Genomic DNA, 115,343 nt, shown 5'->3' on the forward strand with positions numbered 1-115,343 from the left:
AGTTTGGCCTGCCGCCGCATGCCTGGCTGATCCAGCTGCGCCTCACCCATGCACGCCGGTTGCTGGCTGAGGGCGTTTCACCGGCGAACGTGGCTGCCCAGCTGGGGTTTGCAGACCAGAGCCATCTCGGCCGCTGGTTCCGTCGCGCTTATCAGTTAACTCCGGCTCGCTATAAACAAGGCTATACGCCGGTTTAAATCCTCCGCGCCGTGCACAAATCTTCCAGACGGCTTTCTGGTAATCCCCTACCCTGCTGTTTTTATCTGCATAAAGAAGAGCCCAATGAACGATTTACGCTGTGTAGTTATCCTGAATGCCGACCTGCCCTTCGGCAAAGCCGCTAATGCGGCGGCGGTGATTTCCCTTACTCTCGGGCAGCGCCATCCCCAATTTGTCGGGACAGCGCTGGTTGATGGTGATGAAAAAGCCTGGCCAGGACTGATCCCGGTGGGTATTCCGGTGCTGTCGGCCAGTAATGAACAGCTGGCATCATTGGTCGGTCAGTGTGCCGAACAGGGTTTCGATACCATTTTGTTCCCGGTTGAAGGACAGATGACCGTCGACTACGCCGCATTTTCAGCCGCCGTCAGACAGATCCCGACTGACCAACTTCAGCATTTAGGCCTGGGCATCGTTGGCGAGAAAAAAGCGCTGCGTAAGCTAACCGGAAAGCTAAAGCTATTTGGTTAAACCCTTGTGACTTGCTGATTTCAATTTTTGGCGTCGAGCGCGTATCCCGCCCTGATAAGTATGATTATCAGGGCCTGCCTTTAATGCTTTATGCGTAATATATAATTATTATCATCGCCCGCTGCGAATTGTTATTTATGACCAAAACACACCTCCGCAAAGGCTTATTTATCCTGCCCGTTATTTGTTTAGCCCTGCCGTAAATATATATTAATATCAGCAAGTTAGCTGTCACACCCACGCACACAGGCAACCTTCCAACCGCAGGCTCAGGAAAGTCTGCAGATGCGAAAAATTTGCAGGGGAATGCGCTTTGGCTATAATAGTCGCCCTGACTTTAATAGTGGTGAGAAGTATTATTAAAGTATGTGATTTCGCATCATGGTTGAAGACGGCGTACAGACCCTTCAACCACACCGGTAAAGTTTCACAGGAGGAGAAGCAATGGACGATGTAGATTTAGCGCAAGAACGTGAGGAAGCCCTTATCACGGCAGCCATGTCAGCCCGGCAGCCGGTGATCACCAGTCCTGACGGCAAATGCATCTGGTGTGAAGATGAATCGGTAGTGCCCAACAGCGCGTTCTGCTCCGCTGACTGTGGCGAAGACTACTCCAAGCACCAGCGTGAGATGAAACAACGTATCCACGGCGAATGACGCTGAGATTCATGATTTGCGGGCAGCTGCCGATAATACCTCACCGGATGCTGCAAGCTGACGGATAACAACAAAGATAACACACAGCTTAAACCGGTCTTTATGGCCGGTTTTTTTTATGGCTGCTCACTTTTAATTGGTTTCAACTGGCTTCGTGGCGGGACGTCAATCCTCGTCAGGGCTGTTTTTCCTGGTGCTTTCCCGATCGTGATGGTGGCGTTCACGAAGTGAAGTAAAGAAACGGCAATAGCAGTTATCACAGAGTTCGTCATCAAGCCCCGTCAGTCGTTCAATCCATCCCCGCCGTTTCCCGCAACCCTTGCAATGCTTTTTAGCCCACATTCCCTGTCCTGTTTTAGGTCCATTGATTACCTGACGTTACTTTATGCCTTGAGGAATTTGAGTCCAATTGCTTTCGCTGATCAATACAGCCGCATTGATCGTTGTAATCGATCGTCAGGCTTCATAGCTACGCACATGAGGCAAAGCCGGTATCTGCCCGAATTTATCTGTTTTGAAGTCATCGGGCTAATTGACTCGTAATCCCGAGCATTGGGTTTTATGGTGAATAACCAGTTTGATGAGGAAATATTATGAGGGGATATTATGTAGTTTACATTGGGCACAAAAAAACCGCCCTTGGGCGGTTACGACATCACTGCTTATTGCTTTGATTTTATTCGGTTTTTAATCGGTACTAAATATGGTGCCCGGGGCGGGACTTGAACCCGCACAGCCATAAGCCGAGGGATTTTAAATCCCTTGTGTCTACCGATTTCACCACCCGGGCATGGGTGTAAAGTGGAGGCGCGTCCCGGAGTCGAACCGAGGTTAACGGATTTGCAATCCGCTGCATGGCCACTCTGCCAACGCGCCTTAATCTTGTTATATCACCAGACTTTCTGATGATTAAAATTTGGAGCGGGAAACGAGACTCGAACTCGCGACCCCGACCTTGGCAAGGTCGTGCTCTACCAACTGAGCTATTCCCGCATTCAACAGCTGCGATATTCGCAGAACTTGCTGATTTACTTTATCTTCTGACAGACCAGCTGCCTTTCGATGCGTTGCATTCTACTGACCTGGAGAAATGAGTCAACACAATTATCCTCACTTTCCGTCCGTTTGCTGCTTTTTGAATCGCATCGATCACTGTTCAAACAAATCCCCGCGTGACGCGTTGAGATACTGGAACATTGACCAGAAAGTCAGCACGGCAGCAATGTACAACGCTACCACGCCAATTCCCACTACGGTACCGTCCGGACGCCATAACAAGGCAAACAGCGACAGCATCTGCGCGGTGGTTTTGACTTTACCAATCCACGAAACGGCCACGCTGCTGCGTTTGCCAATTTCCGCCATCCATTCGCGCAGCGCCGAGATAATAATCTCACGGGCGATCATCGTCGCCGCCGGCAAGGTGATCCACCAGGAGTGGAAGTACTCAGCCACCAGCACCAGCGCCATGGCGACCATCACTTTGTCCGCTACCGGGTCAAGAAACGCACCAAATCGGGTGGTTTGCTTCCAGCGACGGGCAAGGTAGCCGTCGAACCAGTCGGTGATCGCCGCAAAAATGAAGATCAACGCACATACAAGAGGAGCCCATTCAAATGGCAGGTAAAAAGCCAGTACAAAGAATGGGATCAAAACGACACGAAACAGGGTAAGTAAGGTCGGAATGTTAAAATGCATAGGTACGCTAACTGTTTGGGCAGAGTAGAATTTGTCCCTATGTTCCTACATTGCTTCAGGGGTTGCAATGCTTAGTGTTTCAGCGAATAAAAGATTTTCTCCGCCAGTAGCTGTGAAATCCCAGGCACTTTCGCTATTTCATCCACCGAAGCATTCATCAACGGTTGCAGGCCGCCCATGTATTTCAGCAGCATCTGACGCCGTTTAGGCCCAATGCCGTCAATTGTTTCCAGCGCACTGGTGTTCTTCACCTTCGCCCGCTTATTACGGTGGCCCGTAATTGCATGATTGTGAGAGTCATCACGAATATGCTGTAGAACATGCAACGCCGGAGAGTCCGGTGGCAGGTTAAAGCCCTCACCTTCCGGTTCAAAGAACAGCGTCTCCAGTCCGGCTTTACGATCGGTGCCTTTGGCAATGCCCAACAAAATGGGCCGATCTTTATCCCAGGCGACATCCAGTTCAGCGAAGACATTCTTTGCCTGCCCTAACTGGCCTTTACCACCGTCAATCAGTATCACATCCGGAATTTTGCTCTCTTCAAGATCTTTACCATAACGACGGCGTAAAACCTGGTTCATCGCAGCGTAATCATCCCCCGGCGTGATGCCGGTAATGTTATAGCGGCGATACTCCGCCCGCAGCGGGCCATTGCGGTCAAACACCACGCAGGACGCCACGGTCTGCTCACCCATGGTGTGACTGATATCAAAACACTCCATGCGCGTGATCTCAGGCAGATCGAGGATCTCAGCCAGCGCCTTGAGGCGTTGATGAATGGTCGACTGCTGGGAAAGCTTACTGACCAGCGCGGTACTGGCATTGGTTCGCGCCAGCTTAAGATAGCGTGCACGGTCACCGCGTGGTTTGCTTTGAATCGAAACCTTGCGGCCGGCCAGCCCCGTCAGCGAGTCGGACAGCAGATCTTTTTCCGGCAAGGTAAAGTCCAGCAGGATATCGGTTGGCAAGGTACGCGCCTGACTGCCCTGCAGGTAGAATTGCCCGACAAAAGTCTGCACCACTTCCGCCAGCTCGGTACCATTCGGCACTTTCGGGAAATAGCTGCGGCTTCCCAACACTTTTCCCTGGCGGATAAACAGCACGTGCAGACAGGCCATGCCGTTATCGAACGCCACGCCAATCACATCCAGATCGTCACCATTATTGGAAACAAACTGGCGTTCAGTCACCCGACGTACCGCCTGAATTTGATCGCGCAAACGGGCCGCTTCCTCAAATTTCAGGCTGATGCTGGCGCTTTCCATGCGGGCAACCAGCTGATTGAGCACCTGATCGTCCTTGCCGGAGAGAAACAGCCGCACATACTCAATCTGCTGGGCATATTCCTCTTCACTGACCAGCCCCGTAACGCAGGGGCCCAGGCAACGGCCAATCTGGTATTGCAGGCACGGACGTGAGCGATTGCGGTAGACGCTGTTTTCACACTGGCGAACCGGGAAAATCTTCTGCAGCAACGACAGGGTTTCCCGCACGGCATAGCCGTTAGGGAAGGGACCGAAGTACTCGCCTTTTGCGTGTTTCGCCCCGCGATGGCTTGCCAGGCGCGGATGCGCATCGGCACTGAGAAAAATGTACGGATAGGATTTATCATCACGCAACAGCACGTTATAGCGTGGCTGATAAAGTTTGATGTAGTTGTGTTCCAGCAACAGCGCTTCAGTTTCGGTATGGGTGACCGTCACATCTATCTGGCGAATAGCCTCAACCAGCGCTTCCGTCTTACGGCTGGCTAAATTGCCGCGAAAGTAGCTGGTGAGCCGTTTTTTCAGATCTTTGGCTTTGCCGACATAGATAACCGTGCCACCCGCATCATACATGCGATAAACGCCTGGCTGGCTGGTAACCGATTTCAGGAAGGATTTAGCATCAAACTGTTCATTCACTACTGATTAACGACTCCGCATTGAACAGGCCATGTCGAATGGCCAGGTGCGTTAACTCAACGTCACCGCTTATGTTGAGCTTGCTGAACATGCGGTAACGATAGCTGTTAACGGTTTTAGGGCTCAGATTCAGCTGCTCGGAAATATCGGCAACTTTCTGGCCCTTGGTGATCATCAGCATAATCTGCAATTCCCGTTCCGACAAACTGTCGAACGGTGAATCTGATGTTTGCGGTTCAATCTGGCTGAGCGCCATTTGCTGAGCAATATCCGACGCGATATAACGCTGGCCGGCGTTGACCTGACGGATGGCATTAACCACTTCCTGTGGCGCAGCCCCTTTGCTGAGGTAGCCCGACGCACCGGCCTGCATCACTTTGGCGGGTAGCGGATTCTCCGTGTGGATGGTCAGCATAATGACTTTGATGTCAGGGCTGTAGCGCACAATTTTGCGCGTCGCCTCCAGACCACCAATGCCCGGCATGTTCATGTCCATCAGCACAACGTTGACGCTATTGGCACGGCACCACTTCACTGCATCTTCGCCGCAGCTTGCCTCTCCGGTGACCTGGAAACCTTTTATATCTTCAAGTATCCGACGGATACCCGCGCGGACCAGTTCATGGTCATCAACAAGAAAAACGCTAATCAAAAAGGTCTCTCCAAGTGGGCACTACCAGAGTGGTTCAGGATGCGTTAAGAGGCGGGATCTTACCTCTTTTTAGCGGGTGTTAGAACTGAAATAATGGACTTTGTCAGGTGAAAGCATTCAGGTAAGCCGCTGTCGCTGTGGCTTCTCTCTCAGGGTTATGTGATATACTTGTTATTGATTTACATTTTCAACGCCGTGCGTCAACCGCGTTGAATTGATGATGACAACAAGGAGAAATCATGAGTAATACTGACTTTTCAACCAGCGAAGAAACCAAAACCCTGTCAGAGGAAATGGCCTGCATGAAAGCCCTCGTTACCTTTATGTTAAAGGGAATGGGTCAGGCCGATGCCGGCAAAGTCATCATTAATATGGAAAAGTACATTGATCAACTGACCGATCAGCAGCAGGCTGACGTGTTCAGCAGCACCATCAAGCAGATCAAACAGGCTTATCGCCAATAATTCTCTCTGCCACGCCTTAGCCCATTGCTTTTCCTTCAGCGTTGTAACATGGTTACGTTTTCCCTCAGGCTGAATGGAACAATGGGCTTACTTATCAAAGCGGTACTTGGTGCACTGGTCGTCGTGCTGATCGGCATGTTATCGAAGACCCGCAACTATTACATTGCTGGCCTCCTGCCTCTGTTTCCCACCTTTGCGCTGATAGCCCACTATATTGTGGCCAGCGACCGTGGCATTGAAGCGCTGCGTACCACAATCATTTTTGGCATGTGGGCGATCGTTCCCTATTTTATCTATCTACTGTCACTCTGGTATTTCGTCAGCATGATGCGGTTGCCCTATGCGCTCGGCAGCGCAGTCGCCTGCTGGTGCCTGGCCGCCTGGCTGCTGATAACGCTGTGGAGCAAGTGGCATGCTTAGCGGCCTCTGGCACTCCAGCTGACGGAAACACCCAGCGTGGGTAACACTTCTTCCGGGCTGAAACGACGCGCACCGTGGAACTTCTCCGCCAGCTCGGGTTGGTTCACCGGGATCCTGACCGCGAACAGGTTATCCTCAGACTGGATCACGCCAGCATTCAGCGGCTCATAAACCACCCGGTGCTGCTCGAACATCTGCTCCAGCATCGGCGTAGCGGCGCTGTAGAGATACTCAATTCCCGACTGCTCGGCTAACTGCACGCTGTGCCATAAGATGCTTAACGGCAGCTCGGCATCAATATCCAGCTTGGCCGAGAAACGGGACATTTCCCATACCGGCACCGGCGCCTGGCTTTTTTTCTCGGTCAGTTCGGCAGCCGAGCCGGCTTCCGGATCCTGCCACTGCATCAGCCTGGCACAGCCGCAGATGCCATGCTGAGCCTTCCAGGCAATCAGCCAGACCACGTCAGAACGATCGAAACGATCGTACTCCTGGCCCGGGGTACTCAGACGGGAAGGAATTGACCACCCTTCCCCGCGGGCAAAGACGTTGTAACGGTAACTTCCCAGTTCTGCCAGCAAAGAGGACGGCATATCCCTGAGCTTCGTTTGGATAATTTTCATCATTGATCCCCTATCGCATTCCCTCGTGAACGCCGCTCCTCACGGCTAGATCAGGGTTGTTACCCTGCGCGCAGGGTAGACAACCGATTAATATTGCGAAACTACCAAATCTGGTAGTTGCATCTCCCTCAAAGTAGACCGATTGCGGCTGCGTAAGAGGCCACCTGTGTTTTGTTGGGTGCATTGAACCTCTTTTGCATTTTTTTCTGATGGAAATTGACCGTATTCTCCGAAATGGACAGGATCAGAGATATTTCTGCTGAAGTTTTACCCTCGGCCGTCCATTTAAGGATTTCCAGCTCACGCTGACTTAATTCCATGTTCATCACCGACATGGAAATATCTTTTACCTTTTGCAACGCCTCCATTATCAGTACCGATAAATACTGAAGCTTAAGTTGCTTTTCAGGCGTTAACATAATCTTTTCAAAAGTCTTACCCGATGCCATTGATAATATACCAATGGATCTATTTTTAGCCATTGCGCAGGCGGAAAATCCACTGTGAATGCCATACTCTTTCGCCGCATCAAACACTTTCTGCCCACGACGACTGAGAGGCTCATCCCATAACACTATTTTTCCCGGGACCTGGCAATTTTCGATCACCGGGTCTATGGCGGCAAAATTCCCTTTCTGGTAGGCACTGACCCACTTTTTGGGATAGCTGGAGTAAATAAAGATTTTAGGCCGGGTGAAGGGCACTGGATGGCGAATAAACAGCGCATAAAAGTCAAATCCCAACGCCAGCGTCTGCTGCTCAATAAGCGCAGTTATCTCTGAAATGTCGGAGACATTCAGAAATGCAAGCTGTATTTTTTCACGCCAACTGAAATAATTTTCAGATGTCATTCATTCCTCATCAAGGGTGAGAAAACCACCCCAAATTTTGCTTATAATTTTTAGTGATGTGGGAAAAAAATGAATTAAAACGAGAAAAAAAATTAATGTATAAAATTAATTTTCCCTTCAGGTGATAATAACCGCAATTACGGATTGTTGCATCCGTCGAATGATGCGTTAAACCCGCAATCATTAAAAGTCCAGTCAATTTAATTTATAAAGAACGGGAAAAGAACCTTTACTTTCGCTATGCAGGGCGAAAAACAGGCTTTACCTCGCGAACTCATTAGCCTAATTAGAATAGGATTTTTCCTGAAAATATTCAATAATTTTGACCCCGCCAAGATTAATAATTCCTGCTAACATTTTACTGATTAGCCGTTTTAAATCCTTTCAACCTCCCTTTACAATCGACAAAAAAAGCCAACAAGCCAATGAAATAAAACAAATTTATATTTTTTAGGGTCAATATTTGCCTTTCCGCTTAATGTTAAATATCTCTGTAGTAAACGGAGGATAACCTTAATGCGACAAAGGGTTTATCAGCGTAATCTGTTTTTCCCGTCAATCGCCGGGATTGACTAAGTAAAATTAGTCTTTACCTCTCATTGGCTTTTGACAGGTGCAGAGCCATAATCTCACTGGCTGAATGGATGTAATAGAACCAACCTCCCTCGACGCATTATACCGGTAAGGAAATAGTGATGTTAGACAGACTGGCGATGGTGTTTATCCTGTTAGGCATTTGTACCTCCCTGATGATTATCAAAGACATCCTACGCCGTCCGCACCCGGTCCGGATTATGAATCTGGTGTGGCCGATCACCGGACTCTATATGCCGTTTTTTGGCTGGCTGGCCTGGTGGTTTTTTGCGCGAAAAAGTCGTTCGGTCTCCTTACTCCGCATCTCCCGTGGCAAGCAGCAACCCGAATTAAAGCAAATTTTTTCCACTACCAGCCACTGTGCTGCCGGCTGTGTATTAGGTGATATCGTTGCGGTTCCGATAATTTCAATGCTGAACTACATCCCTTTTCACTCTTTGCTGATCGCCCACGCTATTCTGTCGCTGAGCCTGTCGCTGATTTTTGGGATCGCGCTACAATTTTTCGCCCTGCGTCAAATAGAAGGCTTCTCCCTATTTCGCGCGCTATGGCGGGCAATCAAAACCGATGTGTTTTCGCTGATGGTTTATCAGGCGGGGATGTTTCTCTGCCTTGAACTGGCGTTCCGCTTTATTTTGCATGGCCAGATTGAACCGCGCCTGCTGAGCTTCTGGTTTATGCTACAAATTGCCTTAATGATCGGTTTCGTCTTTGCGTGGCCAGCGAATAAGTTCCTGCTACAACGCGGGATTAAGCCCGTTATCTAGCGACAAACCCCCTTCCGCGCATCCCAAGGTGGAAATGATTTGCGTGCGCCGCGTTGTAGTCAGGACCAATCGAGTTGCCATAAAACTGGCAACTCTGTTGAAAAATTTGGTGCAGCCAATGCGAGTCATTCCCCTGACGTGGCCATGCTTTGAGTACACTGATCTGCTGGCCGTTGGCCAACCTGAAACCCGCCATATCTAAAGCATCAGCCGCCGCATGCTCGCTTAACCTTCCTTCCGCCCGATGGTAGATATTCCGACAGGCATAGCTGCCAAGATGGTCGATACGCACCAGGGGCGACCCTAACTCTGCCGCAGCAAGCGGTTTGACGGTCTGCGTGACAAACATCGTACTGCTGACGGCCAAAGAACAGCTGGCAAGAAAACTGGAACTCAGGCGTACGTCGCCAAAACTTTGTACTCTGATCGGCGCAGGTAACGGACAGGTGCCGGAAGTGGGCGCGGGTTGACTGAATCTGAGGTAGCCCTGTTGTTGAGCCTGTTCTAATACGGCCAGGCACGCCTGCGGATCGCCCGCGAGGCGTTGCAGCTTATAGCGGGTGACGAATGTGGGTGAGTCAGTCACTTGCAGGGGCGTGAAGGGATTCCAGGCTAAGGGCAGATTTTTGGCAAACCAGGGCGTAATCGCCACCAGCAACAGTAAAATGCCGCCAACAATCAACAATCCTTTCATTTTATCGGTTTTCCCCCTGCCCTAAGCTGCAGATCCGTCAGGCTTTGATCGCCCGGAAATCAGAATTAACAGTGTAGCGGCGTTTTTGTGCAATCGGTCGGGTTATACCGAACTTTACCTGCCATTCCGGGCCTTTTACGTTAAGCTTTGCGCCGTAAAAGCCTTCAGAGCTTACATAACATCACGTAAAGGACAGGAAAACGTTATGGTTGACCAATCAAAAGAGACGCCTCTCGATGAAGAAGCCCCGGGCGAACTCCGGCGCACCCTGCACAATCGTCATATCCAGCTCATTGCTATCGGTGGTGCCATCGGCACCGGCCTGTTTATGGGCTCCGGTAAAACCATCAGTCTGGCCGGCCCGTCGATCATTTTTGTTTATATGATCATCGGCTTTATGCTGTTTTTCGTCATGCGCGCCATGGGCGAGCTGCTGCTGTCAAACCTTGAGTATAAGTCGTTCAGTGATTTTGCCGCCGATCTGCTCGGTCCCTGGGCCGGCTATTTCACCGGCTGGACCTACTGGTTCTGTTGGGTGGTGACCGGCATCGCCGATGTGGTGGCCATCAGCTCCTACTTCCAGCTCTGGTTCCCCGATTTCTCAATATGGATGAGCGCCCTGCTCTGTATCGCCGTGTTCCTGTCGCTGAATATCGCGACGGTGAAACTGTTCGGCGAGATGGAGTTTTGGTTTGCCATCATCAAGATTGTTGCCATTGTGGCGCTGATTGCCACCGGGATTGTGCTGGTGGCAATGCATTACCCTTCACCGGGCGGCGGCAAAGCAGCCATCAGCAATATCTGGGATCATGGCGGTATGTTCCCGAAAGGCTTAAGCGGCTTCTTTGCGGGCTTCCAGATCGCCGTCTTCGCCTTTGTAGGTATTGAGCTGGTCGGTACTGCGGCGGCTGAAACCCACGATCCGAAGAAGGTTCTGCCGCGGGCAATAAACGCCATTCCGCTGCGCATCATTATGTTTTACGTGCTGGCGCTACTGGTGATCATGGCGGTGACGCCATGGAACAGCGTAGTTGCTGACCGCAGCCCGTTCGTTGAGATGTTTATGCTGATTGGCTTACCCGCCGCGGCCAGCATCGTTAACTTTGTGGTGCTGACCTCGGCGGCATCGTCCGCTAACAGCGGCATCTTCTCCACCAGCCGTATGCTGTATGGCCTGGCGCAACAGGGTGTGGCACACCGTCGCTTTGGCATGCTTTCCCGCCGCGCGGTGCCGACCACAGGGCTGTTCTTCTCGTGCCTGTGTCTGCTGGGCGGCGTTGCCTTGATTTACCTGATCCCGAACGTGATGCAGGTGTTCACGCTGGTCACCACCGTGTCAGCGATCCTGTTTATGTTTGTCTGGACGATTATTCTTTGTTCATACCTGGCCTACCGCAAAAAACGCCCTGAACTTCATGCGGAGTCCAGCTATAAAATGCCAATGGGTAAGTTTATGTGCTGGGTGTGCATCGCGTTCTTCGCGTTTGTGCTGGTGCTGCTGACGCTGCAGGAGGATACCCGTCAGGCGCTGATGGTGACGCCAATCTGGTTTATCCTGCTGGGGATTGGCTGGTGGTTACGTCAGAGAAAACAGGCGTAATAAGATGCAGGTGGGCCGCTCAGGCCCACCATTTTTTTAGCGAACCCGAATCCCTTCGATCACCATCCGCTGCACGTTTTCTACTGTCTGATTGAAAAAGCCTTCATCATTTAACGTCTGTCCGGTTACCGCTTCGATCTGAGTTGAAAAATCGGCGTAGTGTTGGGTCGTGGCCCACAGCATAAAGATCAGATGATGCGGTTCAACAGCCGCCAGTTTGCCCTGATTTATCCAGCCTTCAATCACCGCCGATTTCTCATCCACCAGCCCTTTCAGATCGCCTTCCAGCTCCCCTTTCAGCAACGGTGCGCCCTGAAGCATCTCCATGCAGAACAGGCGTGACGCCTGCGGATGATCGCGCGACACCTCAAGCTTAAGCCGGATGTAGTCCCGGATTGCCACTAAAGGTTGCTGGTCTTCCCGCAATGCACGCAGTGGCGCCAGCCACACATCAAGAATGTTTTTCAGCACCGCAATATAGAGGGCTTCTTTCGACGGGAAGTAGTACAGCAGGTTGGTTTTAGAAACGTCAGCCCCTTCGGCCACTTTATCCAGGCTGGTGCCATGCACGCCAAATTGTGAAAACAGCGCCAGTGCCGCAGTGAGGATCGCCGTGCGTTTCGCCGCTACCGCACGTGAGCGTCGCGTGGGCGCCTTCACCGATGTCTTATCTGTAGAATTCACTGAGACCTCATACTCCATGTGGGTTGCCGGGATGATAGCAAAACCCCTCGCCCAGACCTAATGCACTTAAATTGACCACGATGCCTGCTTTTTGTGCACCTGATTTTGACCAAATGGTCTGTTTTAGACCATCCGCTCCAGAAAAATTTAACACAAATACTTTAACACACTGATTACTAGCACCTTTTATAAACTGGCACAGCGTTTGCAATTATCTCAGCAAGCGCCGCTTCAGGGAGAGTGCAGGATGCATTGCAGCGCACAACTTTACCCTAACGCACACTCAGAGGTATCCCAATGAAAATCGGTGTCTTTATCCCAATTGGCAACAACGGCTGGCTGATCTCCACCAACGCGCCGCAATACATGCCGACCTTTGAACTGAATAAAGCGATTGTGCAGAAAGCCGAGCATTATCACTTCGACTTTGCGCTGTCGATGATCAAACTGCGTGGCTTTGGCGGCAAGACCGAGTTCTGGGATCATAACCTTGAATCCTTCACCCTGATGGCTGGCCTGGCTGCCGTCACTTCGCGCATCGAAATCTATGCTACGGCGGCCACGCTGACACTGCCGCCGGCCATTGTGGCGCGCATGGCTTCCACCGTTGATTCTATTTCAAACGGCCGCTTCGGGGTGAACCTGGTGACCGGCTGGCAGAAACCGGAATACGATCAGATGGGTATCTGGCCTGGCGATGAGTACTTTGCCCGTCGCTATGACTATCTGACCGAATACGTCTCGGTGTTGAAAGATCTGTGGGGCACCGGTAAATCCGATCTGAAAGGTGAGTTCTTCACCATGAACGATTGCCGCCTCAGCCCGCAGCCGCAAAAGCCGGTCAAGGTGATCTGTGCTGGTCAAAGCGATGCCGGTATGGCCTTCTCAGCGAAACATGCTGACTACAACTTCTGCTTCGGCAAGGGCGTGAATACTCCAACCGCTTTCGCCCCAACCGCCACCCGCATGAAAAAAGCCGCCGATGAAGTGGGTCGTGATGTCGGATCTTTCGTTCTGTTTATGATCATTGCCGATGAAACCGACGAAGCCGCCCGGGCGAAGTGGGAACACTACAAAGCCGGCGCAGACGAAGATGCGCTCTCCTGGCTGACCACGCAAAGCCAACAGGATAAAACCTCGGGCAGCGACACCAACGTGCGCCAGATGGCCGACCCGACGTCCGCCGTCAATATCAATATGGGTACGCTGGTCGGCTCTTATGCCAACGTCGCACGCATGCTGGATGAAGTGGCGACCGTTGAGGGTACCCAGGGCGTGTTGCTGACGTTTGATGATTTTTTACAAGGCATTGAGAAATTTGGCCAACGCATCCAACCGCTGATGCAGTGCCGTACCGATATCATTGAAGCCGCGAAGGAGGTTGCGTAATGAGCAGTAAAGAGCCGGTAGTGTGCACAACAGCGTCGACTAAAAACAGCATTACCCTGCCCGCGCGGCCGGAGCCCATTGCCTTTCCACCCGAACAGACCGCTTTGATCGTGGTGGATATGCAGAATGCTTACGCCACCATCGGCGGCTACCTTGACCTGGCGGGATTTGATGTATCCGCTACCCGCCCGGTGATCGATAACATCAACGTGGCGGTGAAAGCCGCCCGTGAAGCCGGCATTCAGATTATCTGGTTCCAGAACGGTTGGGACGATCGGTATGTCGAAGCCGGTGGCCCAGGCTCGCCTAACTGGCACAAATCCAACGCGCTGAAAACCATGCGCCAGAAACCTGAACTGGAAGGCAAGCTGCTGGCGAAAGGCGGTTGGGATTATGATCTGGTCGATCAGCTTGTCCCGCAACCCGGCGATATCGTGCTGCCGAAGCCACGCTACAGCGGCTTCTTCAATACCGCGCTAGACAGCATGTTGCGCAGCCGTGGCATTCGCCATCTGGTATTTACTGGCATCGCCACTAACGTCTGCGTTGAATCGACGTTGCGCGACGGTTTCTTCCTGGAGTATTTCGGCATTGTACTGGAAGACGCTACCTATCAGGCCGGTCCGCTCTTCGCACAGCAGGCCGCCATCTTCAATATTGAGACGTTCTTCGGCTGGGTGTCTGATGTTTCGACCTTTTGTTCCGCCCTGCAAACCGAAGCCGTGCAACAACAACAAACGGCCTGAAACCTGACCTGACTGGAGAATGCGCAATGCCGAAAACCATTATTACCCCACCGGGAACCAGCGTGCCGATAGCGCCGTTCGTCCCTGGCACGCTGGCCGATGGCGTGGTGTATGTCTCGGGCACCTTGCCCTTTGATAAAGACAATAACGTGGTGCACGTTGGCGATGCCGCCGCGCAAACCCGCCATGTGCTGGAAACCATTAAAAGCGTGATTGAAACCGCGGGCGGCACCATGGACGACGTGACCTTTAACTCGATTTTCATCACCGACTGGAGCAACTATGCGGCGGTGAACAGCGTGTATGCCGAGTATTTCCCTGGCGAAAAACCGGCGCGTTTCTGCATTCAGTGTGGTCTGGTGAAACCCGATGCACTGATCGAGATCGCCAGCGTTGCCCATATCGGTAAGTAGCGGAGGAAGACATGCATATTGAGCTTTCAGGATCGACCGATCCTCAGGCCAGAACGCTGGTGCTTTCTGCCGGGTTAGGCGGCCTGGCTAACTTCTGGTTGCCGCAGCTAAACGCACTGCGTGAACACTATCGGGTGGTGGTCTATGACCAGCGTGGCACCGGGCGCAGTCCCGACACACTGCCGGCAGGCTACAGCATGGGCGATATGGCGGCTGAACTGGCTCACGAGCTGGCGGCACTGGGGATCGAAAGCTATGACGTCATTGGCCATGCGCTGGGCGGTATGGTGGCGATGCAGCTGGCGATCGACTTTCCACAGCGCGTCGGCAGGCTGGTGATTGTTAATGGCTGGCTCAGGCTGAATGCGCATACCCGCCGCTGCTTCACCGTTCGACAGGCGTTGCTGCTCAATGTCGGCGTTGAATCCTATGTTCGCGCACAGCCCCTGTTTCTCTATCCTGCCGACTGGCTGGCCGATAATCAGGCACGTATCGAAGCTGAAGATGCGCTGCACGCCGCACATTTTCAGGGGACAGAAACCTTGCTGCGGCGTCTGACCGCATTGATGGCCTGCGATTTCACCGAACTTGCCGCCCAGATCGCCCAGCCGGTGCTGTTGATCTGTTCACAGGACGATCTGTTGGTGCCCTGGACCTGCTCGCAAACCCTGCTGGAGGCGTTGCCAAACGCCACGCTGGAAAAAATGGCCTGGGGCGGTCATGCGATGAGCGTCACCGATAGCAGCACCTTCAATCCACTGTTACTGAACTGGCTGAGCAAAACCCCGGCCTCATCCCCTGCTGAACTGGAGCTGATATGGCAGAAGCCCTGAATTCTCTCGCGTTAGAAACCTTGTTTACCGCAGCACGGACGCACAATGGCTGGCAGGATCGTCCGGTTACTGACGCGCAAATCCACCAGCTGTATGACTTGTTAAAGATGGGCCCAACCTCGGCGAATTGCAGCCCTGCGCGCTTCTGTTTTATCCGCAGTGAGGAAGGCAAAGCCAGGCTGAAGCCAACGCTCTCCAGCGGCAATCTGGAAAAAACCCTGAGCGCGCCGGTAACGGCGATCGTCGCCTGGGATCCGGCGTTCTTTGACCAGCTTCCACAGCTCTTCCCACATGCCGATGCTAAATCCTGGTTCACCAGCAGCCCGGCGCTGGCGGAAGAGACCGCATTTCGCAACAGCTCGCTGCAGGCGGCTTACCTGATCGCCGCCTGTCGCGCGATGGGCTTAGATACCGGCCCGATGTCCGGCTTCGATCGTGCCGCGGTTGATGCGGTGTTCTTTGCGGAAAGCGGCTGGAAAAGCAATCTGCTTATTAACATCGGCTATGGCGATGCCAGCAAAGTGTATGCGCGCCTGCCACGTCTCTCATTTGCAGATGCCTGCACCCTCGAGTAAGGAAATGATCATGTCTCTGGCGACCCTGTCGCCCGCGGTAACGTCGGGCGTAGAAAAACAAGATTTTCGCAATGCGATGGCGCGCCTGGGTGCGGCCGTCAATATTATCACCACCGACGGCCCCGCCGGTCGCGCTGGCTTTACCGCCTCCGCCGTGTGCAGTGTGACCGATACGCCGCCAACCCTGCTGGTGTGTCTGAATCGCTCGGCGTCCGTGTATGAGGTGTTCAAAACCAATCAGCAGCTCTGCGTTAACACGCTGGCTGCGGGACATGAATCGTTATCTAACCTGTTTGGCGGTAAAACGCCAATGGCCGAACGCTTTATCGCGGCCGAATGGTCGACGCTGGTGACCGGCTCGCCGATTCTGGCCGGCGCGGTGGCATCGTTTGATTGCAAAATCACCCAGGTGATGAGTGTCGGCACCCATGATGTGCTGGTCTGCGAAGCCCAGGCATTAGTCTGCAACGATGAAACACACGGCCTGGTCTATTTCGATCGCGGCTATCACCATTTACTGCGGCAGGAAGCCTGATCCCGCCGACGGCGGGCAATGCTTTATTCACTTCTCTGGAGAAGACGATGGCGAGTTCCTGGTTTCCTGTATGGCGTAAGCAGTCCGCATCAGCGCAAGGGTTAGTGGCACCGGATGAAACCCTGCCGCTGGGACAAACGGTAATTATGGGGCTTCAGCACGCGGTCGCGATGTTTGGTGCCACGGTTCTGATGCCATTGCTGATGGGATTAGATCCCAATCTGTCGATCCTGATGTCCGGCGTCGGCACGCTGCTGTTCTTCCTTATCACGGGCGGACGCGTGCCCAGTTATCTTGGGTCGAGCGCCGCGTTCGTGGGCGTGGTGATTGCGGTGACGGGGTTCAATGGTCAGGGCATCAACCCTAACCTTGGCGTGGCGCTGGGCGGCATTATTGCCTGCGGCCTGGTCTATACGCTGATTGGTTTTGTGGTGATGAAAGTGGGCACGCGATGGATTGAGAAGCTGATGCCGCCGGTGGTGACCGGCGCCGTGGTGATGGCAATTGGCCTGAACCTCGCGCCGATTGCGGTACGCAGCGTCTCCTCATCGATGTTCGATAGCTGGATGGCGGTGATGACCGTGCTCTGTATCGGTATTGTGGCGGTGTTTACCCGCGGCATGGTGCAACGGCTGCTGATCCTGGTCGGCCTGATTGTCGCCTGCGCCATCTATGCCGTGCTGACCAACGGGCTCGGGCTGGGTAAACCGATCGATTTTAGCCTGATGGCTGCCGTGCCGTGGCTGGGCTTCCCGACCACCACCTCGCCTGTCTTCGACAGTCATGCAATGTTCCTGATTGCGCCGGTGGCGGTGATACTGGTGGCTGAAAACCTCGGGCATATCAAAGCGGTGGCAGGGATGACGGGCAAAAACCTCGATCCGTATATGGGCAGAGCCTTTGTCGGTGATGGCCTGGCCACCCTGCTTTCCGGCGGCGTGGGCGGCAGCGGTGTCACCACCTATGCTGAGAATATTGGCGTGATGGCGGTAACTAAGGTGTATTCCACCCTGGTGTTTGTTGCGGCAGCGGTGATTGCCATCCTGTTAGGATTCTCGCCGAAGTTCGGCGCGTTGATTCACACCATCCCAGGCCCGGTGATCGGCGGTGCGTCCATCGTGGTATTTGGTTTGATTGCCGTGGCGGGTGCGAGGATTTGGGTGCAGAACAACGTCGATCTTGGGCAGAACAACAATCTGATTATGGTGGCGGTCACGCTGGTACTGGGTGCAGGAGACTTTGCCCTGAAGATCGGTAACTTCACCATGGGCGGGATCGGCACGGCGACCTTCGGCGCGATTATCCTCAACGCTATCCTGACGCGTCGTAAAGCCGCCGTGCTTGACAGCAACGACGTCGTGCATCAAGACAATTAACTCACTTCCGCTTTATCAGGCGAAGGGTCAACCTTCGCCTTTTTTTTGCGCTTCAGCTTCAACTCACTGACCAGCACGCCGACGACGATCAGTGCGCCGCCAATCAGTGCCGCGCCAGGTAAACGCTCACCGGCAACCCGACCAACGATCCCCGCCCAGACCGGCTCACCAGCATAAATGACCGTGGCACGCGTTGGCGACACGCTGCGCTGCGCCCAGTTCATCGTCACCTGAATTAACGCACTGGCCAGCCCCAGACCAATGGCGCTGAACAGCAGATAGGGCGAAAACGGCGGCACCGCTTCGCCATTGGGGACCATCAGCGCGAATGCCAGCAGTGAAGCGCCCGCCAGCTGGATGATCGTGACGCGTTTGACATCCACTTTGCCGGCACTGGCGCTGATCAAAATGATTTCTGCGGCAATCGCCAGCGTGCTCATTAAGGTGGCAATTTCACCGGCGCCAAATGCCAGTGAATCTCCGTCTGGACCTGCCAACAACATCAGCCCGGTGAAGGCCAGCGCCACGCCGATCCACGACATCAGGCCGGGCAAGCGTCCCAAAAAAAGCCATTGCAGTAGCGGCACCAGCGGCACATACATCGCGGTAATGAAGGCGGATTTACTGCTACTGATGGTTTGCATGCCATAGGTCTGTAAGCCATACCCACAGCCAATGGCGATGCCGATTAATGTCCCGGCTTTGATTTCAGCCCAGGTGATGCCGCGCAACGAACGCGATGAAATTGCTCCCAGCACCAGCGCGGCAGTGGCAAATCGGGTGCCGACGAAGAAAAATGGCCCGCTTACGGTCATCGCATGATGGACTGCCAGAAAAGTTCCGCCCCAGATCAGGGTAATCAGGACCAGCACAATCTCTTGTGGGGTAAACGACAGTTTATAGCGGGAAAGTAAGGCAGACATAGCAGGCTCAGGTGTGAATTTGGCGCTAGTGTGCCGGGAGGGAACTCAGTGGTCAACTCTGTGACGTAACCGCCGGGGAAATACCCGACGGTTTCAGGCGAGGCTAAGCTTCGGAATCGGTTTTAGTCCGACCGCCACGGCTGTTACGCCCCCCTTTTTCGCCAGCCTGTGAAGCACGTTGAGGGTCATTTTTAAAATTCCCTCCGCTGACTTTGCCGCCTTTACGACCTGCTTCTGATGCTCTTTTACGGTCTTCAGCGAAATTTCCAGATCCACCACGATGTTCTGCCATTTCTTACCTCCGAATAGTTAAGCCATCATACTGCTTAATCACGATTGGCCTTCCGGCCTTCCGTAGCGGCAATCGGGGAGAGAACACTCCCGGCCGCGTTACTAAGCATAGATTATCAAGCCTGAAGTGGTTAAAAAAACTCCTGAGCACGGCTCACAAAACGGCCAACCCCTCTAAACAGCCTGAATTATTGCATTATTGACGCTAATGTTTATGTCCATCCCGCTACCCGCATTGCACGCGTTTTAAGCAAAAGGACCGCTTCCTTCTGCATGACCCGTCAGCCTCTTCTATACTTTCCTGATTGCCTTCAGGGCCTGATTTTATCCCCAATCATCCAACAACCAGTCGACGAGGGAACAAATGGCAAAGATTCTGGTGCTCTATTACTCCATGTACGGACATATCGAAACCATGGCCAATGCGGTTGCAGAAGGCGCAGGTCGGGTTAGTGGAGCGGAAGTGACGATCAAGCGCGTACCTGAAACCATGGACGCAGAACGCTTCGCCCAGGTGGGCGGCAAAACGCAGCAGTCTGCACCGGAAGCGACCCCGGAAGAACTGCCGCAATATGATGCCATATTGCTCGGTACCCCAACCCGCTTCGGTAATATGGCCGGTCAGATGCGTACCTTCCTTGACCGCACGGGTGGCCTTTGGGCATCAGGTGCGCTGTACGGCAAGCTGGCCAGCGTCTTTGCCTCAACGGGTACCGGTGGCGGTCAGGAACAGACCATTACTTCGACCTGGACCACCCTCGCCCACCACGGCATGGTGATCGTGCCGATTGGTTATGGCACCAAAGAACTCTTTGATATATCGCAGGTGCGTGGCGGTACGCCTTATGGCGCCACAACCATTGCCGGCGGTGACGGTTCGCGACAACCCAGCGAAGAAGAGCTGAATATTGCCCGTTATCAGGGTGAATATGTCGCCGGCCTGGCAGTAAAACTGAACGGATAACCTCAATCAGGAGACTATTATGGCAACGCAACAATCGAAAGCTCATCATGTAGGCGAGTGGGCAAGCCTGCGCAGCACCTCTCCGGAAATTGCGGAGGCCATTTTTGAAGTGGCGAATTACGATGAGAAACTTGCCGAAGGCATCTGGGAGCAGCAAGGCAGTGACGAAGTGCTGCTCAGGGCCTTTGAGAAAACCGATCAGGACGTGCTGACCTGGGATAACAAAGTCGTCGAGCGAAAAAACGTTTAGCACCAAAATCGGTATTCGAGGCGGATTTATCCGCCCTTTTTATTGTTTTACACCCTCAGAAACGTCCGAAACCACTAACTACTCACGTTGTGAAACCATCGTTTTTCTACCAGGCTTAATGCCATATTCATTAGCCTGACCGTCAGGCCGATTACTCGAAAAGGAGTGCAGTATGTCTTACCAGACAATTAATCCCGCCAGTAATAAGCTTGTCAAAACCTGGACCGATCACAACGACCAGCAGGTTGAACAGGCGTTAAAGACCGCGGATGATCTATATCATTCAAGCTGGTCTAAAGGCGACATCCAACCGCGTCTGCAGGTGCTGAAAAAAATGGCAGACCTGATTGACGCTCGTGTTGAAGAACTGGCAAAAACGGCCAGCGTTGAGATGGGTAAACTGATCAATCAGAGTCGCGGCGAAGTGCAGCTTTGCGCGCAAATTGCACGTTACTACGCAGAAAATGCCGAACGGTTCCTTGCCCCTACCCGTTATCCAAGCGAGCTGGGTGAAGCCTGGGTGGAAAATCATCCGATTGGGGTGCTGGTTGCCGTTGAGCCCTGGAACTTCCCGTTCTATCAGCTAATGCGCGTACTGGCGCCGAATCTGGCCGCCGGTAACCCGGTGTTGGCAAAACATGCCGCCAATGTCCCTCATTGCGCCACGCTGTTCGAAGAGCTGGTGACCGAGGCCGGTGCGCCAAAAGGTGCCTGGACTAACCTGTTTATCAGCAACGATCAGGTTGCCTCACTGATTGCTGACGATCGTGTTCAGGGTGCTGCGCTGACCGGCTCTGAACGTGCCGGGAGTGCCGTGGCACAACAAGCCGGCAAATACCTGAAGAAGACCACGCTGGAACTCGGCGGTAATGACGTCTTTGTGGTGCTGGATGACTGCGACCTTGATAAGGCCGTGAAGGCCGGCGTCGGTGCCCGTCTCAGCAACTGTGGTCAGGTGTGTACCGCAGCTAAACGCTTTATCGTGCATGAAAAAGTGGCAGATGCCTTCTTCGAAAAATTCACCCAGGCTTTCCGTGACGTGAAGATTGGCGATCCGCTGGATGAAAGCACCACGCTGGGCCCGCTTTCTTCCTCAACGGCACGCGATACGCTGGTGAAACAAGTTGAGCAGGCGGTGTCTAAAGGCGCCAAGCTGCATATCGGCGGTAAAGTCGTTGCCGGTGAAGGCTGCTTCTACGAGCCCACTATCCTCTCCGGTATCACCCGTGATAACCCGGCCTATTTTGAAGAGTTCTTTGGCCCGGTCGCACAGGTTTACGTGGTGAAGGATGACGAAGAAGTGGTTAAACTTGCCAACGATTCTCACTATGGTCTGGGTGGTGCGGTATTTAGCAAAGATATTGCCCGTGCCAAGAAACTGGCTTCACGAATCGAAACCGGCATGGTGTATATCAATTCCGCCAGCGATACTTCGGCCGAGTTGCCATTCGGCGGTGTGAAACGTTCAGGCTATGGTCGTGAACTGTCTGATTTGGGTATCAAAGAGTTCGTTAACCAGAAACTGGTCGTGGTCAGCAGTGACTGATTGCTAACGGCATCTGCCCAAAAAGAAAAGGCCGACAGTGAATGTCGGCCTTTTTATTGCGTGCGAATCAGACTCAGGAAGACTTTTCAGTCTCTGGCTGCGCAGCAGTGGCAGGCTCATCGGCGTTCGCTTTTTCCGCCTTGGTTTTATCGGCTTTATCAGCCTTATCCTTCGCCGCTTTATCTTTCGCAGCCTGCTCAGCCGCGGCTTTATCAGCAGCCGCCTTGTCTTTGGCTGCCTGCTCGGCTGCGGCTTTATCAGCTGCCGCCTTTTCTGCAGACGCTTTAGCCTGAGCGGCTTTATCTGCCGCAGCCTGATCGGCCGCTGCTTTAGCGGCAGCCACTTTATCAGCAGCCGGATCTTTCGCGGCCGTTGGTGCGGCTGGTGCTTCAGCTGCCGGAGCTGCTGGTGCAGGTTGCGGCGCGCTTGCCGCCATCGGCGTTCCCTCAATGGCTTTATTCAGCACCTGAGTAAACTGATCCCATGGGCAGAAACCATTGGCATCGGTCTGGCAACCGTTCATTTGCAGCGTGACGCGCTTAGGAGGCGTATCCAGCGACAGTGGCGTTGCATTACGCAGCTGATCGGTAGACTGGTAAACGTATTCAACCTTCACCAACTCACGATTGTTTTTCTTGTCGTGCCAGCGCTGGAACTGAATCATCCCACCAATAGGCGTGCGCTCGTTTTGCTCTGGCAGCGTGTAAGCTTTGAAATCCAATGCCGTCAGCAGGGAGGCGATATTCGAATCATGGCCGACCATCAGCGTCACTTTCGGCGCGGAGGCTTTATCTTCATCCACTAACATACTGCGGATGTAATCGACCAGAGGCGCTGCGACGTCACGCGCCACTTCTGGCGTAGTAAACAACGTGTCCTGATAGCCATTTTTAATAGCGGACAGCTCTTTCCACTGCTCTGGTGTCTTAATCTGGCCCCAGGCGACCTGATCCAGCGGCATCCCTTCGTAATATTGCAGGGTGAAGGCATCCACCAGCGAATTCCCGACTTTTAATGGACCCGAAACGTTCGGCTCTTTACCATTTTCAGCGGTGAATTTGTTCTGATTATCACTGGAGAGATCGCACTGCTTTTTGCCATCACAGGCAGCAGAGGATTTGTAATCGATGATTTTTTCCAGGCGCTGGAAGGCCGGTTTGAGTGCCAGTTTTTCACCCGCGCTGTTCATGCCGGTCAACGCCTGCTTGTTGAAGCCGTCGCTGCTGTCGGTAATCACCGGGTTGAACACCGGATCCATCGCGCCCATTTCATCCTGATGAGACACCTGAATGTCACATCCCGGGAACGCACCGGTGATAAAGAACTGCGCGGTGGCGACGGTACGCTGCAGGCTGTTGGCGTAGGCATAAACATCGTCAGAGGCTGGACATTCGCCGTCGGCGATCAGCCCTTGCTGCGCAAGCCACTCACGGGTGTAACGGCCCATGTAAACTTCAAGCACGCCGCCCTTGGTCGTCAACTGTCCACCCGGCACATCCCACTTAGGCCAGGCCTTTTTAGTGGACTGAGCCAGCACGCTGCCATTATCAGCCAGCGGCGCACGGAGGTTATGGCGGCTCATCATTAACACTTGCTCAAGCTGGTAATCGTCGTCAGCAGCATAAGCTGAAATGCCGGTGAGTGCCGAGCAGACTGCTAATGCGCAAAGACTAAACTTTTTAATCATGTGTTTTTCCATTGATTCAAGGTAAATCACCCGGCCGTAATATGGCGATGCGGTTGGTTAAAAATTCGCAACAACGCAAATGAGGCTCGCTCGGCGTTCCTGGAAATTCAGGCCAGGGGTGGGCATTCTTCATTGGTGTTGAGAATATAGCAGAGTATCGCCTTTGCCGTTGAGTCGCATCAGGAGATTGAAAAGAAACGGGATGTTTTTCGGAATGCTCTAATAAACGAAGCTATTAGCGAAGAAAAAAGCGGGGAAGGCAGAAAGCAAAACGGGCCAGCCTAAGCTAACCCGTTGAATTTGATGGTGGAGAGGCAGAGATTCGAACTCTGGAACGGTTTCCCGTCGCCGGTTTTCAAGACCGGTGCCTTCAGCCACTCGGCCACCCCTCCACACTAGTACCAGTCACCGTTTCAAAGAGTGGCTAAACTCCCTGAGCAACTGATGGGGCGCAGTATAGGGGATGCCGATCGCTTTGCCAAGCATAATTTTGGCTAGTTTGTTGAATTATTGCGCTTTTATGCAATTTTTTTTCATCTGTTCAACAAACGGTCAATCGGCGGTTTTATTGCGCCCATAGCAAAACGGGCCAGCTTTCGCTGACCCGTTAAATTAGATGGTGGAGAGGCAGAGATTCGAACTCTGGAACGGTTTCCCGTCGCCGGTTTTCAAGACCGGTGCCTTCAGCCACTCGGCCACCCCTCCACAATGAGCCGAACTATAAACACCCTCCCGGTCGATGTAAAGTGTGTTGCGGTTCAATCGCCTGAAAAACAGTCGATCGGCGTTTATTTGCTGGCAATATCGCCACTCTGCTTACTAAAACAGCCGACTATCGCGTAAAGAAGGGTAAAACGCCTTTCCCCGCTTCGCACTGCTCCCTATTCTCACAGGTAAATTGGTGACCCAAAGAGGCTCTTTTATGGATCGCATTGTTTCGAGTACCCGTGGCAGTTCCTTAATTACCACCCACAAGGTGCTGCGCAATACCTATTTCCTGCTGGGGCTGACGCTGGCCTTTTCTGCCGTTACCGCTACCCTGAGCACCGTTTTCGCCCTGCCCGCGCCAGGCTTCATTCTGATGCTGGTCGGCTTTTACGGGCTGATGTTCCTGACTTATCGCCTGGCGGACAGCCCTACCGGCATTCTGGCGGCGTTCGCCTTTACCGGTTTCCTCGGCTACTGCCTGGGCCCAATCCTCAACTCACTGCTGTCTGCAGGAATGGGGGATGTGATTGGTCTGGCATTAGGCGGCACCGCACTGGTGTTCTTCAGCTGTTCTGCCTACGTGCTAACCACCCGTAAGGATATGTCCTTCCTGGGTGGCATGATGATGGCCGGGTTTGTGGTATTGCTGGTCGCCGTCGTGGCAAACATCTTCCTTAACATTCCGGCATTGCATATGGCAATCAGCGTGTTGTTTATCCTGTTCTCTTCGGGTGCCATCCTGTGGGAAACCAGTAACATCATTCACGGCGGCGAAACCAACTATATTCGCGCGACCGTTAGCCTGTATGTGTCGATCTATAACATCTTCGTCAGCCTGCTGAGCATTCTGGGCATGTCATCGCGCAGCAATTAATCGCCCGCAGTTGACGCTACAATAAGAGCCCCGCACTGCGGGGCTCTTTTTATGTGCCGGATTACGCTTGCCTGAAGAGACAGACTACCCACAGCTGGCCGCAGTTTGCTAAACTGGGCGGCTTAGCAAATCAGACAGAGGCAAGACGGTGTTATTCCAGGGCAAAGAAATTGAACGTGACGCGCAGGGTTACCTGAAGTCCACGATGGACTGGAGTGAAGATCTGGCTCCGTTACTGGCAGAAGAAGAGGCCATTGAGCTGACTGACGCCCACTGGGAAGTGGTGCATTTCGTCCGTGCCTTCTATCTGGAGTTCAATACTTCCCCGGCGGTGAGAATGCTGGTTAAAGCCATGGCGCAAAAATACGGTGAGGAAAAAGGCAACAGCCGCTATTTGTTCCGCCTGTTCCCAAAAGGCCCGGCAAAACAGGCAACTAAAATTGCCGGCCTGCCTAAACCGGCCAAATGCCTTTAAGCATTAACCGGTAGTGAAGCCGTTTGGCAAGTCGCGCGGTTGATGAGGTTCCTCGAGCACCCTTTCTACCCGGGCATTTCTGGGGCCGCCGTCTTTAAGCCAGGTAAGTAACGTCTGCACGTCATCCTCTTCACCACAGGCCAGCACTTCAACGCTGCCGTCATTCAGGTTCTTCGCATACCCCTTGAGCCCCAGTGCTTTGGCCTGATGTTGCGTGCTGTAGCGGAATCCCACCCCCTGAACCACACCGTGAACCCAGGCTTTTACGCAGACAGTAGTCATATTTCCTCTCCTTTCACGACGCAGATTGCATTTTAACGGTTGGCACCGGACAATAACCGCTGATTCTTTACTGTATAAGCATAGCAAATATGACTGTTCGTTTGATTCTTGCCAAAGGACGTGAAAAATCCTTACTTCGCCGCCATCCGTGGATCTTTTCTGGTGCTGTTGCTCGTCTTGAGGGAAAAGCCGAGTCGGGTGAAACGATTGACGTCTGTGACAGCCAGGGCAACTGGCTGGCTCATGCTGCATGGTCACCCGTGTCGCAGATCTCTGCCCGTGTCTGGAGCTGGGAACAGGACGAGGCGATTGATACCGACTTCTTTATCCGCCGTCTTAAGGCTGCGCAGTCTCTGCGTGACTGGCTGGCAGCGCGCGATAACCTCGACAGCTATCGCCTGATTGCCGGTGAATCTGACGGTCTGCCTGGCGTGACCATTGACCGTTACGGCAAGTTCCTGGTCCTGCAACTGCTGTCGGCTGGCGCAGAATATCAACGTGCAGCGCTGATCTCCGCGCTGCAGAGCTGCTACCCGGACTGTGCGATTTACGATCGCTCGGACGTTGCAGTGCGTAAAAAAGAAGGTCTTGAACTGACTCAGGGCAACGTCCTTGGCGATACGCCGCCAGAGCAGTTACCGATTGTTGAGCATGGCATGAAGTTACTGGTCGATATCCAGGGTGGCCACAAGACCGGTTACTACCTCGATCAGCGTGACAGCCGTATGGCGACTCGCCGCTATGCGAAAGATCGCCGGGTGCTGAACTGCTTCTCTTACACCGGAGGTTTTGCAGTTTCCGCTCTGATGGGCGACTGTAAACAGGTTATCAGCGTCGATACGTCACAAGGCGCGCTGGATATTGCTCGCCAGAACGTTGAACTGAACGGGCTGGATCTCTCGAAAGCCGAGTTCCTGCGCGATGACGTGTTTAAGCTGCTGCGCCGCTACCGTGATAACGGTGAGAAATTCGATCTGATCGTGATGGACCCGCCGAAGTTTGTCGAAAACAAAAATCAGCTGGCCGGTGCTTGCCGCGGCTATAAAGACATCAATATGCTGGCGATGCAACTGTTGAACCCGGACGGCATGCTGCTGACCTTCTCCTGCTCAGGGCTGATGCCAACCGATCTCTTCCAGAAAATCATTGCCGATGCCGCGCTTGATGCTCAACGTGATGTACAATTTATAGAGCAGTTCCGGCAGGCGGCCGATCATCCGGTGATCGCCAGCTATCCGGAAGGCATGTACCTGAAAGGATTTGCCTGCCGCGTCCTGTGACTTGAAAAAGCTGTCCCTGCCCCCATCTTGGTAGCAGGGCACTGTTTCTCAGGAGGTCACGATGATTGCCAGCAAATTTGGACTCGGACAACAGGTGCGGCATAAGCTGCACGGTTTCCTCGGTGTAGTGGTAGATGTGGATGCGGAATATTCACTGGACGATGATCCGGAAGAGGATGAGGTGGCCACCAGCGAATCGCTGCGTGAAGCGCCATGGTATCATGTCGTGATGGAGAATGAAGACGGCGAGACCGTTCATACTTATCTGGCTGAAGCCCAGCTCTCGTGGGAGCTGCCGGGCGACCATCCGGAACAACCTTCCATGGATGAACTGGCCGCGTCAATTCGCGAACAGTTGCAGGCGCCACGCCTCAGGAACTAATGCAAAATCCCCGCCTGGCGGGGTTTTTTTAGCCTTTTTCCAGTCCTAAGCGCGGGATCTCGATTTTAGGGCAACGATCCATCACCACCTTTAACCCCGCTTCTCCCGCCAGCACCGCAGCCTGCTCGTTAATCACCCCAAGCTGAAGCCACAGAGATTTCGCCCCCACCGCAATCGCTTCCTGAGCGACACCCCATGCCGCTTCGGCATTACGGAACACATCCACCATGTCAATCGGTTCAGGAATGTCTTCCAGCTTTGCGTAAACTTTTTGTCCCTGCAGCGTCTGGCCTGCCAGCTTTGGGCTGACCGGCGTCACTTTATATCCCTGCGACAGCAGATAAGCCATCACGCCATAACTGGCCCTGGCGGGTTTATCACTCGCTCCAACCAGCGCGATATGTTTGGTCGAGGTCAAAATATCGGCAATTATTTTATCTTGCATGCAGCTCTCCTTATCAGACTGATTAACAGTTTATGCGCAGTGTGGCTGTTGGGAAAACAGCTCAGGCAGAAGATGCCAATTCCTGAATATAAAGCACGAATAAATATGTTAAAATGTTAATATGCTGCCATACTGAAAGACTTTGATACACTCGACGAGTTTGCCTGCCCTCGCCTCTGGAGAATAAATGAAGCTGCGTTTGGTCATTACAGGCGTTTTAGCTTTGCTGGTTGCGACTACGGTCCCTGCTACGACGCTGAAACTTGCCCCTGATATTGACCTGTTGGTGCTGGACGGCCGAAAAATTTCTGGTTCGTTATTAAAAGGTGCTGAAGGGCTCGAACTCGAGCAGGGACAGCATCAGGTATTATTTCGCGTCGAGAAAAGCCTGAAAAAAGATGCTCAAATGGCCACGCCATGGGTCTCTACCCCATTGATCGTCACGTTCACCTCTCAGGCTAAATCAGTCACCATCACGTTGCCGCCGCTAACCACCACCGCGCAGGGAAAAATGTTCGATAAACATCCCACTTTCCAGCTGCTAAACGAGCATGGCGCGGTTGTTGAGAGTCAGCAAGACCATTTGCTGGTCAAAGCAGACAATAACTATGAGCAGGCCATGGTGGTGTACAACCTGAAAGGCAACGTCGCCTCAGTACCCCGCTTTGCCCAGGGACAAACCTCCACCACCCCAATCAGTAATGATTCCCAGGACTTTGCCAACGGCAACCATGCCGGCAGTCGGGTATTGCAGCTGTGGTATCAACAGGTTGATTCCGCCACCCGCCAACGTTTTGTGATGCTGATGCGCGCCCTGCGTACCAGTTGATGTCTGCACGCCTTCCGCCTACACTCGATACGCTTTATCAGGCAGTTCCCCTCATCTGATTGACGTGAAACCAGGAAGCCGGAATGGATCAGACCACCCGTAAAATTCAGGAAAAGAAACACATTGCGCTGGTTGCGCATGACCATTGCAAAACATCGTTGATGGAGTGGGTCGATATACACAAAGACGTGTTACAGGCTCATACCCTTTATGCGACAGGCACCACGGGCAACCTTGTCCAGCGTGCAACTGGCCTGCCGGTGACGGCAATGTTGAGTGGCCCAATGGGCGGCGACCAGCAGGTGGGTGCCTTGATTTCCGAAGGGAAAATTGATGTGCTGTTCTTTTTCTGGGATCCGCTAAACGCCGTGCCACACGATCCAGACGTTAAGGCGTTATTGCGGCTGGCAACAGTATGGAATATTCCAGTGGCGACCAACCGCGCAACCGCCGACTTTATTATCCGCTCACCGTTATTCGCACAGGCGGTTGATATCATCATTCCAGATTATCAGCGCTATTTGCAGGAGCGTCTGAAGTAAACTGATGAGCGTGCGGCGGCACGCTCTTCCCGCCAATTTAAGGTTTACGCAGCACCGGAACACCCAGCCGCTTAATTTCTTCCACAAATCCCGATGGGTTCTCTTTATTAAACAGCAGCCACACCTGCTGCTTCGCACGCGTTATGGCGACATACGCTAACCTGCGCTCTTCTGCATCGGGGAAGTCTTCCGGCTGGGGTAACAACGCCTGCTCCATTACGGACTCTCTGGCCGCGGCGGGGAAGCCATCCTTGCCGGTTTGCAAACCCAGCAAAATCACATAATCCGCCTGCTGCCCTTTACTGGCATGGATGGTGGTGAAATCAATCCGCAATTTTGGCCAGCGGGTTTTGGCTTTTTCCAATACCGCCGGGCGGATGTGGTGATAACGGGCAAGGATCAAAATCCGCTCATCGGCGGTGGCATAGCCGCTGATTTTATTCAGCAACGCCTCCAGCTGATCTTCCGGCAGGAGGGAAATCGACTTTTTATTGCCTTTGGTCAGGCTGTTCAGCGGTTTATTCAATTGATGCGGGTTGCTCTGCACAAACTTATTGGCAATTTCACCAATCCGATCGTTAAAGCGGTAGGTGGTATCCAGCACGCAGCGGTCGCCCTCACCAAAGTGATGATGGAACGCGGTGGTCAGGGTCATCTCAGCCCCGCTGAAGCGATAGATCGCCTGCCAGTCATCGCCAACGGCAAACAGCGCCGTTTGCTTGTTCTGTCTTCTGAGAGCGGCGAGCAGCGCCGCACGCTGAGGCGAGATATCCTGGAATTCATCGACCAGAATGTGCTTCCACGGGCTGATAAACCGGCCTTTATCAAGGATGTTGACCGCCTGATGGATCAAGCCGGAGAAATCTACCGCCCCTTCTTCCTTCAGCGCGCTTTTCCAGGCCTTCATCAAAGGCGCCATCAGCTTCACACGTTTGGAAAAGAGATCGCGCACCTCTTCAGGGGCTGATTCAATCATTGCCGCCTGCGCGCCGCCATGCATTCGCATCAATCCAAGCCAGCGTTCAAGCCTGCTGGCCAGACGTTTGGCAAGCCGCTCTTCTTTCCAGTAATCACCTTCGCCGATTTCCCACTTCAGCTCGTCCTGCAACCATTGCCGCCAGCCATTGGCATGGGCTTTCTTTTCCCCACACTGTTGGCGCCAGACGTCAATTAACAGCTTATGGCGCAGCGTCGTATCGGTTTCAAGCTTGCTGATGGAAGGGGATTTATTGCTGCCCTGCTGGATAATGTTTAAAGCCAGTGAGTGAAACGTGCGGGCCTGAATACCGTCGGTATTCAGCCGGGCTTTGATGCGCTCGTTCATCTCTTCAGCCGCCTGACGACCAAAGGCAAGCAGCAGGATCTGTTCTGCGCTGGCTTGCTTGCGCATCAGTAACCATCCTGCGCGGGCGACCAGCACGGATGTTTTGCCGCTCCCCGCCCCCGCCAGCACCAGTAGCGCATCCTCACCATTCACCACCGCTTTTGCCTGGGAATTGTTGAGAGGTGACGTCTCAACGGTATTGAAGAAATCGGCGTACTGCGCCAGCATTTCTTCTGACCACTGACCGTTACGCTTCTGCCGTTGTGCATCGCTGTTATTCAGCCAGGCGAGGCTGAACTGATAGTTTTCGCGACAGTTATCAAACTCATCCAGACGCTCTACCGGCAGTGGCAATGAGGAGAACGCCTCCTGAATGGCGGTACGCCAGCCGGCCATATCGCTGCGCTTCAACCATTTATCCTGCTGTTCACCCTCCTGTAAGTGGGTGACCAGTTGCTGCAAGACCTCAGAGGAGACCAGGCTCATCTCCTCACTCCATTGCTGCCAGGCCTGGTTGAGGTAATGATAAAAACGTTGGGTTTCCTGCCATTCGGTGCCGTGCAGGCGCACGACTTTATCTTCAGGCAGGGCAAATTCAAGTTCGCCCCAAACCATCCCGCGTTTACATTTGATGGCTAATAGCTGGTTAAACGGAATAAGGTATTCATGTTTTTCACCACTCACCTCAACGCCTGCGGCCAACATTCGTACCCGATTGTAGGGATGCTGCGCCAGATGTTTGCCCAGCGACGTTGCTTTCAGTTCCATGACCTGCCTCTGGCTGTGGTTGCTTTTAATGGGCTGTAGTTTAGCTGGCAGGAGTGTACCGCTCCAGAGTTAAAACGCGCTACAATCAACGCATTGTATTTTTGAGCTCCGCGCTCTGTTAGGGAAACGACCAATGCGTACTGTTTTAAACATTCTGAATTTTATTCTGGGCGGTTTTCTGACCACGCTTTCGTGGCTGTTTGCGACCGTTGTCAGCATCATTTTTATTTTTACCTTACCGCTCACCCGTTCCTGCTGGGAAATCACCAAGCTTTCGTTACTGCCTTACGGTAACGAAGCCGTGCATGTAGATGAGCTGGAGCCCGGCCGCAAAAATGCGTTGATGAATTCGGGCGGCACGCTGCTGAATATCATCTGGCTGGTCTTCTTTGGCTGGTGGCTGTGCGTGATGCATATCATGACCGGTATCGCCCAGTGCATCACTATCATCGGAATTCCGGTTGGGATTGCGAATTTCAAAATCGCCGCCATCGCATTATGGCCGGTAGGCCGCCGCGTCGTCAGCGTCGAAGTGGCACAAGCCGCGCGTGAAGTTAACGCCCGCAGCCGGTTCAACTAGTTTCTGATGCGCTTATCGTTAAGCTCAAGGCTGCGGCGCTACGCCTATAACACTGCGCTGCTGTACAACCTGCGTATTTTTATCGCCCTTGTGGGTACCGCAGGTGTGCCCTGGTGGTTGAATCAAATCACCTGGACCATTCCGCTGACGTTAGGCGTGGTGGCTGCGGCTCTGGCAGACCTTGACGATCGCCTCAGTGGACGGCTGCGAAATCTGGTCATCACTCTGGTCTGCTTCTGCATTGCGTCCGTCTCTGTTGAACTTCTTTCTCCGTATCCCTGGCTATTTATCCTCGGTCTTGCCGTGTCGACCTGGGGTTTCATTCTGCTTGGCGCGTTGGGACAGCGCTATGCCACGATTGCCTTTGGCGCGCTGCTGATCGCTATCTATACCCTGCTGGGCCTTGGGCTTTTCCCTCAGTGGTATCTGCAACCTTCCCTGCTGCTGGTCGGCGCTATCTGGTATAACCTGCTGACGCTTACCGGACACGTTATCTTTCCCGTCCGTCCATTACAGGAAAATATCGCCCGCAGCTTTGAAGGGCTGGCAGTATATCTGGAGGCAAAAGCGGGGTTGTTCGACCCGGATATCGAAGAAAACGAAAATGCGTCACTGATCGACGTAGCCATGGCCAACAGTCAGCTGGTGGCGACACTCAACCAGGCAAAAATTTCGATTCAGTCCCGCTTACGTGGGGACCGGGGACAACGCAGCACGCGCAGAACGCTGCATTATTACTTTGTCGCTCAGGACATTCATGAGCGTGCCAGCTCTTCCCATGCGCAATACCACGCGCTGCGGCAGGAATACCGTTACAGCGATATTCTGTTTCGCTTTCAACGCCTGCTGACGCTGCAGGCAAAGGCCTGCCAACAGTTGGCAAACTGCATTTTGCTACGCGAAACCTATCAGCATAACAGCCGCTTTGAGCGAACCTTCCTTCACCTCAACGCCGCGCTGGATCGTCTTGCTGCTGCCCGTCCAGGGGGCAATGACGTCAAAGCCATGCACTATTTGTTAAATAACCTCAAAGCCATAGACGCCCAACTGGCGACAATTGAATCAGAGCAAATTCTGGAAAGCCATCATGAGAATCATGATCAAACGCTCTCCAGCGAAGGATTAACCGGTTGGGCCGATATTCGTTTACGTATCAGCCGCCATTTATCGCCAGAATCCCCGCTTTTCCGCCATGCGGTGCGGATGTCCCTGCTGTTGTGTGCCGGCTATGGGTTTGTTCAGCTGACTGGCCTTGAGCACGGCTATTGGATCCTGCTGACAAGCCTGTTTGTCTGCCAGCCGAACTACAATGCCACCAAACGCAGATTAGCATTGCGTATTGTGGGAACCGTGGCGGGTATCGTACTTGGTTTGCCCTTACTGTGGCTGGTGCCTTCTGTCGAGGGGCAGCTGATACTGATCGTGGTTACCGGCGTGTTGTTCTTCGCCTTCCGTCAGTCGCAATATGCTCATGCCACAATGTTTATCACCTTGCTGGTGCTGTTCTGTTTCAACCTGCTGGGTGAAGGGTTTGAGATTGCCCTGCCCCGCATCTTTGATACGTTGTTAGGCTGCGGCATTGCCTGGCTGGCGGTGGCATTCCTCTGGCCAGACTGGCGTTTTCGTCGGCTGTCTTCGGTTGCAGAACGCACGCTGACCGCTAACTGCCGCTATCTGGATGCCATCCTGGTTCAGTATCATCAGGGAAAAGACAACCGGCTGGACTACCGTATCGCCCGCCGTGACGCCCACAACGGTGATGCTGAGCTGGCTTCAGTGGTATCTAACATCTCCGCAGAAAAGAATGCTTCCGCCTCGTTGCGGGAAGCGGCGTTTCGTCTGCTGTGCCTAAACCACTCCTTCCTCAGCTATATCTCGGCGCTGGGCGCGCACCGGGAAAAGATCACACGGCCAGCCATGCTGCAATTAATGGATGATGCCGTCTGCTACGTCGATGATGTGCTGCATATTGATCTTATCGATGAACAAAAAACCCAAAGATTGTTGTCCAGCCTCTCTGAGCGACTGGCAGCAACGGAAGCCGACCCGGAAACCAAAGAGCCGCTGGTGCTTCAGCAAGTTGGTCTGTTGATCGCCCTACTGCCAGAAATCGCTCAGTTAAAAAAACAGGTCCTGGAAACTTAACGTTTTCTCAGTTCGCTCAGCGTCTGGTACAGCAAGGTTTCGCGGTGCCAGCCCCTGAGCTCTTCTTTGATTGCCACCGGCAGTGCTTCACAATGAAGCCCCTCGATGGCCCCCTGTAACGCAAAAAGGATATTTACCCCCAGACTTTTATTTTTCTCATGCATTTTTAACCAACTGCGCTTTGCGCCCAGCTGCTTTAACATCTCTGCGTTAGCGATACCTACCCGCCTGAGCTGCACTTCCAGTTTCATACTGAGATTAGGCAAATCCTTCAGCCGCCCCGAGTTTTGATGCAGTTTTTTATCCTGCATCGCCCCTTTTAGACACAATTGACAGAGCGCAATCAACTGTTCAGGCTCGGACCAAAGCGGGTTGTCAACGCGGTAGTATTCCAGCGCGACAGGGATCCCCCTTTTGTTAAACATCAACGGTTTCATCTTACGTTCAATGATATACGGTCTCACTTCTTCACAGGCCCTAAGATAGAGATCGCCCTCACTGACGAGCGCAAAGACCACGCTTTCCACTGATAAACTGTAGCCACCAAACTGGCTACGGCTATCTATCACGCCCAGCGAAGAAAGCTGACGTTTTGCCCTGATAATATTGCTTTTTGAGTCCTTCATATTCCGCATCCTTAACGTTGTAAGACATCCTGGTGTTTCTCCTTTCCTGCAGAAAAAAAATAGGCAATCGCCGTTACAAGTTCAATGAATGATTTGCTTTGCACCCTATCGATTTGTGTTTTTGCGAGGCGTTTTCAAAAAAATAAGGTTGATCTTTGGACACCCCCGCTATACTGTACATCCATACAGTAACCCTGCGAGCGAAGCCAATATGCAAACTCATTCCCTGAAATCTTCTTCTGTTAAAACTGGTGTGCGGACTGCTCCAGACTGTGCGAAAGCCCAGCCTGCAGCTGCGGCGGGCTTAATCAGTGAGCTGACTTACAGCGAGAATCAGCCTGCTATGACGCAAATGCTGCTGTTGCCCTTACTGCAACAGTTAGGAACTCAATCACGCTGGCAGTTGTGGTTGACGCCCCATCAAAAATTGAGCCGTAGCTGGTTGATCGAATCAGGGTTACCGCTGGATAAAGTGATGCAGATTCATCATTCCGGTGCTATTACTACCGTAGAAGCGATGATCAAAGCATTACAGACGGGAAATTACAGTGTGGTTTTGGGTTGGTTAACGGGCGAGATCACCTTAGAAGATCGTCAGCGGCTGCAAAAAGCGGCATTTGCTGGCAAAGCTTTGGGGCTGATTATGCGACCCGATCGGATCAATTCCGCCTCCTCCAGACCGTTTAATGGCTTAAAAATTCACTCTACTTTGTATCATTAAGTAAAAATAAGAAATTTCTCACGAGAAAATTCTGCAGCCGGCTCGTTAAGCCCCTGATTATGCTATGAGCCTGCGGGACAATGGTTTAGCGCCATTTTCCCCTCAGGTTTTACCTGTATAACCCGTCTGCAGATGTGTAAATTTGTGTACGAAAGCCTATTTTTTTGCTGACCGTCGTCACATCATACTTGTAAGTTTGCTGGTACGTTGTAGACTTTACGTCGCCAGGGTGCTCAATAATCTCCATTTTTTGGATGAGTCACAATCGAGCTTTATAACCCGGCGAAGGATTAATCAAAGAGCTAATTAAAGCTCATTGCCTATTTGGATGATAACGAGGCGCAATAATGAAAAAGACAGCTATCGCAATTGCAGTGGCACTGGCTGGCTTCGCTACCGTAGCGCAGGCCGCTCCTAAAGATAACACCTGGTATACTGGTGCAAAACTGGGTTGGTCTCAGTACCATGACACTGGTTACTACGGTAACGGTTATGCAAACAATGACGGCCCAACTCACGAAAGCCAGCTTGGTGCAGGTGCTTTCGGTGGCTACCAGGCTAACCAATACCTGGGCTTCGAACTGGGTTATGACTGGCTGGGACGTATGCCTAACAAAGGCAACGTAACTAACGGCGCATTCAAAGCACAGGGCGTTCAGCTGGCTGCTAAACTGAGCTACCCAATCACTGACGATCTGGACGTGTACACGCGTCTGGGCGGCATGGTATGGCGTGCAGACTCTACTCAGCAGAACACCATTACTGGCAACCGCCAGAGCGACCACGACACCGGTGTTTCTCCACTGGCTGCCGTTGGTGTTGAATACGCACTGACTCAGAACTGGGCAACCCGTCTGGATTACCAGTGGGTTAACAACATCGGTGATGCACAGACCGTTGGTGCTCGTCCAGACAACGGCATGTTAGCACTGGGTGTTTCTTACCGTTTCGGTCAGGACGAAGCTGCTGCTCCAGCACCAGCTCCAGCGCCTGCTCCAGCGCCAGTTGTTGAAACCAAGCGTTTCACTCTGAAATCAGACGTTCTGTTCACCTTCAACAAAGCTTCCCTGAAGCCAGAAGGTCAGCAGGCTCTGGATCAGCTGTACACCCAGCTGAGCTCACTGGATCCTAAAGATGGTTCTGTTGTTGTTCTGGGCTATACCGACCGTATCGGTTCTGACCAGTACAACCAGAAACTGTCCGAGAAACGTGCTCAGTCAGTAGTTGACTACCTCGTTTCTAAAGGCATCCCTTCTAACAAGATCTCTGCACGCGGTATGGGTGAATCCAACCCAGTTACCGGCAACACCTGTGACAGCGTGAAAGGCCGTAATGCCCTGATCGATTGCCTGGCACCGGATCGTCGCGTAGAAATCGAAGTTAAAGGCATCAAAGATGTTGTAACTCAGCCACAGGGCTAAGTTCTCTTTGATGAAAAAACCCCGCTTCGGCGGGGTTTTTTTTTGGTCTTTATTTTGTCTGCCAGAACCGGCGGAAGGCGCTTTACGGAAGAAACTAATCCGGCTTGCCGAGAATGGCCTGCAAATCTTGTTTCAAAGAAGACATCTGCGTGGCGTATTTTTCTTTACGTTCAGCATCTTCAATCAGCTGCACAATCGTTTCGGAAAGCGTGCTGTTACGACGTTGAGCCAGACCGGCCAGACGCTGCCAGACCAGATACTCCAGGTCGATAGATTTTTTGCGTGTGTGCTGATGTTCAGCATTAAAGTGACGCTTGCGACGGGCGCGAATGGTTTGTTTCATCCGGTTTTCGAGCGCCGGATTAATATGTTGAGCAATCCAGGTTAAGACATCAACCGGGCGATTCTCCATCGCCAGCAGTTCGTCCACCACCGCCTGAGCTGCACTGTATTCCAGATATCGGGTGATCGCTTCACCCTCCCGGTGTTTTTTCACCAAGTATTTCCATTTCCAACCGCTTTCAAGATTTTCCAGTTGCTGATATTTCATCGGAATCTCATGCTGATTTCGTGACGAGTTTAGAATAACAGCTTTTTTTAAGCATGCCGTAAAGAAAACGGGCTTGTTATCGCAATCTGCTGCTGAACATCGTTTGAAGTGTCACTCTACGGTGCTTAACAGGCTGAAATCTTGTATAATGCCGCTTTTACTCATTTCAGAAAAATACGATAACTTTGACCAACAACAGACTTGAATGGCGTGCTCTACAGCCCGATACAGAAAGCGTTCAGCCCCTCTTCCTGCAGGCGCCTGAAGACGACGCCAGCTGCTTTGATGCCGTGCAATCACGCCTGTTTAATGGCCTGAGTCTGCTGCTGCAATCGCCGGCAAAATTGCCGCTGATGCTGATTAAAACAGCTGAAAACGTCGAATATCAGGCTTTACTGCAAGATGTCCTTTCTGGCCTCAGCGAAGATGATGAGGTGACGTTACAGGGAGGCCATTACCAGATTGACGGTATGTCGGTCACCTGGCGTGCTGCGGAAACGGAGCAGGATAACTTTGCCAGCACCGGTGGCATTCATCGTGCTGACTGGATTGAGGCAGAACAGCTACTGGGTTGTGTACGTTGGTATAACAACCAGCTGACGCTTGAACCGGGACTGGTTCATCGGGCCAACGGTGGCACACTGATTTTGTCGCTGCGGACGTTAATTGCCCAGCCACTGCTGTGGCTTCGCATTCGACAAATTCTCACCACACAACGCTTTGACTGGCACTCCCCTGACGAGACGCGCCCGTTACCGGTCGCTATCCCCTCTATGCCACTGCAGTTTCGCCTGGTCCTGACCGGCGACCGTGACGTGCTGGCAGATTTCCAGGAGATGGAACCGGAAATGGCGGCCCTCTGCCTCTATGCGGAATTCGAAGAGAATATCCAGATTGTAGATGGCGAAGAGTTCAGCCTTTGGGTGAAATGGGTGTTGAACGTGGCCACGACCGAAGGCTATGGCCCGATTGCGGAAGACTTCTGGCCGGTGTTGATCCGAGAAGCCGTCCGCTACACAGGCGATCAGGATACGTTGCCGTTGGATCCCTCCTGGATAGCACGCCAATTGCTGGAAGCGGCGATGTACAGCCCGGATCAATCGGTTAATGGCGAGCAGCTGCAAACCGCGCTTGAAACGCGTTCATGGCGCGAAGGTTTCCTTGCCGAACGCGTGCGTGATGAGATCCTGCTCGATCAGATCCTGATCGAAACTGAAGGCACAATGGTCGGTCAGATCAACGCCCTGTCGGTGATCGAGTTCCCTGGGCATCCCCGTGCTTTCGGCGAACCTTCACGCATCAGCTGTGTCGTGCATGTCGGTGACGGTGAATTCACCGACGTTGAACGTAAGGCTGAATTAGGCGGAAATATTCATGCGAAAGGCATGATGATTATGCAGGCCTGGCTGATCTCTGAGCTGGAGCTTGAGCAGCAACTGCCTTTCTCTGCCTCCATCGTGTTTGAACAATCCTATTCAGAAGTGGACGGCGACAGCGCCTCGCTGGCGGAGCTTTGCGCGCTGATTAGCGCCCTCTCCGGTCAGCCAGTGACCCAACAAATTGCCGTAACCGGTTCGGTCGATCAATTTGGTCGGGTGCAGCCTGTCGGCGGACTGAACGAAAAAATCGAAGGGTTTTTCCACATCTGTAATCAACGTACGCTGAACGGCACTCAGGGGATCATTATGCCTCTGGCAAATGTTCGCCATCTGTCATTACAGCAGGAAGTTGTTGATGCGGTTCGGGAAGGCAAATTCCATATCTGGGCGGTCAGCAGTGTGGAAGAAGCGTTGCCGATTTTGACCGGTGCAGAGTGGGATAAGGAAGAAGGTCCATGCCTGCTCAGGTTGATTCAGGAGCGTATCGCTCAGATCAATCATCAGGATGGACGTCATCGTCCGTGGCCGTTGCGCTGGTTAAACTGGTTCAACCACAGCTGATCGGACTTGTTCAGCTTACAGCTGTAAGCTAGACTTCGTGACTCATTAAAATAAGGCATATTGAGAACATGGTAGATAAACGCGACTCCTATACAAAAGAAGACCTGATTGCCTCCGGTCGTGGTGAGCTGTTCGGCGCTGAAGGCCCACCGTTACCGTCTGGCAATATGTTGATGATGGACCGCGTGGTCAAAATGACTGAGGACGGCGGTAACTACGGGAAAGGTTTCGTTGAAGCCGAGCTGGATATCAATCCGGACCTGTGGTTCTTTGGCTGTCACTTTATTGGCGACCCGGTAATGCCAGGTTGTCTCGGTCTGGATGCCATGTGGCAGCTGGTGGGTTTCTACCTCGGCTGGTTAGGCGCCGAAGGTAAAGGTCGTGCTCTGGGTGTGGGTGAAGTTAAATTCACTGGCCAGGTATTGCCAACCGCGAAAAAAGTTTCTTACCGCATTCACTTCAAGCGTGTGATCAATCGCAAGCTGGTGATGGGTGTGGCAGACGGTGAAGTACTGGTCGACGGTAACGTGATTTACACCGCGACAGATTTGAAAGTGGGTCTGTTTAAAGACACGACTGCTTTTTAATCCAGAGTACTAAAACGGAAACCTCCGCTTCGGCGGAGGTTCTTTTCCTTACTACATTGAACAGTCAGATTACGCAGTAACCGTCCTGTCCTCCATGGCTTGTCGCCAGCCTCCCAACCAGTGAGATTTCGCATCTATCAATTGATAGGGACACATCTCTTTCGAGCGTCCGGTAATACCGGCCTGATAACCTCGTGAATGTGCCCGTTCTAGCCGATCTCGTTTCTGTCTCTTCATCATGCCTGTAATCCCCTCTTCAGGTCAGGTGGAATCTGGTGGAAAGAAAACAGTGGTCGCTTTCTGCGTAACCACTCATAAGTTCTACCGCCAACTGGTCCAAAGATCAATGCGCAAATTTCACGCCAATGTCATCATTTTGAGACAAACCAGGGCCATTCCTGGAGCCGAATCAGCGCACGAATTGCTAATAAGCTGCTGTAATCCCAAAAAAAAGCCCCTGACTGCGGAAAATCTTAATTTTCGACAATCAAGGGCTTAGCTTTAAAGATTAAATTTTGTTAATTAATGCCACGGATCGCATTTGCGATTTCGCCCGCTTCCTGCTGCCATCCTTTAGCCAGCGTTCTTACTAACGCATCGTAACCATCTTCCGTTTGCGGCAGCGTCAGGTCAAAAGAACGCTTAATGATCTGACCCTGATGCTCAAGAACCCAGTCACCGCTAATCACCGCATGGCCATCGTAACGGCCCTGGAAACCCGTGACGTTGACGTTAAGCGTATCCTGCTGTTGCCCTAACTGGCTGGAAGAAACCAGCCAGCCTGGCAGTGCTTCGCCCAGATTAACCACCAGCGTCTGTTGCAGCTGTTGGTCCAACGGACTGGCCCACAAATTGTTCGCGGCAATGACATACTTCACATCGCTGCTCTGATAGACCAGGCCGTTTCCTGCCAGATAATCTGGCACTGAAACATGCTGAACAAACACCGCCGGACGTGTGGCATCCGCTGGACGGGTTGTCGAGGTCGCTTTACCGCTCGCAGGCAGCTGATAGTAGGTGGTTTCTGGCGTGTGGCTACAGGCAGACAGCATCAGAGCCAGGGCTACGGGGATCCATTTCATCATTATTTCGCCCTCTTAGGCTGCGGGTCCTGGCCAGGTTTAGCTTCAAACACCAGGGCATTACTCTTATTGTTCAAGGTCTTCAGTACCGGTTGCAGCTCGCGCATTACCTGATCCAGTCGCTGCATATCTCCCACCATGCGGGTATAAGCCGGCGATCCTGGCTGGAAGCCTTTCATGCTGGTGTTCAGTTCACGCAGTGTTTTCTGCATATCGGCTGGCAGATCCTTCATCGACTGGCTTGAGGTAATCTGGTTAATGTTATCCAGCGTCTTTTGCAGTTCCTGAATGGTTTTCTGACTCTGTTTCAGGGTACTGGTGGCCTGATTCAGCAGCGGATTCAGCGGCAGATTGTTAACCTTATCCAGCGCATCCATCAGTTTTTGCTGGATTTGCGCCAGTCCACCACTCACGGTTGGGATCAGCTCATAGCCAGACAGGGTGCGTGGACCGGTGAACGGCTTGGCATTCTTGTAGAAATCGAGGTCAATATACAGTGAACCCGTTAGCAGGTTCGCCGATTTCAGCGAGGCGCGCAGTCCATTGTTGATACCGTCTTTCAGATGCTGTTCGATATTGAAGTCTTTACCCAACATACTCTGGAAACGGTCCGGCTCGATGCGGATCAAGACCGGGATGCGGTAATCGGTATCCAGCTGTTGTGCAAGCACCGTTGACTTGAATGGCACTTCTGCCACCGTACCCAGGCGAATACCACGGAACTCAATCGGCGCGCCAGGTTGCAGGCCTCGGATCGAATCGGTGAAGAACATCAGGAAATCTTTGTGGGCGGTATACAGGGAATCCTGAATACTGCGCTGATCGTCGAACAGTTTATATTCCGACTGATTCTGTGCGACCTGTCCCAGTTCCCAGCCGTCCGGCACGTCGAAGCTGACCCCGCCGCTAAACAGAGTAGTCAGTGACCCCATTTCAACACGCATACCCGATGCTGACATATCCACCGCTATGCCACTGTCTTTCCAGAAGCGCACGTTGGTGGTGATCAGACGGTCGTACGGTGCGGCGATAAACAGCTGATAGGTCATCATGCGTTTATCGGCATCAAAGTGGCTGGTTTCAACTGAGCCAACCCGGTAACCACGGAACAGCACCGGATCGCCCGGATTAAGCTGCCCGGCTTTTGCACTGTCGAGGGTGATGCGAATGCCTTTGGCATCTGGCGGAGCAAGCGGCGGAGAATCCAGCAGGTCATACCGCTCTTTTTTATCGCCCTTCACGCCCGGCTGTAATTCGATATAGGCCCCGGAAAGCAAGGTGCCCAGCCCGGTAACGCCTTCACGACCGATTGCCGGCTTAACCACCCAGAAAGCACTGTCATTTTTCAACAGTTTTTCCATGCCGGAATTCAGACGGGCGGTAATTTCCACATGGTGAAGATCGTCAGTTAAGACGGCACTTTCCACCACGCCGACATCCACGCTGCGACTTTTGATCGCCGTTTTGCCACCTTCAATGCCTTCAGCATTAGTGGTGATCAGGGTGACCAGAGGACCCTGGTGGCTGTAGTGGTAAAACAGGATCCACGCACCAATTAATACGGTGACAATTGGAATGATCCATACCGGTGACCAGCGTTTGATTTGATCAACCGTCGCCACGCCGTGATTATCTTCCTTCAATGCTTGGCTCCTCAAGATTTTTTTCACGTACACGATCCCAGGTCAGACGAGGGTCAAAGGTCATGGCTGCAAACATGGTCAGAATCACAACCATGGCAAACAGCAAGGCCCCCGTCGCGGGATAAATACTCATCAGCTGCCCCATTCGCACCAGCGCCGAGAGAACAGCAATCACAAACACGTCAATCATCGACCAGCGTCCGACAAACTCAACGACTTCATAAATCTTGTGCATCCGCTCACTGTCATGGTGGGTGGCACCTTTACTGTTGGCATCCCAGCACAGCCAGCCGATGGCGATCATTTTCAGCGAAGGCACCATGATGCTGGCAATAAAGATCACCATCGCCACCGGGAACGACCCTTCGCTCCACAGCAACACCACACCGGCCATAATGGTCGAGGTGATTTTGGTGCCCAGCGCCTGGGTGATCATAATTGGCATCAGATTAGCCGGGATATAGAGCATCATTGAGGTCACCAGCAACGCCATTGTCCATTGCAGACTGTTCTTACGACGGGCGTGCCCGCCTGTCCCACAGCGGGTGCAGGTATAGCGCTCGACCGGGAGAATAGCGGTGCAGCAACGGCAGGAACGTAGTCCCTGATGAAGTCCGCTGATTGCAGGGATCGGTTTGGCAGGAATTTCTGGCATCGGCTCAATGCGGTTCCATAACCCGCGGCGATCGACACATTGAAACGCCCTGAGCTGTAACACACAAAACAGGCACCAGGGAATAAAACTGGCCCCGACGCCGATATTGCCATAGGCCATCAACTTAACGAAGCTGACCAATACGCCTGCCAGAAAAATCTCTGACATGCCCCAGGTCTTGATCTGAAACAGCATGCGAGACATGCCTTTCTTCAGCGGCAGCGACAAACGGACTGGGTTGACCAGTAGCAGAATAACCACCATACAAACGGCAGGGACCGCCTGTACAAACACCATAAACAGCGTGGCCAGGCTGTTGTAATCCTCAGATACCATCACCTGAGGAATACGTAACAGGGTTATTTCGCTGCTCAGTCCCGCTACGTGCATATTGACGAACGGGAACAGATTAGCAAGAACCAGCATAAACAGTGCCGCCAGCGCATAACCGGTTGGCCGCTTTTGCGGCTCTACCCAGTTGGCTGTCAGCGTAGTTTCGCAACGCGGGCAGCTGGCTTTGCTACCCGGTTTCAGTTCCGGCAGTTGTGTCATCAGGTCACACTGCGGGCAGAGCATCCATTGATCAGCGTGGTGCGATGAACACATAAACGACCTCTTGCTTAAGCATCAGCCGTTTTTCAACGACTCCAGATATTCCCAGCGTTCGAACGCCACTTCCAGTTCCTGTTCGGCTACGGCAAGCGCATCCAGCACGGGCTGAGTCACATCATGAGGCTGACTGAAGAAATCACCATCGGCCACTTTGGCCTGCAATGTTTCCAGTTGGCTTTCAAGCGTTTCCATCTTTTGTGGCAGCTGTTCAAGTTCACGCTGCAAGTTATAGCTTAGCTTATTCGCAGCACGTTTTTCTGGCTCTGCTTTCGCATTTTCCTGACGCGCAGCAGGCGCGGGTTTGCTTAAAGAACGCGTCTGCTTATAGGCCGCACGCTGGCGCTGAGCATCATGATAGCCACCGACAAAGGCGCCAATCTCACCGTTACCTTCAAAGATCCAGCACTCGGTGACGGTATTATCGACAAACTGACGATCGTGGCTGACCAGCAATACGGTGCCCTGATAACCATCCACCAGCTCTTCCAACAGCTCCAGCGTTTCCACATCCAGGTCGTTGGTCGGTTCATCGAGGATCAGCAGGTTGCTTGGCTTGAGGAACAAACGGGCCAGCAACAGACGGTTACGCTCACCGCCTGACAAGGCACGCACCGGCGTCATTGCACGCTTAGGGTGGAACAGGAATTCCTGCAGGTATCCCAGTACATGGCGCGGCTTACCGTTCACCATCACTTCCTGCTTACCTTCCGCCAGGTTGTCCATTACCGTGCGGTCAGGATCGAGATCGGCACGGTGCTGGTCAAAATAGGCCACTTCTAATTTAGTCCCGATATGCACGCGACCACTGCTGGCTTTCAGCTCATCCAGCATCAGTCGCAACAGCGTGGTTTTACCACAACCGTTGGAGCCAATCAGGGCAATTTTATCGCCACGCTGAACCTGTGCGCTGAAGTCGCGCACCAGCTGTTTGCCGTCAACGCTGTAGTGAAGATTTTCCATCTCGAAGACAATTTTGCCTGAGCGCGACGCTTCTTCCACCTGCATATTGGCTTTGCCCATTACTTCACGGCGTTCTGAACGCTCGTTACGCAATGCTTTTAATGCACGAACACGGCCTTCGTTACGCGTACGGCGCGCTTTAATACCCTGACGGATCCACACTTCTTCCTGGGCCAGTTTGCGGTCGAATTCAGCGTTCTGCATCTCTTCCACGCGCAGTGCTTCTTCTTTGCTGGTCAGATACAGGTCGTAATCGCCAGGCCAGGAAACTAACTTGCCGCGATCCAGATCGACAATACGGGTGGCCATATTGCGGATAAAGGAACGGTCGTGGGAAATAAAGATAATGCTGCCCTGGAAGGTTTTCAGGAACCCTTCCAGCCAGTCGATGGTTTCGATATCCAGGTGGTTGGTGGGCTCATCGAGCATCAACACCCGTGGATTGCTGACCAGTGCACGTCCCAGCGCGGCCTTACGCAGCCAGCCGCCAGACAACGAGGACAGCGGCACATCGGCATCCAGGCCAATCTGCTTCAACACGTCGTGAATACGGGTTTCAAGCTGCCAGAGATTCTGGTGATCCAGAATGGTTTGCAGACGTCCCATTTCATTAAGGTTTTTATCGCTAGGATCGGTCATCACCAGATGAGAAATCGCATGATACGCCTTCAGGTATTCCGCCTGCTCATTGACGCCTTCGGCCACGAAGTCATAAACCGAACCTTCCACATTGCGCGGCGGATCCTGTTGCAGACGTGACACGACCAGGTCCTGTTCATAGATGATGCGACCATCATCCAGCGCCTGCTCACGGTTAATAATCTTCATCAGTGTGGATTTACCCGCACCGTTACGACCTACCAGACAGACCCGCTCATTCTCTTCGATGTGCAGTTCGGTGTTATCCAACAGCGGGGCATCACTGAAAGAGAGATACGCACCATGAATACTGATTAATGACATAAAAGCTTATTCCTTACCGGCGTGAGTGATCAGCCAGCAGTTATGTATTTGACGATTGCGGGCAAAATCCTGCGACTGGGTTTTGGCGGTGATATCCTGTGCAACAAGATTCAGCTCTGCCAGACCGTCGTGGTCCATTTTGAAACCGCGTTTATTGTTAGAGAACATAATGGTGCCGCCTTTGCGCAGCAGCCTTTTCAAATCTTTCATCAGCGTCAGATGATCGCGCTGGATCTCAAAGCTCTCTTCCATCCGCTTTGAGTTAGAGAACGTTGGCGGATCGATAAAGATCAGGTCGAACTGCTCGCTCGACTCGCTCAGCCAGCCCAGGCAGTCAGCCTGCATCAGGCGGTGCTGACGGCCGGTTAAGCCATTCAGTCGCAGGTTGCGCTCTGCCCACTCCAGATAGGTACGCGACATATCTACAGTGGTGGTGCTGCGCGCGCCACCCAGACCGGCATGCACACTGGCCGTACCGGTGTAGGCAAACAGGTTCAGGAAGTCTTTATCCTTACTCATTTTGCCGAGCATTTTGCGGGCAATACGGTGATCGAGGAACAGGCCGGTATCCAGATAGTCGGTCAGATTGACCCACATTTTGGCATTGAATTCGCTGACTTCGAAGAAATCGCCCTTCTCGTCCATCTTCTGGTACTGACTTTTGCCTTTCTGCCGCTCGCGGGTTTTCAGCACCAGCTTATCAGAAGGCAATTCCAGTACGTGCAGCGTGGCCGAAATAACATCGAACAAACGCTGGCGGGCTTTGGCAGGCTCCACGGTTTTTGGTGCCGCATATTCCTGTACCACCACCCAGTCGCCGTAACGATCGACGGCCACGTTGTAATCCGGCAGATCGGCATCATAAATGCGGTAGCATTCAATTCCTTCCTGACGTGCCCACTTCTCCAGCTTCTTGATGTTCTTGCGCAGACGGTTGGCATAATCTTCAGCAACCTGACCACCGGCCGCAGCGGAAGGGTTAACCGCCAGCTGATAGTTTTTCTGTACGCAGTCCAGTGGACCGTTTTTTGCTTTGAACTGACGGTCGGCACGCAGTTGCAGGCAGCTCAGAAGTTCCGGAGAAGCGCTGAATAACGACAGATTCCAGCCGCCGAAGTGGCTTTTCATCAGGCGTCCCAACTGGCTGTGCAGGGCGATCAGCGCGGGTTCACTATCCATACGCTCACCGTAAGGTGGGTTGCTCACCACGGTTCCGGTTGGCCCTTCAGGCAGCGGATTGGTCAGTTTCAACACTTCCTGCACGGTAAAGCTGATGATGTCAGCCATTCCCGCACGACGGGCATTGGCAATCGCCCGTTCAACCACGCGAGAATCATTGTCATAGCCATAAAAACGTGAGGTGGTTTCCTGCACGCCACGTTTAGCACGAACCTGTGCCTCGGTGGTCACTTCACGCCACAACGCTTCATTAAATTTGGACCAGCCGCTGAAGCCCCAATGTGGACGATGCAGCCCCGGCGCGCGATCGCTGGCGATCATTGCCGCTTCAATCAGCAGGGTTCCCGATCCACACATCGGATCGATCAGCGGTGTTCCCACCTCCCAGCCGGAGCGCAGTACGATCGCCGCGGCCAGGTTCTCTTTTAACGGAGCCTGACCGGTCTGCTGGCGATAGCCGCGCTGATGCAGGCCTTCACCACTCAGATCCAGCGCAATGCTGGCAGTATCTTTATTCAGCCAGACGTTCACGCGGATATCGGGCTGCTCGCGATCGACGTCAGGACGGGCAAACCCTTTACGGGTAAAGCTGTCGACGATGGCATCTTTAACCTTCAGCGCGCCATACTGGCTGTTACGGATAACCTCGTTCAGGCCGCTGAAATGTACCGCAAAGGTTTTATCACTGCCGAACATCGCCGGCCAGTCGATAGCCTGCACACCAAGATAAAGGTCGAGGTCACTGTAAACGCCGCATTCGGTCAGCGGCAGCAGGATGCGCGACGCCAGACGGCTCCACATCAAACTTTGGTACATCAGACGATCGTCACCCTGATAATGTACGCCGCCCTGGACGATCTGGCAGGCCTCAGCGCCCATCGCTTCCAGTTCACTTTTTAATAGCTCTTCGAGCCCACGCGCCGTACTGGCAAACAGAGAATTCATAGTGTCACTTATCGTCGTCAGAAAATTGCTGCGCATTATAGCTAATCGCAGGCACATGTCATAAAGTTAGCTTCTTTTCCTCAGGTACCCCGCCGCTTTTCTTGCCTGAAGACGCTTTTTTCCGCTTTATTTGCCTGGAGGGCACCATGATAAGCCTGTCTCGTCTGTTCATTCATCCGGTGAAGTCGTTGCGAGGGACCCAGGTTTCTCATGCACAGGCACTGGAGAGTGGGCTGGCCTTTGACCGTGTCTTTATGATCACGGACGAGGATGGCACCTTTATTACCGCCCGCCAGTATCCGGAGATGGTGCTTTTCACGCCCGCGTTGATCCCTGAAGGTCTCTTTCTTTCTGCGCCAGATGGTACCAGCGCCACTGTTCGATTCGCTGACTTCTCGAGTGAACTCGCACCGACCGAAGTCTGGGGAAATGTTTTCACCTCCCTCACCGCGCCAGCCGCCATTAACCAGTGGCTCAGCAGCTTCTTCCCCCGCCCGGTGCAATTACGCTGGGTGGGTCCGCAGATGTCCCGCCGGGTTAAACGCTTTGAGCAGGTGCCATTAGGCTTTGCCGATGGTTTTCCGTTCCTGCTAATAAATGAAGCGTCTTTACAGGATTTGCGTCAGCGCTGTCCGGCAGGAGTCAAATTGGAGCAGTTTCGACCAAACCTGGTGATCACCGGTGCCAGTGCCTGGGCAGAAGACAGCTGGTCAACGGTGCGGATTGGTGAGGTGCTGTTCGATGTGCCGAAACCTTGCAGCCGCTGCGTACTGACCACGGTCAGCCCGGAGAAAGGCCGCAAACACCCCAGCGGTGAACCTTTGGCCACGCTGCAAAAGTTTCGCACTGCTACCGACGGCAGTGGAGACATCGATTTTGGCCTTAACCTGATTGCCAGAAACAGCGGCATTATGCGGGTCGGTGACGAGCTTCAGGTCGTCGCCAGCAAGCCACCGCGACCTTACGGCGCAGGCCAGGTCGTGGAATCGCTGGAGGTGGTCAGTGGCAACGCCCAAAGCGTGACCATCAGCTGGCAGGGGGAAACCTTTCAGGGAAACAATCAGCAGGTACTGCTGGAACAGTTGGAAATGCAGGGATTCCGCATTCCCTACTCGTGCCGGGCCGGGATTTGTGGCAGTTGCCATTTGAATCTGGTGTCAGGAGAAGTCAGCCAGATGAAAAAAGGAGCCGTGCGTGATAACGGCAGGATCCTCAGCTGCAGCTGCATTCCCGCCAGCGACCTGGTCCTGACACAATAATCTTAAACAGCCCTGGCGAAAGTAAGAGACTCAGACTGCCGGGGCTGAAGACGATCGTTCATCACCTTAATCGCATCACCCAATACCATTCCGCGCCCGGCCAGTGTCAGTTGCGGTTGAGCCAGCAGACAGAGTGCCGCATTTTCTCCGCTTTCTACCACCAGCAAATGTGCCTGTTCACCGTTTTCACACAGTTGAACGCTCACCAACTCGCCTGCTTCTGGAACCCAGCCACTGTGGCGATGGGTCTCAAAGTGCCAGCTTTTCGGCATTAACGGCTTAAGGAAACGGCTGGCGACCAGCGCATTCAGTATCAGCTCTGCACGCTGGTCCACATTCAATTCGCAGCGACGGCAGTTCTCTTCAAAGCTGAAGAACAGCGCAGCATCATCGACACAAAACCCAGAAGTATCAAAAGCATCCGGTGTCAGCATCTTACGAGGGAAGCGCGAACGGAACAGCATTCCGTCAGCCAGATCCAGCATCATGCGATCGTGTTCTGCATCGAAAAACCAGCGCCAGCTGTCGTCAGGTTTAATTCTCATGATGGGTCCTGTAGTCATAAAATTGGCCGCTATTTACTGGACGAACGGTGGATTTGAAAAGATATGTCAATCCAGCCGCGAGCCAAAATAGTCTGAATAATGTTTAAACAGGATAAAATATAAACGAGCCAGCGGCGAAAATAAAGCCCCTGGCCGGTTTAGCTAAGAATTAGCTTAGATGTGGCTCACAATTTCTTTTATCAGCGGTGGGCCTTTGTAAATAAAGCCGGAATATATTTGGATCAGCGAAGCACCCGCCGCCATTTTTTCGCGGGCTGAAACCAGCGAATCAATCCCGCCTACGCCAATAATAGGCAGCTTGCCCTGCAGTTCCTGCGACAGCCGGCGAATAATTTCTGTACTGCGTAGTTGCACCGGACGTCCGCTCAAGCCACCCGCTTCCCCCGCGTGCTTCAGGCCAGCGACCAGTGAACGATCGAGGGTGGTATTGGTAGCAATCACGCCATCGATATTATGCCGGACCAGACTGTCGGCAATTTGGATCAACTCTTCTTCAGAAAGATCCGGTGCGATCTTCACCGCCACAGGAACATATTTGTGATGAATCATTTCTAAATCTTTCTGTTTCTGTTTCACCGCGATCAAAAGATCGTCCAGCGCTTCACCGTATTGCAGCGTGCGTAATCCTGGGGTGTTTGGCGAGGAGATATTTACCGTGATGTAACCCGCATAAGGATAGATCTTATCCATGCAGATTAAATAATCGTCTTTGCCGTTCTCGACCGACGTATCTTTATTCTTACCAATATTGATCCCGAGCACGCCATCGAAATGCGACTTTTTGACGTTCTCCACCAGGTTATCCACGCCGTGATTATTGAAGCCCATGCGGTTAATAATCCCTTCGGCTTCCAACACGCGGAACATTCTTGGCTTGTCGTTGCCGTCCTGCGCTCTTGGCGTCACGGTGCCGATTTCGATCGATCCAAAGCCCAATGCACCAAAGGCATCGATACACTCACCGTTTTTATCCAGTCCTGCGGCAAGGCCCAAAGGATTCTTAAAGGTCAGCCCCATGCAGTTAACAGGCTTGAAAGGCAGCGACTGGCGAACCAGGTGCAGTAAAGGTGTTCCGGTGACCCGCTGCAGCTGGCGGAGTGTCAGTTCATGGGCACGCTCGGCGTCAAGCTGGAAAAGGGCCTTGCGGACAAAGGGATAATACATGGTCGCTCCTGAATGCCCGAGACTCTCGAGCTGGATAGGACAAACAGTTGATATCGTCTGGCGATACTAACCCGAAAAACTGCGTTTAACCGTCACGGTTGCGGCTTCTCTCCTTTTTATACTGTGGATCCGATGAGAGAGGTGATAACAGCCAGTGGGCGCAGTGACGCTGCAGGTGCGGGGCAAAATGGTAAGGTTCTTTGTCAGGAAAGTAAAACGATAGTGCCGGCTAAACCGCTCATTCCGCTTTTATATCCGCTAATCAACTTATCTATGCCAGATAAATCATTTAAGCCTCCCCTGCCCGTCTGTCAGGATAGTTCTATCGGTACCAGAATAAGTCAGTTCAATAACTTTTAGTTATAAGGAGAGGTTATGCGCGTTATTACTCTGGCGGGAAGTCCTCGCTATCCATCTCGTTCCACCGCCCTGTTAACCGTTTGCCAGCGCCTGCTTGAACAGCGCGGCGTAGAGGTTATTCCGTGGAATTTGCATAACTTCGTGCCTGAAGACCTGCTTTATGCCCGCTTTGATTCACCCGCGCTGTTGGCCTTAAAGGAAGACCTGGAGCAGGCCGATGGGGTGATTGTTGCCACACCTGTTTATAAAGCGTCGTTTTCGGGTGCCCTGAAAACGCTGCTCGACCTGCTGCCTGAGCGCGCGCTTGAGCACAAAGTCGTGCTGCCGCTGGCCACTGGCGGCACCGTTGCGCATATGCTCGCGGTGGATTACGCCCTCAAGCCCGTGCTGAATGCGCTGAAAGCGCAGGAAGTGCTGCATGGCGTGTTCGCGGATGATTCGCAAATTACCCATTACGATCGTCAGCCGGAACTCTCGCCGGTGCTGCGCGACCGCATCAACGAATCCATCGACACCTTCTGGTCTGCGCTGGCTCGTCGCCACCGACCGCTGGCCGTCGCCGTTTAAGGAGCCGCTGATGACATTATTTGCAAGGATCCTCTCCGCACTGACCTTAACCAGCGTGCTGGCCAGTACTGCTTTCGCAGCAGAAACAGAGGCGCCGAAAACCTTTCGCATTGGCTATCAGAAAGGATCGGTGAGCATGGTGTTAGCCAAATCGCATCACCTGCTTGAAGAGCGTTTTCCCAACACCAAAATCAAATGGGTCGAGTTCCCGGCCGGTCCGCAAATGCTTGAAGCGTTAAACGTTAACAGTATTGATTTGGGCAGCACCGGCGATATCCCACCGATTTTTGCTCAGGCAGCCGGCGCAGACTTGCTGTATGTCGGCGCAGAACCGCCGAAACCCAAAGCAGAAGTGATTCTGGTGGCGAAAAACAGCCCTTATAAAACCGTTGCCGATCTGAAGGGCCATAAAGTCGCCTTCCAGAAAGGATCCAGCTCGCACAACCTGTTGCTGCGCGCACTGGAAAAAGCCGGATTGAAGTTCAGCGATATCCAGCCCGCTTATCTGACCCCAGCCGATGCCCGCGCGGCGTTCCAGCAGGGTGATGTGGATGCCTGGGCAATTTGGGACCCGTACTATTCTGCGGCTTTGCTGCAGGGCGGCGTCAGAGTGCTGACCGACGGCAGCCAACTGAATCAAACCGGTTCATTCTATCTGGCAACGCGTCCCTTCACCCAGGCAAACGGGGCCTTTATTACTCAGGTGCTGGCGACCTTTAGCCAGGCCGATGCGCTGACGCTCAGCGATCGTGAGCAGAGTATCGATCTGCTGGCGCAGGCGATGGGTCTGCCTAAGCCGGTGATTGCCAGCTATCTGGATCACCGTCCGCCAACTTCTATCGGCCCGGTCAGTGACAAAACGGCCAACGCCCAGCAACAAACTGCCGACCTGTTTTATGCCAGCCATTTAATGCCGGTAAAAGTCGAGATTGCCGACCGTATCTGGCACGCCAGCAGCGCTAATTAATAAGGAATTCCAACATGAGCCTTTCCGTTTTCTGGTTTTTACCTACCCACGGTGATGGTCACTATTTAGGTACTTCAGAGGGTGCGCGCCCGGTTGATCATGGTTACCTGCAGCAGATCGCTCAGGCAGCGGATCGTCTGGGTTTCGGTGGCGTGCTGATCCCGACCGGTCGCTCCTGCGAGGATGCCTGGCTGGTTGCCGCATCCCTGATCCCGGTTACCCAGCGTTTACGCTTCCTGGTGGCACTACGTCCTGGAGTGATCTCCCCGACTCAGGCGGCCCGTCAGGCTGCGACCTTAGATCGGCTGTCAAATGGCCGCGCCCTGTTCAACCTGGTCACCGGTGGCGATGCTGAAGAGTTAGCCGGTGACGGTGTATTCCTTGACCATAAAGAACGCTACGAAGAATCCGCCGAATTCACCCGCGTCTGGCGCCGGGTACTGGAAGGCGAAACCGTCGATTACGAAGGCAAGCACGTTCACGTCCGTGGCGCGCGTTTGATGTTTAAACCGGTACAGCAGCCGCGTCCGCCGTTATGGTTTGGCGGCTCTTCTGAACCTGCACAGGATTTGGCGGCAGAACAGGTGGATGTCTATCTGACGTGGGGCGAACCGCCGGCCCAGGTTAAAGAGAAAATCGCTCAGGTGCAGGCAAAAGCCGCCGCACAGGGTCGCAAAGTGAAGTTTGGTATTCGTCTGCATGTGATTGTGCGTGAAACCAATGAAGAAGCCTGGCAGGCGGCTGACCGTCTGATCTCCCACCTCGATGACGCCACCATTGCAAAAGCGCAGGCGGCGCTGGCCAAAACCGATTCGGTCGGCCAGCAGCGGATGCGCGCGTTACACAGCGGCAGCCGCGATAAGCTGGAAATTAGCCCAAATCTCTGGGCTGGTGTCGGCCTGGTTCGTGGCGGCGCGGGGACAGCGCTAGTTGGCGACGGCGAAACCGTGGCGGCCAGAATGCAGGAGTATGCCGACCTGGGCATTGAAACCTTTATTCTTTCCGGCTATCCGCATCTTGAGGAAGCCTACCGCGTCGGCGAGTTGCTGTTTCCCCATCTGGATCTGGCGGTACCGGAAATCCCGAAACCGGCTGCAGTCGTGGCACACGGTGAAGCCGTCGCCCACGACTTTGCCCCGCAGAAAGTGTCACAGAGTTAGAGGTGAAGATGAACAAGCAACTTTCTCGTATTGGAAACAGCCTGGTTCCCTGGGCTCTTCCCGCACTGTTAATTGTAGTCTGGCAGATCGCATCCCAGACTGGCTGGCTTTCAACCCGGATTCTGCCGTCGCCCGAAGCGATTGTCGTCACCTTCTGGAAGCTTTCGGTTAGCGGCGAACTGCTGCAAAACCTGGCGATCAGCAGCTGGCGTGCCGCTATCGGCTTTGGCATCGGCGGATCGATTGGCCTGGTGCTGGGTCTGATCACCGGTATGTCTCGCCTTGGCGAAAGACTGCTGGATACTTCCGTACAGATGTTGCGTAACGTTCCGCATCTGGCGCTGATCCCGCTGGTGATCCTGTGGTTCGGTATTGATGAATCGGCCAAAATCTTCCTGGTGGCGCTGGGCACCATGTTCCCGATTTACCTGAACACCTATCACGGCATCCGCAATATCGACCGTGGACTGGTCGAGATGGCCCGCAGTTATGGCCTGTCCGGCTGGAGTCTGTTTATTCAGGTGGTGTTGCCTGGCGCCCTGCCCTCAATAATGGTTGGGGTGCGTTTTGCGCTGGGCCTGATGTGGCTGACGCTGATTGTGGCCGAAACCATTTCTGCCAGTTCGGGCATCGGTTACCTGGCGATGAATGCCCGAGAGTTTTTACAAACCGATGTGGTCGTGGTAGCGATCATTCTTTATGCCCTGCTCGGTAAACTGGCCGATGTCAGCGCGCAGTTACTGGAACGCATCTGGTTGCGCTGGCATCCGGCTTATCAACTGAAAGAGGATAACGCATGAGCGAATTAACCGCGTCTCCGGCTCGCCTGAATGCCGGTACACCGCTGGTCATCAACGGTGTCAGCAAGCAGTACAAAGGCCGGACGGTATTAAACAATATCGATCTGCATATCCCTTCCGGTCAGTTTGTCGCGGTGGTCGGACGCAGCGGTTGCGGTAAAAGTACGCTGCTGCGTCTGCTTGCCGGTCTGGAGAAAACCTCGTCAGGCGCGCTGCTGGCCGGTAATGCGCCGCTCAGTGAAGCCAGCGACGACACCCGTTTGATGTTTCAGGATGCACGCCTGCTGCCGTGGAAAAGCGTGATTGATAATGTCGGATTGGGGTTGAAAGGGAAAAGCTGGAAAGCGGCCGCGCTGGAAGCGCTGGAAGCCGTAGGCCTGGCCGATCGGGCAAAAGAGTGGCCTGCTGCCCTCTCCGGAGGCCAGAAGCAGCGCGTCGCCCTGGCTCGTGCGCTGATCCATCGTCCGGGTTTATTGCTGCTGGATGAACCGCTGGGTGCGCTGGATGCGTTAACCCGCATCGAAATGCAGGATCTGATTGAATCACTGTGGCAGAAGCACAATTTTACCGTACTGCTGGTCACGCATGACGTTAGCGAAGCCGTGGCGATGGCCGATCGGGTTCTGCTGATAGAAGAGGGAAATATCGGACTGGATCTGCAGGTTGATTTGCCGCGCCCAAGACGTAAAGGCTCAGTGCGCCTGGCCGAGCTGGAAGCGGAAGTGCTGGATCGGGTGATGAAACGCACGCCGGTCGAAAGCGAAAAGCGTTACGCACAACGTTAAAAAAAGGGGCGAACGTCGCCCCTTACCTTTCTCTTTAGCCTGCTCAGGCGCTCAGGGCTTTACTGATTTTCTCGTAAAGGTCACCTGAAAGTTTATCCAGCCCTTTCAATTGCTCCAGCGCGTTACGCATCAACGCCTGACGACCGGCATCGTAACGCTTGAGGCGGATCAACGGCTCGATCATCCGCGCGGCAACCTGTGGATTACGCGTATTCAGATCGGTGAGGATCTCCGTCAGGAACTGATAGCCGCTGCCGTTTGCCGCGTGGAACGCCGCTGGATTTGCCGAGGCAAAGGCGCCAATCAGCGAACGGATACGGTTTGGATTGCTCAGGGTAAATGAGCGGTGGTTTAACAACGCACGCACGCGGTTTAACACATCCGGTGCCGGGCTGGTGGCCTGCAAGGCAAACCATTTATCCATCACCAGACCATCCTGGTGCCAGCGGTCGTCAAACGCCACCAGCAGCGCTTCGCGACACGGCAACTGAGCCGCCACGGAGGCCGCCATCGCCGCCAGCGAGTCGGTCATGTTATTGGCGTGGCTAAACTGCGCGTTAACCAGCTTGTCAGCCAGCTCGACGTCACCAAAGGCCAGATAGCCGAGGCAGACATTTTTCAGCGAGCGTTTGCCAATTTCGGCATGTTCAATGCGGTATTCGTCGCTTTGATTGGCGTTATAAACCGCCAGCCACTCATCTGCCAGCTCGGTTGCCAGCAGGCGCACCAGCGATTCACGCACGTCAGAAATTGCCTGCGGATCGATAGTTTCAAACAGCTCGGCAATTTCATTTTCACTCGGCAGCGTCAGGATCAACGCCATCAGCGCAGGATCGCTGTTCTCTTCCAGCAGCACCGCGCGGAAAGCATCAGCCACATGCAGCGGAAGAGAGAGCGGTTGCCCCTGCTGCTGACGCGCCACATTCAGCTTGATGTAGGTCGCCATCAGGCTTTGAGCGGCATCCCAACGGGCAAAGTCATTGCGCGCATGACGCATCAGGAAGGTTAACTGCGCATCGCTCCAGTTGTAGTCCAGTTTCACCGGGGCAGAGAATTCACGCAGCAGTGAAGGAACCGGCTGGAAATAGACGTTATCAAAGACGAAGCTCTGGAACTCTTCGACCACATTCAGCACGTTGTGCACCGGATGGCCGTTATGCTGAAGTGGGATCACCTTGCCTTCGCCATCATACAGTTCGATATCCAGCGGGATATGCAGCGGCAGCTTCTCTTTTTGATCGGCGGTTGCTGGCGTTCTCTGCGTGACGTGCAACGTGTACTGTTCCAGTTCCGGGTTGTAGTCATCCCGAATTGAGAGGATCGGCGTACCCGACTGGCTGTACCAGCGGCGGAACTGCGATAAATCGACGTTGGACGCATCTTCCATCGCCTGCACAAAATCGTCGCAGGTTGCGGCGCTGCCATCGTGACGTTCGAAGTAGACCTGCATGCCTTTCTGGAAGTTTTCTTCACCCAGTAAGGTATGCATCATACGGATCACTTCTGACCCCTTCTCATACACCGTCAGCGTATAGAAGTTGTTCATTTCGATCACCTGCTCAGGGCGGATCGGATGCGCCATTGGGCTGGCATCTTCGGCAAACTGCGCACCACGCATGATGCGGACATTATCAATACGGTTAACGGCACGGGATCCGAGGTCGGAACTGAACTCCTGATCGCGGAACACGGTCAGCCCTTCTTTCAGGCTGAGCTGGAACCAGTCGCGACAGGTCACACGGTTACCGGTCCAGTTATGGAAATATTCGTGACCGATAACCGCTTCAATGCCGAGGTAATCTTTGTCGGTGGCGGTTTCCGCCTTGGCCAGCACATATTTCGAGTTAAAGACGTTAAGGCCTTTATTCTCCATTGCGCCCATGTTGAAGAAGTCCACCGCGACAATCATAAAGATGTCCAGGTCGTACTCCAGACCAAAGCGCTCTTCATCCCACTTCATGCTGTTTTTCAGTGAGGTCATTGCCCAGTCAGCGCGATCGAGGTTGCCACGATCGACAAAGATTTCCAGCGCCACATCGCGCCCGGTACGGGTTCTGAAGCTGTCACGTAGCACATCGAAGTCACCGGCGACCACGGCAAACAGGTAGCAAGGTTTTGGGAACGGATCTTCCCATTTCATCCAGTGGCGGCCATCTTCCATCTGTCCGGCATCAACACGGTTGCCGTTAGATAGTAAATAAGGATAGAGGGACCTTTCTGCCACAATGGTGGTGGTAAAGCGCGCCAGCACGTCTGGACGGTCAAGATACCAGGTAATGTGGCGGAAACCTTCGGCTTCACATTGGGTGCAAAGCGCTTCACCCGATTTATACAGGCCTTCCAGCGCGGTATTTTTATCCGGGTGGATTTCGTTGACGATTTTCAGCGTAAAGGTTTCTGGCAGTTGCTCAAGGATCAGCGCGCCGTCTTCCAGACGGTAGTGCGTCCAGGCCTGGTCGTTAATGTCCAGAGAAACCAGCGTCAGGTCTTCACCGTCCAGACGCAGTTCTGCGCCTGATGCCCCCAACCGTTTTACCTGGCTGATGGCGGTGACCTGGGTGGTGCTGGCATCGAGAATAAAAGTCAGGTCGATATCCGTGATGGTGTAATCCGGAGCACGATAATCATGGCGATTTTTGGCTTGTGGCAGTTGCGTCATAAGTCCTTCTCACGTCGATAATTAGTTAACCTTTTCAAGTCTATTCCTGTTAGCCCGATGTTGCCACGTTGAATCGCGATGCCACGGGGTCTTTGGCTTAAAAAGCTACATTTCATTAACAAGCGCACAGATTGCCCTCGACCTTATTCGCGGTAATGTGTTGTGATCGGCTTCACTAAACGAGTATTCAAGTTATACTCCAGCGTCTTTTCCACTTATTGAACCAGGGATAACGCTCTTCGCCAGAGGATGCTGAAACGCACCATGACTCGACATGCTACCCCGATCCTGACCACCTTGTTGGACACGGATGCCTATAAGCTGCATATGCAGCAAGCGGTGTTCCATCGTTACCGGAACGTTTCCGTGGTGGCTGAGTTTCGCTGCCGTGGTGACGATCTGCTGGGCATTTATGCAGATGAAATTGTCCGGCAGATAGCGACCATGCAGTCGCTGGCGCTGACGGACGAAGAAGCTGACTACCTTGCCGGCCTGCCCTTCTTTAAGGCGGACTATCTGGCCTGGCTGCGCGAATACCGTTATGACCCGTCAACGGTGGTGGTCCGCAACCACCAGGGCAAGCTGGATATTCGCATCAGCGGTTCATGGCTGGACGTCATCATGTGGGAAGTGCCGCTACTGGCGTTGATCAGCGAAGTGGTTCATCGCCACCGCTCGCCGCTGGTCACCCCGGAAATGGCAGTCACCCATCTGCAAAGCAAGCTGGCCGGGTTTAAAGCGTTGACCGCTGACCTGGATATGTCCCGCTTTAAGCTGATGGATTTCGGTACGCGTCGCCGCTTCTCCCGCGATGTGCAGCTGGCTATTGTCGGTACGCTGCAGCAGGAATTTCCATGGTTGGTCGGTTCCAGCAATTATGACGTGGCGCGCCAGTTGCATATCGCACCGGTGGGCACTCAGGCCCATGAATGGTTCCAGGCGCATCAGCAGATCAGCCCGGTTCTGGCAAACAGCCAGCGTGCGGCATTGCAGGCGTGGCTGGATGAGTATCCCGACCGTTTGGGCATTGCCCTGACCGACTGTATTACCATGGATGCTTTCCTGCGCGACTTCGGTGAGAACTTTGCTACCCGTTATCAGGGCCTGCGTCACGACTCCGGCGATCCGTTTGAGTGGGGCGAAAAAGCCATTGCCCATTACGAGCACCTCGGCATCGATCCTCGCAGCAAAACGCTGGTGTTTTCTGACAACCTGGATCTGGAAAAAGCCGTGGCGCTTTACCGCCAGTTTGGTCAGCGCGTGGACGTGATTTTTGGCATTGGTACCAAGCTGACCTGCGATATTCCTCAGGTCACGCCGCTGAATATTGTCATCAAGCTGGTTGAATGTAACGGCAAACCGGTGGCTAAACTGTCGGACAGCCCAGGCAAAACGATTTGCCAGGATAAAGCCTTTGTTCGCGCCTTACGCAAAGCCTTCGATCTGCCGCTGGTGAAAAAAGCCAGTTAGTACCGCAATAAAAAGAGAAGAGCTTCAGCCTCTTCTCTTTTCCTTCCTGCAATTTCTCTGATAAATCTCCCGCAGAACAACGAATTCTTCTTGTGTCTCGCCAGTCGGCAAGTAACATAGCACTACCCCAAATCCGGGGTATTTTTTTAATCCTGATTAATAGTGAGAGACTTTTATGAGCGTTGTGCCTGTAGCGGATGTACTGCAAGGCCGGGTCGCGGTTGACAGTGAAGTCACCGTACGTGGCTGGGTACGTACACGAAGAGATTCAAAAGCTGGTATTTCCTTCATCGCCGTATATGACGGCTCCTGCTTTAATCCCGTCCAGGCTGTCGTCAATAATTCTCTGAATAATTATCAGGACGAAGTACTGCGACTGACCACCGGTTGTTCGGTGAACATTACTGGCAAAGTGGTGGAATCACCGGGCGAAGGCCAGAGCTTTGAAATTCAGGCCACGGCAGTAGAAGTGGTCGGTTGGGTGGATGATCCTGATACCTATCCAATGGCAGCTAAACGTCACAGCATCGAATACCTGCGTGAAGTGGCTCACCTGCGTCCGCGTACCAACCTGATCGGCGCCGTGGCGCGTGTTCGTCATACGCTGGCGCAAGCGCTGCACCGTTTCTTTGACGAGCAGGGCTTCTTCTGGGTTTCCACCCCGTTGATTACCGCATCGGATACCGAAGGCGCGGGTGAAATGTTCCGCGTTTCTACCCTGGATATGGAAAACCTGCCGCGCACGCCAGAAGGCAAAGTGAACTTTGACGAAGATTTCTTCGGTAAAGAAGCCTTCCTGACCGTATCCGGCCAGCTGAATGGCGAGACCTACGCCAGCGCCATCTCCAAAATCTACACCTTTGGCCCAACCTTCCGTGCAGAAAACTCTAATACCAGCCGTCACCTGGCTGAATTCTGGATGCTGGAGCCGGAAATCGCCTTTGCTGACCTGGAAGACAACGCCGCGCTGGCCGAAGCCATGCTGAAGTACGTCTTCAAAGCGGTACTTGAGGAGCGTCGTGATGATATGGAGTTCTTTGCCGAGCGCGTAGACAAAGATGCCATCGCGCGCCTTGAGCGTTTTGTAACCACAGATTTTGCTCAGGTGGATTATACCGAAGCGGTAGAAATTCTGATCGCCTGTGGTGAGAAGTTTGAAAATGCCGTCTCCTGGGGTATCGATCTCTCCTCAGAACACGAGCGTTATCTGGCAGAGAAACACTTCAAAGCACCGGTAGTGGTTAAAAACTATCCGAAAGATATCAAAGCGTTCTATATGCGCCTGAACGACGATGGAAAAACCGTGGCGGCGATGGACGTTTTGGCCCCAGGTATCGGGGAAATCATCGGCGGTTCGCAGCGTGAAGAGCGTCTGGATGTACTGGATGCGCGTCTGGCCGAAATGGGTCTGAACAAAGAAGATTACTGGTGGTATCGTGACCTGCGCCGCTACGGCACCGTTCCTCATTCAGGTTTCGGATTAGGTTTCGAAAGATTAATTGCCTATGTCACCGGTGTGCAAAATGTAAGAGATGTTATCGCCTTCCCAAGGACGCCGCGTAACGCCACCTTCTGATTTTCAGCATTAAATATAAGAAATTCATATATATATTCAAGGTCAGCCTCGCTGGCCTTTTTTTATTTTTGTAAATTTAGATATAGTTCACAAAGTTCCGTGATTATTACATTTTGTAATACATATTTTCCTCTTGTTACCAGAATAGGAGATTAGTAGCATTTTCGGGCTAGATAATCCGCTCAGCGAATGGAAAGATGCGTGCAGACACAGGAAGACACCAAACTCTCTTCGGGGTTCTGTAAAGAATTGTTGACGGCAGTGGCAGGTGTCCAAATAACTCCAATGAGGGTAATAAAAAATGATGAAGCGCAACATTCTGGCACTGGTTATCCCAGCCCTGTTAGCAGCTGGTGCAGCCAATGCAGCAGAAATCTATAACAAAGACGGCAACAAGCTGGACCTCTATGGTAAAGCTGTTGGTCTGCATTACTTCTCATCAGACGACGACAGCTACGGCGGTGATGGCGATAAGTCCTATGTCCGTTTTGGTTTCAAAGGTGAAACCCAGATCAACGACATGCTGACCGGTTACGGCCAGTGGGAATACAACATCCAGGCAAACAACTCTGAAGGTTCTGACGCGCAAGACGGCAACAAAACCCGTCTGGGCTTCGCTGGTCTGAAATTTGCTGAGTACGGTTCTGTAGATTACGGTCGTAACTACGGCATCGCTTATGACGCACTGGCCTGGACAGATATGCTGCCAGAATTCGGTGGCGACTTCGGCCAGTCTGATACCATGACCAGCCGTACTGGTGGCGTGGCGACTTACCGTAACACCAACTTCTTTGGTCTGGTTGATGGCTGGGACTTCGCAGCTCAGTACCAGGGCAAAAACGAACGTGACGACCTGCAGCGCTCTAACGGCGACGGCTACGGTGTGTCAACGTCTTACACCTCACCAATCGGTGTTGGTATCGTAGGTGCGTATAGCTCTCAGGACCGTGTTGACGGCCAGAACACTGACCTGGCTCTGGGTCGTGGTGACCGTGCAGAGTTCTGGGGCACTGCTCTGAAATATGATGCAAACAACGTGTACCTGGCAGCATCTTATGCTGAAGGCCGCAACGCTACCCGCATCTCTGGTAACATCACTAACGCAGGCGTTACAACTCCAGTCGCTGGCTACGCTAACAAAACTCAGGACATCGAGTTAGTCGCACAGTACCAGTTCGACTTCGGTCTGCGTCCGTCCATTGCCTACGTTCAGACTAAAGGCAAGGACATCGAAGGCGTTGGCGATGTTGACCTGGTTAAATACTTCGAAGTGGGCGCGACTTACTACTTCAACAAAAACATGTCTACCTATGTTGACTACATCATCAACCAGATTGATGACGACAACAAACTGGGCATAGGTTCAGGCGATACCGTAGCATTGGGTCTGGTTTACCAGTTCTAATAAGCTGCACTGCCGGGGTGATTCGCGTCACCACCGCGCAACGTCAAAACGGGGCTTCGGCCCCGTTTTTGTTTCCTCCGCCCCGCTTTCTCCCTCTGATTAATTACCCTCACTCTGTTCCCTGTGATTTTTAACGCAAACGGTTGGCAATTTGTGCGCTGTGGCGTAACCTGAGTCCTCACTTCGCTTTAGATTAAGCTAACGGACTTCGACTATGTTTGAACGCATTGCAGCTGCACCCGCCGACCCTATTCTTGGTTTAGCCGATCTCTTCCGTGCCGACGATCGCCCAAATACGATCAATCTGGGCATTGGTGTCTATAAAGACGAAACCGGCAAAACACCGGTACTCACCAGCGTGAAAAAAGCTGAGCAGTATCTGTTAGAGAATGAAACCACCAAAAATTACCTCAGCATCGATGGACTGGCCGACTTCGGTAAGTGCACTCAGGAACTGTTGTTTGGGAAAGACAACGCCATTGTGAGTACCAAGCGTGCCCGCACAGCGCAGACCCCAGGTGGAACCGGTGCATTGCGCGTTGCGGCTGACTTTATTGCCACTCAGACCAGCGCGAAGCGCATCTGGGTAAGCAACCCAAGCTGGCCGAACCATAAAAATGTATTTGAATCCGCGGGTCTTGAAGTCTGCGAGTATCAGTATTATGACGCGGCCAATCACTCCCTCGACTTTGACGGCATGGTGAACGCCCTGCGTGAGGTTGCAGCCGGTGACGTGGTGCTGTTCCATGGCTGCTGCCATAACCCGACCGGTATCGATCCGACGGCGGAACAGTGGGCACAACTTTCCGAGCTGTCACTGGCCGGTGGCTGGCTGCCGCTGTTCGACTTCGCCTATCAGGGCTTTGCCCGGGGTCTGGAAGAAGATGCGGAAGGCCTGCGTATTTTTGCGGCCAGCCATCAGGAACTGATCGTCGCCAGCTCTTATTCGAAAAACTTCGGGCTGTATAACGAACGCGTTGGCGCACTGACGCTGGTTGCCAGCGAAGCATCGGTAGCGGATACCGCATTCAGCCAGGTGAAAGCCACCATCCGTGCAAACTACTCTAACCCACCGGCGCACGGTGCGGCGGTAGTGGCCACCATCCTCGGTAACGCCGCTCTGCGGGCTATCTGGGAGCAGGAACTGGCAGATATGCGTCAGCGCATCCACCGTATGCGTCAGCTGTTTGTGAACACCCTGCAGGAGAAAGGCGCTAAAGGGGACTTCAGTTTTATCATCAAGCAGAATGGCATGTTCTCATTCAGTGGTTTGACGAAAGACCAGGTGGTTCGCCTGCGCGAAGAGTTCGGCGTGTATGCGGTGAATTCAGGTCGTGTGAACGTGGCCGGCATGACGCCAGATAATATGGCTCCGCTGTGTGAAGCGATTGTCGCCGTGCTGTAAGCCGCGACTGAGCATAAAAAAAAGCCTGCTAAATGCAGGCTTTTTTGTGTCTTTTCCCCATGCGCCTTACTGCGTTACTGCAGGAACGGGTTCGAAATTCTTTCCCGGCCCAGCGTAGACATCGGCCCATGTCCCGGTAAAAAGGTCACGTCATCACCCAGCGGTAAAAGCTTGGTCTTAATGGAGGCGATGAGATCCGCATGGCTGCCCTGAGGAAAATCAGAACGCCCTACGCCGCCATTAAAGATCACATCACCAGATACCAGCAGGCGAGAAGCACGATCAAAGAAGACGATGTGGCCGGGCGTATGGCCAGGGCATAACAGGATTTCGAGGATGATGTTGCCGAGCTGCACGGTTTCCCCCTCTTCCAGCCAGCGATCTGGCGTCAGAGGCGCGCAGTACGGGAAGCCGAACATCTGGCTCTGAGCAGGTAAACCTTCCAGCCAGAAAGCATCCGCCTTATGGGGACCAACAACCGGCACACCATAAAAAGCCGCCAGTTCGGCAGCCGCGCCAACATGATCAAGGTGTCCGTGGGTCAACAGAATTTGCGTTACGGTAACGCCTTTTTCCGCCACATGCGCCTGAATAGTTTCGGCATCACCACCGGGGTCAACAACCGCTGCCTGCATCGATTCCGGGCACCAGATCAGCGAGCAGTTCTGGGCGAATGCCGTCACCGGGATAATTTGATAGTCCATAACACTCCGTTACCGGCGAGCCATGGCCCTACCGGGATTTCATCTTACCAGTGCCGTGCCGGCCCGGTATCAATATGCACAAAGTTACTGCTTGGGTAGTATCCTACACCACCAGCGCCCATGGAAAGCGCCGCTTTGCGAACATTGCTCAATGCAATCCCGTCAATATGTAAATCCATCGCCTGACCCAGCGTGTGGTAACTGTGTTTCGCTACGCCTTTCGTGTGGGCACGCAGGGAATTGTTGGTCGCCAGCGACCGATACCCCGATATCAACGTCACCGGTTTGCGGGTATCGAGCAACGCCTGCAAACGATAAAGCTGATCGAACAAATGCGGATCGATGTTCTTGACCTTGTTGGCCCGGTAATCACGGAAGAAATGATTTAAACGTGACAACTCATCCTTGTCGTAACTTTTGCCGTTAAAAAACTCAGTTTTGAGCGTTTCACCGGTATTCAGGTTATTCAGTGTTAATACACGAGGACGCGAGGTGGAGAGCGAGGCGAAAGCCTGTCGGGGAAGCAATGCACAACCTAATGCAGCGCCTCCTAATGTCAGCCACTTACGGCGATGAGAGTCAAAATTATTCATAAATCTGTGTTACCCGGCTAAATGTTCTGAAATGGTGCAAAATGGTCACCGTCGGGAACCATAACCGGGGAGAATAGCTGAGTCAACCGGGGAAATGTGACAGCTTCGACAAATATCAACACCTGTCTGGAAGCAGAGGTGACCGGCCCGGTATGCCCTGAGCCGGAACACCTGAAGAATCAAGCATTAGAGCATTAATTGACCAGCCGCCGCCATACTCTGCACGCCAGAACGCGCGGTCATATCATAATTGTAAATATCTGTACGATATTGCGCCTTACCATCATCCGCAACCCACGCCGTCAGGTAGTAAAGATTGACCGGGATGCGATGACGAATCGGCACGTAGCGGGTATCCCCTTCTTTCAGCGTGCTGGAAATGCGTGTGTCATTCCATCCCGCATCCTGTAACAGCAGGTTGGCCAAATCAGACGCTTTATTCACACGAACACAGCCTGAACTCAGCGCCCTGATGTCTTTCTGGAACAGGTTATGGTTCGGCGTATCATGCAGATAGATGGCATCTGAACTAGGCATATTGAACTTATACCTTCCCAGCGAATTCGTCGCACCCGGCGCCTGGCGTATGCGGTAAGGGAAGGACGCCGCGGAAACCATCCGCCAGTCGATCATCGACGGATCGATGACTTCCGCATCATTGCTCCAGCCAGAGAGCAAGGTGTAGTTATGTTTGTAGAGATAAGCCGGATCCTGCTTCACTTTCGGCACAATATCCTGACGGACCAGCGTAGTCGGCACATTCCATGGCGGGTTTAGCACCACATTATTCAGTGCGCTGCGCATCAGAGGCGTTTTGCGGTCTGGACGCCCCACAATAACCCTCGACGCCAGGATTTGACTGCCGTTGAGATAATAGATCAGCGAGTAATTCGGGATATTCACCATAATCCCGTTATGCATATCATCAGGCAACAGACGCAAACGCTGAATATTCAGCGCAAGCAGAGAAGCACGAAGCTGCGGCGAAACGTTCAGCCATTCACGGGTCCGTGGGCCAATCGCACCATCCGGCTCAAGCCCCTGCCAGCGTTGGAAGCGTTTTACCGCTTCGACCAGGTCGGCAGAATAGATATGTGTTGGGTCGGCAGGCACCGCATTTCCCAGCACCTGACCGGCCAGCTCAGGCGTGTTAGCGGCATTGGGATTTTCCGGCAGTGGCGTGGCGGAAGGACTGACGGTCGCCTGCTCATCAACCGGCTTAGGCGCTGGCGTCGAAGCAATCTCTTCATCCACAAAAGACGCCGGTACGCTGGTGGTCGGGACGGCTTCATCGGTCGGCTTTGGTCCTTCGGCGCTGGCGGTCATCATTCCGGTGCGCTCCAGAATGGCCCTCAGTGCAGGAACATCATCACTCAATTGTCCCGGCTTCAGGGTCTGTCTCGCGGCCAGCTGCGGCCAGGGATGATTATCTGCCAGCAACGTTTTCAGCGCCTGATGCATCAGAACATATTGCGGGTGCTGTGGCGCAAGCGAGGTGACAAAGGCATTGGTTCCACCGTGTTCAACCGCTCTCTGCCACTGATTAATTACCGACAGGGTTGGCACTTCCAGCTTGTAAGGCACGTTGCTGTACAGCCAGGTTTCCCCTTTGGCGGGCACCGTAGAGACAAACTGCAGATAGCCCAGCATCGCATCAGACAGAACGACATCACGCGCCATTCCCGTTATCGAAGGATCGGTCAGCAGTTTGACCCACAGATTAAACTGCGGTTGTACGCCAGATATGGCCACTTCAGCCAGTTGCTGCTGGAACTGCTGCACAGCCTGCCGATCCTGCCACAGTGGCTGCATGCTCTGGGTAGCATACAGCGAAGCCAGGGTCGTCAAATAAAACGGTTTATAACCAGCAGGAAGCGTGGCCAGCAGATGCCGCTGGGCCTGCGATGGTGTATAGGTTGCTGTTACAGGCGCGGATACAGGCGGAATACCTGCCAATGCGGGTTGTATCTGACCGGCAAACACCAGACAAGCACTAAACAGTGCCAACCTTGCAGAATTCGTTTTCATTAGCAACATCCCTTGCTCCCTGGTTAAGTGCCAAAACAGATGGCGATCACCTGTTTATTAGTCATTGTTATCAGTATAGAAAAAGAAAACGGCATTCGCTGTAAATACAGCCAATGCCGTTGGGTAGAATAAACCGCTGCCAGACTTTTTACTATATCTGCCGGTTGAGATTTTCCTATGAAGAAGCCTGTTGATTTTCCTCAGGTGTGGAGGAATTTGCGGCGGTTGGCTCGGCGGCAAAGCCGCGCAGGCCGACGACGTGAACGTGTTCAATGTTATTGACCACTTTACGCACCAGTTTATAAGTCGTGCCCTTCTCTGGACTGATATTCTCTGGCGCGGCGATAATCAGCTGCATTTCCAGACGATCGCACAGCTCAAACAGCGTGGCGATCGACTTGGCATCCAGTCGCGCGGCTTCATCGAGGAACAGTAGGCGGCATGGGGAAATATCTTTTCCACGCAGGCGGCGAGACTCTTCTTCCCAGCTCTGCACGACCATCACCAGAATCGACATCCCGGTACCGATCGCTTCACCGGTTGACAATGCACCACTTTCCGCACGCAACCAGCCATCAGATCCCCGGTTTACCTCAACCTCCATTTCCAGGTAGTTACGGTAATCCAGCAGCTCTTCACCAATGGTTTGCGGCGTACGCTGGCCCATATCAATCTGTGGATTCAGGCGCTGATATAGCTTAGCGAGGGCTTCTGAGAAGGTCAGGCGATTGCTGTTAAACAGATCCTGATGCGCCTCATGCTGTTCAGACAACACGTCCAGCAGCGTGGAATGCGCCTCGCGCACGTTCACGTTTAGACGGACGCTCTTCACCTGGCCGAAGCTCACAGCCTGCAGGCCCTGGTTCAGCTGGCGAATACGGTTTTGCTCACGCTGAATGGTCTTACGAATAATGTTAGACACGCTGCGGGAGCTGATTGCCAGCATCTGTTCGCGCGCGGTTAACTCTTCGGTCAGACGGCCAAGTTCAATCTCCATCTGCTCAATCGCTTCGACCGGATCGTCGGTACGGATGATGTCCTGACGAATACGTTCCCGCAGATGCTGATATACGGCGATAAAGAACTGAATTTTACGTTCTGGCCGTTTTGGATCTTCGGACAGACGCAGCACGTCGCGCAGATGTTCATTGTCGGCGACCGCCAGACGCAGCGCACCTAACGCCTTATCCGACATTGAACGCAGCTCATCACCGCCGAGGTAAGAGAGTTCACGACGATGGAGACGACGCTCAACGCCATTGTCTTTCACCAAGCGTAACACCGCGACCCAACCCGCCTTGGCATGAACAACCTGCTCGCGGCCCTGATGGTAATCGCGCTCGACACGCTTCAGTTTTTTCTGCAGCGCGTCCATTTCTGCTTCACAGAAGGTGATCTGTTTTTCCAGCTGATTGCGACGGGCGCGGTTGTTGCTTAACGCAGCATAGAGTTCATCACGGCGCAGACGCGCGCGCTCTTCCGCGCTGGCATCCGCCTGCACACCGATATCCTGCATTTCCTGCTGAAGTTCTTTCAGCATGTCGCGCTTGGCATCGTAAGAGCTTTTCAGTGACGCCAGCACCTGAGAATACTGGGTAAACTGCGCCTGATGACCGCGCAGCTGCTCGCGGGCACGGGTACGATCGGATTCGGCCTGCTCAAGACGCTTACGCAGTTTCTCATTCAGGTCGCTGTTACCGTCGAGCATGCCGGCGGAATCGACATAGCCAAAGTGCGCGCGACGCTGCACCACTTCGGTCATGGCAAAGGCTTGCTGGCGAGCATCGCGCTGAACCTGCTGCGCCTGCTGATAATCCAACTTCAACTGTTCGTGCTGTTCCGGATCGCTCTGCAGCACCGAGATCAGCGGTTCCAGTTTCGCCAGTTGCGCGCCATGCTGCTGCAGGAAACGCGCGGCTTCCTGTGCTTCATCCAGACGCTCAAGCAGTTCGTCATAACGATCCTGCAGGGTTTCATCCTGCAGCAGGCTGACGCGTGGCATCAGGCGGTTAAGCTGGGCGACGCCCTCTTTCGCCTGATCAAACTGCTGGCGCTGCTGCTGGTTTTCCGTTTCATGGGCGGCCTGGCCACGTTCGAGTTCACCACGACGCAGGTTCAGTAAACGCAGCTCGGCTTCTGGATCCGACTCAAAGGCGACGGCTAAATGGCTTCCGATAAAACGGCTGAAGGACTGGTGCAGACGCTGCGTTTTTTGCACGTCAAACGACAGCGTGGCATACCGTTCTGCCAGCGTTTCGCGTTCGGCATGTAACAGATCCAGCTGATTTTCACGGGCGGCACGACCAAACAACGGCACTTTAGGGAAGCGAGAGTAACGCCACTGGCGATCGCCTGACTTCACCACTACCGCTTTTTGCAGCTCTTCAACGTTAAATACGCTGTCATCGAACGAGTGCGGGTCCCCTTCGATCAAATAAAGGTCTTCCGGGCAGTCTTCCAGACCGTCCAACAGGTCCTGCACCAGTGACAGATCGGGCACCACGATACCGTGACGGGCCGGGCCATACAGCGCGGAGAAGTACGGTGCATCGTCGATGGTGACGTCGTCATAAATTTCTGACAGCAGCACGCCGCCGAAACGTTCGGCCAGGTGGGTCATACGGCCATCTTCAGCGCCGCCAGGCTGGCTCAGACGCTCGACCTGTTTTTCAACTTCGCGTTTACGGGCCGAAACTTCGTCGCGTTCAACGGTGGTTTCGCGTTCGCGCTCCAGCAGCTGCTGCATGTACTCGGTCACCTGCTGACCGCTCTCCAGCGCCTGACCGGTTTGCTCGTTCAGCTGGCTAAGAATATCCTGCGCGGCATGCCACTGAGGGGCCTGTTTGGTCAGACGGGCAATGCGTTCACGTACCTGTTCAAGCTCCTGACGCATTTCCATGCGACGTTCGCCCGCTTCAGACACGCTTTCGGACAGCTGTTCAATACGCGCTTCAAGCTCGTACTGGTAACCTTCCAGATCCTGCGGCTCAAACTGTTGCCCGTGACGCTTACAGAACTCATTCAGTAACCGTTCGGCATCCTGCTGTTCACGCAGTCGCTGTTCCATCTCGGCCACGCGGGAACGTAAAGACTGCAACTGCTCGGCGTGATAACGCTGATTGCTGGCATCGCGAAGCAATTCGCGGCCGGTGTGATACGCGTCAGAACGACTGACCGGTCCGGCAATGCGGCCCACCAGCTCAAAAGCCTGCTCGAACTGACTGTGAGCAGCCTGCGCCACGCTCATTTTCTGTTCAAGCTGCAATAACTTGTCGGTCGCTTCCTGCTCTTTCGCGCGGAAGGTTTCCTGCCACTCTTCGGCATTGTCGACGGTCAGTTCGGCAACCCGGCAGATTTCCTGCGCGCGCTGCAGCGCCTGCAACGCTTGCTGATACTGGATAGCACGGGTTTGCTGCACGTCCAGCGCCTGCTGATAATCGGCCAGCTGACTTTTCAGCTCATCGACTTCCAGTTCAGCGGCTTCGCTGCGGGCTTCATTCTCTTCCTGCACCTCACGGGCTTCAGCGACGACTTCATTCTGCTCTTCCAGACGGTAGGTCAGCTCATCGATATCGCCTTCATAGCGCTCGATTTTTTCCTGCTGACGCATTGCCGTCTGCACCAGGTTAAGGTGATCGCTGGCGCTCTGGTAATCGGTTTCGAGATCGCTTTCTGCGCCGTTATGCTCAGCCAGTTCGCGAGCCATTTCAACATGGCGATACTGCTCGGCTTTTAACTGCTTGCGGCTGGTGAATAGCTCATTACGGTTCAGTAACGCGCCGTCAAGGTGGATGCGGCGTTCGTTAGCATGACGCATATAGTCCGCAGCAACATAGCTAGTTGCTTCGGAGATCAGATGCTTAAACAGATCGCGGTCGGACTGGGTGACGCGGATGGCTTCCAGCGTCATGCGGTTCTCGCGCAGCGCGGCTTCCATATCCTGGAAGGCCTTACGCACGCCGCTGTTTTCCGGCAGCAGGTAATCACGCAGCGATCGGGTAATGGCGCTGGAAATACCGCCATACAGCGAGGCTTCAATCAGGCGATAGTATTTGCTGCGGTCGGCGGCCGAGCGCAGACGACGCGCCACAATGCCCAGGTCGAACATCAGCGAGTGGTAATCAGTGATCGAGTTAAACTGCTTAAACTGCACGCTTTCCATCGCTTCGAACTTGTCTTTCAGTTCGCTTAGCGGCAGAACGCGAGCCTGACGGGCATTGACCGTTTCCGTCAGGATTTCCGTCGGGTTGATCGACATCGGCAGGCCGTGAATGCTGAAAGGCTTGATATCGACTTTACGATCGCGACCGGCAACCTGCTGCAGCCGCACACCAACAATCACGCGCTGATGCAGGGAATTCACCACGTCCAGCGCGGCGTAACAGACGCCAGGACGCAGCTTTCCGTGCAAACCTTTGTCACGCGAGCCGGAGGTGGCTCCCGCTTCGGTGGTGTTACGGAAGTGCAGCAGCGTCAAATCGGGGATCAGCGCCGTGATAAAGGCCGCCATGGTGGTGGACTTACCGGCGCCGTTACCGCCTGAAAGCGTGGTAACCAGCTCATCCAGGTCAAAGGTGCGGGCGAAAAAGCCGTTCCAGTTTACCAGGGTCAGCGAGCGAAATTTTCCGCGTTCAATCATTTACTCGTTCTCCGCGTTGTCCGACGACGGGCTCTGCGCCTCATCATCCTCTTCGCTTTCATCATTCAGCGCCAGGCCACCTTCAATCGGCATCGCCTCGCCATCCCGGATCATCCTCAGCTGCGCTTCGCGGGCATCGTCGCCGCTACGCACATCCGCACCAAAGCGGAATACCGACTCAATAATGCGGAATTTGCTGCTGTCATTACCCATAAACCACACCATGCCAAGGCGGCGCAGACGGTTAAGGGAAGCGCGCATTTTTTCCTGCAACTTTTGCCGATCGAGATCGGAACCGGTTGAGCGCTGGTTAACGAACTTCATCAGCTTGCTTTCATCAGCCAGCGACAACAGCTCATCATAAAGCTCCTGCTGGGTGAAGATGCCTTCATTCGCCAGACGTTCCGGGCTCAGGTAGAGATAACACAGGATTTTGCCCACCATCATATCCAGCTCGGAAAGGACCGAGCGCGGGATCAGCGTGGTGGAGCGGGGACGCAGATAGAAGAAGCCTTCCGGGGCACGGATCAACTCAACGTTGTAACGCGCGTAAAACTCTTCCAGATATTCCTGATAATCCATCAGGAAAGCATGTTGATCCAGCTCTTCAATGCCAATATGGCGACCGGAACGTAACTGGCTGTCCAGCGCCGGGAAAAGAGAATTGGCCAGCGCCTGTGCCAGTTTAACCGGCATCACTTGTTCAATATTTGTCGATGACATGCGCCTGCACCTTGGCTCCGTAATCATTAATGACCTGCCATTCTGCTGACAAGCCGGAGAAATCTGCTTCGGCCACGCCTAAGCGGACGGCCTGATCGACGACAATACGCGCCACGTCGAAGTGTCGTGCCCGGGGATACTGCACCAGGTAATCACGCATCACTGTGCCCAGATTGAGCGGTTTCTGTTGTGCTTTATAAATGGCCAGCGCTTCTTCAATCATCGCGGCCAGCTGTTCACGAATTTCGTTAAACTCTTCGTATTCCAGTTCGGAAGGCAGTTCACCGGTCACTTCCTCACTGCGCAACGCCAGTTCTTCATCACGCATGTCATACAGGCGCTCAGCATTGGCATAGGTCAGTGCCCAGGGATGATCGAAATAGGTTTGCACAGACTTGCGCAGGCGTTGAGCGAAGACGCGGTTTTTATCCATGTCGATGGCGGTACGGATGAATTTGTGCACGTGACGGTCATAGCCGATCCACAGGTCAATCGCCTGCTGGCCCCAGCTGATAATACGGTCCAGCTTGTTTTGCAGGTCATACACCAGCTTATCGATAAAACCGAGATCCGGGCTGCTCAGCGTGGCATCCTGGATGCGTAACAGATTGGCCTGCAGCTTATCGCCTGCCGCTTCCAGCGTATCCTGCAATTCGCGCAGCGTGCCGGAGGTTTCATTCAGCAGCATTTCACAGCTGGAAATGGCCGCGCGCCAGTCTTTGTTCAGCAACTGGGCGATATCGTCTTTCACCGCCTGCTGCTGTTCATCCATGGTTCGCTGGGTGATATCGATGCTGTCGAAGATTTCTGCCACCGAGTATTTCAGCGGGGCGAAAACGTTGCGATGCCAGTGAAATTCGTCACCGTCTTCATCGGCTGCATCGGCAGCGCGCTTCAGCTCGCCGGCAACAATCGACAGCTGCATCGACAGCCGCAGCGTTGAGAACTCACGCTGGCGGATGTAGTAATCCGTAATGCCGATGGCCAGCGGCGTCAGGCGATAGATGGCGTTGCCATCGGCCTGTTCACTGACAAAGCGGTTAAGCAGGCGCTGACGCACCATATCGTTGATGGCGTTATTGGCTCGCACACCAACGGTTTCGCTGGTCTGTTCAAACCCTTCACTGACGTGACGGAAGGCATCGGTCAATTCGCCTTCGCTCATTTCGCCATCCATGCGCTCCCCGTTCAGGGTGGCAATCGCCAGCAAAAACGTCAGACGTTCGGTAGGCAACGTGACGGAAAAGTCATTTTTTCGCGCCCAGGCGACCAGTTCCGGTACAGTCTGGGAAAATTCACTCATGGTTCGTCCTGTTTATGGGTTTCCGCGCGGTCACGTGGATATAACGGCCCAAACTTAAAAATGGCTCCTGGCGGCAGAAGCGTAATTCCTGCTGCAGAACTTCCTCAAAACGTTCAGATTGCTTGTTCTTGTCACGCATATAGTCATGAAAAACGCGGATCCCGGTCTTGGTTTCCACTGTAAAGCCTGCAGCTTCTAACCACCTATAGACCTGTTCAGGTTCACGTGGGAAGTCAGGCGACAGCGTTTTTCGTTTGCGTTTCTTCAGGTCAGCCTGCATATAACCGAAGTTGCCCAGCACCAGCGTCTGCATTATCAGGCCATTGACGTTATAAAACATCAGCGACAGCACGCCGCCCGGGGCCAGCACATCATACAGCGCTTTTAAGATGGCTTCAGGCTCGGCGACCCATTCAAGCACCGCGTGAAACAATACCAGATCGGCCGGCTTATCCAAATGTTGACCGACCTGTTGCGCGCTAATTTGTTTGAATAGCATGTTCCCGCTCACACCTTTTTCTTCGGCATGAGCCCCTGCGCGTTGCAACATCTCAGCGGAAAGATCGCAGAGTAAGACCTGATGACCTCTGGCTGCCAGACCACAACTCATCTGCCCTTCTCCACCGCCGGCATCCAGCACGTTGAGTGGTCCTTCCGGCAGGCTGGCGAGGATCTCTTCCAGCTCCTGCCAGACAATCGCCTGGCGGATCCGCCCTTTGGTGGTACCGTAGATATTCTTCGAAAATTTTTCGGCTATATCATCAAAGTTGCGATCCTGCATTCGGGTTCCCGGCGGCTGAGTGGGTGAAACTGGCGGCTATTTTGACATACACTGACCAGGAATGAACCTTTCAGTCATCGCCAGGCTCTCGGGTGGTGTTTTTTCGGACAAAAGGAGTCCGTTTTCATGCTTTTTGCGTTAAAAAAACTCGTCGGTGGCCTGTTGCTGCCCTTGCCTTTGCTGATTGTGTTGATGGCAATTGCGCTTTTGTTGCTCTGGTTCAGCCGTTGGCAGAAAACCGGCAAAATTATCCTCTCTGCTGCCTGCCTGCTGTTAGCGCTGTTAAGCCTGCAACCGGTCGCGGACAGCCTGCTTGCGCCCACCGAAAACCGCTATCCCACCTGGCAAAATCAGCAAAAAGTTGGCTATGTGGTGGTCCTGGGCGGTGGATATACCTGGAATACTGACTGGGCGCCTGGCTCCAATATGATCAACAACAGTTTGCCGCGGCTGGTTGAAGGGATCCGCTTATGGCGGGAAAACCCAGGCGCCAAATTGGTCTTTACCGGTGCGGCGGCGCAGAACAATCCGGTCAGTTCTGCCGAAGTCACATCCCGCGTCGCCCAGTCACTAGGCGTGCCACTGAGTGCGATCGTGACGCTTGATAAACCGAGGGATACCCGACAGGAAGCGGCTGAAGTGGCTAAGGTAGTGGGGAAAACACCCTTCCTGCTGGTGACATCCGCCTCACACCTGCCGCGAGCGATGATCTTTTTCCAACAGCAGGGACTGGATCCTCTGCCGGCGCCAGCCAATCAGCTGGCTATTGCCTCACCGTTGAATGTCTGGGAACGTGCAATTCCGTCGCCAATGTGGCTGGGTCACAGCGATCGGGCGATTTATGAGTGGTTGGGAAGAGCCTGGCAACGGCTGACCTCCGGGGATCGGGCCTCAACTGAGCCAGGGGAGCAGTGAGTCCGCCGCGCGTTGAAAACGACGTGCATCGAACTGGCCGGTATGAATTAGCCGGTCAGTTTCGTCCCACAGCGTGTAAAGCCAGCGCCGTGCAACAAACCCTTCCGCCACCGGAGCCTGCTTCAGGTAATGGAACAGCAGCGATTCTGCCAGCCCCTCTTCGCAAAGCCGGAACAATTCATATTCTCGCGGTGCCCACAGCATCATCCCGGGATTGATCATCGACAACAACTGGTCGCTCCACGCCTCTTTCAACATGCTGCTCAGTGACAGATTGCCGTGAACCAGCACGCAAGGATCGTTGAAATCCGCCAGCAGATTGCCGAGGTTTTCACGGCTGCGGTAAAGCACGCGCCGGTGTTCCATCGACAGCGCGTCAGGTCGCATAAACCCGAGCGTGGACCAGATCACCTCAACGCGCTGGGCATACCAGGAAACCCAGTTATTTTCCTGCGTGCTGTCGACGCTGCCGACCAGGCCGTGGCTGTCGAGCCGATGCCATGCCAGTAAGGCGGCAACAATCTGATCCTGCAACTGCAGCCAGCGCACCGGCGTGCGCGTTGGCGCTTCAACCGACACGCCGCCCATGCGCTCGATCAGCAAGACATCGTGCTGTGGCGGCTGCTGACTGACGATCAGGCCGTAAACCGTCGGCAAGCGGATGGTGCTGTCTTTGGCCAGCATCGAAAGCTTATAGGCTTCCTGTGCCGCAATGCCTTTAACATTGAAGTATTTTGCCACCATTGGTAGCGAGTGGCCTTGCTGGTCATAGAGCGAATACAGGCTGGACCAGGGTTGTTCACTGATACATTCCAGGCGACTGAGGGTTTCGCCCAATACCAGAGAAAGCTCCGAGCGGAGTTGTTCCATTTCCTCCTCCTTTAAAAAAAGTGGAGAAGGGGCCAGCGAAGGCCCCAACAGGATTACTGCATAGCCGCGCGCACGCGGGCCAAATCTTCCGGTGTATCAACACCAACGCTTGGGATCGCTTTGGCGACGGCAACGTGAATTTTTTCGCCATACCAGAGCACGCGTAGCTGCTCAAGCAGCTCAATGTGCTCCAGCGGGCTCGGCTCCCAGCTGACATAGCGGCGAATAAAGCCCGCGCGGTAGCCGTAGATGCCAATGTGACGCAGGAAGGTATCGCCGATTTCTTCGCGGGAGGTGGCAAAACGCTCACGATCCCAGGGAATGGTAGCCCGGGAAAAATAGAGCGCGTAACCTTTCGCATCCATCACGACTTTGACCGCATTCGGATTGAAGGCTTCCTCTGCGGTCTCAATCGGCACGGCTAACGTCGCCATGCCGGCTTCGCTTTTGGCCAGGTTTTCTGCCACCTGGCGGATAATAACCGGTGGGATCATCGGCTCATCGCCCTGCACGTTCACGATGATGGTGTCATCAGCAAACTGATAGCGATCGATCACTTCAGCCAATCGTTCCGTGCCGGAGTGGTGATCGGCGCGGGTCATGCACACCTCACCGCCGGCCGCTTCAACAGCACGTGCCACCTGTTCATTATCGGTAGCGACAATGACCCGATCGGCACCTGATTCCAGCGCTCGCTCCATCACATGCACTACCATCGGTTTACCCTGGATATCGACCAGCGGTTTACCCGGCAGGCGCGTTGAAGCAAAACGCGCCGGGATAATAGCGACAAAACTCATGGGTGGATCTCTTCCATGGTGAGTGAACGCGCTTCTGTCTCCAGCAGGACTGGAATGCCGTCGCGCACAGGGTAAGCGAGGCCATCAGGTTTGCAGATAAGCTCCTGCTGGTCTTTGATGTAATACAGTTTGCCGTGGCAAACAGGACAAGCAACGATTTCGAGTAAACGGTGATCCATGGTTTCTCCCTGGTGATCCCGGTCAGACAGGTCCTTAGAATATCATAGCTGGCGCGGCATCGGTTACTTCCCCGCGTGCAGGATGTTACAGCGCCCACCCTTTTTGCCAGGCACTTGCCAGCGTTTCGGGTAGCTTTTCCAGCACCACCGTCTCGGCCCCTTGCCAGCGCGCGAAGCGTGTGATGGCCTGATGCAGATCGTTGATCGTGCCCTGACTGATTTTGACGCCCTGCTCCAGCCACAGCTGTTTGATCTGCAATACTTTTTCCTTACGCAGCATTTTCGCATCCAGCCGCCCTTTCAGTGCTCCCCTGTGCAGAATTGGCAGAACAAAATAGCCATACTGCCGCTTCGCTTCCGGCGTATAACATTCCAGTCGGTAATCGAAGTTAAACAGCTCCAGCGCCCGTCTGCGGTCCCAGACCACCGGGTCAAAAGGAGACAGCAAGGTGGTGTAGGTTGCCCGGGTTCCCTGTTCGAGAAGGGGCAACAAAGCGGCATCCAGGTAACAGGCGCCCAGCGATTCCACTGCCACCGGTATCACATCCCCCTGCGCCAGCCAGTCAGCTAAAACCGCTTTTACTGGCGCGCGCTTCAGACGGTAATAATCGGGTAGCCAGGCGGCACGAAACAGCCCCAAACTTCTGGCACTGTTCCGCAACATCTGACGGACCGCCTCTGATTCTTCAATCCCATGCAGCTGGTCATCCCAGTCCGGCATCACGCGCTGCCGCAGATCGTAGACGCGCTGAAAATTGCGTCGCTCGATCACCATCAGATCGCCGGCCGTGAACAGATTTTCAAGATGGCGTTTATGCGGTTTCCACGACCACCAGCCAGGCTTCTGCCCCGGCGGGGCAGCAAAATCGGCCGATCTGACCGGGCCATTTTGTTCGATATGCATAAGCAGTTCGCCGACTTCCTGCTGCCAGTTCTCCATCCACTCGCTGTTATATTTCCATCCCATATGCTGAGGATTCAGCATGCGATGGCGCAGCAGGCGATAGTCTTCGATTGGGATAAAGCAGGCTTCATGCGCCCAGTATTCATAGAGGTTACCGCTGCTTAGCGCCTCACCCAGCCAGCTTTCGGGATAGTCGCCTACACGGCTGAATAGCACCAGATAAGGGCTGCGGGCAACGACGTGGATGGTATCAATCTGCAGTAATGACATCTGGCGGATGGCGCTGAGGATATCATCAGCCCTGGCTTTACGTCCCGGTGGCCGAAGTAGCCCCTGAGCGGCGAGGTGTAACTGGCGGGCCTGAGAAAGCGAAAGTTGGAGAGCGGACATAATGCACCTTCGTGACAAAGATGCAGTGAGTTTAGTTCTTTTCCTGAGATTTCGGCACGGAGATTGTGCGCTTTTTCAGCTTGTTAGCGTTTGGCGGTCAATGCGCAAAGCCTGTCCAGTAAGGCAGTGGAAGCGGCCTGTGGCAGTTCAGCATCCACCGGCAGGTACCACCAGTTGTCTTCCGCAAAAGACCGGACTTTCACCGCGTCTTTTTCCGTCATCAACAGCGTCTCGCCTGGCGCAAGCAATGCCGCTAACTGGGCCGGTTGATAAGATTGATGATCGGCAAAAGGCACTTCCTTAACTGGCATAACACCCTGCTGATGAAGAGTGGCAAAAAAGCGAGGAGGATGACCAATGCCGGCCATCGCCACCACGTTTGCAAGCATCATGACCGGGCAGGTTTCGCCACTGCGGATATTAACGGCATCACCAGGGTTCAGATGCATCGCCAGCTCGCCAGCCTGCGCCTCACCGCCATTGGTAACGATCGCATCAACGGTTCTCAAACGGGAAGCACGCTCACGCATCGGGCCCGCGGGAAGCCACCAGCCATTGCCAAAACGACGCTTGCCGTCGATGACCACAATCTCGAAGTCTCTCGCTAAGGCGTAATGTTGCAGGCCATCGTCGGTAATGATGATGTCGATGTTCGCCTGCTCAGTGAGCGCCTGAACGGCCTCTTTTCTGACAGGTGAGACCGCCACCGCAGTCCCTGTGCGCTGATAAATAAGCACAGGTTCATCACCCGCTTGCGCGGTTGTGGTGCGGTTATCCAGTACCAGCGGATAGCAATCGGCCTTACCGCCGTAGCCTCTTGAAACGACGCCGACACGCAGACCACGCTGCTGCAAAGCCTGTACCAGCCAGATCACAACCGGCGTTTTGCCGTTGCCTCCGGCTGTCAGGTTGCCCACCACTACCACCGGAACGGTAGCGCGCCACGCTTTCCGCAGGCCCCAGACATAGCTGAGGCGGATCAGGTTGCTAATCAGGCCGTACAGCCAGCTTAACGGAACCAGCAGCAGATATAGCGCGGAGCGTCCGCTCCAGATGCGTTCAATCATTGACCAAACTGCATCTTATGGAGCTGGGCATACACGCCACGATGTTCCAACAAATCGGCATGGCTTCCGCGCTCAACAATGTAGCCGTCTTCCACCACCACAATCTCATCGGCCTTTTCAATAGTGGAAAGACGGTGAGCGATAACCAGTGAAGTACGATTTTTCTGCAGTTCATCCAGCGCTGACTGAATGGCGCGTTCAGATTCTGTATCCAGTGCAGACGTCGCTTCATCCAGGATCAGGATTGGGCTGTCACGCAGCAATGCGCGGGCAATGGCAATACGCTGACGCTGACCACCGGAAAGCAGCACGCCGTTTTCACCGATAATGGTATCAAGCCCTTTATCCATCTTGTTGATGAAGTCCATGGCATGGGCCATGGTGGCGGCCTTCTCAATATCTTCGCGGCTGTACTTCTCGGTACGGGCATAGGCAATGTTATTTGCCACCGTATCGTTAAACAGATGGACATTCTGTGAAACCAGCGCGACCTGATTACGCAGCGAGCTGAGCGTGTATTCGCGCAGATCGTGGCCATCCATCAGGATCTCGCCCTGCTGAATATCGTAGAAACGCGTCATCAGGCTGGCAATGGTGGATTTACCCGATCCTGAACGTCCAACCAAGGCAACAGTTTTCCCCGCGGGGATCGCCAGGTTGATATTATGCAACGCAGGCGTTTCGCGGCCCGGATAGGTGAAGGTGACGTTGCGGAATTCAACGTCACCTTTAGCGCGTTCAATCACACGCTTACCGGTGTCTTCTTCCTGCTCGGTATCAAGGATTGAGAACAGCGTCTGGCAGGCAGCCATTCCGCGCTGGAACTGCGCATTGACGTTAGTCAGCGATTTCAGCGGGCGCATCAGGGCAATCATCGAAGAGAAGACTACGGTGATTGTACCGGCGGTCAAGGTCGCCATCACGCTTGGGAAGCTTGCCGCGTACAGTACGAAGGCCAGCGCCAGAGAAGCAATCAGCTGAATAATTGGATCGGAGATAGAAGAGGCTGAAACCAGCTTCATCCCCTGCTGGCGCATATGGTTACTCACGCGCGCGAAGCGTTGGCTTTCCACTTCCTGTCCGCCAAAAATCAGCACTTCTTTATGCCCTTTCAGCATTTGCTCAGCACTGGTGGTCACATGCCCCATCGTGTTCTGCATGGTTTTGCTGATGTTTCTGAAGCGTTTTGAAACGGTACGAATAGCAAAAGAGACGATAGGTGCCAGTAAAATCAGGATCAGCGACAGCTGCCAGCTGTAGTAGAACATCATGATGAACAGGCCAATAATCGAGGCCCCTTCACGCACGACGGTGACCAGCGCACTGGAAGATGAGGAAGCAACCTGCTCGGAGTCGTAGGTAATACGCGAGAGCAACGTCCCGGTGGACTGCTGATCGAAGAAGGCTACCGGCATTCCCATCATGTGGCTGAACAGGCGACGGCGCATACTCATCACAACGTTGCCGGAGACCCAGGAGATGCAGTAACTCGAGATATAACTGGTGACGCCGCGGATTAACATTAAGCCAATCACCGCCAGAGGCATCCAAATCAGGACGGAAGAGTCAGCCTTACCAAAACCGTCATCCAGTAATGGTTTCAGCAGTGACAGCATTAATGTATCTCCCGCCGCGTTCAGTACCAGTGCTACCGCAGCCACAATCAATCCGGGTTTAAACGGTTTGATCATCGGCCAGAGGCGACGGAATGTCTGCCAGGTGGAGAGATCTTTTTCCTGATGCATTATTTAACCAGCTTTTATTGAAAATAGCCGCTCATTCTACCTGGAATAACGTGGTACGCCAAACCACTGATGATACCAACGGCTCATTATTTGCGCTCTCAGACTGCTAAGGTGCCAGTTTTTATCAAAAAAATGCACGCTAAGCTGCCCCTCAAGCGCCGTGTCATGCCAGATGTAATCATAATTTTGGTAGCGTTTAATTACTTTTTCCGCCGGTAATTTCCATGCGCTGTAGCGCGCCGCGGAGGCCAGAGCGACCTTTCCGCCCACGGCTCTGAGAAAAGGAGGCACTGAGGACGTACTGCTACCGTGGTGAGGAACCTGCATAATATCGGCACCAATTGACGCCCGATGATATCGAACTAAATCATATTCAGCCTGCGCCTCGATATCCCCCGTTAACAACACGCGCCATTTTCCATCACTTACCCTGATTACACAGGATTGATTATTTCCGGCCTCAGTTTGTCCTGTCGGTGGCCAAATTGCCTGAAAAGACAGGTTTTGCCAGCGCCAGTTCACGCCCTGCTCACACGGTAAATGTCCGGGTGTTCCCAGCCCGCTGTGTATTACCGCTTCAGGAAAAGCCGTTTGCAGACTTTCCAGTCCGCCGATGTGGTCCAGATGACCGTGGCTCAACAAAATGTGTTTAACCTTAAGCCCCTGCCATCCTAACCAGGGAATGATCTGGGATTTGGCTGCATCGCCACCCGGCCAGCTATTGCCAGTATCGTAGACTAACGCCTCGCCGTTGGCTGAAATCACTACGGCAAGGCCATGCCCGATATCCAACATATCCAGCCGCCACTTGGGTTCCTCATTATTCAGCCGCCAGCAGGCTAATGCCAAACCGAAGCTCAGAACGGTCATCGGTGAAGAGCGCCACCAGCAGAAACGACAGGCAATCACCGTCAGCCAAATCGCTGCACTTATCGGCAGCGCCTGTCTGTTCATATCGATCCAACCCGACGGCAACAGAGCCAGAGGAACGAAGACCGCTTCAAGCGAACGATCGGCAAACCACCAGAAAGCCTGACTAAGTGGCGCTAAAGGTAGAAATGCTAAAGCCGCAAGGATCAGCGGCACTGAGATGAAGGTGACAACCGGCACTGCCCAGATATTCGCCAGCAAGGCGCTGATACTGATACCGTGAAAAATCAGCAGTTGTATCGGCATCATAATCAAAAATATGCCCAGCTGAAGGTGGAGTAACTGCAAAGGTAACCAGCGTTTCTTGCCGGCGAATTTTGTCGGTAATGGGAACCAGTGAAACCAGAACAACAATCCCGCTACGGCCACCGCCGACAGCCATAAGCTGTCAGAGAGCAGACTCAACGGGTCAAAGAAAATAATGGTCGCGATGCAGATGCCCCAGACCTGCCAGTTACTGCAGCGGACACCTGATAACCGTAAGGTACCCCACAAACTGACCGCTAATACGGCCCTGAGTGATGGTGGATTTGCACCCGCAAGCCAGCAATAGACTCCTGCGACAAGCAGCCCACACATCAAGGGGAAACGATAGCCAATCCACGCTGCGCTGAAAGCCAACTGTAAGCCCCTGGCAAATAACCAGCCTACACTGGCCGCCAGACTGATATGCATACCTGAAATGGCCATCAGATGTGCCGTTCCCGTCTCTCTTAGCAACTGTGTCATCTGCTGGCTGACGTCTCCCCGCTCGCCAAACGCCAGCGCAGAGAGAATCGCCTGCCAGGGAAACTCAACATAGTAACTGCGGCTGCGTTGGATAATTCGTTCACGCCAGCTGCAGGTGCTATCGATTGGCGTCAGCGACATTATTCTTCCACTTAGCGGCGTACTGTTCGCCAGTGCAAATCGTTGTGCATCAAACCCCCCTTCATTCAATCGGGCATGAACTGGCCGCAGTTTCAGCGTCATTTGCCAGCGTTGACCGCTACAAAATGACTGGTTAATCTCCTTGCTGCTGACCAGAGTAAACACTGGTGGAAATATCCTTCGCCCATCAACGCTGATAATCCGCATTTTTAGCCGCTCAGAATTAACCAGTACGGCTTCTATCTGCGTCGTGGCCGTTATCGTCCTTGCGGACAACAATTCAATTTGTTCGGACAGGGTTCTTGCCGACATAACCAGCCACAGAAAGAGTAAAACGCATAACGCGATATCTTTCAGCCAGCGTTGGCGCTGCATCAGCAAGTACAGAGAAGGGAGGATCAGCCACAGGTCATAACGGGCGGCAGGTAGCCGCGGAAGGAACGTCAGGGGTAACATCGCGATGAGGAGCCACATAGCAAGGCGGCTGAGGCTGTAAGGCATGACGGTTCTCCATTATTCCGTCAGCAGACTTTATCCTCAGCGAAGAGAGGATGCAGCCACAGTGACGCTCCGCTGAAATGCGGCGCGCAATCTTTCGATGGGTCTTGCAGGTTCCTGCTTTTTATTGCGGCCCTGCCCGCACCGCTGTGCCAAATTTCAGGCAAAAAAAAACGACACCGAAGTGTCGTTTTATCGCGTAGTGCTAAGCGTTAGCCGTAGATATTTGCACGGTCACGCAACTCTTTACCTGGCTTGAAGTGTGGAACGTATTTACCTTCCAACTCCACTTTGTCACCCGTTTTAGGGTTACGGCCGGTACGAGGCGCGCGGTAATGCAAAGAAAAACTGCCGAAACCCCGGATTTCAATGCGTTCGCCTTGCGCCAAAGTGGTCGCCATGTGCTCAAGCATCTCTTTTACCGCATCCTCAACGACTTTCGCCGGAATATGAGAGTGCTGGCCAGCAAGTCTTTCAATAAGTTCTGACTTGGTCATAAATCCTCCGGTAAATTCCTGTTGGAAAAGCTCTGACAGTAACGGCTATTTCAGGGCGACTTATGCCGCCCTGTTGCAAAAGCAATTACTCGCCTTTAGCTGCTTTGAAAGCTTCAGCCATAGCGTTAGAGAAGTTGCCTTCTTCCTGTTTGGTGTTAACAGTCGCAATGGCTTCTTTCTCGTCAGCCTGGTCCTTCGCACGAACAGACAGGCTAACAACGCGGTTTTTACGGTCAACACCGGTGAATTTGGCTTCAACATCGTCGCCAACATTCAGAACCAGAGTTGCGTCTTCTACGCGGTCAACTGAAGCTTCAGAAGCGCGCAGGTAACCTTCAACGCCGTCTGCCAGTTCAACTGTAGCACCTTTAGCATCAACAGCAGTCACTTTACCGTTAACAATTGCACCTTTCTTATTCAGAGAGATGTAGTTGTTGAACGGATCTTCTGCCAGCTGCTTAACGCCCAGGGAGATGCGCTCGCGCTCTGCGTCAACTTGCAGTACAACAGCAGCGATTTCGTCGCCTTTCTTGTATTCACGAACTGCTTCTTCTCCGGTAGCGTTCCAGGAGATGTCAGACAGGTGAACCAGGCCGTCGATGCCGCCGTCCAGGCCGATGAAGATACCGAAGTCAGTGATTGACTTGATTTTACCTTCAACACGGTCGCCCTTGTTGTGGGTTTCTGCAAACTGCTGCCATGGGTTGTTTTTACACTGCTTCAGACCCAGGGAGATACGACGACGTTCTTCGTCGATATCCAGAACCATAACTTCAACAACATCGCCAACGTTAACAACTTTGGACGGATGGATGTTTTTGTTGGTCCAATCCATTTCTGAAACGTGTACCAGGCCTTCAACGCCTTCTTCGATTTCAACGAAGCAGCCGTAGTCGGTCAGGTTAGTTACACGGCCAGTCAGACGAGTCCCTTCTGGGTAACGCTTAGCGATAGCGACCCAAGGATCTTCGCCCAGCTGTTTCAGGCCCAGAGACACACGGGTACGCTCGCGGTCGAACTTCAGCACTTTAACAGTGATTTCGTCGCCCACGTTGACAATTTCGCTTGGATGCTTAACGCGTTTCCATGCCATGTCAGTGATATGCAACAGGCCATCAACGCCGCCCAGATCAACGAATGCACCGTAGTCAGTCAGGTTCTTAACGATACCTTTAACTTCCATGCCTTCCTGCAGGTTTTCCAGCAGCTGATCGCGCTCTGCGCTGTTTTCGGATTCGATAACCGCACGACGTGAAACAACCACGTTGTTACGTTTCTGATCCAGCTTGATTACTTTGAATTCAAGCTCTTTGCCTTCCAGGTGCAGAGTATCACGCACTGGACGCACATCAACCAGGGAACCTGGCAGGAACGCACGAATGCCGTTCAGCTCAACAGTGAAGCCGCCCTTGACCTTGCCGTTGATAACACCGGTAACGGTTTCAGCTTCTTCGTATGCTTTTTCCAGCGTGATCCAGGCTTCGTGACGCTTAGCTTTCTCACGGGACAGCAGAGTTTCACCGAAGCCGTCTTCAACAGCGTCCAGAGCTACGTCAACTTCGTCGCCAACCTGGATTTCCAGTTCGCCGGCTGCGTTCTTAAACTGTTCTACAGGAATTGCAGATTCAGATTTCAGGCCCGCATCAACCAGGACGATGTCTTTGTCGATAGAGACAACAACACCACGAACGATGGAACCCGGACGGGTTTCGATTTCTTTCAGGGACTCTTCAAAGAGTTGAGCAAAAGATTCAGTCATATTGATAATCTTATGGATTCTTCAATTTAACGTCCACCTGACATCCTGACGGGTGGGGTTGTTTCACATGCCCCATGACGTCCATATCACAGGGTTAGGGGATTCTTATGGGCAGTTCAGCCCGTGATTCACTGCGGCAATGACAACTTTTCACGCGCATAATTGAGTGCAGTTTCAATAACTTGCTCAATCGACATGCTGGTTGAATCCAGCACCAGCGCATCGTCTGCCGGTATCAGTGGTGCAATGGCGCGATTACGATCGCGGTCATCACGTTCTTTTATCTCGGATAAAAGGCGCTCAAAGTTAACACTAAAGCCTTTATCCTGCAACTGTAGCATACGACGGTGCGCACGCTCTTCCGAGCTGGCATCCAGGAAGATTTTCACCGGCGCATCAGGAAAAACTACGGTGCCCATATCGCGACCATCAGCAATCAAACCTGGCAAATCCCTGAAACCGCGCTGACGACGCAGCAATGCTTCTCGTACGCGAGGAAATGCAGCCACTTTTGACGCGGTGTTGCTGACATCCTGAGTGCGGATTTCGCCAGAAACATCTTCCCCTTCAAGGATCACTTCCATCTCACCGTTAGTTGAAACAAAACGCACGTCGAGATGGGCTGCAATCGGCACCAGTGCTTCTTCAGAAGTAATATCCACCTGATGATGCAAAGCAGCCAATGCCAGTACGCGGTAGATCGCGCCCGAATCCAGTAGATGCCATTGCAAGGCTTCAGCCATCGCTTTACACAGGGTCCCTTTACCAGCACCGCTTGGGCCATCAATCGTGATCACCGGGGCTATAGCTGTCATCTCATTCTCCTGTCGGTGGAATGCCTGTTAGCTGCCCAGGCAAATATCGACGGGCATTATACGCAGCTTACGCAGGGATCGTTACCCCTAAGCCTGGTCGAGATTAAATTATTTGTCAGATTAATGCTGATGATGGGAGGAACAACCTTGCAGGACGTGAGTTGGCTCGCAATCCGCTGCACCTGAATGCAGCGGATTTGCAGAATTATGCCAACTGACTGATACGCGCCAGCTGCTCAAAATAGTCAGGGAAGGTTTTCGCGGTACAGCCTGGATCAAGAATAGTGACCGGCGTTGAGGATAGCGCTACCAGCGAGAAACACATCGCCATACGGTGATCGTTATAAGTGCCAATCTCAGCAAACTTCAGCTTTTCGGGTGGCGTCACGCGAATGTAATCGTGGCCCTCTTCCACTTCAGCGCCGACTTTACGCAATTCCGTTGCCATTGCAGCCAGACGATCGGTTTCCTTAACGCGCCAGTTGTAAATGTTACGCATCACGGTAGTGCCTTTGGCAAACAGTGCCGCCGTTGCAATTGTCATCGCCGCATCAGGTATGTGGTTCATATCCAGATCGATGGCGTTAAGATCGCCACGGGTACAGGAAATATAGTCATCTCCCCACTCAATCACCGCGCCCATTTGCTCCAGCACATCGGCAAAGCGGATATCGCCCTGCATGCTGTTACGGCCAATACCGGTCACCTTTACGGTTCCGCCTTTAATGGCCGCAGCGGCCAGGAAATAGGAAGCTGAAGAAGCATCACCTTCAACCAGGTATTCTCCGGGTGAAACATACTGCTGATTTCCGGCAATGTGGAATTCACGGTAGTTATCATTCTTCACTTCAACGCCGAACGTACGCATCAGGTTCAGAGTGATGTCGATATAAGGCTTAGAAACCAGCTCGCCTTTGATCACAATTTTGGTTTCGTTCGGTGCCAGCGGAGCCGTCATTAACAGAGCGGTAAGAAACTGGCTTGATACGCTGCCATCCACCGACACTTCGCCACCGCTAAAGCCGCCTTTAAGATGCAGCGGCGGATAATCTGTTTGCTCAAGGTAGCTCACTTCAGCCCCCCCCTGACGCAACGCATCAACCAGGTGCCCAATCGGACGCTCTTTCATCCGGGGTTCACCGGTTAAGACAATGTCATTACTTCCGAGGCAAAGTGCTGCAGCCAGGGGGCGCATGGCGGTGCCGGCGTTACCTAAAAAGAGTTCTACCGGGCCTTTCGCATGCAGTGGACCATCCTGACCAGTGACTTCACAGACAGTCCGATCGTCGGAAAGCGAGTAACTGACGTTCAGCGCTTTCAATGCCGTCAGCATATGGCGCACATCATCACTGTCCAGCAAGTTGGTCAGACGAGTGGTGCCTTTAGCCAGCGCCGCCAGCAACAACGCGCGGTTTGATACGCTTTTGGAGCCGGGTAAGTTTACGATGCCATCGACCAGCGCGACAGGTTGTAGGGTCAGGGATTCCAACATGCGAAACATATTCTCCAAATTAAAAACAATAAAACCCCGCAGCCTTGCGGGGTTCCAATTGGCTACGAGCAATCAGGCTGACTTAGCCGCGACGACGCTCGAAATCGATCATGAAATCAGTCAGTGCTTTCACACCTTCTAACGGCATCGCATTGTAAATTGAGGCACGCATGCCGCCAACTACGCGGTGGCCTTTCAGCGCATGCAAGCCAGCTGCGACAGATTCTTCGAGGAACAGGTTATCCAGCGAAGAGTCGGCCAGCAGGAAAGGCACGTTCATGCGAGAACGGTTGGCCGTCGCCACTTCGTTACGGTAGAAACCACTGTTATCAATGGTGCTGTACAACAGGTCGGCTTTAGCCTGATTGCGCTTATCGAGTTCGGCCACGCCGCCCTGCTCTTTCAGCCATTTGAATACCAGGCCAGAAAGGTACCAGGCAAAGGTTGGTGGCGTATTGAACATCGATTCGTTTTCGCTGAGCACCTTGTAATCCAGAATCGAAGGCAGCTCTTTCTTCGCCTTACCTAACAGGTCTTCACGAACGATGACAAGGGTTAAGCCTGCCGGTCCAATGTTCTTCTGCGCGCCAGCATAGATCACGCCGTAACGATTGATATCCAGTGGGGACGAAAGAATGGTTGAGGAGAGATCGGCCACCACCACTTTATCACCAAAATCTGGCTCTTCATTAATAGCAACGCCATCAATGGTTTCATTCGGGCAGTAGTGAACGTAGGCAGCATCATCAGACAGTGCCCAACTGCTCATTGGGGTGATTGCCCGCAGGCCATCTACCTTGGTTTGCGCGTCGATGACGTGAGGTGTGCAGTATTTCAGCGCTTCTTTAATTGCGCTATGTGCCCAATAGCCACCATCAACATAATCGGCGGTGGTCTTATTGCCTAACAGGTTCATTGGGATCGCCGCAAACTGTGCACGCGCCCCACCGTGGCAGAACAAGACTTTGTAGTTCGAAGGGATCTTTAACAGGTCACGAAAATCTTTCTCAGCCTCTTCGGCAACCTGAATAAATTCTTTACTGCGATGGCTAATTTCCATCACGGACGTCCCTAATCCCTGCCAGTTACGCAGTTCTTGTTCGGCACGACGCAGAACTTCCGCCGGCAGCATCGCTGGGCCGGAGCTAAAATTGAAAACCTGACTCATTTCCCCTCACCACTTTCAGATCAATCGATTGCTATTCTGCTATCGGTTTTATCATTGCCCATCCGCCGCTGCAATGATTAATCGGGTCAACCGACCAGTTCCGGAATGATGCCGCCGGGTGACAACAGGAATTTCCCCCCTCGCGTAGCGGATCGAACAGAAACCCCGTATCATTGCGCACTTTCGGCACAACCCAAAACGAGTGGGCACTATGACGCAAACGTATATTCCAGGCAAAGACGCCGCGCTGGAAGATTCCATCGCACGCTTTCAGCAAAAATTGCAGGATCTGGGCTTCAATATTGAAGAAGCTTCCTGGCTGAACCCGGTTCCACACGTCTGGTCCGTTCACATCAGAGACCGCGACTGCCCGCTGTGTTTTACCAACGGTAAAGGCGCCAGTAAGAAAGCTGCCCAGGCCTCCGCGCTGGGCGAATACTTCGAACGTCTGTCGACTAACTACTTTTTCGCCGACTTCTGGTTGGGTAACAAGGTGGCCAACGGTGACTTCGTTCATTACCCAAATGAAAAATGGTTCCCACTGCCAGAAGACGACAGCCTGCCAGCCGGTATTCTGGACGAACGTCTGACCGCCTTTTATGATCCAGAGCAGGAAGTCAGCGCCAGCGATCTGATTGATCTGCAGTCTGGCAATAGCGATCGCGGTATTTGCGCCCTGCCATTCACGCGTCAGTCCGACCAGAAGACGGTTTACATTCCGATGAACATTATCGGTAATCTTTACGTATCGAACGGCATGTCAGCCGGTAACACGCCTAATGAAGCGCGTGTTCAGGGCCTGTCCGAAGTGTTCGAACGCTACATCAAAAATCGCATTATTGCCGAATCCATCAGTCTGCCGTTGATTCCGCAAGCCGTGCTGGATCGTTATCCGGGCGTGGTGGAATCCATCAATAAACTGGAAGCCGAAGGGTTCCCGATTTTCTCCTACGATGCTTCGCTCGGTGGCAAGTACCCCGTTATCTGCGTAGTCCTTTTCAACCCAGAAAATGGCACCTGTTTCGCTTCATTTGGCGCACACCCTGACTTTGGCGTGGCGCTGGAGCGTACCGTTACCGAACTGCTGCAGGGCCGTAGCCTGAAAGATTTGGATGTGTTCACGCCGCCAACCTTCGATGATGAAGAAGTCGCTGAACATGCCAACCTCGAGACGCACTTCATTGATTCAAGCGGCCTGATCTCCTGGGACATGTTCAAAGACGATGCCGACTATCCGTTTGTTGACTGGCGTTTCGACGGGTCAACGGAAGAAGAGTTCGCGACACTGATGGCGATCTTCAAAGCTGAAGATCAGGAAGTCTACATCGCCGATTACCAGCATCTCGACGTCTACGCTTGTCGTATCATCGTGCCGGGTATGTCTGATATTTATCCTGCGGAAGATCTGCTGCTGGCTAACAACAGCATGGGCGCATATCTGCGCGAAACGCTGCTGTCGTTGCCAGAAACTCAGTGGGAAAAAGAGGACTATCTGTCACTGATTGAGCGTCTGGATGAAGACGGTCACGATGACTTCACCCGTGTTCGCGAGTTGCTTGGCCTGGCAACGGGTAAAGACAATGGTTGGTACACGCTACGTATTGGTGAGCTGAAAGCGATGCTGGCGCTGGCCGGTGGCGATCTGGATCAGGCGCTGATCTGGACGGAATGGACCATGGAGTTCAACAACTCTATCTTCACTCCAGCGCGCGCTAACTACTATCGTTGCCTGCAAACGTTGCTGCTGTTGAGTCAGGAAGAAGGACGCGATCCGGTGCAGTATCATACTGCATTTGTGCGGATGTACGGTCTGGATGCGGTTGAAGCCGCTTCGGCTGCGATCGGTGGCGAAGCCCCCTTCTATGGTCTGCAGTCAGTTGACGAAGACCTGATGGCCTTCCCGGCTCATCAGTCCTTGCTTGCCGCTTACGAGAAACTGCAACAGGCAAAACGCCTCAACTGGAAATAAGACTTCAGGGCAATCGGGAACGGTCTCGATTGCCCTTTTCACATACCTTTACTCTTCAGATGTTATTTTAAAGTAACGTCTATTTGTCATAAAACGAATACTTTAACCTTCCAGCTACATTTCATTGAATAACCTCGTTTAAATAAAGCGCAATTCGTGCTTAATTCAACTTTTTTTTAGAAAATTAAAAAGTATTTAATTCATATTTTTCAATTAATTAAACCATTAACCTTATATAAAAAAGGCCATTATGCGCAGGTACTCCAGGCCAACATGATCCACATCAATTTCTAACCTATACTCCTTTGTTAGTATTTCGTCGTTGACTAATTTAGGGAGTAGTTAGTGTGAAAGCTGGCAACCCGTTCGACTTACTCTTACCGTCTGAAATGGCCAAAGTGGCCGAAGAGGCCGGCGTCTATAAAGCGACAAAAAAACCCTTCACCACATTTTTCCTGGCGATTACCGCCGGTGTCTTCATCTCCATCGCGTTTGTCTTCTATATCACCGCCACTACGGGTTCTGGTACGTCACCCTGGGGCATGAGCAAACTGGTGGGGGGCCTTTGCTTCTCTCTCGGTCTGATGCTGGTCGTCGTCTGTGGGGCTGACCTGTTCACCTCAACCGTATTGACCATCGTCGCGAAAGCCAGCGGACGCATCAGCTGGTTACAGCTGGCCCGCAACTGGATCATCGTGTACGTCGGCAACTTCTTCGGTGCGATGTTCTTCGTGGCTCTGATTTGGTTCGCTGGACAGGCAATGGCCGCCAACGGTGCCTGGGGGCTCAATGTCCTGCAAACCGCTGACCATAAAATGCACCATACTTTCCTTGAAGCGGTCTGCCTGGGGATCCTGGCGAATCTGATGGTCTGTATGGCGGTATGGATGAGCTATTCCGGCCGGACCCTGACAGACAAAATGTTAGCGATGCTGCTTCCAGTTGCAATGTTCGTGGCCAGCGGTTTTGAGCACAGCATTGCCAATATGTTTCTTGTTCCACTGGCCATCGTTATCCGGGACTTTTCTGGCCCCGAATTTTGGCAGGCAACCGGCACAACCGCTGCCCAGTTCTCACACCTGACCGTCAGCGACTTTATTACCGATAATCTGATCCCGGTGACAATAGGCAACATTATCGGCGGCGGTTTCCTGGTTGGATTGACCTACTGGGTGATTTATCTTCGTGACAACGGTCATGACTGATTGCGCAACAAACTGATTTAGCGCCTGGTGCTGATGGCTGGCAGCAGGAACACCAGAACTCCACGTAATTAAGGTAGGTATCAAATGAGCGAGCACAACGAAAAACAGGTCGCGGCCTGGGAAAGCTTTGCACAAGGCGAATGGCAGAACAGCATTGACGTTCGTGACTTCATTCAGAAAAACTATACCCCGTATGAAGGTGATGAATCCTTCCTGAGCGGTGCCACCGCAGCCACCACATCACTGTGGGACAAGGTAATGGAAGGCATCAAACAGGAAAACCGTACCCATGCGCCAGTAGATTTTGATACCGACCTGGCTTCAACCATCACCTCTCATGATGCGGGCTACATCAATAAAAAACTGGAAACCATCGTGGGTTTGCAGACTGAAGCGCCATTAAAACGCGGCCTGATCCCTTACGGCGGCATCAAAATGGTGGAAGGCTCCTGTAAAGTTTACGGTCGTGAACTGGATCCAGGCCTGAAAAAAATCTTCACCGAATACCGTAAAACCCATAACCAGGGCGTGTTTGACGTCTACACACCGGACATCCTGCGCTGCCGTAAATCTGGCGTGCTTACCGGCCTGCCAGATGCGTATGGTCGCGGTCGCATCATCGGTGACTACCGTCGTGTTGCCCTGTACGGCATCGACATGCTGATGAAAGACAAATTTGCGCAGTTCACCTCGCTGCAAGCAGATATGGAAAATGGCGTAAACCTTGAAGCCACTATCCGTCTGCGTGAAGAGATTGCTGACCAACATCATGCGCTGCAGCAAATCAAAGAGATGGCAGCAAAATACGGTTGTGACATTTCTGGCCCGGCGAAAACGGCGCAGGAAGCGGTACAGTGGACTTACTTCGGTTATCTGGCCGCAGTGAAATCTCAGAACGGTGCAGCAATGTCGTTCGGCCGTGTTTCTACCTTCCTGGATATCTACATCGAACGGGATCTGCAGGCAGGTAAAATTACTGAGACCGATGCGCAGGAACTGATTGACCACCTGGTGATGAAACTGCGGATGGTTCGCTTCCTGCGTACGCCGGAATACGATGAACTGTTCTCGGGAGACCCAATCTGGGCGACAGAATCCCTGGCGGGTATGGGCGTAGATGGCCGTACGCTGGTGAGCAAAAGCAGCTTCCGTTTCCTGAATACCCTATACACTATGGGTCCTTCACCGGAACCGAACATGACCATTCTGTGGTCTGAAAAGTTGCCGTTGAACTTTAAGAAATTTGCGGCGAAAGTCTCGATCGACACCTCTTCCGTTCAGTATGAAAACGACGATTTGATGCGCCCTGACTTCAACAACGATGACTATGCCATCGCCTGTTGTGTAAGCCCGATGATTGTCGGCAAACAAATGCAGTTCTTCGGTGCCCGTGCCAACCTTGCTAAAACCATGCTGTATGCCATCAACGGCGGCGTGGATGAAAAAATGAAAATGCAGGTGGGCCCGAAAGAAGCGCCAATGATGGACGACGTGCTGGAATACAATAAAGTGATGGATCGTATGGATCACTTTATGGACTGGCTGGCCAAACAGTATGTGACTGCGCTGAACGTTATTCACTATATGCATGACAAATACAGCTATGAAGCCTCACTGATGGCACTGCATGACCGTGATGTTTATCGCACTATGGCGTGTGGTATCGCTGGTCTTTCCGTTGCGGCTGACTCCCTGTCGGCTATCAAATATGCGAAAGTTTCCACCATTCGTGATGAAGATGGTCTGGCTGTTGACTTCAAAATTGAAGGCGAATATCCGCAGTTTGGTAACAACGACTCCCGTGTAGATGACATTGCCTGCGACCTGGTTGAACGTTTCATGAAAAAAATTCAGAAACTGCAGACTTACCGTAACGCCGTTCCTACTCAGTCTGTGCTCACCATCACCTCTAACGTGGTGTATGGTAAGAAAACCGGTAACACACCTGATGGTCGTCGCGCTGGCGCACCATTTGGACCAGGTGCTAACCCAATGCACGGTCGCGATCAGAAAGGTGCGGTCGCTTCACTGACATCGGTCGCTAAACTGCCGTTTGCCTACGCGAAAGACGGGATCTCTTACACCTTCTCCATCGTGCCGAATGCGTTAGGCAAAGATGATGATGTGCGTAAAGCGAACCTGGCTGGTCTGATGGATGGTTACTTCCACCATGAAGCCAATATCGAAGGCGGTCAGCACCTCAACGTCAACGTGATGAACCGAGAGATGCTGTTAGAAGCGATGGAAGATCCGGAAAAATATCCGCAGCTGACCATTCGCGTATCGGGTTATGCCGTTCGCTTTAACTCATTAACTAAAGAGCAGCAGCAGGATGTGATCACCCGTACCTTCACTAAGAGTATGTAATTAGTGAAGCAGTAAGGCTCCACTACGGTGGAGCCTTTTCAAAAGCCTTGTTTGCCAGCAGCCTGACCGTCCAACCAGACCGCTGGCAAAACAGACTTAACGTAGCTAAAGACTGCGTACCTGCTAAAGCCAGGTCTACCGTGGAGAACTCATCGCAATGTCAGTCACCGGCCGTATCCACTCATTTGAATCTTGCGGGACTGTAGACGGTCCCGGCATCCGCTTTATCACCTTCTTCCAGGGCTGCCTGATGCGCTGCCTCTACTGCCACAATCGTGACACCTGGGATACCCATGGCGGTAAAGAGATTACCGTTGAGGAATTGATGAAGGACGTGGTGTCTTATCGTCACTTTATGAATGCGTCCGGCGGCGGCGTGACGGCTTCAGGCGGAGAAGCAATTTTACAGGCGGAGTTTGTGCGGGACTGGTTCCGAGCCTGCCACGCTGAAGGCATCAATACCTGCCTTGATACCAACGGTTTTGTCCGTCGCTATGACCCGGTCATTGATGAACTGCTGGAAGTGACCGATCTGGTGATGCTGGATCTGAAGCAGATCAATGATGATGTTCACCAGGTCCTGGTGGGGGTTTCAAACCACCGCACGTTGGATTTCGCCCGCTATCTGGCTAAGAAGAAAATCCGCACCTGGATCCGTTATGTTGTGGTGCCTGGTTATTCTGATGATGATGATTCCGCACACCGTCTGGGTGAATTCACCCGTGATATGGGCAACGTGGAAAAAATCGAGCTGCTGCCTTATCACGAATTAGGCAAGCATAAATGGGTCGCGATGGGTGAGGAGTACAAACTGGACGGCGTGCATCCACCGAAGGCGGAAACGATGGACCGGGTTAAATCCATTCTTGAAGGTTACGGCCACAAGGTGATGTACTGATCCTCTCAAACTGCACAAACAAAAATGGCGCCGAATGGCGCCATTTTTATTGCGTACGCAGTATCAGGCTTGCGCGAATGGCGTGGCTTGTTTATCAGATTTACGCAGCAGCATCACCAAATAGACAAAGGCCACTGCGGCAATCATCATAAACAGAACAGGGTCAGAATAGTTTTGCATCAGCATTGAGGTCATCGCCGGGCCAAGCAGACTGCCCACGGTATAGCTCAGTAACAGAGCCTGATTCATTGCGACCAGCTCATGATGAGCGACCGTTTCACACGCCCAGGACATGGCAACCGGATACAACGTAAAGCCGGCACAACCCAACACAAACAGCGCAGGTGCCATTGCCGCATTACCCAACATCGCAAAGGCGCCGAGGATAACCACAAACACCTGAACGCGCAGCACCAGCAGACGGCCGTAACGATCGGCCAGGCGACCCACAGGCCATTGCCCGACTATTCCGGCGCTGACCATCAAAGCCATCCAGTATCCCACCGTGGAATCATTCATCCCCTGATGGGAGAGATACAGCGGCATCAGACCATATAACGAACCAAGAAGGATGCCGGAGATGATGCAGCCGTTGATACCCAAACGCGCGCTACGACGGCGCAGCATTGGCCACATACGTCCTGGTGCGGCTTCCGTGTCGTCCCCTTTAGCTGTCACTTTAGTGAAGACCAGCGGCAGGATAGCCGCCACGATTATACCGGTCACCCACGGCAGAACATGCAGCAGTTCTGTGGAAACCTTACTCACCAACAGCTGACCGGCAACGGTACCGATATAGTAGACAATCATATAGGCAGCCAGCAGCTGACCACGATTGCGCAGCGTTCCACTGCAGAGCAAGGCGCTTTCAACGATAACCCAAATCAGTGCGCAGCCAATTCCGGCTACAAAACGCCACATAGCCCAAACCCAGAAACCGCTTTCCAGCCCTAACGCGGCGGTAGCCAGCGCAAAGAGCACTGAAGCGATGTAATAGCTGCGGTTAAAGCCCAGTCGTTTGATTGCCCACCCTGCAACCAGAGTGCCTGCAAGATTGCCGGTGTAGTAAGAAGAACTGACCACCCCAACCTGCCACGTTGGCAGGAAATCGTGCGTGAGCCAAAGCGGCACCAGCGTATTCAGCACGGCGATCGAAATCGTTAGTAGCAGAAGGCCGCAAAGCAGCACAATAACAGGGCGAGACCAGGTGGACATAGTGGCGGAACGACCAAAAGAAGAGATGATTTTGCGCGCATAATGCCACTGCCGGAATAAAAGTCAATCTGGCAAAAAAAGGCTGAAGCCCAAAGGGATTAGCGATGATTTAAATTACTAATCATGCCAAAGTGGCATGGAAGAGACTGATTTACGGGGCGCGATTAACCAATTGAAATTATGATGCTTTTATTTATACCCTGGTCTCATAATCAAATGATTTTCCTGCCCTATCGATTACTTTGATTAAAAAATATTGCCGTGGCGATGCAGGCGATTTTTGCTATACGCCGGGCCTTAAACAAAAAAAGCCTGCGGGCGTAACCAGCAGGCTTTTTAGCAAAATCACGTCAGAGATTAACCGACGAACTCCAGACCTTTCATATACGGCTTCAGAACCTCAGGCACCGCGATGCGACCGTCAGCCTGCTGGTAGTTTTCCAGCACCGCAACCAGCGTACGACCCACTGCCAGACCAGACCCGTTAAGGGTATGAACGAGGCGGGTTTTCTTCTCGGTTTTCGGTCTGCAACGAGCCTGCATGCGACGCGCCTGGAAATCGCCCATATTCGAACAGGAAGAGATTTCGCGGTAGGTGTCCTGCGCTGGCAGCCACACTTCCAGATCGTAAGTTTTGCATGAGCCAAAGCCCATATCACCGGTGCAAAGCAGCACTTTACGGTATGGTAGTTCCAGCAGCTGAAGCACTTTCTCCGCGTGTCCGACCAGTTCTTCCAGAGCATCCATGGAATCTTCCGGACGGGTAATGTGCACCATTTCAACTTTATCGAACTGGTGCATACGGATCAGACCACGGGTATCACGACCATAGGCACCGGCTTCTGAACGGAAGCAAGGTGTATGTGCGGTGAACTTCAGCGGCAGAGACTCTTCTTCCAGAATTTCATCGCGAACCATATTGGTCAGCGGTACTTCTGAAGTCGGGATCAGCGCATAATCGCTGCTGGACGCTTCTTCTTCCAGCGGACGAGTGTGGAACAGGTCTTCACCGAACTTAGGCAGCTGGCCGGTGCCGTGCAAAGACGCATGGTTCACCAGGTAAGGTACGTAAGTTTCCAGATAGCCGTGCTGCTCGGTGTGCAGATCCAGCATAAACTGGCTCAGCGCACGGTGCATCAGCGCAATTTGACCCTGCATCACCACAAAGCGTGAACCTGTCAGTTTGGCACCCATGGCGAAATCCAGACCGGAAGCCATTTCACCCAGTTCGACGTGATCGCGAACGGCGAAATCAAATTCACGCGGGGTTCCCCAGCGGCTGACTTCGAGGTTTTCACTGTCGTCTTTACCCAGTGGTACTTCATCAACCGGGATATTCGGGATAGCAGAAGCCATTTCACGAATGGCGTTCAGCAGTTCGTCCAGTTCCGCTTTGGCCGCATCCAGGCTTTCGCCCAGCGCGTTCACTTCCTGACGTAATGGCTCGATGTCTTCCCCACGCGCCTTGGCCTGCCCGATAGATTTGGATCGGGAGTTACGTTCTGCCTGCAGTGTTTCGGTTTCGACCTGCAGAACTTTACGGCGCTCTTCCTGCGAACGCAGCGTGTCAACGTCAAGCTTATAGCCCCGGCGTGCCAGTTTTTCAGCGACTGCGTCTGGCTCATTACGCAGCAGATTGGGATCGAGCATGCTTGTCCTGTGATTATTCGAGTGAGTAAATGAGGGGCGCATCCGACGTGCGAATGCGTTGAATTCCTTGCTAACCTTACCGCAACGTCAGTGTCAACGGTAGCGTTTTGTCGGGCTATTTTGATCCTGCTCAGCCAGCCAGGCTAGCTTTTCACCGATCTTCCCTTCAAGACCTCTGGAAGTCGGTCGGTAGTACCGCGTTTGTGCCATTTCAGAGGGGAAGTAGTCCTCACCGGCCGCATAGGCATTCGGCTCGTCGTGGGCATATCGGTATTCCGCACCCAGCCCCATTTCTTTCATCAGCTTTGTCGGCGCGTTTCGTAGATGCTCAGGCACATCGAAATCTGGATTATCTTTTGCGTCGCGCATCGCGGCTTTGAACGCGGTATAAACCGCGTTGCTCTTAGGCGCACAAGCCAGATAGACGATAGCCTGGGCAATCGCACGTTCCCCTTCCGCTGGCCCAACGCGAGTGAAACAGTCCCAGGCGGAAATAGCGACCTGCATTCCCCGGGGATCGGCATTCCCCACATCCTCCGAGGCGATTGCCAGCAAGCGACGGGCAACGTACAGCGGATCGCCACCCGCGGTAATAATACGGGCATACCAGTACAGGGCGGCATCAGGTGCTGAACCACGTACCGATTTATGCAGTGCCGAAATCAGATCGTAAAAGCGATCGCCTTTATTATCGAACCTGGCGCTGCGTTCGCCTGACACTTCGTTCAGCAGTTGAGCCGTCAGCTCCCGCTTGCCTTTGCTGTTGACCTCGGCCATATCGGCCATCATCTCCAGCGTGTTTAGCGCACGGCGAGCATCGCCGTTAACCAGTTCGGCAATCATCCTGCGCGTCCCCTCAGGCAGAACGATATTCTCTTTGCCATAACCGCGATCGCCGTCTTTCATTGCCTGATCGAGCACGATTTCGATGTCTTCACTGGTTAGCGATTTCAGAAGATAGACGCGGGCACGGGAAAGCAGTGCTGAATTTAGCTCAAACGACGGGTTTTCCGTTGTGGCACCGATAAAGGTGATGGTGCCATCTTCAATATGCGGCAGAAACGCATCCTGCTGACTTTTGTTGAAACGGTGAACTTCATCGACAAACAGGATGGTGCGACGTCCGGCATCGCGGTTTTGCCTCGCACGCTCGATGGCTTCGCGGATCTCTTTTACGCCTGAAGTCACAGCGGAGATGCGTTCCACATCAGCCTGGCCGTAGCGGCCGATAATTTCGGCCAGCGTGGTTTTTCCTGTGCCTGGCGGCCCCCACAGGATCATCGAATGCAGATGCCCAGCCTCGATAGCGCGTGGCAGAGGCTTACCGGCAGCCAGCAGGTGCTGCTGCCCAATATATTCTGCCAGCGTTGCTGGCCGCATACGGGCGGCCAGAGGCTGAAATTCATTGTGGGAGAAATCCAGAGACAGAGTATTCACGCTAACCTCACTGACGCTGATCGTCCAGCGTCACGCCTTTTGGCGGTGTGAACTGGAACTTACTGGCTTCAACAGCCCCATTTTGCTGGCTCTTCAGTGCATAGCTGCTGCGCTGTCCATCCTGCTCCACGGCGCTGAACTGGTTTATGGTGCCGTTAGTGGAAACATTGATGGTGAACTGCTTCAGGTTGCCATCGGTAGATTTAGGGGTCAGGTCGAAGCTGTCGCCCTGCTGCTTAATGTTGTACTGCTTCCAGTCGCTGCCCTGATTGCGCGCGATCAGCATAAACGGCGTGTTACTGGTGGCGTCTTTCAGCCAGGTTGCACTGACCTGCTCAACAAACGGGTTATAGAACCACAGCGTTTTGCCATCAGAAATAAGCACGCTTTCGTCCGGTGCGGTCATATGCCAGTTAAACAGGTTCGGGCGTTTAACCCACAGCTCACCTTCCCCATCCTGAACGGACTGTCCGCTACCGTCAGTGACTTTCTGCGTGAAGCTGGCGTGGAAGCTCTTCACTTTGTCCAGACGCTGCTGCAGGTCTGAGGACGCATCGGCCAGTACACTGGCAGAAGCAAAGGCGGTCAGCAGACAGCAGGAGATCAATAATTTTTTCATTAGGGCATCCTTATTAAAACTTTTTATCCCGATAAGCGGGGAAGCCTGGGAGGATAACTGTAGCCAGGCACTAGCGAAATCAACAGGGGATCCCCTGAATGAAACTGGCAATACTGTCTGATATGGGGATAAGCCCCGCAAACTCAACGGGCCGGGTCTCCCCGGCCCGTATTTTAAGGCAAAACTGACCTGACAGCCGACTTACATCTCATGTGGCGGAGGGGAAAGCACTTCACGGTTACCGTTATGGCCCGGTGAAGAGACAATCCCCTGTGCTTCCATCTGTTCGATAATGCGCGCCGCACGGTTATAGCCGATGCGGAATTGACGCTGCACGCCAGAAATAGACGCACGACGTTTCTCCACCACAAAGCCAACGGCCTGATCGAACAGCGGATCCAGCTCTTCATCACCATCCAGCGTCAGACCGCCTTCGCTCTCTTCGCCAGCGGTGATGCTTTCGATGTATTGCGGACGACCGCGCGCCTTCCAGTCCTGCACAACGGCGTGAACTTCCTCATCGCGCACAAAGGCACCATGAACACGCACAGGCATCGAGGAGTTTGGTGGCATATAAAGCATGTCACCCATTCCCAGCAGCGATTCAGCGCCTGCCTGATCGAGAATTGTACGGGAGTCGATCTTGCTTGAAACGGTGAACGCAATACGCGTTGGGATGTTAGCCTTGATCAGACCCGTAATCACATCGACCGACGGACGCTGTGTCGCCAGAACCAGGTGGATCCCTGCGGCACGCGCTTTCTGTGCCAGGCGGGCAATCAGCTCTTCAACTTTTTTGCCCACCGCCATCATCAGGTCGGCGAACTCATCGACCAGCACCACGATATACGGCAGTTTTTCCAGCACCGGCGGCGTGGCATCCATGCTGTCCCCCGGTTTCCAGAATGGATCCGGAATTGGACGCCCCATCGCTTCAGCCTGAGCCACCTTCTCATTGTAGCCAGCCAGATTACGCACACCCAGCGCCGACATCAGCTTATAACGACGTTCCATCTCACCGACACTCCAGCGCAGCGCATTGGCGGCGTCTTTCATGTCGGTAACGACTTCGGTCAGCAGATGAGGAATGCCTTCATAGACCGACAGTTCCAGCATTTTCGGGTCGATCATGATAAAGCGCACGTCTTCCGGCGAGGCCTTATACAGCATGCTGATAATCATGGCGTTAACGCCAACCGACTTACCAGAACCGGTGGTACCGGCCACCAGCAGGTGAGGCATCTTGGCCAAATCCGCAATCACCGGCTGCCCCGAAATATCTTTGCCCAATACCACGGCAAGCGGTGAGGGATTATCGCGGAATTTAGCGCACTCCAACACTTCACGCATATAGACCGTCTGGCGATGCTTATTAGGCAGCTCCAGGCCAACATACGGCTTGCCAGGGATCACTTCCACCACGCGGACAGCAACGGCTGAGAGCGATCGGGCAAGGTCACGAGACAGGTTAGAAATACGGGCCGCTTTCACGCCCGGTGCTAAATCCAGTTCGAAACGCGTAATGACCGGACCTGGTGAGATGCCAACCACTTCGGCTTTCACGCGGTAATCAGCCAGACGGGCCTCAACCAGTCGGGCCATTTGCTCCAGGGCAAACATATCGACAGGTTCAGCTTCAATCGGCGGTTCGGTCAACAAATCAAGCGAAGGCAACGGTGTGGTTGGGCGTTCCAGACGTTGCTCATGACGCACAAGGAACGGGTGGAACAAGCTATCTTCAGCTGGTTTCGCCGGTTCTGGCTCAGGCGCTGCTTCCTGAGGAGCCTGCCATGATGGAGCAACGGGTGCCTGTGGCTGCTGTGCTACCGGCTGAGCCGGAGGCGTCTGCCATGAAGGAGCGACCGGTGCCTGTGGCTGCTGCGCGACCGGTTGAGCCGGAGGCGTCTGCCATGATGGCGTGACGGGTTGCTGTACGGGCGCATGTTCAGGCGTAGAACTGTGCTGTTGCCACTGCTCTGCGGCCTTATCGGTCTCTGCTGGCAAGGTAAACAGCGGCTCGCTTGGGCCGTCATCCACCAAATCATCCATTGGAGAGAAGTCGAACGCTCCGGCGGTATCCAGTTTGAAGGACGGAGCCTGCTGCTGCTCCTCTTCGCCATAGCGTTGCTGCTGTTGTTCAGCAAACTGACGAGCCAATGCAGCCTGTTGCAGAGCGGCTTCATCATCTTCAGCGAACTCTTCGCCATAGCGCGTCTGCTGCTGAGCCATAAAGGCCTCGCGCAGATGGGCCTCTTCAAACTCCATCGCATCTTCATCCGCAGCGGGCAGAGTGGCGGAGGTGGATCCCAGCAGTTCCTGCTCTTCTTTCGCCTTCTCTTCAGCCATACGCTGAGAAGGCAATTTGATGCCATAAGAAGCCAGTTCACGACGCGTTGGCAATTTAACCGGGTTAGGACGCGGCAATGCCGGGCCGATGCCCTGCTTAACCTGAGGGTTAAGCGGCGCCTCACTGGTCGCACTGAATCCCGGCATAAACGGCGCGGACGCTGCCGCGACTTTAGCCGCAGCTACGATACCCTGCGTGCCAGCAGCCATATCGGTTGGCTGAGTGGACTGCGGAGCAGAGAAGTCGAATGGTGAAGAACTGTCTCGCCAGTTCCCCATGCGTGGCCCTTCATCTTCGTCATCCACCTGCACTGAAGGTGCAGGTGTAGTCTCCTCCGGCATTTCAAAGCGGTAAAGTTCAGGCGTTTGTGCTACTGGCATAGACGTAACAGGCTCGGCAGTCGCCGCCTGAGCAGGAGCATAAGCAGGCTCAGCGGGGACTTGCGCAGGCTTAACCCTGGCGACCGGAGAAACCGGGGCAGCAGGAGCCGCTTCAGCATGAGCAGCCGCAGCCAATGGCGCCGCAGCTGCAGCCGATTTGCTCAGAAGCGGATCGTTGTCCGCTTCTTCATGCTCATCATCCTGCAGTATTTTCTTCGGCGCAGACAGCAGCACATCATCTTCTTCGCCGCGGGCGCTTTGCTTCAGAACAGGCGTAGCCGTAGCCGCTTCGCCCTGTTCGTCTTCATCATCATGCCAGCGCTCATCGTTACGCGAACGATTACTGGCAAAGGTCAGCACGCCCATCACCACACCACCGATTTTCTCAGCGATAGTGAGCCAGGACCAACCGGTATAGAGCGTTAATCCCGCAGCCCAGATGCACAGCAGCGTCAAGGTGCCGCCGGCGCTGCTGAACCATGGCGCCATGGCATTACTCAGCAGGCTGCCAATCACGCCACCCGAGGCGAAGTACCAAATGTCATCAGCATTCAACGCCGCAAGGCCGCATGAGGTGATAACCAAAGCCAGCACGCCAATCAGGCGCAGAGCGACTGCGAAGTAATCAATGAATTCCTGAGAGTGGCGCTGTCGGAAAGTAATCCAACAAAGGCCCAAAATGACCGGAGGAATGGCATAGGCCATCACACCAAAAATGAAGAACAGGGTATCCGCAAGCCAGGCGCCAATGCCGCCGCCCACATTGTGGATAGGTTCATGCCAGGCGGTCTGGGACCAGCTGGGATCGGAAGGATTGAAGCTCACCAACGCTGCCATCAGATAAACGGCAAAAAGAGCCACAACAATCAACAACGCTTCGAGCAGACGACGCCCACTGCTAAGCGGTTGCAAGGATACTTCTTTATCTTCTGTGTATTCCTGGCTCAAGAGTACTCTCCAGGGGCCTGTAAACTATGGAGGCAACAGCGCCGGGCGAGCCCGACGCTGAACCTGTATGAATTCACAGGAGTGTACCGAAAACTATCAGGTTTTGCACCTGCCCTGTGTTACCGCGTTTTAATGACTAAGCGGTTACTTTGTTTCACTTCTTCCATGACGACATAGGTCCGCGTATCGTTCACGCCTGGCAGACGTAGCAGGGTCTCGCCCAGTAATTTACGGTAAGCCGACATATCAGGAACACGGGTTTTCAGCAGATAGTCAAAATCGCCTGAAACAAGATGACACTCTTGAGTTTCCTCAAGTTTTTGTACGGCGGCGTTAAATTGCTCAAACACATCCGGTGCGCCACGATTCAGAGTAATCTCAACGAATACCAGCAGTGACGCGTCCAGATAGTGTGGATTCAACTGCGCGGTATAACCAAGGATAAATCCCTGGCGCTCGAGGCGACGGACACGTTCAAGGCAGGGTGTCGGGGATAAACCCACACTCTTGGAAAGATCGACGTTAGAAATTCGACCATTCTTTTGCAGTTCGTTAAGGATGTTGCGGTCGATCCTGTCCAGATCTTTACCAGGTCGTTTTTTATTGTCTACCATTATTATTGTCTCTCTTAATGCCTTCCCTTTACTTGCCATACCCTGGCGCATTCGATGTGCAGGGTTGTTCTAAGTGAAGTCAGGAGCCTGCTGCGCTTCTTGCAAAACGCCCATCCGTATGACGCATGTTGTCTGTCCACACCATGCGTCATGACCAATGACAGACTGAGTTTATTCGGCCAGCGTGCCAAAACATGGAATGAAAATCTGTTTTGCCAGCCTAAATCCCCTCTGCTTCCTACACTGTTTTCGCAAAAGCGCAGCCGATTGTCAAAGCAAAACAACTAAAACCAGTACAACATGCCAGAAGTATCGCTGCGTGACTGTTTTTAAATGGATATTTTCAGGGCATTGCACTGTCAGGCGTCAGCGTTTGCCCCAAAATAGCGCACAACTCGCCCGCAAGGTGAAAGGGTCCATTGGTCAAACCTTTCGCAGTCATCGTTAACAAAATCGCAGAATGCTTTTGTTGCCGCGTTAAATTCCCTACAATCGAAAAATGTTTGCCAGACAAATAATGAGGGTCTCATGAGCACGGCCAAACACAGTAAATTACTTATCCTGGGCTCAGGCCCGGCTGGTTACACCGCTGCCGTTTACGCAGCGCGCGCCAATTTGAATCCGGTTTTAATCACCGGCCTGGAAAAAGGCGGTCAGTTGACCACCACCACCGAAGTTGAAAACTGGCCGGGTGACCCGAACGATCTGACCGGGCCGGCGTTGATGGAACGTATGCAGGAGCATGCAGAGAAATTCAACACCGAGATCATTTTCGACCACATTCATACGGTCGATCTGCAGACGCGCCCGTTCAGATTAACCGGTGACAGCGCGGAATATACTGCTGATGCTTTGATCATCGCTACCGGCGCCTCTGCCCGCTATCTGGGCTTGCCGTCAGAAGAAGCGTTCAAAGGACGCGGCGTTTCAGCCTGTGCAACCTGCGATGGTTTCTTCTACCGTAACCAGAAAGTTGCGGTGATCGGCGGCGGGAATACCGCCGTTGAAGAAGCGCTTTATCTGGCGAACATCGCCGCAGAAGTGCATTTGATTCACCGCCGCGACAGCTTCCGCGCGGAAAAAATCCTTATCGACCGTCTGATGGAAAAAGTGCGCAACGGCAACATCGTGCTGCACACTAACCAGACGCTGGATGAAGTGATTGGCGATCAAATGGGTGTCAGCTCGCTGCGACTGCGCTCTGCGCTGGACGATCAGCAGACCGAAGAGCTGAATGTAGCCGGTCTGTTTGTCGCCATCGGGCATAGCCCGAACACCGGCATCTTCAAAGATCAGCTTGAGCTGGAAAATGGGTACATCAAAGTCCAGTCGGGTCTGCAGGGCAATGCGACTCAGACCAGCATTCCAGGCGTGTTCGCCGCGGGTGATGTGATGGATCATATCTACCGTCAGGCGATCACCTCAGCCGGTACCGGTTGTATGGCGGCTTTGGATGCAGAACGCTTCCTCGATGGATTAGTTAAAAACTCTCAGTGAGTTGTTAACACTCTGCATCAATCTTGCCAAAGGCGACCTCAACTGGTCGCCTTTTTGCTTTCCGCATTGTAACATTGCCAGCCAATCCCCCTGTTTTTAGCAGGGATGTTTTCTCCTCTTTCGTCTAACGCTCAGTTGGAAAAGCATGAACAAAACACGGCAGCAACAGTTACTCCGTTGGTTAAAAAGCCAAACCGGGCTGGGTAAGCGCTGGTTACGGCTCTCTCTGATGCTTGGCATGTTAAGCGCCCTGCTGGTTGTCTGTCAGGCGTGGCTGCTGGCCTCACTGCTCCAGGCGTTAATTGTTGATCACACGCCACGAGAAGCCTTAGTCACCCCGTTCGTGCTGCTGTTCGGCTGTTTCGTGCTGCGCGGTGCGTTGGCCTGGTTACGCGAAAAAGTGGGATTCGAATGCGGCAAAGCTATCCGAACCACGCTCCGACGTACGGTCCTCAACCAGCTCAGTGCATTGGGACCCGCCTGGATCCAGGGTAAACCTGCGGGCAGTTGGGCCACGCTGCTGCTGGAACAAATCGAAGATATGCAGGATTACTATTCCCGCTATCTGCCGCAGATGCTGCTGTCCGTATTTATCCCCTGCTTTATTCTGATTGCCCTGTTCCCTGTAAACTGGGCCGCTGCGCTCATTTTGCTGTGTACCGCGCCGCTGATACCGCTGTTTATGGCGCTGGTCGGTATGGGCGCGGCGGATGCCAATCGGCGTAACTTTCAAGCGCTGGCCAGGCTCAGTGGCCATTTCCTCGATCGTTTACGTGGGCTGGAAACCTTACGGCTGTTCCATCGTGCCGAAGCGGAAACCGAGAGCATTCGCCAGTCATCGGAAGATTTCCGTCAACGAACCATGGAAGTCCTGCGCCTGGCTTTCCTCTCTTCCGCCGTGCTTGAGTTCTTCGCCTCACTGTCGATCGCCGTTGTGGCGGTCTATTTCGGCTTCTCATACCTCGGCGAACTCAATTTTGGCCATTATGGCTCCGGCGTTACGCTGTTTGCCGGATTCCTTGCGTTGATCCTCGCGCCGGAGTTCTTCCAACCACTCCGCGATCTCGGCGCGTTTTATCATGCCAAAGCGCAGGCCGTCGGCGGCGCGGATGCACTGGAAACCTTTCTGAATCAAAGCGAAACCCTGACCTCTTCACAAGGCGAAAAGGTGATTGATACGCAGGATGGCCTGACTTTCGAGGCACAGGAACTGCAGATCTTTTCCCCGGATGGCAAGGTACTGGCTGGACCCTTGAATTTCACCTTGCTTCCTGACATGCGCGTGGCGCTGGTCGGGCAAAGCGGTGCGGGTAAGACCTCGCTGCTTAACGTGCTGCTGGGTTTTCTGCCCTACCAGGGCTCGCTGCGGGTCAATGGGACTGAACTGCGTGAAATCTCGCCGGAGTTCTGGCAAAAGCAACTTGCCTGGGTTGGACAGAACCCTCACCTCCCTGCGGCAACGTTGCGGCAGAATATTGTGCTGGCCGGACGGGTTGACCCGATCAAGCTTGAGAACGTTTGCCAGCAGGCCGGCGTAAAAGAGTTTCTTTCACAGTTGCCGAATGGGCTGGAAAGTGAAATCGGTGAGCAGGCATCTTCCCTGTCAGTCGGTCAGGCGCAACGTGTTGCGGTGGCCAGGGCGCTGTATAAGTCCTGCCATTTCCTGTTACTTGATGAGCCCGGTTCAAGCCTCGACAGTCGCAGTGAACAGCGGGTTAATGAAGCCTTGCTGGCCGCCTCCTTCAGCCAGACCACCTTAATGATCACCCACCAGTTGGATCAACTGGGCCGCTGGGATGAAATCTGGCTGATGCGCAACGGCAAAATCCTGCAGCAAGGTGACCAAGCTGAACTTATGCGTTCGCCCGGTGCTTTTGCCGAACTGGCTGCCAGGCGTCAGGAGACCATAGAATGAAAACGTTAATGCCGTTTCTGGCCCTTTATCGCCGTCATATCTGGCGGCTGTCATTGGGAATTGTGCTGGCCATTGTTACCCTGCTGGCCAGCATCGGTCTGTTAACGCTTTCCGGCTGGTTCCTGGCCGCTTGCTCAGTGGCCGGCTTTGCCGGCTTATACAGCTTCAACTACATGCTGCCAGCGGCTGGCGTCAGGGGTGCAGCGATAGCCCGCACAGCAGCACGCTATTTCGAGCGCCTGGTCAGCCACGATGGCACATTCAGAGTCCTTCAGCATCTGCGGGTGTTTACCTTTAGCAAACTGCTACCGCTCTCCCCTGCCGGCTTAAGCGGCTACCGTAAAGGTGATCTGCTAAACAGACTGGTTGCTGATGTCGATACGCTTGACCATCTTTATTTGCGCGTCATCTCGCCATTGTTTGGCGCTTTAGTGGTGATTCTTATAGTCACCGTTGGCCTGAGCTGGCTGGACTGGCATCTGGCGGTGATATTGGGCGGTCTGATGTTACTGACGCTGCTATTGCTTCCACCGCTGTTTTATCGCGCAGGCCGGCCGGCAGGTATCGCTCTGACCGCATTACGCGGTCAATACCGTAGTCAGCTGACCGACTGGCTACAGGCTCAGGCAGAACTGGCACTATACGGAGCGGCTAAACTCTTCCGCCAGAATCTTGACGAGACTGAAGCACGCTGGATGGCTGCGCAGCAACGTCAGGCCAGCCTGATGGGACTCTCTCAGGGGTTACTGACGTTGATTACCGGCTTTACCGTGGTGCTGATCTTATGGCTGAGCGCGGGCGGCATCGGTCATTTGACGGAGCCTGGCGCCTTTATTGCCCTGTTTGTATTTTGTGCTCTGGCGGCGTTTGAAGCGCTAGCGCCGGTCGGCGGCGCGTTTCTGCACCTGGGGCAGGTGATGGCGTCGGCGACACGGGTTTCTGAAGTGATTAACCAGCAACCCGCGGTGCATTTTGCCAACACTCCCCTTCCAGCACGCGAAGGCGTTTCCCTGAGCATCAAGGATCTGAGCTTCAGCTATGGCAATCATCATCCTGCGCTGGACTGCCTCTCTCTGAACGTTACCAAAGGTGAACATGTCGCGCTGTTGGGCAGAACGGGCTGCGGTAAATCGACACTCCTCCAGCTTCTTACCCGCGCCTGGGATCCACAGCATGGTAGCCTGCTCCTCAACGGGCAGCCACTACAGCAGTGGGATGAAGCTTCTCTGCGTGCGGCCACCAGCGTGGTCACGCAGCGTGTTCACCTTTTCAGTAACACGCTGCGGGAAAATCTGCTGCTGGCCTCAGCGGAAAGCAGCGACGCGCAACTGGTGGGAGTCCTTAACCAGGTGGGTCTTGGAGGGTTGCTGCAGGATGATTTGGGGCTGAATGCCTGGCTGGGGGAAGGTGGACGCCAGCTCTCCGGTGGCGAGTTAAGAAGGCTGGGTCTTGCGCGTGCATTACTGCATAACGGTGATTTATGGCTGCTGGATGAACCGACCGAAGGCCTTGATGCTGAAACAGAGCAGCAAATTCTGGCATTACTTCACGAGGTGGCCAAAGACAAAACGATGATTATGGTGACTCACCGCCTGCAAGGCCTGAAGCAGTTCGACAAAATTTGCATTATGGATAGCGGCAGGATCATTGAGCAGGGAAATCATGTCGAATTAATCTCAAAACGCGGTCGCTACTGGTATTTCCACCAGCGGTTTGCGCTATAGTCATAGCCTCTCGTGCCGCAGAGGCTGTTAACATGCGCCTGATCCAACTCTCAAGGGAGTCACTCAATTTTCCACCGCCGGAAATGGCACTGCGTGAACCTAACGGTCTGCTGGCAATGGGTGGCGATCTCAGCCCTGCCCGCCTGCTGAGTGCCTACCATCGTGGCATTTTCCCCTGGTTCTCACCAGGGGATCCCATTCTGTGGTGGTCGCCCGATCCGCGCGCGGTGCTTTATCCACAAAACTTCCACCTCAGCCGCAGCATGAAGCGTTTTCATCAGCAGTCACCTTACCGCGTGACGCTTAATCACAGCTTTTATGATGTTATCGAAGGCTGTGCCAGCAATCGTGAAGAAGGGACATGGATAACTAATGAAGTTCGCCGCGCCTGGCTGAAGCTGTTTGAGGCAGGACATGCGCAGTCGATTGAGGTCTGGCATGAGAATGAACTGGTTGGCGGCATGTACGGGCTGGCGCTGGGACAGATCTTTTGTGGCGAATCGATGTTCAGCCGGCGAGAAAATGCCTCAAAAACCGCCTTGTTGGTATTCAGCCACTATTTTCAGCAGCAAGGCGGTAAAATGATCGACTGCCAGGTGCTGAACCCGCATACCGCTTCGCTTGGCGCTGAGGAGATAGGCCGTGCGGATTACCTGCATCAGGTCAACTCGCTGGCAGATCAGCCGCTTTCAGCGGACTGTTGGCGGCCGCAGACCCTTTTTTAGTGGGATTAAACGATGTTTTCCACGCAAGAGTGGATAACAGTGATATAATATGCGCGTTTGGTATGTCGTCCGCCCATCGCCTCCTGTCACTGGCGAGCCGGGATTGGCCTGGCTGGGAATATTAACGCACTTTGTCTTTCGGTTTGCATTGCGCACAGGAGCGAATGCGAGACCCATTTTTAGCCCGCATTTCCCCCACGCTGACGTCGTACACTGCACATTTTTAATCGTGAGCTCCTCTGCGCGAAACGCGTAACAGAGGGGTTGATGCTGGTGAAATCACCAACAATTCTTTACATAATACTTGAAATTCGGCATTATCTTGCCGGTTCAAAACTAAGGTTGTAACACCTAGAGGATTCGATGGCCAAAGAAGACAATATTGAAATGCAGGGTACCGTACTGGATACGTTACCTAACACCATGTTCCGCGTTGAGTTAGAAAATGGACACGTGGTTACCGCTCACATCTCCGGTAAAATGCGTAAAAACTATATCCGCATCCTGACGGGCGACAAAGTCACTGTTGAGCTGACCCCGTACGACCTGAGCAAAGGCCGCATTGTCTTCCGTAGTCGCTAATTAGCATTCAGCCGTGCTGCCGCCCGTAGCCGCAGCACCCATAAAAAAAGGCCGGATATCATATCCGGCCTTTTTTCTAACTATCGAACAGCTTAGTGTTCTGACCCAACCGTTTTACGCTTCTCAGCGCTAACGAAGTCATAGGTCAGCTGATTTTTCTCTTTATCGAGAGCCACCGACACGGAGCCGCCATCCACCAGCGAACCAAACAGCAGTTCGTTTGCCAGCGGTTTCTTCAGGCATTCCTGCACGGTACGCGCCATTGGACGAGCGCCCATCGCTTTATCGTACCCTTTCGCTGCCAGCCAGTCCCGGGCATCATCGCTGACTTCCAGCGACACGCCTTTCGCATCCAGCTGCGCCTGCAGTTCGACAATAAACTTGTCGACAACCTGATGGATAACCTCGGTATCGAGGTGTTTAAACCAAATAATATTGTCCAGACGGTTACGGAATTCTGGCGTAAAGATCTTTTTGATCTCTTCCATCGCATCGGTGCTGTTATCCTGATGGATAAGGCCGATTGACTTACGCTCAGTTTCCCTGACGCCGGCGTTAGTGGTCATCACCACCACCACGTTACGGAAATCGGCTTTACGGCCGTTGTTATCGGTCAGCATACCGTTATCCATCACCTGCAACAGCAGGTTAAAGACATCCGGGTGTGCTTTCTCGATTTCATCAAGCAGAACTACCGCGTGTGGATGCTTAATCACCGCATCCGTCAGCAGGCCGCCCTGATCGAAACCAACATAGCCTGGAGGCGCACCAATCAAACGGCTGACGGTGTGACGTTCCATGTATTCCGACATATCGAAACGCAGCAGCTCAATGCCCAGCGCTTTCGCTAGCTGAACGGTCACCTCAGTTTTACCGACGCCCGTAGGGCCCGCAAACAGGAACGAACCGACAGGTTTACGATCCTGACCCAATCCGGCGCGACTCATTTTGATCGCTTCGGTTAAGGCCTCAATCGCATCATCCTGGCCAAATACCAGCATTTTCAGACGATCGCTCAGGGTTTTCAGCGTGTCACGGTCGGTGGCAGAAACACTCTTCTCTGGAATACGCGCAATGCGGGCCACCACAGATTCGATATCCGACACGTTAACCGTTTTCTTACGCTTGCTGACCGGCATCAGACGTGCGCGAGCGCCCGCCTCATCAATCACGTCAATCGCCTTATCTGGCAGATGACGGTCGTTGATGTATTTCACCGCCAGCTCCACGGCGGCTCTGACCGCTTTCGCGGTGTAGCGCACATCGTGGTGAGCTTCGTATTTCGGCTTCAGACCATTGATGATTTGCACGGTTTCGTCGACAGAAGGTTCGGTAATGTCGATCTTCTGGAAACGGCGAGCCAGCGCACGGTCTTTTTCAAAGATGTTGCTGAATTCCTGATAGGTTGTGGAACCCATCACGCGAATTTTCCCGCTGGAGAGCAGCGGCTTGATCAGGTTAGCGGCGTCAACCTGGCCACCTGATGCAGCACCGGCACCAATGATGGTATGGATCTCATCGATAAACAGAATGCTGCTGGTGTCCTGCTCAAGCTGTTTTAACAGCGCTTTGAAACGTTTTTCAAAATCACCACGGTATTTGGTGCCCGCCAACAGTGAACCGATATCCAGCGAATAAATCGTGGCATCTTTCATCACTTCCGGCACGTCACCCTGCACAATGCGCCAGGCCAGACCTTCCGCAATGGCGGTTTTACCTACGCCAGACTCACCCACCAGTAACGGGTTATTTTTACGACGACGGCAAAGTACCTGAACAGTACGCTCCAGTTCTTTATCGCGCCCGATCAGTGGGTCAATCCCACCTACGCGAGCAAGCTGATTAAGATTGGTGGTGAAGTTTTCCATACGATCCTCCCCGCCTGCCTGCTCTTCGTTAACCGGGTTTTCCGCACCTGACGCCGGACCCGGTTCATCTTTACGCGTCCCGTGGGAAATGAAGTTAACCACATCAAGACGGCTGACTTCGTGCTTACGCAGCAGATAAGCGGCTTGTGACTCCTGCTCGCTGAAAATCGCGACCAGGACGTTAGCACCCGCAACTTCGCTACGACCGGATGACTGCACGTGGAATACGGCGCGTTGTAATACGCGTTGGAAACTGAGCGTCGGCTGAGTGTCGCGCTCTTCTTCGCTGACCGGCAAGACCGGGGTGGTTTGTTCGATGAAGGCTTCGAGCTCCTGCCGGAGAGCCACAATATCGACCGTGCAGGCTTCTAACGCCTCGCGGGCCGACGGGTTACTGAGCAATGCCAGTAACAAATGCTCGACAGTCATAAACTCATGACGGTGCTCGCGCGCTCTGGCGAAAGCCATATTTAAACTGAGTTCCAGTTCTTGATTGAGCATAGGCACCTCCCCCAATAGATCGCCTTATTCAGGCTTTTTCCAGCGTACACAGCAACGGATGCTCGTTCTCCCTGGCGTACTTATTTACATGAGCGACTTTGGTCTCTGCCACTTCAGCAGTATAGACACCGCAGATCGCCTTTCCCTGGTAGTGGACCGCAAGCATCAGTTGCGTTGCACGTTCAGTATCATAAGAAAAGAACTTTTGCAGTACGTCAATAACAAATTCCATAGGTGTATAATCGTCATTGTTCAGAATAACTTTATACATCGAAGGTGGCTTAAGCCCTTCACGGAGCTTGTCATCTGCAAGGTGTTCAAAGTTAAGCCAATCGTTAGTGTTTGCCATACGTACCCAATCTCAACACGTTACTTACTCAGGTCAGACTAACATTTTTAAGGGTAAGTTTAACACGCCCAGAATGTTGGCCCACGCCGGTGATTTCTTGCTGCAAACTGCCGCTACGCGACCTCCATCACAAAATTCGCAATAGCGTTAACTGCTTCAAATTTTGATGATTTCGTCCCCGTTTGAACGCCCCATTTGCTTGACGCTCTATGCCAAATCTCTACAGTACAGGCATAAGCTGAATGCGTTTTAACCAGCTTAGAGGCTCTAAGCCTCGCCACCTCACTCATTCGAATGTCTTGCGAGGGAAGTAGAAGCATGGAGACGGGTACTGTTAAATGGTTCAATAATGCCAAAGGCTTCGGCTTTATCTGTC

The 115,343-nt window shown here is 53.4% G+C and carries 100 protein-coding genes, 5 tRNA genes and 1 pseudogene (2 of these 106 only partly in view); 50 read left to right on the top strand and 56 right to left on the bottom strand.

Features of this window, described 5'->3' with window-relative positions:
• The 3 genes from AC1UKS_RS13795 to AC1UKS_RS13805 all read left to right on the top strand — a co-directional run.
• A protein-coding gene (locus AC1UKS_RS13795; RefSeq protein ID WP_482436990.1) for an AraC family ligand binding domain-containing protein crosses the window boundary here: on the top strand, positions 1–197 show its 3' end. 634 nt of this gene lie to the left of the window's left edge; only the last 197 of its 831 coding nucleotides appear in the window; its start codon lies beyond the left edge, outside the window; its stop codon occupies positions 195–197.
• Between the two features lie 85 nt (positions 198–282).
• The gene (locus AC1UKS_RS13800) at positions 283–690 is read left to right on the top strand and encodes a DUF2000 domain-containing protein (protein ID WP_482434075.1); all 408 of its coding nucleotides are present in this window, start codon (positions 283–285) and stop codon (positions 688–690) included.
• A 444-nt stretch (positions 691–1,134) separates the two neighbouring features.
• On the top strand, positions 1,135–1,347 hold the full coding sequence (locus AC1UKS_RS13805; RefSeq protein WP_013201604.1) for a DUF2116 family Zn-ribbon domain-containing protein: 213 nt from the start codon (positions 1,135–1,137) through the stop codon (positions 1,345–1,347).
• A 704-nt stretch (positions 1,348–2,051) separates the two neighbouring features.
• Here AC1UKS_RS13805 and AC1UKS_RS13810 read toward each other — a convergent pair.
• The 6 genes from AC1UKS_RS13810 to uvrY form a co-directional block, all read right to left on the bottom strand.
• A tRNA-Leu gene (locus tag AC1UKS_RS13810) sits at positions 2,052–2,137 on the bottom strand.
• A 12-nt stretch (positions 2,138–2,149) separates the two neighbouring features.
• Positions 2,150–2,223, bottom strand: a tRNA-Cys gene (locus tag AC1UKS_RS13815).
• 41 nt (positions 2,224–2,264) lie between these two features.
• Positions 2,265–2,340, bottom strand: a tRNA-Gly gene (locus AC1UKS_RS13820).
• 156 nt (positions 2,341–2,496) lie between these two features.
• A complete protein-coding gene (gene pgsA / locus AC1UKS_RS13825) occupies positions 2,497–3,045 on the bottom strand; it encodes a CDP-diacylglycerol--glycerol-3-phosphate 3-phosphatidyltransferase (RefSeq protein ID WP_265912004.1) in 549 nt (182 codons plus the stop codon).
• Positions 3,046–3,116: 71 nt separating this feature from the next.
• Positions 3,117–4,949: an excinuclease ABC subunit UvrC gene (gene uvrC, locus AC1UKS_RS13830; protein ID WP_013201600.1), complete on the bottom strand. Its 1,833-nt coding sequence runs from the start codon at positions 4,947–4,949 to the stop codon at positions 3,117–3,119.
• Complete coding sequence (gene uvrY, locus AC1UKS_RS13835; protein ID WP_013201599.1) at positions 4,942–5,601, bottom strand: UvrY/SirA/GacA family response regulator transcription factor; 660 nt, start codon at positions 5,599–5,601, stop codon at positions 4,942–4,944. The genes uvrC and uvrY overlap by 8 nt, the downstream gene beginning before the upstream one ends.
• Before the next feature lie 239 nt (positions 5,602–5,840).
• On the opposite strand from uvrY, the gene AC1UKS_RS13840 reads away from it, so the two are divergent.
• Together AC1UKS_RS13840 and AC1UKS_RS13845 are read left to right on the top strand one after the other, a co-directional pair.
• Complete coding sequence (locus tag AC1UKS_RS13840; RefSeq protein WP_013201598.1) at positions 5,841–6,065, top strand: DUF2594 family protein; 225 nt, start codon at positions 5,841–5,843, stop codon at positions 6,063–6,065.
• 81 nt (positions 6,066–6,146) lie between these two features.
• The gene (locus AC1UKS_RS13845; RefSeq protein WP_482434078.1) at positions 6,147–6,485 is read left to right on the top strand and encodes a GlpM family protein; all 339 of its coding nucleotides are present in this window, start codon (positions 6,147–6,149) and stop codon (positions 6,483–6,485) included.
• Here AC1UKS_RS13845 and AC1UKS_RS13850 read toward each other — a convergent pair.
• Together AC1UKS_RS13850 and AC1UKS_RS13855 are read right to left on the bottom strand one after the other, a co-directional pair.
• Positions 6,482–7,108, bottom strand: a complete 627-nt coding sequence (locus AC1UKS_RS13850) for an acyl-homoserine-lactone synthase (RefSeq protein ID WP_265912015.1) — start codon at positions 7,106–7,108, stop codon at positions 6,482–6,484. The two genes, AC1UKS_RS13845 and AC1UKS_RS13850, sit on opposite strands and share 4 nt — an antisense overlap.
• Positions 7,109–7,236: 128 nt before the next feature.
• Entirely contained in the window at positions 7,237–7,959 is a 723-nt protein-coding gene (locus tag AC1UKS_RS13855) for an autoinducer binding domain-containing protein (protein WP_482434080.1), read from the bottom strand.
• A gap of 695 nt (positions 7,960–8,654) precedes the next feature.
• Between AC1UKS_RS13855 and AC1UKS_RS13860 the strand changes: the two genes are divergently transcribed.
• Positions 8,655–9,320, top strand: coding sequence for a DUF4396 domain-containing protein (locus tag AC1UKS_RS13860; RefSeq protein WP_482434082.1), 666 nt, complete (start codon positions 8,655–8,657; stop codon positions 9,318–9,320).
• On the opposite strand, the gene AC1UKS_RS13865 is transcribed toward AC1UKS_RS13860, so the two are convergent.
• Positions 9,313–10,014 (bottom strand): extensin-like domain-containing protein, encoded by a 702-nt coding sequence (locus tag AC1UKS_RS13865; protein ID WP_482434084.1) that lies wholly within the window; start codon positions 10,012–10,014, stop codon positions 9,313–9,315. The two genes, AC1UKS_RS13860 and AC1UKS_RS13865, sit on opposite strands and share 8 nt — an antisense overlap.
• Positions 10,015–10,219: 205 nt before the next feature.
• Here AC1UKS_RS13865 and cycA point away from each other — a divergent pair, with 205 nt between their 5' ends.
• Positions 10,220–11,614 (top strand): D-serine/D-alanine/glycine transporter, encoded by a 1,395-nt coding sequence (cycA, locus tag AC1UKS_RS13870; RefSeq protein WP_482434086.1) that lies wholly within the window; start codon positions 10,220–10,222, stop codon positions 11,612–11,614.
• A 36-nt stretch (positions 11,615–11,650) separates the two neighbouring features.
• Here cycA and rutR read toward each other — a convergent pair whose 3' ends face one another.
• A complete protein-coding gene (rutR, locus tag AC1UKS_RS13875) occupies positions 11,651–12,316 on the bottom strand; it encodes an HTH-type transcriptional regulator RutR (RefSeq protein WP_265911997.1) in 666 nt (221 codons plus the stop codon).
• Positions 12,317–12,595: 279 nt separating this feature from the next.
• Here rutR and rutA point away from each other — a divergent pair, with 279 nt between their 5' ends.
• From rutA to rutG, 7 genes are read left to right on the top strand one after another with little or no spacing between them, the layout of a single operon-like run.
• The gene (gene rutA, locus AC1UKS_RS13880; protein WP_013201590.1) at positions 12,596–13,687 is read left to right on the top strand and encodes a pyrimidine utilization protein A; all 1,092 of its coding nucleotides are present in this window, start codon (positions 12,596–12,598) and stop codon (positions 13,685–13,687) included.
• Positions 13,687–14,433, top strand: a complete 747-nt coding sequence (gene rutB / locus AC1UKS_RS13885; protein ID WP_482434089.1) for a pyrimidine utilization protein B — start codon at positions 13,687–13,689, stop codon at positions 14,431–14,433. Before rutA ends, rutB begins: the two co-directional genes overlap by 1 nt.
• A 26-nt stretch (positions 14,434–14,459) precedes the next feature.
• Positions 14,460–14,846 (top strand): pyrimidine utilization protein C, encoded by a 387-nt coding sequence (gene rutC, locus AC1UKS_RS13890; protein ID WP_053145712.1) that lies wholly within the window; start codon positions 14,460–14,462, stop codon positions 14,844–14,846.
• An 11-nt stretch (positions 14,847–14,857) separates the two neighbouring features.
• Positions 14,858–15,679, top strand: a complete 822-nt coding sequence (gene rutD, locus AC1UKS_RS13895; protein WP_482434091.1) for a pyrimidine utilization protein D — start codon at positions 14,858–14,860, stop codon at positions 15,677–15,679.
• Positions 15,664–16,254 carry a malonic semialdehyde reductase gene (locus AC1UKS_RS13900; RefSeq protein WP_265911992.1) on the top strand — a complete coding sequence of 197 codons (591 nt, stop codon included), beginning with the start codon at positions 15,664–15,666 and terminating at the stop codon, positions 16,252–16,254. Before rutD ends, AC1UKS_RS13900 begins: the two co-directional genes overlap by 16 nt.
• Before the next feature lie 10 nt (positions 16,255–16,264).
• On the top strand, positions 16,265–16,789 hold the full coding sequence (gene rutF / locus AC1UKS_RS13905) for an NADH-dependent FMN reductase RutF (protein WP_482434094.1): 525 nt from the start codon (positions 16,265–16,267) through the stop codon (positions 16,787–16,789).
• Positions 16,790–16,836: 47 nt separating this feature from the next.
• Entirely contained in the window at positions 16,837–18,165 is a 1,329-nt protein-coding gene (gene rutG / locus AC1UKS_RS13910; RefSeq protein WP_482434096.1) for a pyrimidine utilization transport protein G, read from the top strand.
• Here rutG and AC1UKS_RS13915 read toward each other — a convergent pair.
• Entirely contained in the window at positions 18,162–19,088 is a 927-nt protein-coding gene (locus AC1UKS_RS13915; protein ID WP_482434098.1) for a DMT family transporter, read from the bottom strand. The two genes, rutG and AC1UKS_RS13915, sit on opposite strands and share 4 nt — an antisense overlap.
• A 103-nt stretch (positions 19,089–19,191) precedes the next feature.
• Positions 19,192–19,380, bottom strand: a complete 189-nt coding sequence (locus tag AC1UKS_RS13920) for a con-10 family general stress protein (protein WP_482434100.1) — start codon at positions 19,378–19,380, stop codon at positions 19,192–19,194.
• 363 nt (positions 19,381–19,743) lie between these two features.
• Here AC1UKS_RS13920 and wrbA point away from each other — a divergent pair, with 363 nt between their 5' ends.
• From wrbA to AC1UKS_RS13935, 3 genes are all read left to right on the top strand, one after another.
• Positions 19,744–20,343, top strand: a complete 600-nt coding sequence (gene wrbA, locus AC1UKS_RS13925; protein ID WP_482434102.1) for an NAD(P)H:quinone oxidoreductase — start codon at positions 19,744–19,746, stop codon at positions 20,341–20,343.
• Between the two features lie 19 nt (positions 20,344–20,362).
• Positions 20,363–20,593 carry a YccJ family protein gene (locus tag AC1UKS_RS13930; RefSeq protein WP_013201581.1) on the top strand — a complete coding sequence of 77 codons (231 nt, stop codon included), beginning with the start codon at positions 20,363–20,365 and terminating at the stop codon, positions 20,591–20,593.
• Positions 20,594–20,765: 172 nt separating this feature from the next.
• A complete protein-coding gene (locus tag AC1UKS_RS13935; RefSeq protein WP_053145726.1) occupies positions 20,766–22,139 on the top strand; it encodes an NAD-dependent succinate-semialdehyde dehydrogenase in 1,374 nt (457 codons plus the stop codon).
• A gap of 73 nt (positions 22,140–22,212) precedes the next feature.
• Here the strand turns inward: AC1UKS_RS13935 and agp are convergent, their stop codons facing one another.
• The 3 genes from agp to AC1UKS_RS13950 all read right to left on the bottom strand — a co-directional run bounded on the left by agp (position 22,213) and on the right by AC1UKS_RS13950 (position 24,531).
• Positions 22,213–23,826 (bottom strand): bifunctional glucose-1-phosphatase/inositol phosphatase, encoded by a 1,614-nt coding sequence (gene agp / locus AC1UKS_RS13940; RefSeq protein ID WP_482434103.1) that lies wholly within the window; start codon positions 23,824–23,826, stop codon positions 22,213–22,215.
• A gap of 304 nt (positions 23,827–24,130) precedes the next feature.
• A tRNA-Ser gene (locus AC1UKS_RS13945) sits at positions 24,131–24,218 on the bottom strand.
• Positions 24,219–24,443: 225 nt separating this feature from the next.
• Positions 24,444–24,531: transfer RNA gene (locus AC1UKS_RS13950), tRNA-Ser, on the bottom strand.
• 217 nt (positions 24,532–24,748) lie between these two features.
• Here AC1UKS_RS13950 and yccA point away from each other — a divergent pair.
• The gene (yccA, locus tag AC1UKS_RS13955; RefSeq protein ID WP_013201578.1) at positions 24,749–25,408 is read left to right on the top strand and encodes an FtsH protease modulator YccA; all 660 of its coding nucleotides are present in this window, start codon (positions 24,749–24,751) and stop codon (positions 25,406–25,408) included.
• A gap of 148 nt (positions 25,409–25,556) precedes the next feature.
• On the top strand, positions 25,557–25,883 hold the full coding sequence (gene tusE, locus AC1UKS_RS13960) for a sulfurtransferase TusE (protein ID WP_013201577.1): 327 nt from the start codon (positions 25,557–25,559) through the stop codon (positions 25,881–25,883).
• Between the two features lie 3 nt (positions 25,884–25,886).
• Here tusE and yccX read toward each other — a convergent pair whose 3' ends face one another.
• Positions 25,887–26,165, bottom strand: coding sequence for an acylphosphatase (gene yccX / locus AC1UKS_RS13965; RefSeq protein ID WP_482434105.1), 279 nt, complete (start codon positions 26,163–26,165; stop codon positions 25,887–25,889).
• A gap of 89 nt (positions 26,166–26,254) precedes the next feature.
• Here yccX and rlmI point away from each other — a divergent pair, with 89 nt between their 5' ends.
• Both rlmI and hspQ read left to right on the top strand, forming a co-directional pair.
• Entirely contained in the window at positions 26,255–27,445 is a 1,191-nt protein-coding gene (rlmI, locus tag AC1UKS_RS13970; protein ID WP_338569501.1) for a 23S rRNA (cytosine(1962)-C(5))-methyltransferase RlmI, read from the top strand.
• A gap of 61 nt (positions 27,446–27,506) precedes the next feature.
• The gene (gene hspQ / locus AC1UKS_RS13975) at positions 27,507–27,827 is read left to right on the top strand and encodes a heat shock protein HspQ (protein WP_013201574.1); all 321 of its coding nucleotides are present in this window, start codon (positions 27,507–27,509) and stop codon (positions 27,825–27,827) included.
• A gap of 28 nt (positions 27,828–27,855) precedes the next feature.
• On the opposite strand, the gene AC1UKS_RS13980 is transcribed toward hspQ, so the two are convergent.
• On the bottom strand, positions 27,856–28,272 hold the full coding sequence (locus AC1UKS_RS13980) for a CoA-binding protein (protein WP_265911979.1): 417 nt from the start codon (positions 28,270–28,272) through the stop codon (positions 27,856–27,858).
• Between the two features lie 187 nt (positions 28,273–28,459).
• On the opposite strand from AC1UKS_RS13980, the gene AC1UKS_RS13985 reads away from it, so the two are divergent.
• Entirely contained in the window at positions 28,460–29,101 is a 642-nt protein-coding gene (locus AC1UKS_RS13985) for a YccT family protein (protein ID WP_265911976.1), read from the top strand.
• Between the two features lie 83 nt (positions 29,102–29,184).
• A complete protein-coding gene (mgsA, locus tag AC1UKS_RS13990) occupies positions 29,185–29,643 on the top strand; it encodes a methylglyoxal synthase (protein ID WP_013201571.1) in 459 nt (152 codons plus the stop codon).
• Between the two features lie 37 nt (positions 29,644–29,680).
• Here the strand turns inward: mgsA and helD are convergent, their stop codons facing one another.
• A complete protein-coding gene (gene helD / locus AC1UKS_RS13995; RefSeq protein ID WP_482434108.1) occupies positions 29,681–31,735 on the bottom strand; it encodes a DNA helicase IV in 2,055 nt (684 codons plus the stop codon).
• Positions 31,736–31,868: 133 nt separating this feature from the next.
• Between helD and AC1UKS_RS14000 the strand changes: the two genes are divergently transcribed.
• On the top strand, positions 31,869–32,315 hold the full coding sequence (locus tag AC1UKS_RS14000) for a YccF domain-containing protein (RefSeq protein ID WP_482434109.1): 447 nt from the start codon (positions 31,869–31,871) through the stop codon (positions 32,313–32,315).
• 6 nt (positions 32,316–32,321) lie between these two features.
• On the top strand, positions 32,322–34,460 hold the full coding sequence (yccS, locus tag AC1UKS_RS14005) for a YccS family putative transporter (protein ID WP_482434110.1): 2,139 nt from the start codon (positions 32,322–32,324) through the stop codon (positions 34,458–34,460).
• On the opposite strand, the gene AC1UKS_RS14010 is transcribed toward yccS, so the two are convergent.
• Positions 34,457–35,086, bottom strand: coding sequence for a TfoX/Sxy family DNA transformation protein (locus tag AC1UKS_RS14010; protein ID WP_482434111.1), 630 nt, complete (start codon positions 35,084–35,086; stop codon positions 34,457–34,459). The two genes, yccS and AC1UKS_RS14010, sit on opposite strands and share 4 nt — an antisense overlap.
• Before the next feature lie 211 nt (positions 35,087–35,297).
• Here AC1UKS_RS14010 and sulA point away from each other — a divergent pair, with 211 nt between their 5' ends.
• Together sulA and ompA are read left to right on the top strand one after the other, a co-directional pair.
• A complete protein-coding gene (gene sulA, locus AC1UKS_RS14015) occupies positions 35,298–35,807 on the top strand; it encodes an SOS-induced cell division inhibitor SulA (RefSeq protein ID WP_265911965.1) in 510 nt (169 codons plus the stop codon).
• Positions 35,808–36,154: 347 nt separating this feature from the next.
• Entirely contained in the window at positions 36,155–37,228 is a 1,074-nt protein-coding gene (gene ompA, locus AC1UKS_RS14020; protein WP_013201565.1) for a porin OmpA, read from the top strand.
• 94 nt (positions 37,229–37,322) lie between these two features.
• Here ompA and matP read toward each other — a convergent pair whose 3' ends face one another.
• A complete protein-coding gene (matP, locus tag AC1UKS_RS14025) occupies positions 37,323–37,778 on the bottom strand; it encodes a macrodomain Ter protein MatP (protein ID WP_013201564.1) in 456 nt (151 codons plus the stop codon).
• A gap of 185 nt (positions 37,779–37,963) precedes the next feature.
• On the opposite strand from matP, the gene AC1UKS_RS14030 reads away from it, so the two are divergent.
• Positions 37,964–39,718, top strand: a complete 1,755-nt coding sequence (locus AC1UKS_RS14030) for an AAA family ATPase (protein ID WP_482434112.1) — start codon at positions 37,964–37,966, stop codon at positions 39,716–39,718.
• 68 nt (positions 39,719–39,786) lie between these two features.
• The gene (gene fabA, locus AC1UKS_RS14035; RefSeq protein ID WP_013201562.1) at positions 39,787–40,305 is read left to right on the top strand and encodes a bifunctional 3-hydroxydecanoyl-ACP dehydratase/trans-2-decenoyl-ACP isomerase; all 519 of its coding nucleotides are present in this window, start codon (positions 39,787–39,789) and stop codon (positions 40,303–40,305) included.
• A 69-nt stretch (positions 40,306–40,374) separates the two neighbouring features.
• Here the strand turns inward: fabA and rmf are convergent, their stop codons facing one another.
• From rmf to rlmKL, 6 genes are all read right to left on the bottom strand, one after another.
• Complete coding sequence (gene rmf, locus AC1UKS_RS14040; protein ID WP_071822140.1) at positions 40,375–40,542, bottom strand: ribosome modulation factor; 168 nt, start codon at positions 40,540–40,542, stop codon at positions 40,375–40,377.
• Between the two features lie 281 nt (positions 40,543–40,823).
• Positions 40,824–41,390, bottom strand: coding sequence for a membrane integrity-associated transporter subunit PqiC (gene pqiC, locus AC1UKS_RS14045; protein ID WP_482434114.1), 567 nt, complete (start codon positions 41,388–41,390; stop codon positions 40,824–40,826).
• Entirely contained in the window at positions 41,390–43,030 is a 1,641-nt protein-coding gene (pqiB, locus tag AC1UKS_RS14050; protein ID WP_482434116.1) for an intermembrane transport protein PqiB, read from the bottom strand. Before pqiB ends, pqiC begins: the two co-directional genes overlap by 1 nt.
• Positions 43,017–44,291: a membrane integrity-associated transporter subunit PqiA gene (gene pqiA, locus AC1UKS_RS14055; RefSeq protein ID WP_482434117.1), complete on the bottom strand. Its 1,275-nt coding sequence runs from the start codon at positions 44,289–44,291 to the stop codon at positions 43,017–43,019. Before pqiA ends, pqiB begins: the two co-directional genes overlap by 14 nt.
• Positions 44,292–44,312: 21 nt before the next feature.
• A complete protein-coding gene (locus AC1UKS_RS14060; protein ID WP_013201558.1) occupies positions 44,313–46,220 on the bottom strand; it encodes an ABC transporter ATP-binding protein in 1,908 nt (635 codons plus the stop codon).
• 6 nt (positions 46,221–46,226) lie between these two features.
• Positions 46,227–48,344 carry a bifunctional 23S rRNA (guanine(2069)-N(7))-methyltransferase RlmK/23S rRNA (guanine(2445)-N(2))-methyltransferase RlmL gene (gene rlmKL / locus AC1UKS_RS14065; RefSeq protein WP_482434118.1) on the bottom strand — a complete coding sequence of 706 codons (2,118 nt, stop codon included), beginning with the start codon at positions 48,342–48,344 and terminating at the stop codon, positions 46,227–46,229.
• A 146-nt stretch (positions 48,345–48,490) separates the two neighbouring features.
• On the opposite strand from rlmKL, the gene AC1UKS_RS14070 reads away from it, so the two are divergent.
• A complete protein-coding gene (locus AC1UKS_RS14070) occupies positions 48,491–49,603 on the top strand; it encodes a YcbX family protein (RefSeq protein ID WP_265911952.1) in 1,113 nt (370 codons plus the stop codon).
• Between the two features lie 2 nt (positions 49,604–49,605).
• On the opposite strand, the gene AC1UKS_RS14075 is transcribed toward AC1UKS_RS14070, so the two are convergent.
• Positions 49,606–50,148 (bottom strand): cell division protein ZapC, encoded by a 543-nt coding sequence (locus AC1UKS_RS14075; protein WP_482434119.1) that lies wholly within the window; start codon positions 50,146–50,148, stop codon positions 49,606–49,608.
• Between the two features lie 174 nt (positions 50,149–50,322).
• Positions 50,323–51,333 carry a quinone-dependent dihydroorotate dehydrogenase gene (gene pyrD / locus AC1UKS_RS14080; protein WP_265911950.1) on the bottom strand — a complete coding sequence of 337 codons (1,011 nt, stop codon included), beginning with the start codon at positions 51,331–51,333 and terminating at the stop codon, positions 50,323–50,325.
• A 375-nt stretch (positions 51,334–51,708) separates the two neighbouring features.
• On the opposite strand from pyrD, the gene ssuE reads away from it, so the two are divergent.
• From ssuE to ssuB, 5 genes are read left to right on the top strand one after another with little or no spacing between them, the layout of a single operon-like run.
• Positions 51,709–52,260 carry an NADPH-dependent FMN reductase gene (gene ssuE / locus AC1UKS_RS14085; protein WP_013201553.1) on the top strand — a complete coding sequence of 184 codons (552 nt, stop codon included), beginning with the start codon at positions 51,709–51,711 and terminating at the stop codon, positions 52,258–52,260.
• A 10-nt stretch (positions 52,261–52,270) separates the two neighbouring features.
• Positions 52,271–53,227, top strand: a complete 957-nt coding sequence (locus AC1UKS_RS14090; protein WP_134823831.1) for a sulfonate ABC transporter substrate-binding protein — start codon at positions 52,271–52,273, stop codon at positions 53,225–53,227.
• Positions 53,228–53,241: 14 nt separating this feature from the next.
• On the top strand, positions 53,242–54,387 hold the full coding sequence (gene ssuD / locus AC1UKS_RS14095; protein WP_482434121.1) for an FMNH2-dependent alkanesulfonate monooxygenase: 1,146 nt from the start codon (positions 53,242–53,244) through the stop codon (positions 54,385–54,387).
• A gap of 8 nt (positions 54,388–54,395) precedes the next feature.
• Positions 54,396–55,187 (top strand): aliphatic sulfonate ABC transporter permease SsuC, encoded by a 792-nt coding sequence (gene ssuC, locus AC1UKS_RS14100; RefSeq protein WP_482434123.1) that lies wholly within the window; start codon positions 54,396–54,398, stop codon positions 55,185–55,187.
• On the top strand, positions 55,184–55,972 hold the full coding sequence (gene ssuB, locus AC1UKS_RS14105; protein ID WP_013201549.1) for an aliphatic sulfonates ABC transporter ATP-binding protein: 789 nt from the start codon (positions 55,184–55,186) through the stop codon (positions 55,970–55,972). The genes ssuC and ssuB overlap by 4 nt, the downstream gene beginning before the upstream one ends.
• 43 nt (positions 55,973–56,015) lie before the next feature.
• On the opposite strand, the gene pepN is transcribed toward ssuB, so the two are convergent.
• Positions 56,016–58,631 carry an aminopeptidase N gene (gene pepN, locus AC1UKS_RS14110; protein WP_482434125.1) on the bottom strand — a complete coding sequence of 872 codons (2,616 nt, stop codon included), beginning with the start codon at positions 58,629–58,631 and terminating at the stop codon, positions 56,016–56,018.
• A 264-nt stretch (positions 58,632–58,895) separates the two neighbouring features.
• Here pepN and pncB point away from each other — a divergent pair, with 264 nt between their 5' ends.
• The 4 genes from pncB (at position 58,896) to AC1UKS_RS14130 (ending at position 64,487) form a co-directional block, all read left to right on the top strand.
• Positions 58,896–60,101, top strand: a complete 1,206-nt coding sequence (gene pncB, locus AC1UKS_RS14115) for a nicotinate phosphoribosyltransferase (protein ID WP_482434127.1) — start codon at positions 58,896–58,898, stop codon at positions 60,099–60,101.
• Positions 60,102–60,276: 175 nt separating this feature from the next.
• On the top strand, positions 60,277–61,677 hold the full coding sequence (gene asnS, locus AC1UKS_RS14120) for an asparagine--tRNA ligase (protein ID WP_482434129.1): 1,401 nt from the start codon (positions 60,277–60,279) through the stop codon (positions 61,675–61,677).
• Between the two features lie 301 nt (positions 61,678–61,978).
• Positions 61,979–63,082 (top strand): porin OmpF, encoded by a 1,104-nt coding sequence (gene ompF, locus AC1UKS_RS14125; protein ID WP_482434131.1) that lies wholly within the window; start codon positions 61,979–61,981, stop codon positions 63,080–63,082.
• 214 nt (positions 63,083–63,296) lie between these two features.
• Entirely contained in the window at positions 63,297–64,487 is a 1,191-nt protein-coding gene (locus AC1UKS_RS14130) for an amino acid aminotransferase (protein WP_013201544.1), read from the top strand.
• Between the two features lie 74 nt (positions 64,488–64,561).
• Here AC1UKS_RS14130 and AC1UKS_RS14135 read toward each other — a convergent pair whose 3' ends face one another.
• From AC1UKS_RS14135 to cmoM, 7 genes and pseudogenes are all read right to left on the bottom strand, one after another.
• Positions 64,562–65,191: an MBL fold metallo-hydrolase gene (locus tag AC1UKS_RS14135; RefSeq protein WP_482434133.1), complete on the bottom strand. Its 630-nt coding sequence runs from the start codon at positions 65,189–65,191 to the stop codon at positions 64,562–64,564.
• A 44-nt stretch (positions 65,192–65,235) separates the two neighbouring features.
• Entirely contained in the window at positions 65,236–65,784 is a 549-nt protein-coding gene (gene mepK, locus AC1UKS_RS14140) for a peptidoglycan L,D-endopeptidase MepK (protein WP_013201542.1), read from the bottom strand.
• Between the two features lie 186 nt (positions 65,785–65,970).
• Positions 65,971–67,677, bottom strand: a pseudogene (gene ldtD, locus AC1UKS_RS14145) (L,D-transpeptidase); the annotation flags it as partial.
• Between the two features lie 310 nt (positions 67,678–67,987).
• Positions 67,988–72,451 (bottom strand): chromosome partition protein MukB, encoded by a 4,464-nt coding sequence (gene mukB, locus AC1UKS_RS14150; RefSeq protein ID WP_482434135.1) that lies wholly within the window; start codon positions 72,449–72,451, stop codon positions 67,988–67,990.
• Positions 72,452–73,174, bottom strand: coding sequence for a chromosome partition protein MukE (gene mukE, locus AC1UKS_RS14155; RefSeq protein WP_041691956.1), 723 nt, complete (start codon positions 73,172–73,174; stop codon positions 72,452–72,454).
• On the bottom strand, positions 73,155–74,477 hold the full coding sequence (gene mukF / locus AC1UKS_RS14160; protein WP_013201538.1) for a chromosome partition protein MukF: 1,323 nt from the start codon (positions 74,475–74,477) through the stop codon (positions 73,155–73,157). Before mukF ends, mukE begins: the two co-directional genes overlap by 20 nt.
• Positions 74,470–75,258 (bottom strand): tRNA uridine 5-oxyacetic acid(34) methyltransferase CmoM, encoded by a 789-nt coding sequence (gene cmoM / locus AC1UKS_RS14165; RefSeq protein WP_482434137.1) that lies wholly within the window; start codon positions 75,256–75,258, stop codon positions 74,470–74,472. Before cmoM ends, mukF begins: the two co-directional genes overlap by 8 nt.
• Positions 75,259–75,384: 126 nt before the next feature.
• On the opposite strand from cmoM, the gene elyC reads away from it, so the two are divergent.
• On the top strand, positions 75,385–76,173 hold the full coding sequence (gene elyC, locus AC1UKS_RS14170) for an envelope biogenesis factor ElyC (protein WP_482434139.1): 789 nt from the start codon (positions 75,385–75,387) through the stop codon (positions 76,171–76,173).
• Here the strand turns inward: elyC and AC1UKS_RS14175 are convergent.
• The 12 genes from AC1UKS_RS14175 to serC all read right to left on the bottom strand — a co-directional run bounded on the left by AC1UKS_RS14175 (position 76,150) and on the right by serC (position 90,157).
• Positions 76,150–77,043 (bottom strand): YcbJ family phosphotransferase, encoded by an 894-nt coding sequence (locus AC1UKS_RS14175; RefSeq protein WP_013201535.1) that lies wholly within the window; start codon positions 77,041–77,043, stop codon positions 76,150–76,152. The two genes, elyC and AC1UKS_RS14175, sit on opposite strands and share 24 nt — an antisense overlap.
• Before the next feature lie 53 nt (positions 77,044–77,096).
• A complete protein-coding gene (kdsB, locus tag AC1UKS_RS14180; protein WP_338569578.1) occupies positions 77,097–77,843 on the bottom strand; it encodes a 3-deoxy-manno-octulosonate cytidylyltransferase in 747 nt (248 codons plus the stop codon).
• Entirely contained in the window at positions 77,840–78,022 is a 183-nt protein-coding gene (locus tag AC1UKS_RS14185; RefSeq protein ID WP_013201533.1) for a Trm112 family protein, read from the bottom strand. The genes kdsB and AC1UKS_RS14185 overlap by 4 nt, the downstream gene beginning before the upstream one ends.
• A gap of 85 nt (positions 78,023–78,107) precedes the next feature.
• Positions 78,108–79,316, bottom strand: a complete 1,209-nt coding sequence (locus tag AC1UKS_RS14190) for a winged helix-turn-helix domain-containing protein (RefSeq protein WP_482434141.1) — start codon at positions 79,314–79,316, stop codon at positions 78,108–78,110.
• Between the two features lie 83 nt (positions 79,317–79,399).
• Positions 79,400–80,383 carry a tetraacyldisaccharide 4'-kinase gene (gene lpxK, locus AC1UKS_RS14195; protein ID WP_482434143.1) on the bottom strand — a complete coding sequence of 328 codons (984 nt, stop codon included), beginning with the start codon at positions 80,381–80,383 and terminating at the stop codon, positions 79,400–79,402.
• Complete coding sequence (msbA, locus tag AC1UKS_RS14200) at positions 80,380–82,128, bottom strand: lipid A ABC transporter ATP-binding protein/permease MsbA (protein WP_013201530.1); 1,749 nt, start codon at positions 82,126–82,128, stop codon at positions 80,380–80,382. Before msbA ends, lpxK begins: the two co-directional genes overlap by 4 nt.
• Before the next feature lie 36 nt (positions 82,129–82,164).
• Entirely contained in the window at positions 82,165–84,429 is a 2,265-nt protein-coding gene (locus AC1UKS_RS14205; protein ID WP_482434145.1) for a ComEC family protein, read from the bottom strand.
• A 209-nt stretch (positions 84,430–84,638) separates the two neighbouring features.
• Complete coding sequence (ihfB, locus tag AC1UKS_RS14210; protein WP_013201528.1) at positions 84,639–84,923, bottom strand: integration host factor subunit beta; 285 nt, start codon at positions 84,921–84,923, stop codon at positions 84,639–84,641.
• Positions 84,924–85,008: 85 nt separating this feature from the next.
• Positions 85,009–86,682 carry a 30S ribosomal protein S1 gene (gene rpsA / locus AC1UKS_RS14215; RefSeq protein WP_013201527.1) on the bottom strand — a complete coding sequence of 558 codons (1,674 nt, stop codon included), beginning with the start codon at positions 86,680–86,682 and terminating at the stop codon, positions 85,009–85,011.
• A 128-nt stretch (positions 86,683–86,810) separates the two neighbouring features.
• A complete protein-coding gene (gene cmk / locus AC1UKS_RS14220; protein WP_013201526.1) occupies positions 86,811–87,497 on the bottom strand; it encodes a (d)CMP kinase in 687 nt (228 codons plus the stop codon).
• Positions 87,498–87,702: 205 nt separating this feature from the next.
• Positions 87,703–88,986 (bottom strand): 3-phosphoshikimate 1-carboxyvinyltransferase, encoded by a 1,284-nt coding sequence (gene aroA / locus AC1UKS_RS14225; protein ID WP_482436993.1) that lies wholly within the window; start codon positions 88,984–88,986, stop codon positions 87,703–87,705.
• A gap of 85 nt (positions 88,987–89,071) precedes the next feature.
• Complete coding sequence (gene serC, locus AC1UKS_RS14230; RefSeq protein WP_482434147.1) at positions 89,072–90,157, bottom strand: 3-phosphoserine/phosphohydroxythreonine transaminase; 1,086 nt, start codon at positions 90,155–90,157, stop codon at positions 89,072–89,074.
• Between the two features lie 211 nt (positions 90,158–90,368).
• Here serC and ycaO point away from each other — a divergent pair, with 211 nt between their 5' ends.
• The 4 genes from ycaO to pflA all read left to right on the top strand — a co-directional run bounded on the left by ycaO (position 90,369) and on the right by pflA (position 96,596).
• Entirely contained in the window at positions 90,369–92,126 is a 1,758-nt protein-coding gene (gene ycaO / locus AC1UKS_RS14235) for a 30S ribosomal protein S12 methylthiotransferase accessory factor YcaO (RefSeq protein WP_482434148.1), read from the top strand.
• Between the two features lie 347 nt (positions 92,127–92,473).
• Positions 92,474–93,331, top strand: a complete 858-nt coding sequence (gene focA, locus AC1UKS_RS14240; RefSeq protein ID WP_105759320.1) for a formate transporter FocA — start codon at positions 92,474–92,476, stop codon at positions 93,329–93,331.
• Between the two features lie 84 nt (positions 93,332–93,415).
• Positions 93,416–95,698: a formate C-acetyltransferase gene (pflB, locus tag AC1UKS_RS14245; protein ID WP_265911927.1), complete on the top strand. Its 2,283-nt coding sequence runs from the start codon at positions 93,416–93,418 to the stop codon at positions 95,696–95,698.
• A gap of 157 nt (positions 95,699–95,855) precedes the next feature.
• Positions 95,856–96,596: a pyruvate formate lyase 1-activating protein gene (pflA, locus tag AC1UKS_RS14250; RefSeq protein ID WP_013201520.1), complete on the top strand. Its 741-nt coding sequence runs from the start codon at positions 95,856–95,858 to the stop codon at positions 96,594–96,596.
• A gap of 63 nt (positions 96,597–96,659) precedes the next feature.
• On the opposite strand, the gene AC1UKS_RS14255 is transcribed toward pflA, so the two are convergent.
• The 6 genes from AC1UKS_RS14255 to lrp all read right to left on the bottom strand — a co-directional run bounded on the left by AC1UKS_RS14255 (position 96,660) and on the right by lrp (position 105,806).
• Entirely contained in the window at positions 96,660–97,811 is a 1,152-nt protein-coding gene (locus AC1UKS_RS14255) for an MFS transporter (RefSeq protein WP_482434150.1), read from the bottom strand.
• A gap of 357 nt (positions 97,812–98,168) precedes the next feature.
• Positions 98,169–99,461 (bottom strand): serine--tRNA ligase, encoded by a 1,293-nt coding sequence (serS, locus tag AC1UKS_RS14260; protein WP_013201518.1) that lies wholly within the window; start codon positions 99,459–99,461, stop codon positions 98,169–98,171.
• Positions 99,462–99,554: 93 nt separating this feature from the next.
• Positions 99,555–100,898, bottom strand: a complete 1,344-nt coding sequence (locus tag AC1UKS_RS14265) for a replication-associated recombination protein A (RefSeq protein WP_265911924.1) — start codon at positions 100,896–100,898, stop codon at positions 99,555–99,557.
• 7 nt (positions 100,899–100,905) lie between these two features.
• Entirely contained in the window at positions 100,906–101,517 is a 612-nt protein-coding gene (gene lolA / locus AC1UKS_RS14270) for an outer membrane lipoprotein periplasmic chaperone LolA (RefSeq protein ID WP_482434152.1), read from the bottom strand.
• A 201-nt stretch (positions 101,518–101,718) separates the two neighbouring features.
• Entirely contained in the window at positions 101,719–105,192 is a 3,474-nt protein-coding gene (locus AC1UKS_RS14275) for a DNA translocase FtsK 4TM domain-containing protein (protein ID WP_482434154.1), read from the bottom strand.
• Positions 105,193–105,311: 119 nt separating this feature from the next.
• On the bottom strand, positions 105,312–105,806 hold the full coding sequence (gene lrp, locus AC1UKS_RS14280; RefSeq protein WP_013201514.1) for a leucine-responsive transcriptional regulator Lrp: 495 nt from the start codon (positions 105,804–105,806) through the stop codon (positions 105,312–105,314).
• A gap of 528 nt (positions 105,807–106,334) precedes the next feature.
• Between lrp and trxB the strand changes: the two genes are divergently transcribed.
• The 5 genes from trxB (at position 106,335) to infA (ending at position 112,249) form a co-directional block, all read left to right on the top strand.
• Positions 106,335–107,303 carry a thioredoxin-disulfide reductase gene (gene trxB / locus AC1UKS_RS14285; RefSeq protein ID WP_013201513.1) on the top strand — a complete coding sequence of 323 codons (969 nt, stop codon included), beginning with the start codon at positions 106,335–106,337 and terminating at the stop codon, positions 107,301–107,303.
• 145 nt (positions 107,304–107,448) lie between these two features.
• Complete coding sequence (gene cydD, locus AC1UKS_RS14290; RefSeq protein WP_482434156.1) at positions 107,449–109,218, top strand: heme ABC transporter permease/ATP-binding protein CydD; 1,770 nt, start codon at positions 107,449–107,451, stop codon at positions 109,216–109,218.
• Entirely contained in the window at positions 109,215–110,942 is a 1,728-nt protein-coding gene (gene cydC, locus AC1UKS_RS14295) for a heme ABC transporter ATP-binding protein/permease CydC (RefSeq protein ID WP_482434158.1), read from the top strand. Before cydD ends, cydC begins: the two co-directional genes overlap by 4 nt.
• 32 nt (positions 110,943–110,974) lie before the next feature.
• Positions 110,975–111,667 (top strand): leucyl/phenylalanyl-tRNA--protein transferase, encoded by a 693-nt coding sequence (gene aat, locus AC1UKS_RS14300; protein WP_482434159.1) that lies wholly within the window; start codon positions 110,975–110,977, stop codon positions 111,665–111,667.
• Between the two features lie 363 nt (positions 111,668–112,030).
• Positions 112,031–112,249: a translation initiation factor IF-1 gene (gene infA / locus AC1UKS_RS14305; protein WP_002211347.1), complete on the top strand. Its 219-nt coding sequence runs from the start codon at positions 112,031–112,033 to the stop codon at positions 112,247–112,249.
• Positions 112,250–112,341: 92 nt separating this feature from the next.
• Here infA and clpA read toward each other — a convergent pair whose 3' ends face one another.
• Both clpA and clpS read right to left on the bottom strand, forming a co-directional pair.
• Positions 112,342–114,618, bottom strand: coding sequence for an ATP-dependent Clp protease ATP-binding subunit ClpA (gene clpA, locus AC1UKS_RS14310; protein ID WP_013201509.1), 2,277 nt, complete (start codon positions 114,616–114,618; stop codon positions 112,342–112,344).
• A 28-nt stretch (positions 114,619–114,646) separates the two neighbouring features.
• Entirely contained in the window at positions 114,647–114,967 is a 321-nt protein-coding gene (clpS, locus tag AC1UKS_RS14315) for an ATP-dependent Clp protease adapter ClpS (RefSeq protein ID WP_013201508.1), read from the bottom strand.
• Between the two features lie 318 nt (positions 114,968–115,285).
• On the opposite strand from clpS, the gene cspD reads away from it, so the two are divergent.
• Positions 115,286–115,343: the 5' end (the start) of a cold shock-like protein CspD gene (cspD, locus tag AC1UKS_RS14320; RefSeq protein ID WP_013201507.1), read on the top strand. Its footprint extends 170 nt past the window's final position; the window shows 58 of its 228 coding nt (coding positions 1–58); its start codon is at positions 115,286–115,288; its stop codon lies off the right edge, out of view.

It is taken from the genome of Erwinia sp. AK-PDG3-5, assembly GCF_056821705.1.

What these genes read in the sequence shown, in the direction of transcription:
- AC1UKS_RS13800 (WP_482434075.1), top strand. Translation starts at nt 283, where the DNA reads ATGAACGATTTACGCTGTGTAGTTATCCTGAATGCCGACCTGCCCTTC.
- AC1UKS_RS13805 (WP_013201604.1), top strand. Translation starts at nt 1,135, where the DNA reads ATGGACGATGTAGATTTAGCGCAAGAACGTGAGGAAGCCCTTATCACG.
- pgsA (WP_265912004.1), bottom strand. Translation starts at nt 3,045, where the DNA reads ATGCATTTTAACATTCCGACCTTACTTACCCTGTTTCGTGTCGTTTTG.
- AC1UKS_RS13840 (WP_013201598.1), top strand. Translation starts at nt 5,841, where the DNA reads ATGAGTAATACTGACTTTTCAACCAGCGAAGAAACCAAAACCCTGTCA.
- AC1UKS_RS13845 (WP_482434078.1), top strand. Translation starts at nt 6,147, where the DNA reads ATGGGCTTACTTATCAAAGCGGTACTTGGTGCACTGGTCGTCGTGCTG.
- AC1UKS_RS13850 (WP_265912015.1), bottom strand. Translation starts at nt 7,108, where the DNA reads ATGAAAATTATCCAAACGAAGCTCAGGGATATGCCGTCCTCTTTGCTG.
- AC1UKS_RS13855 (WP_482434080.1), bottom strand. Translation starts at nt 7,959, where the DNA reads ATGACATCTGAAAATTATTTCAGTTGGCGTGAAAAAATACAGCTTGCA.
- AC1UKS_RS13860 (WP_482434082.1), top strand. Translation starts at nt 8,655, where the DNA reads ATGTTAGACAGACTGGCGATGGTGTTTATCCTGTTAGGCATTTGTACC.
- AC1UKS_RS13865 (WP_482434084.1), bottom strand. Translation starts at nt 10,014, where the DNA reads ATGAAAGGATTGTTGATTGTTGGCGGCATTTTACTGTTGCTGGTGGCG.
- cycA (WP_482434086.1), top strand. Translation starts at nt 10,220, where the DNA reads ATGGTTGACCAATCAAAAGAGACGCCTCTCGATGAAGAAGCCCCGGGC.
- rutR (WP_265911997.1), bottom strand. Translation starts at nt 12,316, where the DNA reads ATGGAGTATGAGGTCTCAGTGAATTCTACAGATAAGACATCGGTGAAG.
- rutA (WP_013201590.1), top strand. Translation starts at nt 12,596, where the DNA reads ATGAAAATCGGTGTCTTTATCCCAATTGGCAACAACGGCTGGCTGATC.
- rutB (WP_482434089.1), top strand. Translation starts at nt 13,687, where the DNA reads ATGAGCAGTAAAGAGCCGGTAGTGTGCACAACAGCGTCGACTAAAAAC.
- rutC (WP_053145712.1), top strand. Translation starts at nt 14,460, where the DNA reads ATGCCGAAAACCATTATTACCCCACCGGGAACCAGCGTGCCGATAGCG.
- rutD (WP_482434091.1), top strand. Translation starts at nt 14,858, where the DNA reads ATGCATATTGAGCTTTCAGGATCGACCGATCCTCAGGCCAGAACGCTG.
- AC1UKS_RS13900 (WP_265911992.1), top strand. Translation starts at nt 15,664, where the DNA reads ATGGCAGAAGCCCTGAATTCTCTCGCGTTAGAAACCTTGTTTACCGCA.
- rutF (WP_482434094.1), top strand. Translation starts at nt 16,265, where the DNA reads ATGTCTCTGGCGACCCTGTCGCCCGCGGTAACGTCGGGCGTAGAAAAA.
- rutG (WP_482434096.1), top strand. Translation starts at nt 16,837, where the DNA reads ATGGCGAGTTCCTGGTTTCCTGTATGGCGTAAGCAGTCCGCATCAGCG.
- AC1UKS_RS13915 (WP_482434098.1), bottom strand. Translation starts at nt 19,088, where the DNA reads ATGTCTGCCTTACTTTCCCGCTATAAACTGTCGTTTACCCCACAAGAG.
- AC1UKS_RS13920 (WP_482434100.1), bottom strand. Translation starts at nt 19,380, where the DNA reads ATGGCAGAACATCGTGGTGGATCTGGAAATTTCGCTGAAGACCGTAAA.
- wrbA (WP_482434102.1), top strand. Translation starts at nt 19,744, where the DNA reads ATGGCAAAGATTCTGGTGCTCTATTACTCCATGTACGGACATATCGAA.
- AC1UKS_RS13930 (WP_013201581.1), top strand. Translation starts at nt 20,363, where the DNA reads ATGGCAACGCAACAATCGAAAGCTCATCATGTAGGCGAGTGGGCAAGC.
- AC1UKS_RS13935 (WP_053145726.1), top strand. Translation starts at nt 20,766, where the DNA reads ATGTCTTACCAGACAATTAATCCCGCCAGTAATAAGCTTGTCAAAACC.
- agp (WP_482434103.1), bottom strand. Translation starts at nt 23,826, where the DNA reads ATGATTAAAAAGTTTAGTCTTTGCGCATTAGCAGTCTGCTCGGCACTC.
- yccA (WP_013201578.1), top strand. Translation starts at nt 24,749, where the DNA reads ATGGATCGCATTGTTTCGAGTACCCGTGGCAGTTCCTTAATTACCACC.
- yccX (WP_482434105.1), bottom strand. Translation starts at nt 26,165, where the DNA reads ATGACTACTGTCTGCGTAAAAGCCTGGGTTCACGGTGTGGTTCAGGGG.
- rlmI (WP_338569501.1), top strand. Translation starts at nt 26,255, where the DNA reads ATGACTGTTCGTTTGATTCTTGCCAAAGGACGTGAAAAATCCTTACTT.
- hspQ (WP_013201574.1), top strand. Translation starts at nt 27,507, where the DNA reads ATGATTGCCAGCAAATTTGGACTCGGACAACAGGTGCGGCATAAGCTG.
- AC1UKS_RS13980 (WP_265911979.1), bottom strand. Translation starts at nt 28,272, where the DNA reads ATGCAAGATAAAATAATTGCCGATATTTTGACCTCGACCAAACATATC.
- AC1UKS_RS13985 (WP_265911976.1), top strand. Translation starts at nt 28,460, where the DNA reads ATGAAGCTGCGTTTGGTCATTACAGGCGTTTTAGCTTTGCTGGTTGCG.
- mgsA (WP_013201571.1), top strand. Translation starts at nt 29,185, where the DNA reads ATGGATCAGACCACCCGTAAAATTCAGGAAAAGAAACACATTGCGCTG.
- helD (WP_482434108.1), bottom strand. Translation starts at nt 31,735, where the DNA reads ATGGAACTGAAAGCAACGTCGCTGGGCAAACATCTGGCGCAGCATCCC.
- AC1UKS_RS14000 (WP_482434109.1), top strand. Translation starts at nt 31,869, where the DNA reads ATGCGTACTGTTTTAAACATTCTGAATTTTATTCTGGGCGGTTTTCTG.
- yccS (WP_482434110.1), top strand. Translation starts at nt 32,322, where the DNA reads ATGCGCTTATCGTTAAGCTCAAGGCTGCGGCGCTACGCCTATAACACT.
- AC1UKS_RS14010 (WP_482434111.1), bottom strand. Translation starts at nt 35,086, where the DNA reads ATGAAGGACTCAAAAAGCAATATTATCAGGGCAAAACGTCAGCTTTCT.
- sulA (WP_265911965.1), top strand. Translation starts at nt 35,298, where the DNA reads ATGCAAACTCATTCCCTGAAATCTTCTTCTGTTAAAACTGGTGTGCGG.
- ompA (WP_013201565.1), top strand. Translation starts at nt 36,155, where the DNA reads ATGAAAAAGACAGCTATCGCAATTGCAGTGGCACTGGCTGGCTTCGCT.
- matP (WP_013201564.1), bottom strand. Translation starts at nt 37,778, where the DNA reads ATGAAATATCAGCAACTGGAAAATCTTGAAAGCGGTTGGAAATGGAAA.
- fabA (WP_013201562.1), top strand. Translation starts at nt 39,787, where the DNA reads ATGGTAGATAAACGCGACTCCTATACAAAAGAAGACCTGATTGCCTCC.
- rmf (WP_071822140.1), bottom strand. Translation starts at nt 40,542, where the DNA reads ATGAAGAGACAGAAACGAGATCGGCTAGAACGGGCACATTCACGAGGT.
- pqiC (WP_482434114.1), bottom strand. Translation starts at nt 41,390, where the DNA reads ATGATGAAATGGATCCCCGTAGCCCTGGCTCTGATGCTGTCTGCCTGT.
- pqiA (WP_482434117.1), bottom strand. Translation starts at nt 44,291, where the DNA reads ATGTGTTCATCGCACCACGCTGATCAATGGATGCTCTGCCCGCAGTGT.
- AC1UKS_RS14060 (WP_013201558.1), bottom strand. Translation starts at nt 46,220, where the DNA reads ATGTCATTAATCAGTATTCATGGTGCGTATCTCTCTTTCAGTGATGCC.
- rlmKL (WP_482434118.1), bottom strand. Translation starts at nt 48,344, where the DNA reads ATGAATTCTCTGTTTGCCAGTACGGCGCGTGGGCTCGAAGAGCTATTA.
- AC1UKS_RS14070 (WP_265911952.1), top strand. Translation starts at nt 48,491, where the DNA reads ATGATAAGCCTGTCTCGTCTGTTCATTCATCCGGTGAAGTCGTTGCGA.
- AC1UKS_RS14075 (WP_482434119.1), bottom strand. Translation starts at nt 50,148, where the DNA reads ATGAGAATTAAACCTGACGACAGCTGGCGCTGGTTTTTCGATGCAGAA.
- pyrD (WP_265911950.1), bottom strand. Translation starts at nt 51,333, where the DNA reads ATGTATTATCCCTTTGTCCGCAAGGCCCTTTTCCAGCTTGACGCCGAG.
- ssuE (WP_013201553.1), top strand. Translation starts at nt 51,709, where the DNA reads ATGCGCGTTATTACTCTGGCGGGAAGTCCTCGCTATCCATCTCGTTCC.
- AC1UKS_RS14090 (WP_134823831.1), top strand. Translation starts at nt 52,271, where the DNA reads ATGACATTATTTGCAAGGATCCTCTCCGCACTGACCTTAACCAGCGTG.
- ssuD (WP_482434121.1), top strand. Translation starts at nt 53,242, where the DNA reads ATGAGCCTTTCCGTTTTCTGGTTTTTACCTACCCACGGTGATGGTCAC.
- ssuC (WP_482434123.1), top strand. Translation starts at nt 54,396, where the DNA reads ATGAACAAGCAACTTTCTCGTATTGGAAACAGCCTGGTTCCCTGGGCT.
- ssuB (WP_013201549.1), top strand. Translation starts at nt 55,184, where the DNA reads ATGAGCGAATTAACCGCGTCTCCGGCTCGCCTGAATGCCGGTACACCG.
- pepN (WP_482434125.1), bottom strand. Translation starts at nt 58,631, where the DNA reads ATGACGCAACTGCCACAAGCCAAAAATCGCCATGATTATCGTGCTCCG.
- pncB (WP_482434127.1), top strand. Translation starts at nt 58,896, where the DNA reads ATGACTCGACATGCTACCCCGATCCTGACCACCTTGTTGGACACGGAT.
- asnS (WP_482434129.1), top strand. Translation starts at nt 60,277, where the DNA reads ATGAGCGTTGTGCCTGTAGCGGATGTACTGCAAGGCCGGGTCGCGGTT.
- ompF (WP_482434131.1), top strand. Translation starts at nt 61,979, where the DNA reads ATGATGAAGCGCAACATTCTGGCACTGGTTATCCCAGCCCTGTTAGCA.
- AC1UKS_RS14130 (WP_013201544.1), top strand. Translation starts at nt 63,297, where the DNA reads ATGTTTGAACGCATTGCAGCTGCACCCGCCGACCCTATTCTTGGTTTA.
- AC1UKS_RS14135 (WP_482434133.1), bottom strand. Translation starts at nt 65,191, where the DNA reads ATGGACTATCAAATTATCCCGGTGACGGCATTCGCCCAGAACTGCTCG.
- mepK (WP_013201542.1), bottom strand. Translation starts at nt 65,784, where the DNA reads ATGAATAATTTTGACTCTCATCGCCGTAAGTGGCTGACATTAGGAGGC.
- mukB (WP_482434135.1), bottom strand. Translation starts at nt 72,451, where the DNA reads ATGATTGAACGCGGAAAATTTCGCTCGCTGACCCTGGTAAACTGGAAC.
- mukE (WP_041691956.1), bottom strand. Translation starts at nt 73,174, where the DNA reads ATGTCATCGACAAATATTGAACAAGTGATGCCGGTTAAACTGGCACAG.
- mukF (WP_013201538.1), bottom strand. Translation starts at nt 74,477, where the DNA reads ATGAGTGAATTTTCCCAGACTGTACCGGAACTGGTCGCCTGGGCGCGA.
- cmoM (WP_482434137.1), bottom strand. Translation starts at nt 75,258, where the DNA reads ATGCAGGATCGCAACTTTGATGATATAGCCGAAAAATTTTCGAAGAAT.
- elyC (WP_482434139.1), top strand. Translation starts at nt 75,385, where the DNA reads ATGCTTTTTGCGTTAAAAAAACTCGTCGGTGGCCTGTTGCTGCCCTTG.
- AC1UKS_RS14175 (WP_013201535.1), bottom strand. Translation starts at nt 77,043, where the DNA reads ATGGAACAACTCCGCTCGGAGCTTTCTCTGGTATTGGGCGAAACCCTC.
- kdsB (WP_338569578.1), bottom strand. Translation starts at nt 77,843, where the DNA reads ATGAGTTTTGTCGCTATTATCCCGGCGCGTTTTGCTTCAACGCGCCTG.
- AC1UKS_RS14185 (WP_013201533.1), bottom strand. Translation starts at nt 78,022, where the DNA reads ATGGATCACCGTTTACTCGAAATCGTTGCTTGTCCTGTTTGCCACGGC.
- AC1UKS_RS14190 (WP_482434141.1), bottom strand. Translation starts at nt 79,316, where the DNA reads ATGTCCGCTCTCCAACTTTCGCTTTCTCAGGCCCGCCAGTTACACCTC.
- lpxK (WP_482434143.1), bottom strand. Translation starts at nt 80,383, where the DNA reads ATGATTGAACGCATCTGGAGCGGACGCTCCGCGCTATATCTGCTGCTG.
- msbA (WP_013201530.1), bottom strand. Translation starts at nt 82,128, where the DNA reads ATGCATCAGGAAAAAGATCTCTCCACCTGGCAGACATTCCGTCGCCTC.
- AC1UKS_RS14205 (WP_482434145.1), bottom strand. Translation starts at nt 84,429, where the DNA reads ATGCCTTACAGCCTCAGCCGCCTTGCTATGTGGCTCCTCATCGCGATG.
- ihfB (WP_013201528.1), bottom strand. Translation starts at nt 84,923, where the DNA reads ATGACCAAGTCAGAACTTATTGAAAGACTTGCTGGCCAGCACTCTCAT.
- rpsA (WP_013201527.1), bottom strand. Translation starts at nt 86,682, where the DNA reads ATGACTGAATCTTTTGCTCAACTCTTTGAAGAGTCCCTGAAAGAAATC.
- cmk (WP_013201526.1), bottom strand. Translation starts at nt 87,497, where the DNA reads ATGACAGCTATAGCCCCGGTGATCACGATTGATGGCCCAAGCGGTGCT.
- serC (WP_482434147.1), bottom strand. Translation starts at nt 90,157, where the DNA reads ATGAGTCAGGTTTTCAATTTTAGCTCCGGCCCAGCGATGCTGCCGGCG.
- ycaO (WP_482434148.1), top strand. Translation starts at nt 90,369, where the DNA reads ATGACGCAAACGTATATTCCAGGCAAAGACGCCGCGCTGGAAGATTCC.
- pflB (WP_265911927.1), top strand. Translation starts at nt 93,416, where the DNA reads ATGAGCGAGCACAACGAAAAACAGGTCGCGGCCTGGGAAAGCTTTGCA.
- pflA (WP_013201520.1), top strand. Translation starts at nt 95,856, where the DNA reads ATGTCAGTCACCGGCCGTATCCACTCATTTGAATCTTGCGGGACTGTA.
- AC1UKS_RS14255 (WP_482434150.1), bottom strand. Translation starts at nt 97,811, where the DNA reads ATGTCCACCTGGTCTCGCCCTGTTATTGTGCTGCTTTGCGGCCTTCTG.
- serS (WP_013201518.1), bottom strand. Translation starts at nt 99,461, where the DNA reads ATGCTCGATCCCAATCTGCTGCGTAATGAGCCAGACGCAGTCGCTGAA.
- lolA (WP_482434152.1), bottom strand. Translation starts at nt 101,517, where the DNA reads ATGAAAAAATTATTGATCTCCTGCTGTCTGCTGACCGCCTTTGCTTCT.
- lrp (WP_013201514.1), bottom strand. Translation starts at nt 105,806, where the DNA reads ATGGTAGACAATAAAAAACGACCTGGTAAAGATCTGGACAGGATCGAC.
- trxB (WP_013201513.1), top strand. Translation starts at nt 106,335, where the DNA reads ATGAGCACGGCCAAACACAGTAAATTACTTATCCTGGGCTCAGGCCCG.
- cydD (WP_482434156.1), top strand. Translation starts at nt 107,449, where the DNA reads ATGAACAAAACACGGCAGCAACAGTTACTCCGTTGGTTAAAAAGCCAA.
- cydC (WP_482434158.1), top strand. Translation starts at nt 109,215, where the DNA reads ATGAAAACGTTAATGCCGTTTCTGGCCCTTTATCGCCGTCATATCTGG.
- aat (WP_482434159.1), top strand. Translation starts at nt 110,975, where the DNA reads ATGCGCCTGATCCAACTCTCAAGGGAGTCACTCAATTTTCCACCGCCG.
- infA (WP_002211347.1), top strand. Translation starts at nt 112,031, where the DNA reads ATGGCCAAAGAAGACAATATTGAAATGCAGGGTACCGTACTGGATACG.
- clpA (WP_013201509.1), bottom strand. Translation starts at nt 114,618, where the DNA reads ATGCTCAATCAAGAACTGGAACTCAGTTTAAATATGGCTTTCGCCAGA.
- clpS (WP_013201508.1), bottom strand. Translation starts at nt 114,967, where the DNA reads ATGGCAAACACTAACGATTGGCTTAACTTTGAACACCTTGCAGATGAC.